The sequence below is a fragment of the Paenibacillus silvestris genome (assembly GCF_009882985.1).
GTDB classification, from domain to species: Bacteria; Bacillota; Bacilli; order Paenibacillales; family NBRC-103111; genus Paenibacillus_E; species Paenibacillus_E silvestris.
Genome location: NZ_WTUZ01000022.1, coordinates 985,778 through 1,101,120 on the forward strand (window position 1 = coordinate 985,778; position 115,343 = coordinate 1,101,120).

At 43.6% G+C, this 115,343-nt stretch carries 96 protein-coding genes, 1 pseudogene and 1 riboswitch (1 of these 98 cut by a window edge); of the genes and pseudogenes, 79 read left to right on the plus strand and 18 right to left on the minus strand.

The features are described from left to right. On the plus strand, window positions 1–56 hold the final stretch of the coding sequence (locus GQF01_RS24865; protein WP_161409479.1) for a lipoate--protein ligase family protein. It extends 784 nt beyond the left edge of the window; the window shows 56 of its 840 coding nt (coding positions 785–840); its start codon lies off the left edge, out of view; the stop codon is at window positions 54–56. A 423-nt stretch (window positions 57–479) separates the two neighbouring features. Here GQF01_RS24865 and dat read toward each other — a convergent pair whose 3' ends face one another. Further along, window positions 480–1,307, minus strand: a complete 828-nt coding sequence (gene dat / locus GQF01_RS24870) for a D-amino-acid transaminase (protein ID WP_161409481.1) — start codon at window positions 1,305–1,307, stop codon at window positions 480–482. Between the two features lie 322 nt (window positions 1,308–1,629). Between dat and GQF01_RS24875 the strand changes: the two genes are divergently transcribed. From GQF01_RS24875 to GQF01_RS24890, 5 genes are all read left to right on the plus strand, one after another. Next, window positions 1,630–4,272 carry an adenosylcobalamin-dependent ribonucleoside-diphosphate reductase gene (locus GQF01_RS24875; protein ID WP_161409482.1) on the plus strand — a complete coding sequence of 881 codons (2,643 nt, stop codon included), beginning with the start codon at window positions 1,630–1,632 and terminating at the stop codon, window positions 4,270–4,272. 405 nt (window positions 4,273–4,677) lie between these two features. Further along, window positions 4,678–4,806 carry a hypothetical protein gene (locus GQF01_RS36705; protein ID WP_268894380.1) on the plus strand — a complete coding sequence of 43 codons (129 nt, stop codon included), beginning with the start codon at window positions 4,678–4,680 and terminating at the stop codon, window positions 4,804–4,806. 146 nt (window positions 4,807–4,952) lie between these two features. Then, a riboswitch (cobalamin riboswitch) is annotated at window positions 4,953–5,158 on the plus strand. 154 nt (window positions 5,159–5,312) lie between these two features. Beyond that, window positions 5,313–11,282: an S-layer homology domain-containing protein gene (locus GQF01_RS24880; RefSeq protein WP_235960227.1), complete on the plus strand. Its 5,970-nt coding sequence runs from the start codon at window positions 5,313–5,315 to the stop codon at window positions 11,280–11,282. Window positions 11,283–11,494: 212 nt separating this feature from the next. Then, complete coding sequence (locus tag GQF01_RS24885; RefSeq protein ID WP_161409486.1) at window positions 11,495–11,725, plus strand: hypothetical protein; 231 nt, start codon at window positions 11,495–11,497, stop codon at window positions 11,723–11,725. A gap of 398 nt (window positions 11,726–12,123) precedes the next feature. After that, window positions 12,124–12,660: a GNAT family N-acetyltransferase gene (locus GQF01_RS24890; protein WP_161409488.1), complete on the plus strand. Its 537-nt coding sequence runs from the start codon at window positions 12,124–12,126 to the stop codon at window positions 12,658–12,660. A gap of 67 nt (window positions 12,661–12,727) precedes the next feature. Here GQF01_RS24890 and GQF01_RS24895 read toward each other — a convergent pair. Beyond that, window positions 12,728–13,012 (minus strand): annotated as a pseudogene (locus tag GQF01_RS24895) (TetR-like C-terminal domain-containing protein); the annotation flags it as partial. 171 nt (window positions 13,013–13,183) lie between these two features. After that, window positions 13,184–13,864: a TetR/AcrR family transcriptional regulator gene (locus tag GQF01_RS24900; RefSeq protein WP_161409491.1), complete on the minus strand. Its 681-nt coding sequence runs from the start codon at window positions 13,862–13,864 to the stop codon at window positions 13,184–13,186. A 137-nt stretch (window positions 13,865–14,001) separates the two neighbouring features. Between GQF01_RS24900 and GQF01_RS24905 the strand changes: the two genes are divergently transcribed. The 4 genes from GQF01_RS24905 to GQF01_RS24920 all read left to right on the plus strand — a co-directional run bounded on the left by GQF01_RS24905 (window position 14,002) and on the right by GQF01_RS24920 (window position 18,593). After that, a complete protein-coding gene (locus GQF01_RS24905; RefSeq protein WP_161409493.1) occupies window positions 14,002–15,354 on the plus strand; it encodes an MATE family efflux transporter in 1,353 nt (450 codons plus the stop codon). A 318-nt stretch (window positions 15,355–15,672) separates the two neighbouring features. After that, the gene (locus GQF01_RS24910) at window positions 15,673–16,731 is read left to right on the plus strand and encodes an alpha/beta fold hydrolase (protein ID WP_161409495.1); all 1,059 of its coding nucleotides are present in this window, start codon (window positions 15,673–15,675) and stop codon (window positions 16,729–16,731) included. A 137-nt stretch (window positions 16,732–16,868) separates the two neighbouring features. Next, window positions 16,869–17,168, plus strand: coding sequence for an ArsR/SmtB family transcription factor (locus GQF01_RS24915; RefSeq protein ID WP_161409497.1), 300 nt, complete (start codon window positions 16,869–16,871; stop codon window positions 17,166–17,168). Between the two features lie 258 nt (window positions 17,169–17,426). After that, window positions 17,427–18,593: an iron-containing alcohol dehydrogenase gene (locus GQF01_RS24920; RefSeq protein ID WP_161409499.1), complete on the plus strand. Its 1,167-nt coding sequence runs from the start codon at window positions 17,427–17,429 to the stop codon at window positions 18,591–18,593. A gap of 66 nt (window positions 18,594–18,659) precedes the next feature. Here GQF01_RS24920 and GQF01_RS24925 read toward each other — a convergent pair whose 3' ends face one another. Together GQF01_RS24925 and GQF01_RS24930 are read right to left on the minus strand one after the other, a co-directional pair. Beyond that, window positions 18,660–19,511 carry an aldo/keto reductase gene (locus GQF01_RS24925; RefSeq protein ID WP_161409501.1) on the minus strand — a complete coding sequence of 284 codons (852 nt, stop codon included), beginning with the start codon at window positions 19,509–19,511 and terminating at the stop codon, window positions 18,660–18,662. 199 nt (window positions 19,512–19,710) lie between these two features. After that, window positions 19,711–20,628 (minus strand): AraC family transcriptional regulator, encoded by a 918-nt coding sequence (locus tag GQF01_RS24930; protein WP_161409503.1) that lies wholly within the window; start codon window positions 20,626–20,628, stop codon window positions 19,711–19,713. Window positions 20,629–20,787: 159 nt separating this feature from the next. Here GQF01_RS24930 and GQF01_RS24935 point away from each other — a divergent pair, with 159 nt between their 5' ends. The 17 genes from GQF01_RS24935 to GQF01_RS25015 all read left to right on the plus strand — a co-directional run bounded on the left by GQF01_RS24935 (window position 20,788) and on the right by GQF01_RS25015 (window position 43,417). Further along, window positions 20,788–21,117 carry a carboxymuconolactone decarboxylase family protein gene (locus GQF01_RS24935; RefSeq protein ID WP_161409506.1) on the plus strand — a complete coding sequence of 110 codons (330 nt, stop codon included), beginning with the start codon at window positions 20,788–20,790 and terminating at the stop codon, window positions 21,115–21,117. Between the two features lie 37 nt (window positions 21,118–21,154). Further along, entirely contained in the window at window positions 21,155–22,156 is a 1,002-nt protein-coding gene (locus GQF01_RS24940) for an aldo/keto reductase (protein WP_161409508.1), read from the plus strand. Between the two features lie 181 nt (window positions 22,157–22,337). Further along, window positions 22,338–23,531, plus strand: a complete 1,194-nt coding sequence (locus tag GQF01_RS24945) for a sugar efflux transporter (RefSeq protein WP_161409936.1) — start codon at window positions 22,338–22,340, stop codon at window positions 23,529–23,531. A 61-nt stretch (window positions 23,532–23,592) separates the two neighbouring features. Continuing rightward, the gene (locus GQF01_RS24950; RefSeq protein WP_161409510.1) at window positions 23,593–23,925 is read left to right on the plus strand and encodes a hypothetical protein; all 333 of its coding nucleotides are present in this window, start codon (window positions 23,593–23,595) and stop codon (window positions 23,923–23,925) included. Between the two features lie 323 nt (window positions 23,926–24,248). Further along, on the plus strand, window positions 24,249–26,027 hold the full coding sequence (locus GQF01_RS24955) for a cache domain-containing sensor histidine kinase (RefSeq protein ID WP_161409512.1): 1,779 nt from the start codon (window positions 24,249–24,251) through the stop codon (window positions 26,025–26,027). Beyond that, the gene (locus GQF01_RS24960; RefSeq protein ID WP_161409513.1) at window positions 26,020–27,525 is read left to right on the plus strand and encodes a response regulator; all 1,506 of its coding nucleotides are present in this window, start codon (window positions 26,020–26,022) and stop codon (window positions 27,523–27,525) included. The genes GQF01_RS24955 and GQF01_RS24960 overlap by 8 nt, the downstream gene beginning before the upstream one ends. Before the next feature lie 140 nt (window positions 27,526–27,665). Then, complete coding sequence (locus GQF01_RS24965) at window positions 27,666–29,018, plus strand: ABC transporter substrate-binding protein (RefSeq protein ID WP_161409516.1); 1,353 nt, start codon at window positions 27,666–27,668, stop codon at window positions 29,016–29,018. An 83-nt stretch (window positions 29,019–29,101) separates the two neighbouring features. Continuing rightward, entirely contained in the window at window positions 29,102–29,968 is an 867-nt protein-coding gene (locus GQF01_RS24970; RefSeq protein ID WP_161409518.1) for a carbohydrate ABC transporter permease, read from the plus strand. After that, window positions 29,965–30,795 (plus strand): carbohydrate ABC transporter permease, encoded by an 831-nt coding sequence (locus GQF01_RS24975; protein WP_161409520.1) that lies wholly within the window; start codon window positions 29,965–29,967, stop codon window positions 30,793–30,795. Before GQF01_RS24970 ends, GQF01_RS24975 begins: the two co-directional genes overlap by 4 nt. Window positions 30,796–30,824: 29 nt before the next feature. Further along, window positions 30,825–33,722, plus strand: coding sequence for an alpha-L-rhamnosidase (locus GQF01_RS24980; RefSeq protein WP_161409522.1), 2,898 nt, complete (start codon window positions 30,825–30,827; stop codon window positions 33,720–33,722). Between the two features lie 224 nt (window positions 33,723–33,946). Next, a complete protein-coding gene (locus GQF01_RS24985) occupies window positions 33,947–35,530 on the plus strand; it encodes a response regulator (RefSeq protein ID WP_161409524.1) in 1,584 nt (527 codons plus the stop codon). Between the two features lie 14 nt (window positions 35,531–35,544). After that, a complete protein-coding gene (locus GQF01_RS24990; RefSeq protein WP_161409526.1) occupies window positions 35,545–37,320 on the plus strand; it encodes a sensor histidine kinase in 1,776 nt (591 codons plus the stop codon). Window positions 37,321–37,544: 224 nt separating this feature from the next. Then, window positions 37,545–38,966 (plus strand): ABC transporter substrate-binding protein, encoded by a 1,422-nt coding sequence (locus GQF01_RS24995; protein ID WP_161409528.1) that lies wholly within the window; start codon window positions 37,545–37,547, stop codon window positions 38,964–38,966. 221 nt (window positions 38,967–39,187) lie between these two features. Continuing rightward, window positions 39,188–39,994, plus strand: coding sequence for a carbohydrate ABC transporter permease (locus GQF01_RS25000; protein ID WP_407945423.1), 807 nt, complete (start codon window positions 39,188–39,190; stop codon window positions 39,992–39,994). After that, a complete protein-coding gene (locus GQF01_RS25005) occupies window positions 39,991–40,824 on the plus strand; it encodes a carbohydrate ABC transporter permease (RefSeq protein ID WP_161409531.1) in 834 nt (277 codons plus the stop codon). The genes GQF01_RS25000 and GQF01_RS25005 overlap by 4 nt, the downstream gene beginning before the upstream one ends. Before the next feature lie 21 nt (window positions 40,825–40,845). Continuing rightward, the gene (locus GQF01_RS25010; RefSeq protein WP_161409532.1) at window positions 40,846–42,006 is read left to right on the plus strand and encodes a glycoside hydrolase family 172 protein; all 1,161 of its coding nucleotides are present in this window, start codon (window positions 40,846–40,848) and stop codon (window positions 42,004–42,006) included. Window positions 42,007–42,025: 19 nt separating this feature from the next. Further along, window positions 42,026–43,417, plus strand: a complete 1,392-nt coding sequence (locus GQF01_RS25015) for a glycoside hydrolase family 32 protein (protein WP_161409534.1) — start codon at window positions 42,026–42,028, stop codon at window positions 43,415–43,417. Between the two features lie 84 nt (window positions 43,418–43,501). On the opposite strand, the gene GQF01_RS25020 is transcribed toward GQF01_RS25015, so the two are convergent. The 3 genes from GQF01_RS25020 to GQF01_RS25030 all read right to left on the minus strand — a co-directional run bounded on the left by GQF01_RS25020 (window position 43,502) and on the right by GQF01_RS25030 (window position 46,280). Next, entirely contained in the window at window positions 43,502–43,858 is a 357-nt protein-coding gene (locus tag GQF01_RS25020; RefSeq protein ID WP_161409536.1) for a YmaF family protein, read from the minus strand. A 256-nt stretch (window positions 43,859–44,114) separates the two neighbouring features. Beyond that, a complete protein-coding gene (locus GQF01_RS25025; RefSeq protein ID WP_161409538.1) occupies window positions 44,115–45,455 on the minus strand; it encodes a sugar phosphate nucleotidyltransferase in 1,341 nt (446 codons plus the stop codon). 39 nt (window positions 45,456–45,494) lie between these two features. Then, the gene (locus GQF01_RS25030; protein WP_161409541.1) at window positions 45,495–46,280 is read right to left on the minus strand and encodes a DUF6492 family protein; all 786 of its coding nucleotides are present in this window, start codon (window positions 46,278–46,280) and stop codon (window positions 45,495–45,497) included. 240 nt (window positions 46,281–46,520) lie between these two features. Between GQF01_RS25030 and GQF01_RS25035 the strand changes: the two genes are divergently transcribed. From GQF01_RS25035 to GQF01_RS25120, 18 genes are all read left to right on the plus strand, one after another. Then, on the plus strand, window positions 46,521–47,093 hold the full coding sequence (locus GQF01_RS25035) for a class I SAM-dependent methyltransferase (protein WP_161409542.1): 573 nt from the start codon (window positions 46,521–46,523) through the stop codon (window positions 47,091–47,093). A 40-nt stretch (window positions 47,094–47,133) separates the two neighbouring features. Beyond that, window positions 47,134–47,742 carry a DedA family protein gene (locus tag GQF01_RS25040; RefSeq protein WP_161409544.1) on the plus strand — a complete coding sequence of 203 codons (609 nt, stop codon included), beginning with the start codon at window positions 47,134–47,136 and terminating at the stop codon, window positions 47,740–47,742. Between the two features lie 42 nt (window positions 47,743–47,784). Beyond that, entirely contained in the window at window positions 47,785–48,486 is a 702-nt protein-coding gene (locus GQF01_RS25045; protein WP_161409547.1) for a response regulator transcription factor, read from the plus strand. Continuing rightward, the gene (locus tag GQF01_RS25050; protein ID WP_202556653.1) at window positions 48,479–49,615 is read left to right on the plus strand and encodes a sensor histidine kinase; all 1,137 of its coding nucleotides are present in this window, start codon (window positions 48,479–48,481) and stop codon (window positions 49,613–49,615) included. Before GQF01_RS25045 ends, GQF01_RS25050 begins: the two co-directional genes overlap by 8 nt. Before the next feature lie 258 nt (window positions 49,616–49,873). Further along, window positions 49,874–51,034 (plus strand): MGDG synthase family glycosyltransferase, encoded by a 1,161-nt coding sequence (locus tag GQF01_RS25055; protein WP_161409549.1) that lies wholly within the window; start codon window positions 49,874–49,876, stop codon window positions 51,032–51,034. Continuing rightward, window positions 50,968–52,365, plus strand: a complete 1,398-nt coding sequence (locus GQF01_RS25060; RefSeq protein ID WP_161409551.1) for a polysaccharide deacetylase family protein — start codon at window positions 50,968–50,970, stop codon at window positions 52,363–52,365. Before GQF01_RS25055 ends, GQF01_RS25060 begins: the two co-directional genes overlap by 67 nt. Window positions 52,366–52,375: 10 nt before the next feature. Further along, on the plus strand, window positions 52,376–53,035 hold the full coding sequence (locus GQF01_RS25065) for a TVP38/TMEM64 family protein (RefSeq protein WP_161409553.1): 660 nt from the start codon (window positions 52,376–52,378) through the stop codon (window positions 53,033–53,035). Between the two features lie 225 nt (window positions 53,036–53,260). Then, complete coding sequence (locus tag GQF01_RS25070; RefSeq protein ID WP_328803541.1) at window positions 53,261–53,881, plus strand: DedA family protein; 621 nt, start codon at window positions 53,261–53,263, stop codon at window positions 53,879–53,881. Between the two features lie 111 nt (window positions 53,882–53,992). Beyond that, window positions 53,993–54,667, plus strand: coding sequence for a response regulator transcription factor (locus GQF01_RS25075; protein ID WP_161409555.1), 675 nt, complete (start codon window positions 53,993–53,995; stop codon window positions 54,665–54,667). Then, window positions 54,664–56,070 carry a HAMP domain-containing sensor histidine kinase gene (locus tag GQF01_RS25080; protein ID WP_161409556.1) on the plus strand — a complete coding sequence of 469 codons (1,407 nt, stop codon included), beginning with the start codon at window positions 54,664–54,666 and terminating at the stop codon, window positions 56,068–56,070. The genes GQF01_RS25075 and GQF01_RS25080 overlap by 4 nt, the downstream gene beginning before the upstream one ends. Before the next feature lie 115 nt (window positions 56,071–56,185). Then, complete coding sequence (locus GQF01_RS25085; protein ID WP_235960237.1) at window positions 56,186–56,773, plus strand: undecaprenyl-diphosphatase; 588 nt, start codon at window positions 56,186–56,188, stop codon at window positions 56,771–56,773. Window positions 56,774–57,173: 400 nt separating this feature from the next. Further along, on the plus strand, window positions 57,174–58,085 hold the full coding sequence (locus GQF01_RS25090) for a hypothetical protein (protein ID WP_161409560.1): 912 nt from the start codon (window positions 57,174–57,176) through the stop codon (window positions 58,083–58,085). 86 nt (window positions 58,086–58,171) lie between these two features. Further along, the gene (locus GQF01_RS25095) at window positions 58,172–58,909 is read left to right on the plus strand and encodes an ABC transporter ATP-binding protein (RefSeq protein ID WP_161409562.1); all 738 of its coding nucleotides are present in this window, start codon (window positions 58,172–58,174) and stop codon (window positions 58,907–58,909) included. After that, entirely contained in the window at window positions 58,896–59,648 is a 753-nt protein-coding gene (locus GQF01_RS25100; protein WP_202556722.1) for an ABC transporter permease, read from the plus strand. The genes GQF01_RS25095 and GQF01_RS25100 overlap by 14 nt, the downstream gene beginning before the upstream one ends. A gap of 17 nt (window positions 59,649–59,665) precedes the next feature. Continuing rightward, window positions 59,666–61,144 (plus strand): sensor histidine kinase, encoded by a 1,479-nt coding sequence (locus GQF01_RS25105; RefSeq protein ID WP_161409566.1) that lies wholly within the window; start codon window positions 59,666–59,668, stop codon window positions 61,142–61,144. Next, window positions 61,141–61,827 (plus strand): response regulator transcription factor, encoded by a 687-nt coding sequence (locus tag GQF01_RS25110; protein ID WP_161409568.1) that lies wholly within the window; start codon window positions 61,141–61,143, stop codon window positions 61,825–61,827. The genes GQF01_RS25105 and GQF01_RS25110 overlap by 4 nt, the downstream gene beginning before the upstream one ends. A 30-nt stretch (window positions 61,828–61,857) precedes the next feature. After that, entirely contained in the window at window positions 61,858–62,976 is a 1,119-nt protein-coding gene (locus GQF01_RS25115) for an MGDG synthase family glycosyltransferase (RefSeq protein ID WP_161409570.1), read from the plus strand. Between the two features lie 20 nt (window positions 62,977–62,996). Then, window positions 62,997–63,170 carry a hypothetical protein gene (locus GQF01_RS25120; RefSeq protein ID WP_161409571.1) on the plus strand — a complete coding sequence of 58 codons (174 nt, stop codon included), beginning with the start codon at window positions 62,997–62,999 and terminating at the stop codon, window positions 63,168–63,170. 270 nt (window positions 63,171–63,440) lie between these two features. Here GQF01_RS25120 and GQF01_RS25125 read toward each other — a convergent pair whose 3' ends face one another. Together GQF01_RS25125 and GQF01_RS25130 are read right to left on the minus strand one after the other, a co-directional pair. Then, a complete protein-coding gene (locus tag GQF01_RS25125; RefSeq protein ID WP_161409573.1) occupies window positions 63,441–64,109 on the minus strand; it encodes a DUF2642 domain-containing protein in 669 nt (222 codons plus the stop codon). Between the two features lie 35 nt (window positions 64,110–64,144). Continuing rightward, the gene (locus tag GQF01_RS25130) at window positions 64,145–65,485 is read right to left on the minus strand and encodes an ArsB/NhaD family transporter (RefSeq protein ID WP_161409575.1); all 1,341 of its coding nucleotides are present in this window, start codon (window positions 65,483–65,485) and stop codon (window positions 64,145–64,147) included. Between the two features lie 365 nt (window positions 65,486–65,850). Between GQF01_RS25130 and GQF01_RS25135 the strand changes: the two genes are divergently transcribed. Continuing rightward, window positions 65,851–66,918: a YheC/YheD family protein gene (locus GQF01_RS25135; RefSeq protein WP_161409577.1), complete on the plus strand. Its 1,068-nt coding sequence runs from the start codon at window positions 65,851–65,853 to the stop codon at window positions 66,916–66,918. Here GQF01_RS25135 and GQF01_RS25140 read toward each other — a convergent pair. The 3 genes from GQF01_RS25140 to GQF01_RS25150 all read right to left on the minus strand — a co-directional run bounded on the left by GQF01_RS25140 (window position 66,915) and on the right by GQF01_RS25150 (window position 69,652). Then, complete coding sequence (locus GQF01_RS25140) at window positions 66,915–68,282, minus strand: HAMP domain-containing sensor histidine kinase (protein ID WP_161409579.1); 1,368 nt, start codon at window positions 68,280–68,282, stop codon at window positions 66,915–66,917. The genes GQF01_RS25135 and GQF01_RS25140 overlap by 4 nt on opposite strands. Window positions 68,283–68,287: 5 nt before the next feature. Further along, window positions 68,288–68,986, minus strand: a complete 699-nt coding sequence (locus GQF01_RS25145) for a response regulator transcription factor (RefSeq protein WP_161409581.1) — start codon at window positions 68,984–68,986, stop codon at window positions 68,288–68,290. 156 nt (window positions 68,987–69,142) lie between these two features. Further along, window positions 69,143–69,652 carry a C40 family peptidase gene (locus tag GQF01_RS25150; protein WP_161409939.1) on the minus strand — a complete coding sequence of 170 codons (510 nt, stop codon included), beginning with the start codon at window positions 69,650–69,652 and terminating at the stop codon, window positions 69,143–69,145. A 272-nt stretch (window positions 69,653–69,924) separates the two neighbouring features. On the opposite strand from GQF01_RS25150, the gene GQF01_RS25155 reads away from it, so the two are divergent. Continuing rightward, on the plus strand, window positions 69,925–70,530 hold the full coding sequence (locus tag GQF01_RS25155) for a DedA family protein (RefSeq protein ID WP_161409583.1): 606 nt from the start codon (window positions 69,925–69,927) through the stop codon (window positions 70,528–70,530). Window positions 70,531–70,588: 58 nt separating this feature from the next. Here GQF01_RS25155 and GQF01_RS25160 read toward each other — a convergent pair whose 3' ends face one another. Further along, window positions 70,589–71,353, minus strand: coding sequence for a YheC/YheD family protein (locus GQF01_RS25160; RefSeq protein ID WP_161409586.1), 765 nt, complete (start codon window positions 71,351–71,353; stop codon window positions 70,589–70,591). Between the two features lie 43 nt (window positions 71,354–71,396). Beyond that, window positions 71,397–71,570: a hypothetical protein gene (locus GQF01_RS25165; RefSeq protein WP_161409588.1), complete on the minus strand. Its 174-nt coding sequence runs from the start codon at window positions 71,568–71,570 to the stop codon at window positions 71,397–71,399. A gap of 130 nt (window positions 71,571–71,700) precedes the next feature. Between GQF01_RS25165 and GQF01_RS25170 the strand changes: the two genes are divergently transcribed. The 7 genes from GQF01_RS25170 to GQF01_RS25200 all read left to right on the plus strand — a co-directional run bounded on the left by GQF01_RS25170 (window position 71,701) and on the right by GQF01_RS25200 (window position 79,246). Continuing rightward, window positions 71,701–72,354, plus strand: a complete 654-nt coding sequence (locus tag GQF01_RS25170) for a phosphatase PAP2 family protein (RefSeq protein WP_161409590.1) — start codon at window positions 71,701–71,703, stop codon at window positions 72,352–72,354. 1,028 nt (window positions 72,355–73,382) lie between these two features. Continuing rightward, the gene (locus GQF01_RS36405) at window positions 73,383–74,348 is read left to right on the plus strand and encodes a hypothetical protein (protein WP_235960240.1); all 966 of its coding nucleotides are present in this window, start codon (window positions 73,383–73,385) and stop codon (window positions 74,346–74,348) included. A gap of 232 nt (window positions 74,349–74,580) precedes the next feature. Then, complete coding sequence (locus GQF01_RS25180; protein ID WP_161409591.1) at window positions 74,581–75,060, plus strand: hypothetical protein; 480 nt, start codon at window positions 74,581–74,583, stop codon at window positions 75,058–75,060. A 183-nt stretch (window positions 75,061–75,243) separates the two neighbouring features. Next, the gene (locus GQF01_RS25185) at window positions 75,244–76,578 is read left to right on the plus strand and encodes an arsenic transporter (RefSeq protein ID WP_328803542.1); all 1,335 of its coding nucleotides are present in this window, start codon (window positions 75,244–75,246) and stop codon (window positions 76,576–76,578) included. Between the two features lie 15 nt (window positions 76,579–76,593). Next, window positions 76,594–77,265, plus strand: a complete 672-nt coding sequence (locus GQF01_RS25190; protein ID WP_161409595.1) for a DUF2642 domain-containing protein — start codon at window positions 76,594–76,596, stop codon at window positions 77,263–77,265. 24 nt (window positions 77,266–77,289) lie between these two features. After that, window positions 77,290–77,868, plus strand: a complete 579-nt coding sequence (locus tag GQF01_RS25195) for a hypothetical protein (protein ID WP_161409597.1) — start codon at window positions 77,290–77,292, stop codon at window positions 77,866–77,868. Window positions 77,869–78,238: 370 nt separating this feature from the next. Further along, window positions 78,239–79,246, plus strand: coding sequence for an ABC transporter substrate-binding protein (locus GQF01_RS25200; RefSeq protein ID WP_161409599.1), 1,008 nt, complete (start codon window positions 78,239–78,241; stop codon window positions 79,244–79,246). 173 nt (window positions 79,247–79,419) lie between these two features. Here GQF01_RS25200 and GQF01_RS25205 read toward each other — a convergent pair whose 3' ends face one another. Then, window positions 79,420–80,172: a phytanoyl-CoA dioxygenase family protein gene (locus GQF01_RS25205; protein ID WP_161409601.1), complete on the minus strand. Its 753-nt coding sequence runs from the start codon at window positions 80,170–80,172 to the stop codon at window positions 79,420–79,422. A 134-nt stretch (window positions 80,173–80,306) separates the two neighbouring features. Here GQF01_RS25205 and GQF01_RS25210 point away from each other — a divergent pair, with 134 nt between their 5' ends. The 4 genes from GQF01_RS25210 to GQF01_RS25225 all read left to right on the plus strand — a co-directional run bounded on the left by GQF01_RS25210 (window position 80,307) and on the right by GQF01_RS25225 (window position 84,521). Further along, entirely contained in the window at window positions 80,307–81,188 is an 882-nt protein-coding gene (locus tag GQF01_RS25210) for a helix-turn-helix domain-containing protein (RefSeq protein WP_161409603.1), read from the plus strand. 158 nt (window positions 81,189–81,346) lie between these two features. Next, window positions 81,347–82,696, plus strand: a complete 1,350-nt coding sequence (locus GQF01_RS25215; RefSeq protein ID WP_161409605.1) for an ABC transporter substrate-binding protein — start codon at window positions 81,347–81,349, stop codon at window positions 82,694–82,696. A gap of 101 nt (window positions 82,697–82,797) precedes the next feature. After that, the gene (locus GQF01_RS25220) at window positions 82,798–83,679 is read left to right on the plus strand and encodes a carbohydrate ABC transporter permease (RefSeq protein ID WP_161409607.1); all 882 of its coding nucleotides are present in this window, start codon (window positions 82,798–82,800) and stop codon (window positions 83,677–83,679) included. Window positions 83,680–83,693: 14 nt separating this feature from the next. Further along, window positions 83,694–84,521, plus strand: coding sequence for a carbohydrate ABC transporter permease (locus GQF01_RS25225; protein ID WP_161409609.1), 828 nt, complete (start codon window positions 83,694–83,696; stop codon window positions 84,519–84,521). Window positions 84,522–84,583: 62 nt separating this feature from the next. On the opposite strand, the gene GQF01_RS25230 is transcribed toward GQF01_RS25225, so the two are convergent. Together GQF01_RS25230 and GQF01_RS25235 are read right to left on the minus strand one after the other, a co-directional pair. Further along, entirely contained in the window at window positions 84,584–85,444 is an 861-nt protein-coding gene (locus tag GQF01_RS25230; RefSeq protein ID WP_161409611.1) for a helix-turn-helix transcriptional regulator, read from the minus strand. 36 nt (window positions 85,445–85,480) lie between these two features. After that, window positions 85,481–86,239 (minus strand): phytanoyl-CoA dioxygenase family protein, encoded by a 759-nt coding sequence (locus tag GQF01_RS25235; protein WP_161409614.1) that lies wholly within the window; start codon window positions 86,237–86,239, stop codon window positions 85,481–85,483. A 209-nt stretch (window positions 86,240–86,448) separates the two neighbouring features. On the opposite strand from GQF01_RS25235, the gene GQF01_RS25240 reads away from it, so the two are divergent. From GQF01_RS25240 to GQF01_RS25340, 21 genes are all read left to right on the plus strand, one after another. Next, entirely contained in the window at window positions 86,449–87,228 is a 780-nt protein-coding gene (locus tag GQF01_RS25240) for a copper amine oxidase N-terminal domain-containing protein (protein WP_161409616.1), read from the plus strand. A gap of 92 nt (window positions 87,229–87,320) precedes the next feature. Next, window positions 87,321–88,550, plus strand: a complete 1,230-nt coding sequence (locus tag GQF01_RS25245; protein ID WP_161409618.1) for a mandelate racemase/muconate lactonizing enzyme family protein — start codon at window positions 87,321–87,323, stop codon at window positions 88,548–88,550. A 185-nt stretch (window positions 88,551–88,735) separates the two neighbouring features. Next, complete coding sequence (locus GQF01_RS25250; RefSeq protein WP_161409620.1) at window positions 88,736–90,118, plus strand: ABC transporter substrate-binding protein; 1,383 nt, start codon at window positions 88,736–88,738, stop codon at window positions 90,116–90,118. 115 nt (window positions 90,119–90,233) lie between these two features. Next, window positions 90,234–91,979, plus strand: coding sequence for a sensor histidine kinase (locus tag GQF01_RS25255; protein WP_161409622.1), 1,746 nt, complete (start codon window positions 90,234–90,236; stop codon window positions 91,977–91,979). Then, a complete protein-coding gene (locus GQF01_RS25260) occupies window positions 91,976–93,574 on the plus strand; it encodes a response regulator (protein ID WP_161409623.1) in 1,599 nt (532 codons plus the stop codon). Before GQF01_RS25255 ends, GQF01_RS25260 begins: the two co-directional genes overlap by 4 nt. A 242-nt stretch (window positions 93,575–93,816) precedes the next feature. Further along, window positions 93,817–95,190 carry an ABC transporter substrate-binding protein gene (locus GQF01_RS25265; protein WP_161409626.1) on the plus strand — a complete coding sequence of 458 codons (1,374 nt, stop codon included), beginning with the start codon at window positions 93,817–93,819 and terminating at the stop codon, window positions 95,188–95,190. 22 nt (window positions 95,191–95,212) lie between these two features. Then, entirely contained in the window at window positions 95,213–96,154 is a 942-nt protein-coding gene (locus GQF01_RS25270) for a carbohydrate ABC transporter permease (RefSeq protein ID WP_235960244.1), read from the plus strand. A gap of 18 nt (window positions 96,155–96,172) precedes the next feature. Then, window positions 96,173–97,003 carry a carbohydrate ABC transporter permease gene (locus GQF01_RS25275; RefSeq protein ID WP_161409630.1) on the plus strand — a complete coding sequence of 277 codons (831 nt, stop codon included), beginning with the start codon at window positions 96,173–96,175 and terminating at the stop codon, window positions 97,001–97,003. Between the two features lie 40 nt (window positions 97,004–97,043). Continuing rightward, window positions 97,044–99,692, plus strand: a complete 2,649-nt coding sequence (locus GQF01_RS25280; RefSeq protein ID WP_161409633.1) for a hypothetical protein — start codon at window positions 97,044–97,046, stop codon at window positions 99,690–99,692. 14 nt (window positions 99,693–99,706) lie between these two features. Further along, window positions 99,707–100,765, plus strand: a complete 1,059-nt coding sequence (locus tag GQF01_RS25285) for an amidohydrolase family protein (RefSeq protein WP_328803527.1) — start codon at window positions 99,707–99,709, stop codon at window positions 100,763–100,765. 17 nt (window positions 100,766–100,782) lie between these two features. After that, window positions 100,783–101,178, plus strand: a complete 396-nt coding sequence (locus GQF01_RS25290; RefSeq protein ID WP_202556663.1) for a Rieske (2Fe-2S) protein — start codon at window positions 100,783–100,785, stop codon at window positions 101,176–101,178. 14 nt (window positions 101,179–101,192) lie between these two features. After that, window positions 101,193–103,532, plus strand: coding sequence for a helix-turn-helix domain-containing protein (locus tag GQF01_RS25295; RefSeq protein WP_161409637.1), 2,340 nt, complete (start codon window positions 101,193–101,195; stop codon window positions 103,530–103,532). Between the two features lie 240 nt (window positions 103,533–103,772). Further along, complete coding sequence (locus GQF01_RS25300; RefSeq protein WP_161409638.1) at window positions 103,773–104,771, plus strand: ABC transporter permease; 999 nt, start codon at window positions 103,773–103,775, stop codon at window positions 104,769–104,771. Next, window positions 104,771–105,652 (plus strand): carbohydrate ABC transporter permease, encoded by an 882-nt coding sequence (locus tag GQF01_RS25305; protein ID WP_161409641.1) that lies wholly within the window; start codon window positions 104,771–104,773, stop codon window positions 105,650–105,652. Before GQF01_RS25300 ends, GQF01_RS25305 begins: the two co-directional genes overlap by 1 nt. 55 nt (window positions 105,653–105,707) lie before the next feature. Next, window positions 105,708–107,234: an extracellular solute-binding protein gene (locus GQF01_RS25310; RefSeq protein ID WP_161409643.1), complete on the plus strand. Its 1,527-nt coding sequence runs from the start codon at window positions 105,708–105,710 to the stop codon at window positions 107,232–107,234. A gap of 50 nt (window positions 107,235–107,284) precedes the next feature. Further along, entirely contained in the window at window positions 107,285–108,106 is an 822-nt protein-coding gene (locus GQF01_RS25315; RefSeq protein ID WP_161409646.1) for an SDR family NAD(P)-dependent oxidoreductase, read from the plus strand. Between the two features lie 25 nt (window positions 108,107–108,131). Further along, window positions 108,132–109,208 carry a lactonase family protein gene (locus tag GQF01_RS25320; protein ID WP_161409648.1) on the plus strand — a complete coding sequence of 359 codons (1,077 nt, stop codon included), beginning with the start codon at window positions 108,132–108,134 and terminating at the stop codon, window positions 109,206–109,208. A gap of 49 nt (window positions 109,209–109,257) precedes the next feature. Beyond that, window positions 109,258–110,655, plus strand: coding sequence for an MFS transporter (locus GQF01_RS25325; protein ID WP_161409650.1), 1,398 nt, complete (start codon window positions 109,258–109,260; stop codon window positions 110,653–110,655). A 97-nt stretch (window positions 110,656–110,752) separates the two neighbouring features. Then, a complete protein-coding gene (locus GQF01_RS25330) occupies window positions 110,753–111,052 on the plus strand; it encodes an iron-sulfur cluster assembly accessory protein (RefSeq protein WP_161409652.1) in 300 nt (99 codons plus the stop codon). A gap of 276 nt (window positions 111,053–111,328) precedes the next feature. Continuing rightward, on the plus strand, window positions 111,329–112,864 hold the full coding sequence (locus GQF01_RS25335) for an extracellular solute-binding protein (protein ID WP_161409654.1): 1,536 nt from the start codon (window positions 111,329–111,331) through the stop codon (window positions 112,862–112,864). 127 nt (window positions 112,865–112,991) lie between these two features. Continuing rightward, window positions 112,992–115,310: a helix-turn-helix domain-containing protein gene (locus tag GQF01_RS25340; RefSeq protein ID WP_161409655.1), complete on the plus strand. Its 2,319-nt coding sequence runs from the start codon at window positions 112,992–112,994 to the stop codon at window positions 115,308–115,310. The last annotated feature ends 33 nt before the right edge of the window (window positions 115,311–115,343 follow it).

Genomic DNA, 115,343 nt, shown 5'->3' on the forward strand with positions numbered 1-115,343 from the left:
CCAATGCTCTTGTGCGAGAGAAGTATGGTACGGATGAGTGGAATTTGCGGCGGTAAGGGTGAGTGAGGCGGGGGGCTTGTTGATCTCGATTGATTTGATACCTTGTACAAGGTAACTTTAGAAGATCTGCGAAACTAGAGTAGCTAGGTTAGGGGAAGCTGAACGAGCTGAACCCGTTGAACGAGCAGAACGAGCAGAACGAGCAGAATGAGCAGAACGAGAAGAACGACCAGAACCTTGCAAATTGGGGAACTAGGGGACGCTATTTAGGGAAAAAGTGGTTGCTGGGGAGCTGAAACGGAACTTGAGGGTCTTATTTCAGCAAAATGAGAGCTAAATCGGATGAAAAGTCCGAAATAGCGAACTGGAGTTCCCTTCATTGGCTCAAACGATGAATTTCACTGAAATAGCGCCCTGGAGTTCCTTTATTAGGGTGTGGATTAAAAACCTAAGGCAGCTGCCTTAGGTTTTTTTGCTGATTACGAAAACGTACGAACAAACTCCTCTTGCAGCTTGCGGGTAAACGCCCCAGGCGTGCCGGCTCCAATTGCGTGGCCATCTACTTCTAGAATTGGTGTTATTTCGACCGTTGTTCCTGTGATAAAGGCTTCGTCAGCTGCCAAAAGCTGTTCCGTTGTAAAAGCCTCCTCTTTAACGGGGATTTCTAGAGAATGGGCTAATCTTAGAACAACCGCCCGGGTGATGCCATGTAAAATCAAATGATTAGCTGGATGCGTATAAAGCGCACCATCCTTGATCATCATCACGTTAGATGCGCTGCACTCTGTCACTGTACCTTCGCGATGCAGGACAACCTCCTGCACACCGTGATCGAGCGCTGCTTGTTTGGCCATGACATTGGGCAGCAAGTTGAGCGTTTTGAGATCGCATCTTAACCAGCGAATATCAGCAAAAGTAATCGCTTTGATACCGTTATGTATGGTTGCTACAGGTCTTGGCACTTCCGTACAATAGGCGAGCATAATGGGTTCAGCTTGAGCAGGAAATGGATGCGCGCGAGGAGCTTCCCCTCGGGTGATTTGCATATATACCGTGCCTTCGAGCAGCTTATTTTTGTCCACTAGTTCAGTTAGAATTTGTCCGATTCGGTGGAGGGTAAAAGGGAGCGTAAGCCGTACTTCACTTGCAGTTCGTTGAAGCCTCTGCAGATGTGCCTCCTGCTCATATATTTGGCCTTGATATACGCGGAAAACTTCATAGATACCGTCTCCGAAATAATAACCGCGATCATCAGGCGAGAGCTGAATATCCGCTTTATTCATAAATTCATTTTTATAAAAATACATGGCTCTAACATCTCCTTAGCAAAAATAAATAACGAACAAATGTTCTAAAAAGATAAGAATTGTGGTATCCTAAATACAGGTTAGCAGAGGAATCGGCTATCGTCAAAAGCAACGAACAGCTTGCTCGTTTTCTATAAAATAAAGAGAGATTTAGAGTAAATTCTAGCTACAGCGATGTTTACTTGTCTTATTAAACAAAATTGGTCCTTTGGCCATTCGAAGGTCCATATCTTGTGGTGTATAATGGATTTCTCACACCATATATTGTAATTTTCATTCTAGTTGGAGCTGCATCTGTAGCTTATTGGGAGGGCATTTATCAATGGGAATTTCGCAATCAAGTAAGAGGCTGGAAGGGTTAAGCGAGAAAATATTTTTGGATCGCTATGCACTCAAGAATGCGGATACGAGCTTAGCCAAGGTGGGGGACACCGTGCTCGTATTGACGAAGGATGATCCCAAATTCCCAGCCAAAGAAGTAGGCGAAATTATTAGCCGTGAAGGCGACAGCGTTCAAGTAAGAACACGCAGCGGTGAGACAGTCAAATCTGCGGTAGAGAAGCTTACACTAAACATAGAAAAGACACCTGAAGAACTGTGGGATCGTTTGGCTGGGGCCATGGCATCCGTAGAAGCCACACCCGAGAAACGTAACGAATGGACAGAGAAATTTAGATATATTTTAGATGATTGGAAACTTGTCCCAGGTGGGCGGATTGCGGCAGGAGCAGATGCAAGTGATGAACTAACTCTGTTCAATTGCTATGTCATCCCTTCCCCTCACGATAGCCGTGGCGGCATTATGAGCACGCTTTCTGAGATGACGGAAATTATGTCACGCGGCGGCGGCGTTGGTATCAATCTATCTTCGCTTCGCCCACGGCGTTCCGTTGTTAAAGGAGTTAACGGTTCTTCGAGCGGCGCGGTATCCTGGGGCGGCTTGTTCAGCTATACAACGGGACTGATTGAGCAAGGCGGCAGCCGTCGGGGCGCACTTATGCTGATGATTAATGACTGGCATCCTGATCTGGAAGATTTCATCACGGTGAAATCAACGATGGGGCAAATCACCAATGCCAATTTATCCGTTTGTGTAAGCAATGGGTTTATGAAGGCTGTGAAGGAAGATTTGGAATGGGAACTCGTCTTCCCAGATACAACGGATCCTGACTATAACGACAAATGGGACGGCAATCTGGAAGCATGGAAACAACTTGGCAAAACCGTCAAGCCTTACCGTACAGTAAGAGCTCGTGAAGTGTGGCACACAATCATTGAGTCTGCTTGGAAATCAGCTGAGCCTGGTGTTGTATTCATGGAATACTATAACCAAATGTCGAACAGCTGGTATTTCAATCCGATTATTTGTACGAATCCATGCGGGGAGCAGGGGCTTCCGGCTTGGGGAGTCTGCAACTTATCGGCGATTAACTTGTCGAAGTTTTATGATGCTCAGAAACATGATGTTGATTGGGAAGATTTGGCGACGGTTGTTCGTTACTCGACTCGTTTCCTTGATAATGTCATTGACAAGACGCCTTATCATTTCGAAGAAAACCGCGAGAACCAACAGAAGGAACGCCGCGTAGGCCTGGGATCAATGGGCTTAGCGGAATTAATGATTAAGCTGAAAATTCGTTACGGCAGTCCAGAATCGTTAGTATTTTTGGACAAAATCTACGCTTTCATGGCAAGAGAAGCTTATCTCGCATCAGCAGAGATCGCCTCAGAAAAAGGATCCTTCCAAGCATTTATCGCGGATAAGTTCCTAGAGAGCGGCTTTATGAAAAATATGACTCATGTATTCCCGGAAGTTGGCGAAGCCATTAAGAAGAGCGGCATGCGCAACGTTACGGTCATTACACAGGCACCAACAGGAAGCACAGGGACGATGGTTGGCACTTCGACGGGTATTGAGCCGTATTTTGCCTTTGAATATTTCCGCCAAAGCCGGCTTGGGTTCGATAAGCAATATGTGCCGATCGCTCAAGAATGGAAAGACGCCAATCCGAATCAGGAATTACCGGATTACTTCGTAACTTCCATGACCTTGACGGCGGAAGATCATATCCGAGCACAAGCAGCTATCCAGAAGTGGGTGGATAGTTCGATCTCCAAAACAGCGAATTGCCCATCCGATTTCACAGTTGAAGAGACCAAGCGGTTGTATGAATTAGCTTTTGATCTCGGCTGTAAGGGCGTCACCATCTACCGCGATGGAAGCCGTGATGTGCAGGTTCTTAGCACAAGCGCTGACAAGAAAGAGGAGAAGAAAGAAGAGAAGGCAGAAGCAGCACCTGTTGCTGTAGCTGCGGAGGCTGTGAAAGAAGAAGCTAGCTTAACGAATCTTTCAGGTAAGCTTGCTGTTAACGTTGATGCGAAAACGGAGCAAGTTTTCGATAAGCAATATAAGCGCCGGCCGCAAATTTTGCGAGGCGCAACCTATAAAGTGAATACACCATTTGGCATGGCGTATATCACCATTAATGATATGAACGGAACGCCGAGTGAAATCTTCCTTAACGTAGGCAAAGCTGGATCAGACGTATTTGCGATGTCTGAAGCACTTGGCCGCGTGTGCTCTTTGTTCTTGCGCTACGGCGACCACGGGGACAAAGTGAAGCTGCTCGTGAAGCACTTGAAAGGCATTGGCGGCTCTGGCGCCATTGGTTTTGGCACGAACCGCGTTGAGTCTATCGCGGATGCGGTTGCCAAAGCGCTCGAGCAGCACGACGAAGTGATGAACGAGCAAGACGACGCGCGGAACTACGTGACCGCGACGAGTGAAGTGCTGGATGCGCCAGCTCCGGCACCGGTGGTTGCTCCAAGCGGGCACTCCGCGCATGGCGGCAGCGCAGCAAGCGCCGCGACGAAGGACTTGTGCCCGTCTTGCGGTTCCGCTTCGCTGATTAACAGCGAAGGGTGTAAGAACTGCGCGAACTGTGGCTACAGTCGCTGCTCGTAGGTAAACCAGGGGAGGGATCCCCTGGTTGTTGTTTGTTGGGTGGTGGTGTGTGTTTTTTTTGTTTGTGAAAAATCCAATGGATGAAGCTGTGCATAACAAAGTGCGTGGCATGGTAAATGATTTGACAGCACAATTCTCCCTTTATCCGGGTTTGAGTTACTAAATTCAGACGCTCCTTCCAGTATGTTCTCATGGAAGGAGCGTCATTGTAGTGAACCATTAGGGAGCACATTCGATATTGCCGTAGGTCTGGCACAGTGTTTGATCTTTGGATCAAATGCTTTTTTTTATTTCGGGGAGAGAGATGAGAACGTTAGCGTGGTAAATTGGTTCTTGTTAGAGATAATTGCCGCGGTTGGGAATAGGGAGGAAGGTGAATCAGATATACAAACTGTTATCAGGGAGATGCTGGAAGATCCCATTCCTAAGCAGTTTGAGTTTATGAATAACCAAACATTTAGTCCTTTACTGAAAGATAACGTTTATTTGATTGTCTCCGAATGGATCAAGGATCATCGCTTTACCGATTGTTAAATTCTCAGGCACACATTGCTAGGAGCAGTCTTTATCCGTTGAAAGATGGTGACGTCATTGATGGGGGCTATACATATATTTTCATTCTATCATCCTATGAATCTACTGGACAAATAAATGATTAAACGCTAGTATGGGCAGTACAACTATATACTTGCAAATAAGGTGCGCAATCGATAACAGAGTCGAAAGTGCTTAAAAGGGAAGTCAGGTGCAACACCTGCGCGGTCCCGCCACTGTAAATGCGGAGTTGCTTTTCTATCAGGCCACTGTCCCCACTTGAGGGGATGGGAAGGCGAAAAGTTTACGAGGATGCATGAGCCAGGATACCTGCCTATTTTGCTTGTCGGACTGTTTCTCCGGGGGGTGAGAAATTAGTTAGCATTCCTATGCCTTTTTTCGGCACATGGATGTTGTTTTTTGTTGGAATCAAAGGCAAACCCCACTCTGGGGTTTGCTTTTTTTGCTTTGCTTTTTAACAAAATTGAAGGAGTGATAAGAAAAGTATGTTAAGCAAAATGCATCGTAAAGCTATGTCGTCCTTGATGTCATTGGTCATGGTGTTATCTGTCATATTCACCGCCATTGCACCAGCTAATCCAGTTTTCGCTGCGAATCAAGGACCGGTTTCAGTTGGCCTTCACATCGAAGGACCACAAGGACTTATCCACGAAGGAGTGGCGGAAGGTTCAAACGCATTAGAGGCGTTGCAAGCTGATTTAAGGCCAACCCAAATTCCATTAGACATTGCAGATTCAGCCTATGGTCCGTATGTGGCAGGAATTAATGGGATACACGCAGGACTATATAATGGGTCTGACGGATGGAACTTTGCCGTTAAACGTCAAGGGCAATGGATCATACCTGCAGTAGGAATGGATCAGTTTGAACTAGAAAGCAATGACCAAGTTAGTGTGTATTACGGTGATCTTAATACGCAACTAGTCCAATCCATTTCGATTCAACCTGGTGATGTCAAAGCCAACCAGCCGTTCTCTGTAACGGTTACGAAGAGCACTTATGATTGGTCAAGTAATCAACTTATTAACTCTCCGGCTAGCGGTGTGAAAGTAACTGTCGGTGGGACAGCAGTCGTAACGAATCCAAACGGTATAGCTGCATTTGATAAAGGAGTAAGTGCAGGAAATTATTCGCTTGAAGTTACGGATTATCATGCAACTGCAGCACCGGGAATCGTCAGAGCTACTCAGCCATTGACTGTTAATACGGCACCGGCCATTCTGGTTGGGAATCTTACTCTTTCCGTTGAGAAATTTACATTAGGACAAGGATATTCTAAAGAACCGGTTAAAGTTCCTTTTTACGAAGGTGAAAATGGAGCAGCTGTGCTCACTCGCGTATTGGGTGAGGATAATATTCAGCATACGGGTAGTACGGAAGAACGTTTTTACTTATCTAAGGTTAAAGATGTTAGTAGTCAAATAAATGTACCGAATTATATCAAAGAGCAAATGGATGCAGATGGCGTTCAATTAGGTACAAAGAATAACGAGCAGTGGCTGGGAGAATTCGATTATACGTCTATGTCCGGGTGGATGTATGCCGTAAATAATGTTTTCCCGAATGTAGGGATGTCCGACTATATACCACATGATGGGGATGTCGTTCGAACTCAGTTCACGGTGTATGGCTTTGGAGCATCGCTGGGGGGCGACGAGTGGAGTCCGGGCTTTATACAAACAGCTAACAAGGATGCACTGACGACTAGGATCGCAGAGATAAATAGTGATCCGAATAAAGCAGCGATTCTATCGAATGCAGTTGTTAAGTCCCTATATGATCAAGCGTATTCGCTGCTTACCAACATGGAAAGTAAGCAGGAAGACATCGATAGTGCGCTAGCCAGTCTGAATGGTAATGTTAAACCTACAATTAAAGTAACCGGGTTGACGGATAAGCAAGAAGTATCCCAGGCAAATATTAGCTTTAATGTGGAAGCGACGGATAACACCTCATCTGTCATAACACCGGAAGTAAAGTTGAACGGAAATGTTATTTCGAAGACTGCAGGAGCTTACAATGTCGTTTTAAACTTGGGTGTAAACACAATCGCAATCACCGCCAAAGGTGCATTCGGAAATACTGTAGAGCAAATTTTTACCATAACGTACAAAGCTAGCACTGCAAGCAATGCAAAAGAACAGTTGAATAAAAACTTGGCCTATATTCTAAAAACGGTAGATAAGCCGAAGTTTGGAACCGGCGGCGGAGAGTGGTCTGTCCTTTCATTGGCCAGAGCCAATTATTCCGTACCTGATGGCTATTATGGATCGTACTATGACAATGTAGTTAGTACAATAAAAACACAAATGAGTGCGAATGCCGGGGTATTGGATAAAACGAAAGGTACAGAGCACTCGAGAGTCATCCTGGGATTAACTTCGATTGGCAAAGATCCCAAAGCTGTTGGAGGCTATGATCTTTTACAGGCACTATCGGATTATGATTATGTCATTTATCAAGGCATGAATGGTCCAATCTTTGCCCTGCTTGCATTTGATTCTAAAAACTATGCAATCCCTTCTGCGGCAGAAGGAAAAGTACAAACAACAAGAGATAAACTAATTAAGTATTTGATAGATGGAGAATCAAATAAAGGTAACGCCAATCAAGGAGGCTGGGGGCTATCTCCCGGCGGTAGACCCGATGTCGATATTACCGGAATGACGATGCAAGCACTTGCTCCGTATGCTCAGTCTAATGAAGATGCAAAAGCTGCGATAGCTCGAGCAGTTAATTGGCTTTCCAAAGCTCAAAATAGTGAAGGAAGCTATACAAGCTTCGGAAGTACAAGCAGCGAGAGCCTGTCACAGGTGGTAACCGCGTTATCAGCAGTTGGCATAGATTCAAGCACAGACACTAGATTTATTAAAAATGGTAATTCTGCTCTGGATGCTTTAATGTCATTTGCGGTAGCCGATGGCGGCTTTAAACATGTTAAAACAGGAAAAGTAGACGCTATGGCCACCGATCAAGGCACTTATGCATTAGTAGCTTATGATCGATTCGTAAATGGAAGCAACCGTCTTTATGATATGACGGATGTTGATACAGAAAAACCAAGCATAATCGTAACCGGGCTAACGAATAACCAAGAAGTTTCTCAGCCAAGTCTAAGCTTTACTGTTGACGTGACAGATAACAGCTCTGAAGTTATCACACCGGAAGTGAAGCTGAACGACATAGTCATACCTAAGGTTGATAATGAATACATCGTTGTTCTTAACACCGGTGCAAACACGATCACTGTTACTGCTACTGATTCCTCAGGGAATTCTGCTGAGCAATCGTTTACTATTACTTACAAAGTTAGTAGTGTAAGCATCCCTAAACAACTCTTAAATAAGAATTTAGCCTATATTGTGACAACGGTAGATAAACCGGCTTTTGGAACGGGTGGCGGGGAATGGTCCGTTCTCTCCTTGGCTAGAGCTAATTATTCCGTCCCAGAGGGCTATTACCAGTTTTATTACAATAATGTAGAACAAGAAGTAAAACGGTTAATGGCTGAAAACTCAGGAATTTTGGATAAATCCAAAGGAACAGAGCACTCAAGAGCCATTCTTGGACTAACATCTATTGGAAAAAATCCAAGAAAAGTTGGGGGTTATGATCTTACGCAGGCACTTTCGGACTATGATTATGTCATCAAGCAAGGCATAAATGGCCCTATATTTGCCCTCATTGCGTTTGATACCAAAAACTTTGATATTCCAGTCGTACCTGCAGGGAAAAATCAAGTTACAAGAAATAACCTGATCGATTATATGTTAGAAAAAGAAGTAAGTAAAGGAACAGCGAATGCCGGCGGATGGGCGTTAATCCCGGGTAAACCTGATGTCGATATTACGTCAATGGCGCTGCAATCTCTTGCACCTTATTATTCTACCCGACAAGATGTAAAAAGTGCTGGAGAGCGTGCAATTGCTTGGTTGGCAAAAACGCAGGGCAGCGATGGCGGATTTGGCGAAAGCAGCGAAAGTATTGCGCAAGTCATTACCGCGTTAACTGCGTTAGGCATTGATCCAAACACCGACGAAAGGTTTATTAAAAACAGAAAATCTGCTCTAGATGCCTTAATGTCATTTACAGCAGCAGATGGCGGCTTTAAGCATATTAAATCGGGAGCCGTCGATGGCATGGCAACGGATCAAGGCACATATGCATTAGTAGCCTATGATCGATTCGTGAATGGAAACAATCGTCTGTATGATATGACGGATGTCGTCGATGTCCCTACTCCAGGCGATAATGAGCTCCCGTTACCGAGCGGTGATCAACCTAAAATTGTGATCCCGTCCGATAATAAAGACTACATCATTCCTGTAACGAGTGCAGATGCAAATAAAGAATTAACGATAGAAATTCCGAATAATTCCAATTCGAAAATTCAAGTCAATTTGCCTTCGAACAGCAGCTTGCCCCAAATCGCGGCAGTTAAAGGCAACATCTCCATGGTCATCCCTAAGGGAGCCCAAATTATTAGTGGGGATTCATCCGGACTGGAGTTAATCACAACCAAAGATGCGGCGAGTTCTTCATTAAAAGATAAAATTAACACGATTATTGAGAACGGCAAGAAACTGGATACCGTTCATCAGGCTATCACGCTAGGCGGTACTAATCGAGTAGTGTTCAATCAATTCGTCACTTTGACTTTCACTGGCATGCAAGGCAAAGAAGCTGCCTTTATCCAGAATGGAACGCCGCATGCGATTCAGAAGCTTGCAAGTGATGAGGCAGGCAAAGCAAGTGGCAAGACTGAATACGCCTACGACAGTGGGAACGATTTGATTGTCAAAACCAAGCATTTTACCGACTTTATCGCTTACGCTTCAAGCACGGTTGAAATACCGCCAATTGGTGGAGGCGGAGGAAGTCCTCAACCGACGAAGCATGCTACCATATCCGTTGATAAGCGTACGATCAGCAAGGGTGATGTTATCTCTGCAACGAGCGTAGAACTTCAATCGGGAGATACGGCTTGGAGCTTGCTTAAGAGAGCATTAGATAGCCGCGGGATTAGCTATGAATATGAGTGGTCTGAGAAATATGACAGCGTGTATGTGCAATCCATTGCAGGTGACGGCGAATTCGACCACGGCAGCGGCAGCGGTTGGATGTACAATGTAAATGGCGACTATCCGAATTTTGGTGCAAGCAAATATACGCTTCAGGATGGCGATAGTCTGCAATGGCGCTATACGACTAATTTGGGAGAAGATCTAGGAAATAAATATACAGGCGATCTCATAACAGGTAAACCAACGGATAAAAAGACGGTTATTGATGTTCCGGCAACGATTATCGAAAATTACAACGTAAATATCACCAAGGAATTGAAGGACAAAGAGCTTATTACGATTAACATTCCTAATGTGAAATCCAAAGTAATTCTTGACTTGGATGAAGTGAAAGACAACATCCCAATGATCACCGCCATCAAAGGCGATATCAACGTTTCGATCGACAAGGGCACTGTTTTAAAGTCAGGGGAGCCTCGTGTTGAACTGCTAACCTCTTTGAATACTGATGACACAAATCTACAGAGTCTCGTCAAAGACAGTTTAAAAAGCGCAGAAACGAAGATTGTGAAGCTGGCTTATGCGTTTGCCATGGGGAATGCGAATCAATCCGTCATTTTCGATAAGCCGCTTACTTTTGTCATCAAAGGTGCTAAAGATCAAAGTGTAGGATTTATCGAAGGGAATACCTTCACACCGATTGAGGTTTATGAGTCGGATGCCAAAGGTGCCGAGGCGACAAAAGGGAATGAAAAAATTACCTACGCATTTGTAAAAGACAAAGATCTAATTATTAAAACAAATCATTTCACGAATTTCGTTTCCTATTCCGTAAGTCAGCAGGAGACGGTGAAGCCGTTTGATCTGAAAAATCTGTATGCCGACACCCAGTTAATTTCAAATTGGGCAATGGAGGCCATTACAGAAGCATCTCAGAAAGCATTTATTGACGGCAGCAATGGTAAATTTAATCCTCATGCCACTATTACAAGAGCAGAGTTCACTAAGATTCTAGTGGGCATCCTTGGAATAGATGTAAAGACAAGCAGCATCATTAACTTCAAAGACGTCTCTCAGAAGGATTGGTTCTATCCTTATGTGAATGCAGCGTATAAAGCAGGCTTTATTACAGGCTTCACGAACGATCAATTTAGTCCGGACGAGAAGCTGACACGAGAGCAAATGGCGGTTATCATCGTCAAAGCGCTGGGCATTCAAGCTGGTGGGCAAACGCCAGCCATTGAAGATCTAGACCAAGTGTCCGATTGGGCGAAAGATGATGTACAAACGATTATGGCACGTCAGCTTATGTCCGGGTGGGACAACCGTTTCCAACCTAGCAATGAGGTAACGAGGGAAATGGCAGCCGTTGTTGCTATGAGAGCTTACCACTATAAGAATGATGCTCAAAAAGAAACAACTCAGCCCTAACTGCTTAAAAAAGCGCTTGTTGAGAAGCAAATTAACAAGACCGCTGCTTTCATGCAGCAAACCGTAACTGATCCAGTGGTAGCATCCATTGGTGGAGATTGGACTGTATTCGGACTGGCACGCTCAGGCGTTCCAGTTCCTGATGCTTAATACGCCAAGTATTACGCCAATGTAGAGAAGATTTTAAAGGAAAAATCAGGTAAGCTGCGGTATTGATCAAGCAAGGCATTAATGGTCCTATCTTTGCGCTTATCGCGTACGATAGCAAATCTTTTGACATTCCGACAGTCGCTAGCGTCAAAACACAGACTACAAGAGATCTTTTCATTTACTTTATTTTGAAAAGAGAAATAACAGACGGAGGATGGGCGCTGGGTGAAAAGCGGCTGAGGCCTGATCCGGACATCACGGCGATGGCCATCCAAGGACGCTTGACCATTTAAGTGCAAGTATAACAATTGATCGGTAATATCATCGGCTGTGAGTTACATTTATTATTTTAATTGAAAATGTATATTAATGCATAAATGTATACGTGCAAATTCTTACTGCAAATAATTATGAAACAATGGGTCTTACTGGATAGAGGATTAGACAAATTGAGTTTTAATATGCAACAAAATTAACGGAGCGCCGCGGGTTTGCGGGCTCCGTTTTATAATTTATTATGAACATCACATTTTTTTATTATATATATTGTTTGTGTGGACGTGGGAATGATAGCACATTACCAAACAAGGAGTAGCCTGCAGCAGTTTCCTGTTTTCATTCAAACAACAGGATATAATGTAAATATGACCACGAAAATACTTAGCATTTTAATAAGGGAGGCCAGAAAGAAATGAATAATGAGGAATTATATTTAGAAATAAAAGAAGCACAAGAGTCCCAATTGGATTTCCTTGTGACGCAGTTCTCACCTGATAATCCAAAGTTTCAGTACAATAGATTTGCTGTACAAAAGAGGGGTGAGGGACTATACATGATTGCTTGGCATAATAACGCCCCTGTTGGCCATTTCTTACTACGATGGAGTGGTCCTCATGTTGAATCTGTAACAAAATTAGTGGACATTTCACATAGCGCATTCTTAGAAGCAGGACTAACGATAGATGAATATCGTAGAAAAGGTGTTGCAACGGCTATCATTAAAGAAGCAGAGCGATTAGCAAAAGAAAGAAAATGTACGAGTATAGGATTAGAGGTGGGTATTAGTAATGCAGAAGCTAAAAGACTTTATCAGAAATTGGGCTACATAGACTGGGGACATGGTGAATTCTTAATTAGCTGGGAATATGAAGACGAGTATGGAAATACAGGGATTGAAACGGAGGTTGTGATTTATATGCAAAAAGAATTAATATTGGCTATTAAATGATTAGTGAGAGTATGATGAGATTAGGAACTAGACTGCCTTGTGGCCCATGCAATTGCACATAGGCCTATTATTTTTTTAAACCTGCTGCAAAAAAGGGACCATTAACTGACATGGTCGTTAAGATACGGGCCATTTCTTGAGGAGACTCTTTCCCACCGCTTTCCAACCATTGTTGAATTACCCCTATTATTACAGATCCCATATAAGAAGCTAGATATCGTTCTGGAACAAGGAGATTTTCTTCTTTTACAAATGCATTAGGATTATTTCCATAAAGTGTTTCCCACATGAATTTTTTTAATCTTGTTTGAAATGATAAATTCCCTCTTGGACCTAAAACAGCCTTCATAAATCCTATGCGTTAATTAGTGGCATCAAATGGCGGCTTAGTAGTGATATGAATGGTCCATATTATCATCAGCTGGCTTATCATGGTGTTTGTAAGGTAACTGCGTCCGGCTAATTTAGGTTACGTTAAACCACAAACAAACCGCCCCTCCGAAAATTGGAAGGGCGGTTTCTGCTACTTCTCCTGCTCCTTTATCACTTGCTCAATGCCTAATAGGATCAGCTTCAAGCCGAACTCAAACGATCGGTCGGTCCCCATCAGCTCGAACAGCCCGCTCTTGAACATCTTCCGGAATAGTCCGGCATCCGCCTCACTCATGGTGTCCAGAAGACGATCCATCTCCCCACTCGGAAGGTCTCCCTGTTCCTTAAGGATAGCGGATACATTCCGCTGATGCTCGTAATCATCCAGAACGAAGTAGAAGACATAGTTCATAATGGTAAGGATTGCTTGCAATTGATGCTCTTGTTCAAGCGGCGTCGATTCCATGCAGAGCAGCATACGGTTGGTGAACCTAATAATATCCGGCTCGTGGGGGAGCGTAAGCATCATGAGCTGCGTGGAACAAGGGTGCCTGCGTAGTACACTCCGTGTTGTTATCGCAAATCCGGTTAGTTGCTCCTTCCAATCTCCCTCGGAGTCGAATTCCTCTAAGATGATTTTTGAAACTTGGTTGGCCAGGCGTTGGTAGAGGTCTTGCTTGCTCTTAAAGTACCAATACAGGGAGGGAGCTTGAATGCCAAGTCTGTCGGCCAATCGTCTCATGCTGAATTTCTCGATGCCTTCCTCGCCCAGAAGCTCCCACGATGTATTCAAAATCTTTTCCTCAGAAATCTGAGGCTGCTGCTTTTTCATCGATATCCACATCTCCATCTAACAGTGTAAGGTTTTTCTTTACACCTTCATAGATTCATGATATCATCTAACACTGTAAGGTTCAACCTTACACCGTTAGAGTAAATGGGCAAATAAACGAGGAAGGTAGTGAAATTATGGATACAGAAAACCTCCATTACTTTGAAAAAGCACCTATCGCAAAAGCCGTAGCTCACTTTGCAGTGCCCATGATGCTAGGCACGTCAATGAGCGTTATCTATTCCATCTTGAATGCCTATTTCCTTGGTACGCTTCACAATACAGCGATGTTAACCGCACTCGCACTAACTTTACCGTTATTCGCGGTCATTATGGCGTTAGGCAACTTGATTGGCATGGGCAGTGGTACATTCATCTCCCGTTTGCTAGGGGAGAAAAAATACGAGGATGTCAAGCATGTGTCTTCATTCGCCTTTTACAGCAGTTTAGTTCTCGGTCTTATCGTGATGGCCGTCAGTCTTCCGTTGATCGATTCCATTGTTCATAGTTTGGGAGCAACACCTGAATCCTTCGAATTCACGAAGGACTATGTCACGATTATGCTCATTGGTTCGCCAATCGTCATATTATTTTTCACGATGGAGAATATTGTTCGCTCAGAGGGTGCTGCTATCACGTCGATGACGGGTATGATTCTCAGTGTTGTCGTAAATATTATTCTCGATGTACTCGTGATCTTCGTATTCCACTGGGGCGTAAGCGGCGTTGCGTCTGCTACTGTCATTTCTAACTTGGTTGCGATCGTATTCTACGCTTTCCACATGAGAAATAAGAGTCAATTCTTAAGCGTCTCCCTAAAATGGTTCAAGGTTAGCAAGGAGATATTGAGCAATGTATTCAAAATCGGAGTTCCCGTCTTTATTATGAGCATCTTCTTGGGTGCTATGTCACTCATTTTTAACCATTTTCTTGTTGAATATGGGGATCCGGCCGTAGCGGCTTTCGGAATTTCGTCGCGTCTATTGCAATTTCCCGAATTTATTCTAATGGGGTTATGCGAGGGCGTCGTGCCCCTCATTGCCTTTTCATATACAGCGAATAAATTACGTATGAAGCATACGATTGGATTTACGATCAAAGTGATTGTGGCTTTGGCCGGAGTGTTCGGCATCATCGTCTATCTAATCTCCGACCACTTAATCGGATTATTCACGAATGACCCGCAATTAATCGAGATGGGCAGCTACATCTTACATGTAACGTTCCTATCCCTATTCATTACGGGAATGACCACGTTGTTTACGGGGATCTTTCAAGCGACGGCACAAGGAACCGCCGCATTCATTATGTCTATTATTCAAGGAATAACTCTGATTCCTGTGCTCTATTTCGCAAATCGAATGAACGGCTTCCACGGTGTGGTCTGGTCAATCGTCATAGCGGATGCCGTCGCGTTCCTTGTTGGTGCCATAATGCTGTATGTTCTGCGGAACAAATTGAAGCCGGATTTGGATAGTTTGGTACAGTAAGAACATAACATTCAGCAAGGCAGGGCGTATTTGAATCATAGGCAACGGGCAACAGAGTTTCTGGGAAGGAAGTAGATATTCGCAATTAAAAAGTCCTTGACCTCAGGTCGAGGATTTTTTTCTATGGTACAAGGATCGAACGACCGGGGCCCGATGGGGAATGTTCTTAAGTTCATGTCAAATACAGATGGCAAGAACTTGAAGACATTGGGACTAACTGACCAGGTTATTGTCTGCGGTACATGATGTATATAGATTTATGGGCTAGGGAAAATTAACTGCTGTTCGTAAAATGAGCAGGACAATGGAGGAACTATGATGTCAAGAAGAACTAAATCTAAGGCACTAACGGTGGCGACGCTGCTAATCATAACTCTAATGCTTCCTACCGTATGCTTGGCAACAACCTACAAGCAAAATGCCGCACCAGAAACGAAACCGACACTTATTTCTGCACCATCAGAATTAAGCAGAAACGAGAGTATGGACGAAGAACTAGTTAAAACGCTAGAGGGTTTTCATAATGGAACTAAAACGGTCAATGGAATCAAACTTCACTATGTAGAAGGCGGCAAAGGCGAACCGCTATTTCTGCTACCAGGATGGCCCGAAACGTGGTATGAATATCGCAAAATAATGCCTGAATTAGCTAAGTATTATCATGTTTATTCCATCGATATTCGTGGAATGGGCAGTTCCGACAAGCCAACAACCGGCTACGACAAGAAAACGATGGCGTCCGATATTTATGCCTTGATGAACGAGCTGGGTTATAAAAATATTTATATTGCAGGCCATGATATCGGGTCCACGGTTGCTTATGCTTTCGCGGCTAATTACCCGCATGCCACAAAAAAACTAGCCATGCTCGACATCTCACATCCAGACAACAACATGTTGAAGGTACCGATCGTGGCACCACCTGGCTCGTATGATGTGAGTAATCCAGACCGTGCAAAGTTCCCTTGGTGGTGGGCGTTTAACGCTGTCCCTAATTTGCCCGAGCAATTGCTGCAAGGTAAAAATCTAGACATAGCCTACAATTGGGCTTACGATTATTTATCCTACGATAAACCTGCTCTTACCCCACAGGAAAAAGCAATCTACATCGCGGCCTATGCAAAACCCGATGCGCTTCGGGCAGCTAACGATTGGTTTCGAGCGTTTCGTCAGGATATCGACGATTTCAATACATATAAAAAACTAACTATGCCGGTCTTGGGCATTTACGGTACAACAGGAATTAGCGACCTGGGACCTTTCCTAAAAGAAAATACTAAGAACCCGAAAGTGGTGGAACTCAAAAAAACCGGACATTGGATTGCAGAAGAGCAGCCGGAAGAAACCATCAAACAGTTTAAGGAGTTTTTTCGGTAAAAATGGATTTCATCATAGTGGAGTTCGGCGGCTGTTCCATCCATTCATTTTTAATCATGATGTCGGCTCTATTCTTTGCATATTAGGGGGAATTAACAATTTGACATATTGCAAATATGTAATGTATAATAGCCAACATGACCAACCCAATTGATATTTTCAAGGCACTTTCCAATGAAGCACGTATTCAAATTTTAGAATGGCTGAAAGATCCAACAACACATTTTTCTCCCCAGGAAGGGGCTGATCTTATTACTGTTGGGGTATGTGTTAGTCAAATCACTGAAAAACTAAATATGAATCAGTCTACTGCTTCGCAATATCTCTCAATTCTTCAAAGAGCAGGACTGGTCCATGCTACACGTTCAGGGAAATGGACCTATTACAGAAGGAATGAAGATGCGATTAATGATATTGGTCAATTTCTTCAGAAATAACCTAAATAAGAGTACAGAAAACTGAATTCATCTTTTGAATTCAGTTTTTCCAAGAGCAATCATATCGACAATTTGCAAAATGTAAATTTTTTTGAATAATCATATCGATAATTTGTAATATATAGATATATAATTAGGGAGGTGAGGTGTGTTTGGTTGATTTGTGATCCGCGTTTCAGAATAGTCAGTATTCGATGCTAATACGTAACTGCATGTATTGGCAAAAAAATAAATTTCAATGAGAGAGGGATAGCGAATATGCAAAACTTTGAATTTCAGAACCCGACTAAGCTTTTATTTGGAAAAGGTCAAATAAGCACCCTGAAAAAAGAAATTCCAGCTTACGGCAAACGTATTTTGCTAGTGTACGGTGGCGGAAGCATCAAAAAAATTGGGCTTTACGAGAAAGTTATCAGTGAACTGAAGGAAATCGGCGCATTTGTCATTGAGCTAGGAGGAGTTGAACCGAACCCACGACTGACAACCGTCCAAAAAGGGATTAACCTAATAAGAGAAAATCAGCTTGATTTCATTCTTGCAGTCGGTGGCGGCAGCGTCATTGATGCTGCTAAAGCGATTGCCGCGGGCGTGCCATATGATGGCGACGTATGGGATATCGTGACTAGTAAGGTGAGTGCCCCGTCTAATTCTGTACCAATTGGCACAGTTATAACGATAGCGGGAACGGGATCAGAGATGAACGGAAATTCCGTCATTACGAATTGGGAAACGAATACGAAAGCATTCTTCAACTCCAGTCATGTGCTTCCAAGATTCAGTGTTCTAGATCCAGAGCTTACAATCTCTGTACCACGGGATCAAACGGTATACGGCAGCGTTGATATTATGTCCCATGTCTTCGAACAGTATTTTCATGGTTCGAGCCATGCACCTCTTCAAGAAAGAATCGGTGAAGCGATTCTTCGCACTGTCGTCGAGACGGCGCCTAAGCTCGTGAACGATTTGAACAATTACGAATATCGCGAAGTCATGTTATTGAATGGAACACTGGCTTTAAACGGTCTAACGGCAATGGGCGTGAGCCCGGATTGGTCGACACATCTTATCGAACATGCTGTATCAGCTGTGCATGACATCCCACATGGCGGGGGTATCGCGATAATTACGCCGCATTGGATGGAACATGTCGCGGCCGTACGGCCGGAGAAAGTTGCACAGTTTGGTGTTCGTGTATTCGATTTGGACCGGGCAGGTAAAACGGATGCTGAGTTGGCAGCGGAAGCGATCCAGTCTCTTAAGGAGTTTTGGAAATCCATTGGTGCGCCTACGAAGCTGTCGGACTATGGAATTGATGACAAGGAAATTGAACTGATGACGGAAAGGGCTATGCTCGCCGACCAAATTGGTAGCTATGTTTCTCTTACAAAAGAAGACGTCAGAAAGATTTTGAGAAATTCTTTATAATGTACTTAAAACTGGGCTGTCTCAAGAAGAGGCAGCCCAGTTTTGGCTTAGCTAGTCCCGCAACTGTTAAATGTCAAGCTTACGGGTACCAAGCCATTTCACCTTTTCAGGATCGCGATGCGAAAAGAACAGGCTCTGTTTCGTATCTAACGTAGTAATAGATGCCATATCATCTTGGCTTAATTTAAAATCAAAGATGTTGAAGTTTTCAATCATTCTTTCTTTACGGACAGACTTTGGAATCACAACGATTTCTCTTTGTGTCAACCAACGTAAAACGACCTGAGCAACGGATTTATTATATTTTTCAGCTATATTTACCAATACCTCGTTCTGGAACAAGTTATTTTTCCCTTCAGCAAAAGGTGCCCAGGATTCAATCTGAACATGATTCTCTTTCATGAATGTTGCATTTTCGATTTGTTGGTTGAATGGATGTGTTTCAACCTGGTTTACTGCAGGAACAATTTCATTATGAATGATTAGATCGATCAGACGATCTTCATGGAAGTTACTAACACCAATTGCCCGAACCTTTCCTTCACGATACAGTTCCTCCATAGCCCGCCAAGATCCATGCACATCGCCGAATGGCTGATGAATTAAATATAAATCCAAATAATCCAATTGTAATCGTTCCAGCGATTTTTCAAATGCCTTTTTTGTGCGCTCATAACCAGTATCCTGAACCCAAAGTTTCGTCGTGATAAATAACTCTTCTCTTGCCACGCCGCTACGTTTAATCCCTTTGCCAACTGCTTCCTCGTTTAGATAAGAGGCAGCTGTATCAATCAGCCGATATCCTGCCATAATAGCGTCATAAACACTTTGTTCACATTCATTTTGATCTGCAATCTGGAATACACCAAAACCTAATATAGGCATCTCAACACGATTGTTCAAAATTACTTTTTGCATGTAAACTCCTCCAGTTTTTATGATTATCTGCAAGTCAAATCAATCATATCCATAACAGTTTCACACTCTTATTATGTATGAAATGATAAAGTGAGCGTTATCCCAATCGTCTCAAATGTTTGCCTAAACCTCTCGCTACCACATGAGTAACATGAAAGAGGAGCAGTCGCCTAAGCTACTGCTCCCTGTTTTTCTTACTTTACGCTTGGACGAGTTGGTCGTAGCCCGCCTTCAAGCGCTTAATATCTTCTCTAGGTGGAAAACCAAACATACGAGAATATTCACGGCTGAACTGCGATGCACTCTCATAGCCTACTCGGAAAGCTACATCGGCGGCATCCGTTGATTCGGACAGTAATAGGCGCCGGGCTTCCTGTAATCTCAGCTGTTTTTGGAATTGAAGTGGACTCATGGCAGTTACTTCTTTGAAGTGTCTGTGGAATGTAGAAGTCCCCATGTTGGCTAATTCCGCAAGCTCCTCGACACGTAAAGGCTTATCCATATTATTGATTATTTGGTCGATAGCCTCGCGGATTCGGTAGGTGCTACTACCTTCCATCGCGATTTGTGCCAAAGTAGTACCATACTGCCCTTGAAGAAGTCTGTATAAGATTTCTTTCGTGTAGTAGGGAGCCAGAAACGGAATGTCTTTCGGTTTGTCCAGTAAACGAGACAATCTCATGATCGCATCCAATATGGATAACTCGACCTCGCCGACAAACATCGCACGTTTTGTACCTTCTTGCTGGTCAATTTGAATGTTTCCCTCATTTAATACCTCTAATATTTGGTTCTGCGTAAATTCCAGCTTTAAGCTAAGATATGGTTCATCGGGAGAAGCCTTTATGACGTGACCGATTACTGGCAAGTTCATAGAGGAAACCAGATAGTCAGCAGGACCATACTCAAATCGCTCCTGGGACAGTAGTATGTCCTTAAAACCTTGAGCGATGAAACATAAGCAAGGTTTGTATACTCGGTAAACGGGCTGAGACACTTGCGAGGCACGAACAATAAATAAAGATGGAATCCCAGTCTCATATACACCGTCTTGACCCGCATGTCGTTCAATCAGTTCAGCAAGTTCATTCTGTAGGTGATCAATTTGTCCTGACATCATGTCCTCCTTACGAGTTGACCTTTAATGATCTCATTATAGTACAACAATCTTCAATTGCGAAGTAATGAGGAGAGGATTAGGCAATCATTTGAGACGAATGGGATAACGATCACTTTTAAAAGTGTAGCATAATAAGTATGAAAGGGAGCGATTAAAATGCCAGATTCCAAAGAACTTACTATTGCTCAAAAGGCGATCGGAGATTTCGCGCCTAAGTTGGTTGAACTAACAGACGAAGTATTATTTGGAGATGTATGGAAGCGCGAGGGACTTTCTCCGCGTGACCGCAGTTTGATTACTGTAGCGATCCTAATCACTGGCGGAAATACGCAGCAGCTGAAAAACCATTTAAATTTAGCAAAACAAAACGGTCTGTCGGAAGAAGAGCTAATCGAAGCGATGACCCATCTCGCCTTCTATGCAGGTTGGCCGAAAGCAATGTCAGCCATTATGTTTGCAAAGGATTTATTTACATCCGAGAAGTAATTAACTATTCGCCCTACCCGTCAAAAGAGGTGATTACATGGAGATTCGTTCATTAGGAAATACGGGATTAAAGGTAACCAGTTTGTGCTTGGGAACAATGACCTTTGGCAACCAAGCGGACAAAAAGGCTTCCTTCGAAATTTTGGACAAAGCCTATGATACTGGTGTAAATTTCATTGACACTTCCGATGTGTACCCGATTGGAAGACAATCGCATGCCGTCGCCGGTGCAACCGAGTCAATCATCGGGGAGTGGTTGCAAGGCAAACGAGACAAACTGGTGCTTGCGACAAAGTGTTTTGGCGCGATGGGACCTGGTCCCAACGAAAAGGGCTTGAGCAGGAAGCATATCTTCACAGCGGTTGAGGACAGTTTGCGACGCTTAAAGACAGACTATCTGGACCTTTATCAAGCACACCAATTCGACCCAGACACGCCAATAGATGAAACGCTCCGCGCGATGGGTGATCTTGTCCAGCAAGGAAAAGTCCGTTACATCGGAATCTCCAACTGGCGTGCCTGGCAAGTAGCAAAGGCAAACGGCATTGCTGAGCGGAAAAATTACGCCAGGATCGTAAGCGTTCAGCCGCGGTACAATCTGTTGTTTCGGATGATTGAGGAAGATTTGGTTCCTATGGCACTTGATGAAGGGATCGGCATTATGACATACAACCCACTCGCTGGCGGCATGTTGTCGGGCAGGTATGGAAAAAACGCTCGAATCGAAGAAGGGACCCGGTTTGGACTCGGGAACAATTCGGGGGTCTTCTACCAAGAACGATATTGGAAAGAAGCGACGCTCGACGCAGTTGATCGGTACCGGGTCTGGTGTGAAGAGCAGGATTTGAATCCTGTAACGACGGCCGTCAAATGGGTCACGCAGCAGTCGGGCATTACCTCCGCCATTATTGGTGCCAGTCATCCGGAGCAATTGGATGCGAGCTTGCAAGCCGCTGAAATGAATGCCTTGACGCAGCAGCAGTTAGCATGGCTTGACGGACTATGGTTCTCACTGCCACGCCGCAGCGAATTTAGTTAGTCTAGGAAGGAACAGAAATGGAGTAAGTGAAAGCGAGGAGCAGGTCTGCCGACGTGGCAAACTGCTCCTTATTAGTAAAGTGAGAGGAATAGATAATGATTCGAGACGAATGGGATATCTGCCTTTCTCATTTGCTGCTCAGAGAATCAGCGGTAATCATATTGTTTTAAGGAGGCAAAAGTTGTTTACTCGAATAAATAAATTGTTTGCGATCAAGGGATATGGTTTGTTTGTCATTTGTGTTCTATTGGTAGGTACAGGTATTTCAATTTCACTGCCGTACTTAGCTCTCTATTGTACAGAGAAATTGGGTATGAGTGCGGCAACCTTCGGAATTTTCACAGCCGTGAGTTCGTTAAGTGGTGTGGTGGCCAACTCTCTTATTGGTAAACATTCGGATCGCAGGATGGACCGGAGATTTATTATTATTATAGCAACGGTTTCTTCTGCATTGGGCTATACCTCCTATTTAGTATTTGATAACTTTTTAATTTTGCTTATCATTGTTAGTTTTTTTAGTGGTTTAGGAGCTGCTGCTATGCCGCAAATTTATGCCTACGCTCAGGAATCGGCAAATGAAAGCAACTCCGATGACAAGACATTTGCGATGTCCACTTTACGTTCACTTGTATCTCTCGGTTTCTTGGTAGGTCCCCTAATCGGAACTATAATCTTAGGCACTGTTGGATATAAGGGTCTCTTTATGGGGACTTCTGCTATTTTTCTTACAATATCATCTCTTGTTTTTATATTTCTGCCTAAAAAAGGAGCCATTCAGAAAAAGAGAATGGGTACTGGTACAACTACACTCAAACGGAGTCAGATATTTTATCCACTAATTGCCTTCATCTTTCTATTTGCGGTCAATGCCGTTAACGGGATTGTTACGCCATTATTTATTGTCAACGAGCTTCATGGTACATATTCCGATGTTGGAATGGTTGTTAGTATATGTGCTGGTTTAGAGATTCCCATTATGTTCGTGTTAGGTGCTGTAAGCAGAAAGATATCCAATCATTCTTTGATGATCAGCGCATGTTGTATTGCCATACTTTACAATATTATTTTAAGTGTTTCTACCGATTCCTGGCATCTGATCGCAGCACAGCTTTTACAGGCAGCATTTGTGGCTATTGTTATGGGTAATGGATTAAGTTATTTTACGGAACTGCTTCCTAATTCACCAGGGCTATCCACTTCGATCTATTACAATGGGTCCATTATTGGAAGATTAGTAGGAAATTTAGGCGGTGGTATCATTGCTCAGTTTGTGGGATTTCGAGACGTTTATTGGGCGAGTCTTGTAATTGTGATCGTCGCGTTCCTAATCTTATGGAGCATAAGACCACATAAGGACGTTGAGGTAGCTACTTGAAGATTATGAAAGGGATCTAAGTTGATTGGCTATTAAGCGATCTAGTAAAGGGGGCATTATGATGAATTTAGCCATCCAAAAAGAAAAGGAAGATCCACAATTAATGGAAGGAATTAAAGATTTATTGAAGGAAAGCTATCATCTAGCTGAAGATCAAATGATTTTGATCATGAATAAGGCAAGTGAGTGTTCGGAAGGATATTTAGTCGATTATTTTGCATATGTAGAACCTATCCAGGAAATTTGTAACGGTATAAGGAATACTTTGGAAAAACATCTAAAACAAGTAGATCAGGATGAAGAAATGGCTTTGAAAATGATGAATGAAGCCGCTGTATGGTACGCATTTGAATGTATAAGAAGGTACTATAAAAACCAGGCAAACCTTTTTTAAACTTGCAGTGCGATTCATTACAAATGCTGCATGTATTCTCCACAGTGCCCCTGGCTGTTTTCACTCTCATATTAGGGCGGATATAAGAATGTTAGGAATTGTGGGAACAGGATTGCTTACTATATGATCAATGATTTAAGCCATGCATTTACTGCATGGTTTTTTACGTTTCGAGGAAGTAGTCTAGATGCTGTTCCAAAAAAAACGGACACTCACCCAAAGAATAAGCACATTATGTAAATAGGATTGAACTAGCTATAATACCCTTATAGTCCTTAGGTTAAGCTCACGAGACATACGACAGTGGATGGGGGAGGCATAATATGAAAAGAATATTGCGAATTCTGTTTTCAAAAATTCGCTTACAAAGACTTAGAAGTCGTTTTCTGGTTGCTATGATTATCATCTCTCTACCCCCGCTCTTCTTCTTAGGATATATGTCTTTCAATATTGCGAAGAACACATTGATGGAAACAAATGCGCAAACGTATGGAAATCATTTGGAAACATCGAGTGAAGTGGCGGATTTATTATTTCGCAGCATAATCAATATGAATCGTTCAATCGTAGTGAATAATGAGGTGCGGGAGGTTCTGTCAAGCAGCAACGTTGCTCAGGTAACTAAAGTTGAATCCGCAGAACCGACTCGTGAAGGGCCCTCTAATAAGCTGCAAAAAGTGATTAATAACAATCAATTCGATACCAAATATGTAAACTCCATCTGTGTATTTAATTTAGAGTTCAAGACCTTCTGCGCTGGGCGCTCTGATGATGCAGGTGTATATGAGAAACCGGATAAAATTAAGCTCATTCAGGAGTCCGATTGGTATAAGAGTGCTGTACAGGATCAGGGAAAGGTTGTTTTTCTAGGCTATGATATACTGGAAAATTCGAAGAATTCATTCTCCACGGTAAAATTATTTCGGGATGCGTCAAGTCCCAGCGGGCAGACGATCGGGTTGTTAGTCGTGAATATATCTAAGGATATTTTCACAAATATTTTTACTGAAAATAACAATACCGGCGGTTTCATGGCACTGGATAATTCTCCTGATAGAAGTAAAATCGTATTTAATAACGGGCTAGCCGACGATTCGGTTCTCAATGCAGGGAACAATGAATCACTTATTCACCAATTGAAGCAAAAGGGTTATCTCATCAGTCAATACCAGAACCAAACGACGAATTGGACATTTATTCACCTGATAAAAGTGAATGAACTGCTCAAGCAATCGAATAATATTCGTACAATCACAACACTCATCGCAGTTTCTATGGGCATTATTTCGTTGCTTTATTCCATTTTTATTTCCGGCAGTATTACCCGTCCTCTTCTACAGATCAAAAAAATGATGGTGGATTGGACGAAGGGAGCTCGTGAATTCGATGAGACATTCGAACAAGATGAGGTAGGTACGATCGGGGAAACTTTCAAACGCGTCGTCTATGAAAATAAACAGTTAACTGAACGGTTGATTCATTCGGAATTAAAGGAGCGGGAGGCTGAACTTCGAGCACTGCAGGCACAAATTAAGCCGCATTTTTTATATAATACGTTGGATTCGATCTATTGGATGGCGACTTTGCAAAAAAATCATAATGTCGCACAGATGGCGATTTCTTTATCGGAAAGTTTTAAATTGAGCCTGAACAAAGGAAAAGATACCATCACTGCTTATAAAGAATTAAAGCACATTGAGCATTACATGACGATCCAGAATATTCGTTATCATAATCGGTTTCAATATGTAGAAGAGGTCGAGCCTGCCTTAATGGGGATGGAGATTATGAAGTTGCTGCTTCAACCCCTTGTTGAGAATGCGATTTACCATGGCCTAGAACCCAAGGTGGGAGAAGGTATGATTCGACTTACGGGCAAAAGGGACGAGGGGTTTCTTGTTTTTACAGTGGAAGATAACGGTGTAGGAATATCAGATATGACTGTGACGGAACAAGGATATGGCTTGAAAAATGTGCGTGAACGACTGACTTTGTATTATGGGACGACCAGTTCGTTAACGATTTCAAGTGTCTTTAATCAAGGTACTCGAATTGAAATTCGCTTCCAACTATTCGGTGAAATGAGGGAAACTAATGCTTAAGGCCGTTGTGTTCGACGATGAATATATTGTGCTTCAAGGTCTTCGTGAATTGATTGACTGGTCAAGCTTTGGCATCGAGCTAATTGGTACGGCTGACAATGGTCTATCTGCACTCGAATTATTTCGAGTACACCGTCCTCAGCTTATTTTCACCGATATTCGGATGCCGGGAATGGATGGACTCCAACTGATTGAAGTGATTATGCGGGAAGCGCCGGAGACGTTATGTATCGTATTTAGTGGTTTCAATGAGTTTGAATATGTAAAACAAGCCATTAATCTTGGAGTCGCCGATTATTTAGAGAAGCCAATTACGGTTCCAACGATTGAGAAAGCAATCCGTAAGGTGATGGATAAGATCAGCAGGCAGCGAGAAGTACAGGAACTTAAGACGAAAGTAAGCAACAGTCATCGCGAGCTGCTGGAAAAGGCGACATTGGATTTACTATTTATTGGTGGGGAAGCTGAAGAGAAGTGGCGGCAAATTTATGGCGCAGCGTCGGAGAACCTCGTTGGAGTAACCGTTCTGGCAACGGAATCAGATCGGCTGCAAATTTCAGAGCATACTGACTATACAGTGATTCCGCTCCGTCATGGCCAAGAGAGGTTACTCGTATGTGTGCATACCCAGCAGCCAACCCCTGAGTTCTGGGGGCAGTTGTTATTAGAATCTGAGCAAGCTGATATCTCTGTTGGGAGCGGCCGGACTTATGCGGAGTTGAGAGAAGCTGCACTCAGCTATAAAGAAGCACTTCGTGCGCTACGATCGGCTCATTTTTTGGGGGAGAAAGGGATCGTACGTTTTGAGGATTTAGGTGAGTTGATTACTCGGCCCGAAGGTTTAAGTGAACGCGAGGAAGGCATTATTCTGAGTTTGCGTTCTGGCAATAAGGCGGGCATGCTCGATCAGATTGATCGTTTTATTGCTTGGATTCAAAAGGAAAAGCTTGATGCCGAAGTGGCTGAGCATGAGATGCTTAAGCTTCTTTATTTGGCCCTCGAAGAAGCGAAAAAAGCAGCTGGCGATAAAGTCGGTCACATTCCTGAAGCCTACCGGCCCCATGTGGAGTTTCGAGAAATGGCAGCAGGTGGGAAAATTACCGAATGGTTTCGGAGTCAATTAGACATGATTGTCGGCAGTACGATGGAGGCGCGTGAACACTCCAGGCATGTATCCGTCACACGTGCGCGTAATTATATGGAGCAAAACTATACCCGTGATGTCACGCTTCAAGAGGTGGCAGCGCATGTTGGCATGAATCCCTCTTATTTCAGCGTGCTGTTTAAAGAAGAAGTTGGTGAATCCTATATTAAATATGTGACCCGTAAACGCATGGAGCTTGCCAAAATGCTGCTTAGCCGCGGGCTGAAAGTGAATGATGTGAGTGAGAAAGTGGGGTACCATACCTATAGGCACTTCTCTGAAGTATTTAAAAAATACACCGGATGTACGCCTGGACAATATAAAGATCAATTATCGAACACCTTAGGAATCTAAAAAATACGGACAGTTATCTGAAGAATGAGGCACTGCCTGCGATTAGGAAAAGCGATTAAGATAATAGCACGGGGGAATAAACTCGTGTCACACATAAGTATCGATTCATCCTAATCAAGGCGACTAAGGGGGATTTGAAGATGAGTAAAAAGACAACAAAATGGGTTGCAGCTATGTCCACTTCGGTATTATTGGCTGGTGTATTAGCAGGTTGTGGAACGGCTTCGACATCTTCTTCAGGAGATACGAAAGGACAATCTGCAGACAGCAGCTCGAAAAAGATGGATGAGAAAGTAACCATCTCACTTTTAATTGGCAACACCCAGGATTCTGTTAATTTGGCAAAAGGGGTTGTCGCGGCGTTTGAAAAGAAATATCCGAACATCCATGTTGAACAAGAAACCCGCCCAGGCGGCATTGAAGGCGATAACATCATTAAAACCCGCCTGGCGACAGGTGATATGTCAGATGTTTTTGTGTATAACAGCGGATCACTTATGCAAGCGCTTAATCCTGAACAAAATTTGCTAGATCTCACGAATGAACCTTTCCAAGCGAATATTATTGACTCTTATAAACCCACAGTAAGTTCCAAAGGTAAAATCTACGCGGGTCCGATAGGCTCAACGATGGCTGGGGGCTGGTTCTACAATAAAAAGATTTATGCGGATCTGGGACTTTCCGTTCCCAAAACGTGGGCAGAACTGATGGCTAATAGCGAGAAAATAAAAGCAGCTGGCATCACGCCTGTTATTGGCAGTTATAAAGATGATTGGACTACACAAATCGTGGTATTGGCAGATTACTACAATGTGCAAGCTGCAAATCCGAAATTTGCAGATGATTATACCGCTAATAAAGCAAAATTTTCTACAGATCCAGCAGCTTTCAGAAGCTTTGAAAAACTCGAGGAAATCGCGAAAAAAGGCTATTTGAACAAAGATTTCTTAGCAACCACCTATGATTCGGGTATGAAGATGCTGGCGGAAGGCAAGGGTGCCCAATATCCGATGCTTTCCCTTGCAACACCTGTACTTGAGCAAAACTTCCCTGACAAAATGAAAGATATCGGATTTTTTGCTCAGCCGGGCGATACTGCCGGTACAAATGGTTTAACGGTGTGGATGCCAGACGGTGCTTATATTTACAAAGCGACTAAACATGCAGAACAAGCAAAAAAATTCGTTGAATTTATCGCTTCTTCAGAGGGAATTGCTGCTCAAGCTGCAGCTTCCAAGCCTTCAGGCCCATACCCGATCAAAGGATCGAAGCTGCCTGATAACGTTGCGCAATTGGTTAAAGATATGTCGACATATTTTGATGGGAATAAAACATCGCCTGCCTTGGAATTTGTATCTCCAATTAAAGGCTCTAGCTTAGCACAAATTACAACCGAAGTTGGTGCAGCTATCAAAACAGGTAAACAAGCTGCTGAAGTGTATGACAAAGATGTTGAAAAACAAGCGAAGCAATTAGGACTGCAAGGTTGGTAATAGCTGAAGATTAAATGGATGAGGGTCGGCGATGCGAATTTCATGCAGGACCGGCTCTTTTCTCAAATATAGGAGTGATCACGTTGGCAAAGGTGTTCAAACGTACGTACTCATATGCTTTTCTTATTCCTGCAGCCATTATCTATGTAGTGATTTTTATCTTTCCAACCATCATGTCATTTTTCTTTAGTCTGACAAGATGGAATTTAACCAGCTGGACATTTATTGGTTTGGATAACTTTAGATCATTTTTCCAAGAGGCTTCGCTCCTGATCGGATTTAAGAATACTCTGATTTACGCTTTAGTTACTTGTGTGTTAAAGGTCGTATTAGGCATGTTGCTAGGCGTATTTCTAACTTCAAAAATAAGAGCCAAAGGTTATCTGCGGTCTGTAATATTTTTTCCTACCTTGCTTAGTACCATTGCAGTCGGAATCACATTTAGTATGATGATGCATCCAACGGAAGGGTTAATTAATACGGCATTAGCAGCAATAGGGATTAATGGACCAGACTGGTTAGGTGATACACGAATAGCACTGCTGTCAGTAGCTCTTGTTGATGTGTGGAAAGGCGTGGGTTTCGCCACGGTTATCTATATCGCAGGAATCCTTTCTATTCCTCAGGATTACTATGAAGCTCTGGATATTGATGGTGGAGGCGCATTCCGTAAGTTCTGGAATATTATTGTCCCGTTAAGCCGTCCCGCAACGAACTCAGTCATTATTCTATCGTTTATCGGTGGCTTGCGCTCTTTCGATCTTGTTTGGACGATGACCAAAGGGGGGCCGGGATTTACGACTGACCTTATCGCTTCCATTATTTATAAGCAGTATCAGGGCGGCTATTATGGTCTGGCTACTGCAGGAAATGTAATCTTGTTTATCGTGGTAACGGCACTAGCCCTTCCGCTATATTCCTACCTGAATAGAAAAGAGGCGGAACTATGAGCAGAAAAATAAGAGGATTAAGCGTCGAAATCATTTCAATTCTTCTGAGCGTTGTGCTCTTCTGGATTCCATTCTATTTTGTCATTGTCAATGCACTCAAGGACAAGAAAGAGTCCTCCTTATTAAACTTAGCGTGGCCCTCTACGATTCATCTCTGGGATAATCTAAAAGAAGTGATTACTGCCCGGGATTACATGCTTCTCCGGGCTTTCTATAACAGCACTTTATTGACGGTGCTGTCGATTATCGTCTTGATTATTGTCTGTGCAATGGCAGGCTTTGTTATGCAGCGTAGAAACGATCGTGCGACGCCATGGCTTAATTTCCTTGTGCTTTCTGGATTAATTATTCCTCCCGCTATTGTCCCGACGATCTGGGTCTTGAATGGTCTTGGTTTATTTAAAACAATGCCAGGTCTCGTTCTCATTGAAGTTGCACTCGGATTTCCTTTCGGAGTGTTACTGTACAAAGGGTTTATGTCAGGCATTCCACGTGAAATAGATGAAGCTGCTGTGGTGGATGGATGCAGCGGATTTGGTCTGTTTTCTAAAATCATTCTACCGCTTTTACAGCCCGTTACAGCAACGATAATTGTCACATCTTCAGTAGGGATTTTTAACGACTTTACGAATCCCCTGTATTTCTTCCCAGGGGCTAAGAATGCAACGGTGCAATTGACGTTGTATAACTTTCAGAGTCAGTTCGTCACACAATGGAATTTGCTATTTATGAATATTTTGCTAATCACCTTGCCGCCTCTAGTCTTATTTATTTTCTTTAACAATAAAATTGTAGCAGGGATGACAGCGGGTTCAGTAAAAGGCTAATCATAGGATTGTTAATGGGGAGGATTATGATGGGGAACTTACAGGTTACGGCATTGAAATGTGAATACAAGACGAATCCGCTTGGCATTGGATCAAGGAATCCTCAACTAAGCTGGCAAATTGAATCGGATCGCCGAGGTACGATGCAGCGAGCCTACCAGATCATAGTAGCTAACGAAGAGGGTGACTTTACAAAGCCAGCATGGGATACAGGGTATACAGAATCAGATCAGTCGATTCAAGTTGTTTATGGCGGACAGGAACTGCAAACAAGAACCCGTTATCTCTATAAAGTAAAAGTTTGGGATAACGATGGTCGTGAATCCTCATGGAGCGAAATCGCTTGGTGGGAAATGGGCTTGTTAGATCAAAAGGAATGGCAAGCGCAGTGGATCACACCTAACGAAAGTGAGATAGATCCGCAGTCTGAGCCTGCATTTCTATTTCGCAAGCAGTTTGAGGTGGGAAGAGACTTCATATCTGCACGTATGTATGCATCAGCTGCAGGCGTCTACGAACTGTATGTGAATGGGGTACGTGTTTCTGATGAACTGCTGGCGCCAGGCTGGACCAGTTACCCAACACGGTTGCAAGTTCAAACCTACGATGTTACAGAATTGCTGAAAAAAGAAGGAAATGGGCTAGGTATTCTGCTCGGCGATGGTTGGTACAAGAGTGGTCTTGGCTTTGGAAACAAGAACTTTAAATACGGCGAACAGCGAGCTGTACTCGCTCAATTGCATATCCAATATAAAGACGGATCGGAAACGGTTGTTGCAACAGATTCCACCTGGAAGGCTTCTACTGGACCTATTCAATACTCAACAATCTACCATGGTGAGACCTATGATGCGCAGTTAGAGCAAGCAGGTTGGAGCTCAGTGAATTACCAAGAGGATGAGTGGAAGTCTACACAAGTTTGTAAAGATATGGGCTACGATGTGCTTGTGCCTCAAGAAAACTCGCCGACCCGTGTAACGGAAACGATACGTCCTATTGCCTATTTCCTAACGCCTGCTGGCGATCATGTACTGGATATGGGACAAAATATGGTAGGCCGCGTACGATTCATTGTATCTGCTCCTGCAGGTACCCGAATTGAGCTACATCATTCTGAAGTCTTGGATAACGACGGCAATATTTATTTTGGAAACCTGCGTACAGCTAAGCAGATTGTAACCTATATTGCCAAAGGGAGTGGCCCTGAAAACTATGCGCCTTATTTCAGCTTCATGGGCTTTCGCTATGTGATGGTCAAAGGTTTTCCTGGCCAAGAGAAGGGCCTGCCACTGGACGCATTTGTCGGTGAAGTCATACATACCGATATGGAGCAAACAGGTGAGTTCGAATGCTCGGATGTTAGAGTAAATCAGTTGCAAAGCAATATTCGCTGGGGTCAACGAGGCAATTTCCTCGACGTACCAACAGATTGTCCACAGCGTGACGAAAGATTGGGCTGGACGGGTGACGCTCAGGTCTTCATAAGCACAGCGCTATTTAATTACCAAGGCGGGCCATTCTTTACGAAATGGCTACATGATGTGAAAGAAGAACAAAGGCCGAATGGCGGTATTCCTTTTGTTGTACCAGATGTTGTAGGCGGAGAGAATTCAGCTGCTTGGGGAGATGCTGCGGTAATTTGTCCGTGGACGGTTTATCAATACTATGGAGATAAGCGTCTACTTGCTGAACAATATGAAAGTATGAAGGGGTGGATTTCCTATATTCGCTCGCAAGGCGAACAGGAGTATTTATGGAACACCGGCTTCCATTTTGGAGATTGGCTTGGACTGGACGCGAAGGAAGATAGTTACGTTGGTGCGACACCTGTTGCTCTAATTGCAACAGCTTATTATGCGTATTCGACACGTATTGTTCGAGATGCCGCAAGAGCTCTTGGACATGAAGAAGAGGCTATTACTTTCGATGAGCTTTATATTGGTGTTATTCAAGCATTCCGCGATGAATTTATAACGAAAAATGGGCGTGTAGCTGCCCCAACGCAAACTGCGCATATCCTTGCACTCGTCTTCGATCTAGTTGATGATGAGGTGCGTGCAAGAGTTGCGAAGGATCTCAATGAACTCATTCTGGATAATGATTACCATTTATCAACGGGTTTCGTAGGTACACCTTACTTGTGCTTCGCACTTTCGAATAACGGCTATCACGAAACAGCAGTTAAACTGCTGCTGCAAGAAAGTTTTCCAGGGTGGCTGTACTCCGTTTCCAAGGGAGCGACAACCATTTGGGAGCACTGGGACAGCATCAAATCAGATGGTTCCTTCTGGAGCGATGATATGAACTCTTTTAACCACTATGCTTATGGGGCAATCGGAGACTGGATGTACCGAAAAATAGCCGGATTGGACATGGACGTTACTGTGCCTGCCTTCAAGCGCATTCATATCGAGCCGCTGTTTGGGCTAAATAGTCTTACTTATGCCAAAGCAGCGCATACCTCCCTATATGGACGAATTGAGTCTGGCTGGCAAGTGGATCAGGGACAAATTCAAATGATGGTGCGTGTTCCTGCCAATACAACCGCAGAAGTTATTCTGACAGGAGCTACGGTTGGTAATGTGAAAGAAGGAGGACTTTGCCTCGACACTTCGATTCTTGGCATTCAGGCTATAAGTGAAGTCGAGCAAGGTGTGCGCGTCATTCTAGGATCTGGAGACTACACGTTCTCGTATGAGAATAGCGATCTATTCCGCGTAAAGTTTAATGAGCATTCGAGAATCAATGATGTGCTAGATCATAAAGCAGCAACGGAAATTTTTAACAAGCATATGTCAGCCTTACTCGATGGCCCTTTTCTAAATTTAGTCCGAAAATCAACGATTAAGCAATTGGCAGAGAATTCGATGGCGGGAATAACTAAGCACCAAATTGATGAGCTGCTTGAAGAATTGATTCTTATATAAGGCAAGAGTGCACGGGTTCAATGAAAAAGAGACATCCTTTCGGAGAGGTTCCGAAGGATGTTTTTTATGATTAACTTAATTTCGCATATAAGCAGCAAATCATGGATGACTATTGGACCTATGTCAAAGTCATCTTTTTTTCTTTGTTGACCAGAAAACTTGAATTTGAAATAATAGCAAGCATAATACTGAATGATAGAGTTGCTTCACTTGGAGGGATAGATATGTATGGCTTACTGGTAGTCGACGATGAGCCGCATCACCGCCGAGGAATTGCGGACATGCTGCGGGGCCTTAGACAGGAATATCGTATTTTTACCGCAAAAGACGGTGAAGAAGCACTGAGCATTGTACTTGATAATCCGGTCGATATCATCATTACGGATATCAGGATGCCTAATATGGACGGATTGCAGTTAATTGAAGCTTTACTCAAGCAGCCACGCCGCATCAAAATTGTCATCCTCAGTGTGTACGGGCAATTTAATTATGCAAGGAAGGCGTTAACGCTTGGAGCCTTTGATTATCTGCTAAAGCCGCTCAAGCGGGAAGAAATGAGTGAAATGCTGGGCAAACTGGAAACTTCCCTGGAGGAGGAGAAGCGGCAAATGCTCGAAGCAGAGTCACTGAAGCGGAAGCTTCATTCTAGCATACCCGTATATGAACAGCATCTCTTAAATAGATGGGTACGTGGGGAGCTCAGCGACAGTGACCAGGAAGAGATGTCCCGTCTCCTTCCGGACAGGAAAGCTTCGTTGATCATAACCTTAAAGTTCAATCAAGTAGAGGAGTTTGAAGAGTTCAAGCTGAAATTCAAGTCATGGTTTCAGCCGTTATTGGACTTGATTGGTTCTTCGATTTGTTTCTATTTGGACGGTATGGAGCCGCTTCTAGTCTCGATCCTTTCACCGAAGCATCAGGTCGAATGGCTGCTGCATAGCGATCTGGTTCAGCTTGCCGAAGTGATCAGCCGGGTACAGCTTGAGTTCGGGCTGTCTGCTGCCATAGGGGTAGGCGAGATTGTGGCAGATCCATATAGGGATATCCATTTTTCATTCAGGCAGGCGTTGGACGCTCTTGATTTTACCTTTTATCAGGGTTACAGCTCACTTCTTATCTTTTCTGAAATCGCTTACGATCCAAAAAAGCCAGTCCTGCGGCCTTATTCTTCGGAATCTAAAATCGGAACTGCCGTCACGCAGTTAGACAGGAAATTGGCTGAAGAGGCATTGGAGGAGTTCATCGGCCAGCTGCAAGAGGGCAAGCGTCCGTCACCTGCCCATCTCAAGGAACGGGTACTATATATGTTGGTTACCCAGACGAAAAACAATGAAGCATTGCTCGGCAGAGAGGAAGCCGGTAATCTCATTTCAGAAATGGAATTTGAACTGCCCGCCTGCCCGTCACTTGGAGAACTAACTTTGAAGGTCACTTATTATTTGGGGCGCATCATCGACGGAATGGAAAATCGGAAGAAGAACAAGAGTCAGGTCATTATCCAGATGTGTATCGTTTATCTTGAGGAGCATTACATGGAGGATTTGTCTATGGAGATGATTGCGAAGCGTTATTTTTTCAGTCCAGCGTATTTCAGCGGCCTGTTCAAGGTGCAGACCTCCCTTACCTTTACGGAGTTTTTGCTCGGGTTGCGTATTGAGAAAGCCAAAACCTTCCTGGGTGACTCTGATCGGAAGGTGTCCGAAGTTGCGTTCGCCGTTGGCTTCCGGGATGCCGGCTATTTCACACGGATATTCAAACGGGAGACTGGACTGTCTCCGGAAGAATACCGTAAGAACATGGTGGTCTAGGAGGAAGTTATATTATGCGGCTTAGAAGCAAATTAATTATCTCCTACATCGTGTTGATTACGCTGCCGCTTGCCATTCTGGGGACGGGCTTCTACTTCACTAGCCAGCAAACGACAGAGAAGCTCGCCCGTGATAATGTGCTGGAAATCGTCAAGAAAAACAACCAGCTGATCGATGAGCGGCTGATTAAATTGCAGAACGACAGCCTGTCTCTGATGACTGAATGCGACTTGTTTCAGCTTTTTAACGGCGCTCCGAGCAAGGACGGACTGCAGCAGCTTCAAACGGATAGAAAAGTTAAGGAGATTTTGAACCGGTACTTCTCGCAGTCCGGTTATCTCTATTCCGTTCAGCTGGCAACCCGTGATTATTTGTATGGGGATAAGGGGAAAAACACATTCCCGCCTAAGCAGTTCTACGAGACGGATATGTATACGGGCGCAAGGATGGAGAAAGGAAGTATAGCATGGATCCCAACCTATGATTATTCCTCGATGTATAAGCTTTCTGAGCTGGATGACGTAGATCTGGAGTACCGTCATCTGTTCTCGGCTGTCAGGGAAATCAGTCCTTCCTGTGTCCGCGACACCATTATTGTGCGTGCAGAGAGCGGCTCCGAGCGGCCTTATCTGATTATGAATTTCCAGGAATCCCTGTATGCTGATGTATTTAATAATAGTATTCCAATCCACGGCGCTTCTTACTTGGTAGCGAATTCCGATGGAGCTATAATAGCGAGTCAGAAAGAGGATAGTCTGGCTCGCGCAGAATGGATTCAGCCCTTATGGACGAAGGGAAGCGGTACGGCTATGCTCACCATAGACGGGGAGAAAATGCTTGCCTGCTTTGCTACATCTGCCGTGACCGGCTGGATGTCGGTGGTACTGATTCCTCCGAAAGAGCTGGTTGTCGGTCTAACCAGGACCATTAATGTCTTTACTCTGACGCTTGGGGTATCCCTTCTGCTCATGTCGTTGCTGTTCGCTTACTGGATATCATCACGCATATCCTTGCCGGTTAATAAGCTGCTACTTGCCATTAAGCGAGTTGGTACAGGTGATTTTACTGCCAGGATTGAGGTACCCAGTCCCAGCAAGGATGAGTTCGGGCATGTACTCACGAAGTTCAACAGTATGAATGAAAGAATCGAGCAGCTGATCGACGAGAACTTTGTGGTGAAGCTGAGGGAGAAAGAGACGGAGATTATGGCGCTGAACATTCAGCTCAACCCCCACTTTCTCTACAACACACTCAATATTATGAACTGGATGGCGGTTAATGGCGATAAGGAGCAGGTGAGCAGCATGCTGATTAGTCTCTCTCGTATGCTCCATTACACGACAGATAATACAAGAGATTCCTCCAAGCTTGAGGATGATCTGAACTGGCTGAAGGACTATATAGTTATTATGAAAAGCCGTTTTGACGAGCGCTTTGAGGTATCCTTCGAGATTGATCCCCAGCTGCTTGGCGCAAGTGTACCCAAGCTGTTTTTGCAGCCACTCGTCGAAAACTCCATCATTCACGGCTTCCGAAATATGGAGTCGGGCGGTTTTATAACTGTATACGGCCGCAAGTCCGAAGAGGTTATGCAATTTATCGTGGAGGACAACGGTTGTGGAATACATACAGAACGGCGGGTGCCAGGAGAAGGAGGAAGCGTTGGACTTCGTAATGTAGACAAGCGAATCAAACTACTATACGGAAGCCTTTATGGCATCGAAATCGAGTCTGAGGAAGGTCTGGGCACCCGCATCAGCCTGGAATTCCCATACAAGCCTCACGAGTAATAAAAAAGCGATGCTGAGATAAAACCTGCATCGCTTTTTCTATGCGCAATGTGCAGCTACATATTACCACCATCCAGCGAAGTCTGCCAATTAACGCCTCACGCTCAATGATCGTAAAATCGTCCGTAAAACGAAAGATTGTTCAATAGGCTTTTCCGAGGAAAGAGGCTAAACTATGAAATAGCTGCTGCAGCGAGCTAATGGAAATCAGGGGGAATCATTTGATGATAAGGAAACGCTTACGTACATTGTCTTTACTGACAGCTCTGAGTTTGTCTCTTGTCTCTGTTGTAACCGCTTGCGGAAGTAACGAGAACGGCAATTCCGGTTCTTCGGCCTCATCCAGTAGTCCGTCAGCCACTACAAGCGGGGCAATGGGCAGCAAAGAGAATGTGAAGTTGAAGTTTACTTACTGGGGCAGTCCTCAGGAGAAGAAAGCGATTGAAGATGCTATCAAGGCTTTTGAAAAGCAGAATCCTAATGTCAAAATTGAAGGCCTGCACATTCCGGGAGATGACTTCCTGCAAAAGCTGAACGCGATGGTAGCGGGCAACGAGGCGCCGGACATCAGTTATTCAGGCTCCTGGAAATTAAAAATGGGCGAAGAGGGCCTTATTTATAACTTTAACGACCTGATGAAAGACGATCCGAGCATCAAGAAAGATGACTATTTGACGTATGCCTGGTGGAACTGGGATAAGGACAAGAGTGCGGGTCCTTTCCAAGCATCTGTTACACCAAGCCTCATGTATAATGCCGACATGTTCAAGGATGCCGGCGTGAACCCACCTCCAACCAAAGCGGAGGATGCATGGACATGGGACGAATTCGTGGCTGTAGCGAAAAAGCTGACCATCGACCAGAACGGCAAACACCCCGATGATCCTGGCTTCGATTCGAAGAACATTAAACAGTACGGCGTGAAATACAGTCTGGGGTGGAACGGATACATGCCGCTTGTCCTCTCCAATGGCGGAGACTATCTGAGCGCGGACGGGACAGAGTTTGGGCTGTCGAAACCTGAAGCGACAGCAGCCATTCAGAAAATTGCCGACCTGATCAACGTCGATCATGTCGCGCCATCTCCGGTTCAGGCGAGCAGCATTCCTGCGCCAGCAACTGCGCTGCAATCGAAGAAGGTTGCCATGGTGGTTGATGGAAGCTGGAACCATCTTGATCTGAGCAAGACGAAGCTCAATTGGGGCGTTGGCGTATTGCCGATCTTGAAGGACTATAAGACGTTCTTCCATGGCGGTTCGCTTGTTATCTTCAAGAGCACGAAACATCCCAAGGAAGCGTGGGAATTTTCCAAGTTCCTGACGGATCCTAACAATGTGCTGGAAATGCATCAAGGCTTGTGGATGCCGCAATTGAAAAAATGGTATGAGGATCCTGCTCTCATCAAGAAATGGGCAAGTGAAGAGTTGCCTGGCCGCCCTGCCGGCTTCCAGGAGGCCGTTATGAAATCGACTTACGAGCATGAAGTGCCATCCCCGGAAAACAACGTGAAGAACTTTGTCGAGATCGATGCTGCTGTCGGCCCTGCCCTGGATCAGGTTTGGCTTGGCAAAAAGACGGCTGAGCAGGCAATGAAGGAGATTGAGTCTAAAGTGAAACCGTTCGTGAAGGGTACCTACTTAAAATAATCGGTCGTGGGAGCGATCCTGTGTTCAGAGAAGAGCATAGCAAGCAGGACCCAAGGGCCGCTCCCTCTATCCGTTAGAAAGGAGCCGATTGCATGTCAGTCCTATCGACCGAAATACAGAAGAACATAAAGCTCAAACACAAAGCACTGAAAAACGACCTGAATGGCATCCTGTTTGCATCACCTGCGATTCTGGGCTTTATCCTGTTTACATTTGGCCCTATGATTTACAGCTTTTATGTGAGCTTTACGGATTTCTCAGGCACCAATGTACCGGAATTTATCGGACTTGACAATTACAAGCGGATGTTCAGTGGCGAGGATCAATACTTTTACAAGTCGCTTGGCGTCACCATCTATTTTGTTGTTCTGAGTGTACCAACGGCTATTATCTACTCTTTTCTTATCGCGCTTCTGTTGAACAGGGATGTAAAAGGAAAAGCGATATTCCGGACCATCTTCTACCTGCCTTCCATCGTTCCTATCATTGCCATTTCGTTTATTTGGCTGTGGCTGCTTAACCCGGATCTGGGATTAGCGAATGTTATGCTGCAAACGCTGGGACTACCGACAAGCCAGTGGATATTCGGCGAGCATTCCGTTATCCCGTCGCTTGCCATGATGAACCTGTGGACGACGGGAGGTACAATGATTATTTTCCTGGCAGGTCTGCAGGACATTCCTAGACAGCTGTATGAAGCCATTGAGATGGATGGTGGTTCGCGCTTTGCAAAGCTCCGTCATATTATTGTCCCGTTGATGACCCCTTCAATCTTTTTCAATCTTATTATGGGTATCATTAACGGCTTTCAGATTTTCTCCCAGGCGTACGTGATGACTAACGGCGGTCCTAATAACGCGAGTCTATTCTACGTGTTTTACCTGTATCGCGAAGCCTTCCAGTTCTCTCGCATGGGGAGTGCAAGCGCTATTGCGTGGGTGCTGTTCGCCATTATCATGGTGCTGACGATTATTATTTTTAAAACCTCGAGAAAATGGGTTTATTACGAAGGGGATGGAGCGCGATGACCAGACAGACTTGGATGGAACGAACGCTTGTGTATGCTGTGCTTTTGGCAGGAAGCGCGTTCAGCCTGCTCCCGCTCGTCTGGTTATTGCGCAGCGCGCTGATGGACATGGGACAGATCTTCGAGATGCCGCCGGTCTGGATTCCGGATCCAATCCGATTCTCGAACTTTTCCGATGCGCTTACAACGCTGCCGTTCGGGCGGTATTTTATCAATTCAGTAATCATTGTTGCTCTTACGATAGCCGGCGTGGTTATTACTGGCTCCATCAGCGCTTACAGCTTTGCGCGCATGAAATGGCGGGGCCGCGATCTGATGTTCGGTCTCCTACTGTCGAGCATGATGCTGCCTTACGCGGTGACGCTTATTCCTTCCTTTGTGGGTTGGAGCAAGATTGGACTGACCAATTCTATTATTCCTTTGGTTGCGCCAGCATGGTTTGGAGGCGGAGCCTTTAATATCTTCCTTTTGCGTCAGTTCTTTATGAGCATCCCGCGTGAATTGGATGAGGCTGCTTATGCGGACGGGGCCAGTCACTGGCGAATTTTTATCTCGGTTATCGTGCCGCTGACGAAGCCTGCTCTGATCGTAGTTGGATTGTTTACTTTCTTAGGTTCCTGGAATGATTTCCTTGGACCGCTTGTATATTTGAACAGCGAGTCTAAATATACATTGGCCTTAGGGCTACAGCAGTTCAAAGGTATGTATGCGGCGGAATGGCATCTGATGATGGCAGCAGCAACGGTCGTACTTGCTCCCGCTATTATCGTGTTTTTTATTGGGCAGAAGTATTTTGTAGAAGGTATCACATTAACGGGAATTAAAGGCTAATTCGGAAATGGAGCGATAGCAATGCACGAACTTTATCTGCGCAAAGAAGGAACTTCCCATCGCGACTCCAGCTGGGACCGAACCGGCGGCAATCGAGATTTCATGGATATTAAAGCAGGAACAACGGCGGTTATCTCGGATATTCAGGGCTCAGGGATTATCAAGCATATCTGGATGACCATTGGTGCCCGTGACAAATACGCCTTTCGTAAGGTTCTGATCCGCATGTATTGGGACGGAGAGAACGAGCCAAGCGTCGATTCGCCTGTTGGAGATTTCTTCGGGGTGGGGCATGGCGTAGCCAGCCACTACGTTTCCATACCGCTTAACATGATTACGACCCAAGGTGTTGTGGAGAATAAGGCAGCCATGAACTGCTTCTTCGAAATGCCATTCCGCCAAAGCGCGCGAATCGAGATCGTAAACGAGTGCGAGAACGATATGGTGCTCTACTTTTATGTGGACTATGTGAAGCAGCCGGTCTCCGAGGACAGCTTCTATTTCCACGCTTCGTGGAGAAGAGAGAATCCGACCAAAGGAACGGTTGATCTGGACCAGCTTAAGGAGGAGCAGGATCAGCAGAATAAGCCCAATTACGCCATTGACGATAAAGTATGTCAGATCAAAAACTTGACGGGCGACGACAACTACGTTCTGCTGGATGCCGAAGGCGAAGGCCATTATGTAGGCTGTAACCTGAGTATTGATCATATTAATCCTGTTCCGGGCTTCAGTTGGGCGGGCGAAGGGGATGATATGTTCTTCATCGACGGGGAGCCGTGGCCACCACGCCTGCATGGTACAGGAACGGAAGATTATTTCTGTGCGGCGTGGGGTTATCCGTCAGGCAAATATGATGCTCCTTACCACGGCTTATCGCTGTACGCACCGATCCGGGAGAACGGGGATGCCTGGAAGGAGAGCAATACGATCTCATTTAACGATTATTCGGGTAAAATGACGCAGTACCGTTATCATATCAACGATCCGATCATCTTCCGAAAATCAATTCGTTTCAGCATTGAGCATGGGCACGGGAATGCACAGTCTAACGATTATTCGTCGGTGGCCTATTGGTATCAGCGCGAGCCGCATAAGGCTTTCCCAGAAATGTTACCGGTTGCCCTTCGGCTGCCGCTTGCCGAGAAGGAAAGTGCGAGGCGCTTCTATCGGACATACTAATGGAAAGAGAGCGATAATCATGGATCGATATAGACCGAGGTATCATTTTACGGCACAGCGTAATTGGATGAACGACCCGAACGGACCATTTCAGAGGGATGGCGTTTATCATTTATTTTATCAGCATAATCCTTCAAAGCCGGAATGGGGCGATATTCATTGGGGACATGCCACAAGCACGGACCTGGTGAATTGGACGCATAAACCAATTGCTCTGGCTCCCTCTCGGGAGCTTGGAGAAGTTCATGTCTTCTCTGGCTGCTCTGTTGTGAACGGTGATGAAGTGATTCAGTTCTATACGAGCATTGGCGATGGCGACCGAAACCCGACTAACGGTGCACAGCAATGGATGTCAAGAGGGACGGACATGACAACCTGGGTGAAGCCGGACATCAATCCGGTATTAACAGCCATGATACACGGTGAGCTTGATGTGACGGAATGGAGAGATCCATTCGTCTGGAGGGAGCAGGATGGTTGGAGGATGCTGCTTGGCGGCAGCGCCGAAGGCAAAGGCAGCAGCTTTATTTATCGCTCCGAGGACTTGGAGAACTGGAGCTACATAGGAATTTTTCATCAGGGAGACGAGCAGATCTGGGAGTGCCCGCATATCTTCCGATTTGGAGATAAAGCGGTCGTGTTCTATTCGCCAAGCAAGCAGGTCCGTTACATATCAGGGACATTCAGCGGAGATAAATTAACGGATGTTAGGAAGCATGGCACCGTGGACTACAGCGGCTTTGAAGGCTATTATGCCTCCACCGGATTTGTAGATGAACAGGGGCGCCGGGTGATGCACGGGTGGATTCCGGAAGGAAGAGGTGAGGAATTCCCTGTGTTCTTGAACTGGGCGGGAGCACTTGCGCTGCCACGGATTGTTGAACTGAAGGAGAATGGTGCGATCGCCATGGTGCCGGTTCCGGAGCTGGAGACTTTGAGAGGCGAGAAATTCGGTCTGGAGAATATCCGTGCCAAGCAGGATCCTGTAAATACAGGCGTACGTTCAACATGCTTCGAGAGCTTGCTGACGGTTGATCGAACGGAATTGGAGAAAGGTGAACTGGTTGTTTCCGTATTTGTCTCGCCATGTAGGTCCGAGCGTACGGATGTACGCCTGAATTTGAAGGCGAATACGGTGGAGATCGACCGATCCAAGTCCAGTCTGTTTCCGAATGTTCATAAGACTCCAGTTAGGGGAGAATTGCCTGCTGGAGAAAGTACGGTGAATCTCCGGATTTTTGCGGATCAGTCGATTATTGAGGTATTTGTAGATGACGAGACCTGTCTTACTGCAAGAGCCTACCCTTCTTTAGAGGACAGTGATGGCTTCGAGATTAGCAGTAGCAGCGAGCTTGTTGTCTCTAGAATGGACATTTGGAAAATGAACGCAGCGAATATTTTCCCCCTATAAAAAACTAGTTTGAAGTAAAAAAAGCGTTCACTCATTAGCTAAGGGTGAACGCTTTTTACGAAGTTAGGGCTTATGATATCTTCCTTAAACAAGAGGTGCTTGAATCAATGTAGCAAAGTTAAATTGGTGAACATGACCATCATTTAGTGTCGTTTGGCCTGTAACAAAATGTACATGTTTACCATTTCCTACTGAAATAGCCGGTCCCGTTCTAATTTTTTTGAGATTATGAAAATGGTTTAAGAAATCTGTTTTCGAGAGATCAATATCATGGACATGACTACTTCCCACGCGAATCGCTTGCCCTGTAATACCTGCAAAGCGATGGTTGTGGCGGTCTGCGCCTTGCTCAGCCAGTTTCGTACTACCTTCAAACTCATGTACGTGCCTCTGCACCAGGGCCGCAGTTTTCATTTTTTTTGTAGGTTTTTTCTTCTGCATCGTTTACATTGCCTCCTTATGGGGATGTTGACTTCACAACATCCTATTAAGGCATATCTATATTAGTGCTAGGCAACCTTAAACGTTCTCCAATGTTTTTGTCCATACATTTATGTATTTAGGCTATTTCGGTAACGTTGCCATCATTGAGTAAAGCCAGTTAATAATCAAAACTAAGAAAAACAGGTGCAATCCATTTTTGAGGAAAGAACCTGTTTTACTGTTTTTGAATATCTGTTTTGAATATCCTTTTTAGCTACCATTTTATGGGAAAACGAATGATATCCTCTTGAGCGAGTTCATTCCCTAAGAGGACTTCCATTAGCTCAAGATTGGTAACTGCCTTAATTCCATGTTTGATGCCAGCTGGAAATTGCAAAACATCACCCGCCTGTAGCCTATACAGTTTTTCCTCCATTAAGATCTCCGCACTACCCGATAAGATCGTCACAATTTCTTGTCGTTTGAGATGCTGGTGATAACTTGTATAGTTGCCTTGGATGAGCTTCACACTCTTGATCATGGCTTCTATTCCTCTTTCATCTTTGCCATAATTCAGGACCCGATAGGAACCCCATCTTTTCTCTTCATACATCGGCATCTGAGGTACTAGTGCGAGTCTTTCCTTGATTAGATTCGCTTTATCCTTATTTGCGATTAAAATACCATCAGAATTTGCTGCAACAATGATATCCGGTATGCCAATAATTTCAATGGGGTAGGGGAGTTCGTTAATGAGATGGGTATTGACGGAATCATTCGATATTCGCCCTGATCCGATAATTGTATCCTCAAAATGAGCGCTTAGCGCGGGCCAACTCCCCAGATCAGTCCAATAACCTTCATACCCTATAACAACAGCAGGCTGTGTGAGCTCAACTACTTCTCGATCGAAGCTTACATTTGTAATTTGTTCGTAATTAGCCAGCCAAGCCTCAACTTGGACAGGATGCCCGTTATCCTTCAGATACGTCAGCATGAATCTCAAGGGGAATGCAAATACACCACAATTCCACATAGCATGATCCTCGATTAAGCGAGTGGCAGCTTGCTCATTAGGCTTTTCTATGAACTGGCGGACGAAAAAATAGTCAACCTTATCTTTTGGCAAAACTGGAACAATATAGCCGAACTGATCTGAAGGTTTATTAGGCTTTGTACCGAGGAGTGCAAGATCTGCCTTAGAATGTGCGAGGACATTGGGAAAGCGATGGAGAAGCCTGAAAAACGCGGTATCTACATACGTGTCCACTGGAAGAATACAAATCGTTTCATTCGGATCCACTTGCATCTTCTCATGAAGATAACTCACAGCTAAAGCGACGGCTGTGAATGTTCCTCTTTTATGAGGTTCGCCAATAATAGGAATGTGCTCACCAACATATTTACGTGTAATTTCCACTTGACTTTGATGAGCGACGATACAAGTGAATTGAAGCAGTCCCACCTCATCCAATTGTCTGCATATGCGTTCAATCATCGATTCTCTGATCCCAGCTTCGGTTTTCAAAAGCTTTAGATACACTTTGGAGCGAATCTCATTGGATAATGGCCATAACCTTTTTCCCGATCCCCCGCACAATAGTACAATACGCAAGCCCAAAACTCCTTCCTTGTGGAACGTTACCCATCATCCTTATTTCTTGACGGATTTAAGATACCCTTTACGTTTGTGAAAAGAAATAGACCTGTATGCTTTTGCCAGAGAAGACAACTTTGAAGGTGAAATTTGGGAGGGGCTTAAATTTAGGCTCTTATTCCTTGCAGACTTCAAAATCATCGTGCCAGGCGCAGACGAATAAAGGAAATTTCCATACGTTTCAAATTCTGAAAAAGCAAATGGTTTGGATTTATTCATGCTCCTTATTATCGCAGAATACCAGCTTCTGTTATGTTTAGACTCAATCGCTTGTTTCAAATGGGTTACTTTTGATTTCTCAAACAGCATGTAATGAGTAACGAAGGACAATCGAGAGGAGCGGCTTCTTCCCATCAATTTTTTATACGTTTTGAAGTATTCGCTCTGACTCCAGTTTCTGCTGTAAAACACAGTCTTGTTGTTCACCTTGAAGACGTGCGGACGAATGAGTACTGTATCGGCATCAATGACCAAATAGTACTTTGAGGAGCACAAAGTATCGCCGCTTAGCTTAAGCAACTGCTGATAAAGCCATCCAGACCGATCCCAGGTTTTGGATTCATAATGGATGTTCTTCTTCGTTATAGGGAGAACTGTATCTTCATGAACGAACCTACACCCCTTTTTCAAACAAAGATCAAGAATTCTTTGCTTGCGCGGAGCCACAATAATGATTTCTCGAATAGGGTGCTTCACATATTTCCTCACGGCATCAATAACATGGGGGAGTGTCCCCAGATCTTTCTCGATCGCTGGGATTAATACATCAATAGGGGTTGTCATTCGCTCATCTCCATAAATCAAATGTATGGATTATCATATGTCGGGAGAATGAAAAGGAATGGGTATTGGGAGATGTAAAACACACAAAAGAAAGAGGTTAGCGGATCCGGTGCCAGGGGCTATTTGTGCTTTCCCTTTCTTCAAACTTTCTTCAGAAATTCTTTATCTTTTTCTTAGCTCATTCTGCAGAATTTTTGGTTACGATAGATGCATCGTAAGGAATGAGAGGAGAGTTATTTCATGATTAGAGCCATGCAGGAGCAGCTTTTGTTTCTATATAAATTCATGCGTGCACCGAGGCAGATCGGCAGCATCGCACCGAGCTCCGTGTTTTTGGCCAAAAAAATGCTCCAACCAGTTCAATGGAATCAAGTAAGGAGCGTAGCTGAACTCGGGGTTGGCACTGGCGCCATTACCAGACATCTGACAAAGGTTCTGCATAAAGAGGCAAAGGTTCTATTGTTCGAAAAAGACCAACAGATGCGAAGTCAATTATCAGCAGGATTTCGGCACTTCGCCTGTTATGCCGATGCATGCAACATGCAGCATGCCTTGCAGAGTGAAGGACTCGATGGGCTCGATTGCATCTTGAGCGGTCTTCCGTTTTTTAATTTCCCGCCGGCTCTGCGTGAGCAATTAATGTACCAGATCGAAACGACGTTGAAACCGGGTGGCTTATTCATCGCCTTCCAATATTCGCAGCAGATGCGTAAGCAACTCAGCCAGCGATTCGAAATCGAGCGAGTTCATTTTATCCCTCTCAACGTCCCTCCCGCTTTCGTATACGTCTGCCGTAAAAGGGGAGTTTCTTGATAGCACGAAAACCGCAAGATATCAAAGGAGGCTCGCGTACATGAATTATGAATGGTTTCTGTCTTTACTTCAGCAATTCGGCTATGCGGCACTATTTTTTGCGCTATGGCTCGGCATTGTCGGCATGCCGATTCCCGACGAGGTCATCGTTATGACTGGTGGCGCGGTTACTGCCGGTACACTTTTGCATCCGATTCCCGCTTTTATATTGACCTATTTGGGCGTCGTCTCCGGCTTAACGCTAGGCTACTTGCTTGGTCGTTACGCTGGAACACCTATTTTGACGAGGTTGAGCCGAAAGAAAAAGATGGAGAAATATTTGCGTTTTTCGGAGACGTTCTTCGAAAAATATGGTAGCTTTGCAATAGGCATTAGTTATTTTCTTCCTATTATTCGGCATGTTATGCCCTATGTGGTAGGTGTCCACAAGATGTCCTTCAAACGGTACGTCCTTTTTTCCTATACGACGGGGCTGGTCTGGACATTGCTCTTTTTTATGATTGGACGTTACGTAGGCAATCATGCCCCGGAAGTCGGTACGTTATTTTACGAATATGGTTTGCGCTTGCTCTGGCTGCCCTTCGTGCTCTTTGTCGTATGGGGGATTATCCGCTTATCTCGCAAGGAGAAACGCCAATCATTGTCTTAGACGTTGGCTAGACGAAAGATAAAAATCGGGGAGTGATTGAACTTGACAATCAGCGTTCTTGTCGCAGACGACGATCCAGAAATTCGCGACGTCATTCGTATTTACCTGCAAAATGAAGGTTACTGCGTTTTTGAAGCGGAGGACGGCGTTCAAGCACTCGAGCAGCTGCACCGTGAATCGATTGATTTGATCATTCTGGACGTTATGATGCCGAATATGGATGGAATCAGAGCTTGCTTCAAGATTAGAGAGATGACGAAAATTCCGATCATTATGCTCTCAGCCAAAAGTGAGGATATCGACAAAATAACAGGGCTTACGACCGGGGCGGACGATTACGTGGCCAAACCGTTTAATCCGCTGGAGCTGATTGCAAGAGTCAAGGCGCAGTTGCGCAGACAAACGTTCACCGGCGCTGCTGATCATCAGGTCAAAGCTTCCGATGGCAGTGTAGTTGAAATCGACGAGCTGCTCATTAACAAAACCAAGCATCTCGTGACGGTACGCGGCCGGGAAGTGCCTCTTACGCCAATCGAATTCTCCATTCTTGAGCTGCTTGCCGGCCATCGCGGACAAGTGTTTAGAGTAGAGCAAATTTATAGAAACGTTTGGAAGGAAGACAAATTTTTATCTGACAATACAGTAATGGTCCACGTGCGCAACATTCGTGAGAAGATTGAAGACAATCCGCGTGAACCGCGATTTATCAAAACGGTTTGGGGAGTGGGTTATAAAGTTGAATAGAGACTTCTTTTCCCTCTTAAACTGGAAAAAAAGCATTAGGCTGCGCTTGCTCGGATCGCTTCTCTTTAGCCTTATCGTCTCTTTTATCGGATCGTCCATCATCAATAACCTTTTGAGATTTATATTGCCGCAGATTATTGCACGGAAGACTGAAGGCGCAACTATCGACTTCGTTGGCGTGGCCTTTACTTTCCTCTCGTTTTTGTTTTTCTTTTTGCTCCTATTTTTCTTCCTGATGCGACCTATCGTCAAGAAAGTGAGAACTCTTGCCGACGGACTCATGGCGATCGCCAAGGGGGATCTCAATTATCGGGTGCCCCTTCCGGGCCAAGACGAGCTGGGGGAAGTCGCGCAGAACATCAATTACATGGCCGAGCAGCTTCAAAGCATGATGAAGAGAGAACGTCAGATCGAGACATCCAAAATGGAGTTGATCACGCACGTATCCCATGATTTGCGCACGCCTTTGACGAGCATCATCGGCTATTTGAACCTGCTCAAAAATGACCACTACCACGATCTCGACGAACACAAGAGGTACATCCATAACGCTTTTAACAAGACCCAGCAAATGAAAAAGTTAATCGATGATCTGTTCGAGTATACCCGCCTTACCAGCGGCGACACCAATCTTACTTTCCAGAAGATCGACCTCAACAGCCTCCTAGAGCAAATCATCATCGAGTTCGAGCCGATCGCGCAAGAGCTCTCTCTAACGGTCAAAAAGGATTGGGAACAACATTCGCTATTTGCTCATGTTGATGTTGAAAAGCTGATGCGTGCGATCGATAATCTGCTCATGAATGCACTCAAGTTTTCCTTGAAGCCCGGTGAAATTACGGTTCGGCTTGCCCAGCATGGCCCATCTATCCTGTTTACAGTTGAAAATTGGGGAAACCCGATTACCAAGGAGCAGGAGAAGCTTTTGTTTGAGCGTTTCTATAAGGCGGAGCCCTCCAGGCGCGATCGAGACATGCCTTCGGGTGCAGGACTCGGTTTATCGATTGCGAACTATATCGTCGAGCTGCACGGAGGAAAAATCGGACTAAAGCATGCGAACGGGCATTTCACCTTTTTTATTGAATTGCCGAAAAGGTCTCAAACCATAAAATACAATGAGAGTGAATAGCAGATATAAGAAGGATCCACCGCGGTGGATCCTTCTTATATCTGCTCAAATGTTGGGCAAAATTGCAAACTACTCTTACGTTTAATCGGCCTAGCGTATTTTCGTTAAAATGCTGGCGGCGCTGGAAAGAATCATTTTTCTGATTTATTTCAAAAAATTAAGAAAAACTTAAGAATTAGTCCATACCTACGTAAATATTATTCATTATGATGGGTTTAATCTTGGAAATGTAGACTAACGCTGTGGAGGAAATGTGAATTGACACAATTACCTAGGATTCTTGTGCTTACTGCGGGCTATGGCGCGGGGCACGAACTAGCAGCTTATGCAATTAAGGAGTATTGCCATCGACATGACCTTGCGAACGTTCAAATTATTGATTTGATGAAAGAAGCTCATCCGATAATAAATAAAATATCAACTTCTGTGTATATGAGTAGTTTTCATGCTGCGAGATTTGGTATCGATTATTATGGTTGGAGCTATTATTTGACTCAAGAAAACAATGCCTATAGTCCTGTTCTTGCTGGATTAAATCGGTTAGGAACTAAACAAATGTTCGAGATTATACAGAGAGAAAAACCGGATGGCATTATCAATACATTTCCTTACGGAGCTTCTCCCACTGTAAGCAAATCTTTCGGTATTCCAACGTTCACCATCATGACCGATTATGTCATTCACGCAAGATGGCTTCATTCTACAATTGACAAATACTATGTTGCAAGTGAAGATATGAAGTCTACTATGATCAAGAAAGGGATCAATGAAGAGGTCATAGAAGTAACGGGAATACCAATTCGAGATGCGTTTGAAAAAAATAACTATCCAAATGAGAATAAAAACAATAAAAGGATACTTGTTATTGTTGGCGCATATAGTCAACTTGGTATTACCGCTAAAATGATAAAAAGCCTTGATATGATAAGGGATTGTCATATTACAGTGGTATGTGGTCGAAATGCTAGGCTGAAACAACTCCTTACCAGGAAATTTCAAAGTAATTGCAGAGTAGAAATTTTGGGATTCGTCGAGCGGATGGATGAACTCATGGCATCAGCGACATGTATCATTAGTAAAGCAGGCGGATTAACATTAGCTGAATCTCTTGCTTTAAAAATTCCACTTTTCATATATCGGCCGTTCGCGGGTCAAGAAAAGGATAATGCAACTTATTTTTCAGAAAAAGGAATCGGATTTATCAGTTATCGTATGATAGATCTCGTAAACCAAATTCGTCAATTTGTAGATAATGATACTTGCATTTCTCAAGTAAAAAACAATATGGATGTCTTACATCATAGACAAGCAGCAGAACGGATCGTTACGGACGTTCTTAGGACTATATTTGGATGCAGAAGAGAACAAGCGATTTCGAATACACCCATGATATTACAATCCTCTCTAGAAAGAATGTGATTGTCTTGCATACATTGTTATGGAGCATCTTCATCGTATTGCTTCTATATACAATTTTGCCTACTATTACTGTTCGTTTACTTTATTTGTGGGTGTACAAAAAGAAGGTGACCAAGGATGGGATCGCTTTAACTTTTGACGATGGTCCTGATCCAGAGTTTACACCGCAGTTGTTGGATCTTCTCTCCAAATATCAGGTCAAAGCCACATTCTTTGTACTTGGATCTAAAGCGGAGAAGTATCCAGATATCATCCAACGTATTCATCAAGAAGGTCATCTGGTTGGCATTCATAATTATGTTCATTGGACGAATGCATGTATGACCCCCAAAAAGGTTCGAAAGCAATTAACAGATTCTGTAGAGGCGATTGAGAAAATTATTGGGATAAAGCCGATTTATTATCGTCCGCCTTGGGGTATTATTAATGTCTTTGACTTGTTTTTGGTGAAGCGATTTCGTTTGGTGCTCTGGTCGTTAATGGTAAAAGATTGGAGAAGTAAGGGAGGCATTGAACGGATAAAATCAAACTTGCTAGCCAAACTGCAAGCGAATCATATTATCGTACTTCATGATAGTGGGCAGACTTTTGGGGCAAACAGAGATGCGCCTCAATATATGTTGGAAGCCCTCGATGCTTTCCTTGAAATCTGCAAACAGCGAAGCTTTACCTTTCTACCACTAGACACCTATTTACTGTTGCTTCAAGTTAAGAAGCGAGCACCTAGTCGACTTGCAAAGAAATTCCTCGTTTTCATCTGGTTAAAATGGGAGCGTGTTTTCAATCGGTTATTCAATATCCGGCCAATTGATGTGGATAATCAAATTTTTTATAGCCGAGTGTGCAAGTATCACGGGAAAACGATCCATTTGGGAAGTGGGGAAGAGCTGAGTTCCGGAGATCTGGTTATTGAGCTTCATTTTAATAATGAGAAACTACATCAATTGATTACCGAATCTAACTCAATGTTTCAACTTGCTGTAAAAATGAAGCAAGATGTACAGAGCTTTCTGCCCACGCTGGCACAACATGTTCATCTCTTGCCCGAAAAGGTTAAAGCGATTTACGGAATCACTATGATTCATAGAGGTTCAAGACAATTAGGTTTTACCGTGACAGAGTTACCAAAAGGTTTGTTCAGCAAACTTACACAGCTCTATTTAAAGATGTTATTATACGTTCTTCATCCTAACGGAAAAGATCGATTAAAACTGAAAAGTGAACTATTGTCTCCTAGAATAGCAACTATTTCTACGGAGGAGCTCTACAATAAATACGCGGTTTCTGTGGAACCTATACCGATCCCAGAACATGCGATTTCGATCAGTTAGGAAGTTTTATATGAAGCAAACAGGACCTAATATGAAGCTTTTAAGCGTTATAAGTATACTTGTCATTGTAGGTATCTCAAGCTATTATCTTTATCTTGTTTATACCGGAGAAGCAGAAGGACTCATTAATCGTATTCGGGATCTTGGGTGGATAGGCATTATCATTGGCATCCTTGTGCAATCTATTGTTAATATTCTCCCGGTACCCGGGGAGTTTATCTCTATCGCACTCATGGAAATATATGGTCCCCTATGGGGCGGTGTTTATTCATGGATAGGCGGTGTACTAGGCGCGGTGGGGGCGCTGTATGTAACCAAATGGATTGCAAAGCCTTTCTTCAGTAAATTAGCGCAGCCATTTCTTCAAAGAGTAGAAGAGTTCACAAAGAGGCATGAAACGTTTGGACTTTTACTCATTCGATTCGTCCCTTTGGTCCCGTATCATTTTGTGAATTATGCGTTGGGTTTTTTGAAAATAAACATATGGCCTTTTATCTGGACCACGGGCTTGGGCATACTTCCCTTTACGATTGCAATGAGTGGTCTTTATGCGGGGGTTCGTAATGGTTCACTCTTATGGGGAGCTATTGGCATCGTCATATTTATAGGATTGCTAGGATTAAGCTTGCTGATAAAAGGAAGGCGCAGAGGAGTCTCCGACCGGGTATGAAGTCGGTTAAACTTAAGCTATCATGAGCGGATCCTTCATATATGCAAATAGGAAAGCACCGCGTTAAATCTTATCGCGGTGCTTTTTTCTGTGCTTTTTTTATTTCACATCGGTTAATGAAAGTTCTCATTTAATTCTCATTTTTTATTGTTATGGTAGGGAAGCGAATCGATCTATCAGAGGTGTTTTACTGACAAATTCGCACAGAAATATACGATTGAGGTGATTTTATTGCATCAGTTAATTGAATGGATTTCAAATAATGCTATAGGATTAGTCACTAGTTACGGAGTACTCGGAATCTTTATTGGGATGTTGCTTGAGAGTGCTTGTATTCCCATCCCAAGTGAAGTCATCATGCTTTTTGGAGGCTTTTTCATTCAAAAAGGTGCCTTTCATTATTTTGAGGTTGTTAGCGCTGGTGTCTTAGGCAATTTAGTAGGATCTATCCTTATTTATTGGGTAGGAGCAACTGGGGCAAGAACATGGATAGAGAAATACGGTAAATACGTATGGATTCAAGCTGAGCATATTAATAAAGCTGAGCGCTGGTTTAATCGATATGGCGAATACGCGGTTTTTTTTGGAAGAAATTTACCCATCATTCGCACATTTATATCTTTACCAGCAGGTATTGTAAAAATGAATTTCCCTCGCTTCGTTATCTTTACTTTTCTCGGATGCTTACCTTGGAATTTGGCATTAACGTATGTTGGTTATAAACTAGGAGAAAACTGGAATCGCGTCGAGCCCTACATACGACCGTTCAGCTATGGGATAGCGCTTGTACTTGTCGTGCTTATTGGCAGACACATTTATAAACTAGTTCGAAATCATGCTCAGTAACTAACTAACCCCAGGCCTCTGGGGATTTTGTATAGAAAAACATCTAGATCTTCAAACTACGCGGGGGATACATTTCTTGGTAGACTCTAAATATGAGGCAAGGAGATAACGATGAAAAGAATATTGCTCATTGAAGATGAAAAAAACTTAGTTCGATTTATTCAATTGGAGTTGGAGCATGAGTCTTTTGAAGTGCAGGCAGCTTATGATGGTAAATCTGGATTGGATTTAGCACTTCAAGAGGAGTGGGACTTAATCTTGTTGGATATCATGCTGCCGGGGCTTAATGGCATTGAGGTATGTCGCCGGATTCGTGCGGCTAAGAAGACACCGGTCTTGATGTTGACAGCCAGAGATAGTGTTGTTGATCGCGTATCTGGCTTGGATAGCGGTGCCGATGACTATATGCCCAAACCATTTGCTATTGAAGAATTATTAGCTCGAATAAGAGCTATTTTCCGTCGTTTGGAGTTAGAGAGAGATTCCTCTCATGCCATGCTTTCTTTTCAGAATATTTCTGTTGATGTGGATGCCCATTTAGTTTATAAAGATCAGCAGATCGTTTCGCTTACGAAACGTGAGTTCGATCTATTAGTGATGTTCATGAGAAATCACCATCTTGTATTAACACGTGATATGCTTCTGGACCACGTATGGGGATATGATTCATTGGTTGAGACGAATGTGGTCGATGTTTATGTACGATATTTGCGAAACAAACTAGGTAATAACGGTGAAACTAGTTTAATTCATACTATACGAGGAATAGGATATGTCATGAGATGATTGAACGTCTAAGAATGAGCCTGCGGCGCCTCCCGATCAAATGGAAGCTCATGTTAGGAGCTACGGCATTAATCTTTTTAATATTTTCTTCCTATAATTTATCTCAATATGTAGTACTGAAACAGTGGATGATGAAACAAGAGAAAGACCAAATACAAGTCAATATGATTCAGCTTGAAGATTATTTTCACGAGAAATTAAATAGGGCAGAGACTCTGCAAATGACGGATAGTCGATCTTATTTAGAGAAAATAATTGGGAAAAATCAGTTGATACGTATTATTGATAAGGAAGGAACAGCTCAACTGACTGTCACAAACCATTTTAATGAGAGCTGGGTTTCACCGAAGCCCATTCATTCACCTGAGCTTTTCGACATTACCTATCAGCAAGAACATATTTTAATTTATAGGAGTCCATTGATAACCTCTGGATTTGTTGGAACTATTGAACTGGCAAGTAACTTGGAAACATTCGATCACTTTAGCCAGACGATTTTGTGGGTTATGTTAATCGGCGGGGTGTTGGCTATTTTCATAAGTGGAATTGGTGGCTTAGCCATTGCTCGGCAGTTTATGCATCCGATTCGAACATTGGCATCAACTATGCTGAGCGTCAAAGAGAATGGACTAAAGGAGCGGGTTGTTCAGATAGAAAATGGGGATGAATTATCCAGTCTAGCGAAGCTCTTTAATGAATTGATGAATCAACTCGAAGCCTCCTTTCGCCAACAGAAGCAGTTTGTTGAAGATGCTTCGCATGAACTTCGAACTCCAATAACCATTTTGGAGGGGCATCTATCGTTATTAGACCGATGGGGTAAATCGGATCCTGTAGTGCTTGATGAATCCTTGTCAGCATCCCTTCAAGAGACTAGACGTTTGAAAGGCATTGTTCAAGAACTTTTGACCTTAACAAAAGCTGAGTCTCAATTCTCATATGAAAATAGAGATCCGATTCTACTAGAACCGATCATTCATGAGACAATAAAAAGATTGGAACTGCTCCATCCTGATTTTGCATTTAAAGTGAATTTAGAAAAAATAAAAGGTGTTTTCCTATCGATAAATCCTTTGCACGTCGAGCAAATTCTTCTAATCGTGTTAGATAACGCAGTTAAATACACGACCGATGATAAGAGAATTAACATTGAGGGTATCCGATTGGAAAATGAGGTTCAAATAACCATAATGGATTATGGAATTGGAATTCCCCAAGAGGAGTTAACTTATATATTCGACCGCTTCTACAGGGTGGATAAGGCAAGAAGTCGTGAATTAGCAGGTACAGGACTTGGGTTAAGCATTGCTAAGCGACTCATGAATAATCATCAGGGAGAAATAACAGTCAGCAGTCAGGAGAAAGTCGGGACAAAAGTAAGTTTGAGATTCCCCATATCGTAAAGTTGACCAATCAATCATTTCTCATCTTCTTCTCATCTTCCCCGTGTAAAGTTATTGTAAATGGTCGAGGCCATCTACTTTATATAAGGGATTGATTATAATGGGTATCACTCAGATGGACTATCAGTTGTTTCAGTTGGTTAATGATTTAGGGCGCACGATAACTGTTCTAAATCCTCTGATGCGTATGTTTGCTTCATATGCAGAGTATGTATTTTATATGGGCATCGTGATTTATTGGTTTGTTAGGCGTCAAATCAATCGGCAGATGGTAGCGCAATCGCTTATTTCTGCCTGTGTTGCATTTGCATGTAGTGGAATTATCGGGTATTTCTTCTACCGAGATCGCCCTTTCGTAACACATTCGGTGCTTCAATTAATTGAACATCCAGCGAATACTTCATTTCCAAGTGACCATGCGACAGGAGCATTTGTTATTGCAGCTTCCATCTGGATGTTCCGCAGAAAAGAAGGCGCAGTTTGGCTCGCCCTAGCAGCTTGTATTGCTTTCTCCAGAGTATGGACAGGGATTCATTATCCATCTGATGTTGTGGCAGGAGCATTGCTTGGAATAGCAGCCGCGGTTGCTGTACATCGATTATTTCGTAGAGTTTCAAAAGCGCAAAACATTCTGAATCGAGTTATTCAGTGGTATGAAATTGTGGAGTGCAAAATATGGAGAAAAAAGATCGTAAGTAAATAATCAACAGCACTGCAGCTTGTTGAATTATAAAATCCGTTCAGAGATGAACGGATTTTTATTTTCGAAAATGAAGAGTTAAGAAAGTTTTAAGAAATGGTTCACAAGCGTTTCATTTTTATTGCCTATGATTTAGTTGTAAGAGACTTTGAGCTACGCTCAAAGATCCCAAAGCAGAGAGACTTTGAGCTACACTCAAAGATCCCAAAGCAGAGAGACTTTGAGCTACACTCAAAGATCCCAAAGCAGAGAGACTTTGAGCTACGCTCAAAGATCCCAAAGCAGAGAGACTTTGAGCTACGCTCAAAGATCCCAAAGCAGAGAGACTTTGAGCTACGCTCAAAGATCCCAAAGCAGAGAGACTTTGAGCTACACTCAAAGATCCCTATATTAGGAGGAAAACATGAAAAAGTGGATGATGTTAGGCAGCGCGGTTGGGATTAGCAGTATTGTCATGGTGACAACTGGGTTTAGTGCATTGGCGAGCACATCGGGGTATGAAGCATATAAATCAGCGCTTAAAAATACCAAAACGGTGCAAAATGTTGCTGTACAAGCAGAAGCGGCTTTGCAAGATAATGGGGCTATGCTTGCCAGTGCGAAGGGGGATTTTAAAGTTAGTCTAGATTCGAAAACAGCAAGCGGAAGCGCAGATGTACTAGTAGGTGGCACTCAGCAAACACTTAGCTTCTATAAGGAAGAGAATCAAACTGTACTTAAATCAGCTGCCAGTGATGTGTATTTCGTGAAACAGGAGAACGAGAAGAAACACAAAACCGAGAGTAAGCTGAATGAAACGGAAATTCCTCAGCAAGTTGAAACGGTCATTGATGCATTAGTCGGGAACTTGAAAGACTTTGTTGCTATCGATACGCAAGCAGACGGCTCCAAAGAAATATCCATCCAACTGGACAATGCTCAGATTCCAACTGTCGTGAATGCATTAGCTCCAATTGCTATTAAAGAAGCTACCAAAGAAGAGGGTGGCGAGATGAATGATGCTGCTCAGGCGAATGCGATGCCATTTCAAGACGATTTCTTGAAGAAAGCAGCTCCGCAATTGACCCAGGACATTAAAATCGAGCATGTATCGATTAAAGCAACAGTTAATACAGATAATTATCTTTCACATCAAGAAGCAGATCTAACCGTTTCGGGTAAAGACGATGCAGGTACTGCACATCAAGTGACTCTTCACCTTCAAGCGAATCTGTCTGGATATAATCGTACAACACCCGAAACCATTGATCTTACTGGTAAAAGTGTACAAACGTTGAAACACGATCACCAAGGCAAACATGATGATAACGAATAAATAAAGGTTTACACAGAGGTAATTGTTCATGCAGACAGGTCTCCCTATTGGAGCTTGTCTGCTGTTCATGGAATAGGGGGTACTCCATGCATATTATTTTGGAAACAACGAATTTAAGTAAAGAATATGACAATAAGCGTGGAATCCAGGACATTACGCTTCAACTGCATGCTGGTGATATATATGGTTTACTCGGACCAAACGGTGCTGGGAAAACGACATTTCTGAAATTAATTACGGGGTTAATTCGCCCAGATCGAGGAACAATTACGTTGTTTAATTATAAAATGCCTGAATATTTCGAAGCGGGTATGCAGCATGTTGGCACCATGATTGAGTCGGCTGATTTCTACGATTTTCTCACTGCGAATCAGTATTTAGAGCTAGTGGCCCGATTCTATCCCACTGTCGTATCCAAACGAATTGAAGAAGTATTGGATCTTGTAGGCTTATTCCAAGTGCGCAAAGAGAAGATTAAAGGTTATTCCACAGGAATGAAGCAGAAATTAGCACTAGCCGCGGCCATACTGCCTCAACCGAAGCTCGTTATCTTAGACGAGCCTACGAATGGCCTGGATATTGAAGGGACGGTCATGTTTCGAAAGTTGATAAAGAGGATGTCGGCTGAAATGGGAACGTCATTCTTAATTTCGAGCCACATGATTCACGAGCTAGAACAGTTGTGTAATCGAGTAGGGATCGTTGTAGGGGGGCATTTGAGAAGAGAAGGATACGTCACTGAATTATTGGAAGAAAATCAATCGTTAGAGCAATTCTATATCGATGAGCTTCAGCTTCCAAAGGAGGACAATGCGAGTGCATAAATGGAGTGCTGCTTACCTAAATGAGCTTTACTTAATGTTTTATCGAAAAAAGTTTGTGATGTATGCTGTTTTTTCAGCTATTTTACCGATATTACTAGCTATTTCACTACAAGCTTTACAGCCCTTACTTGGACTTTTTGCGGTTAGCCAGTCCTTTCCGATCGAGATGTTATCGATCTATACGGGTATTTGGATTCCGCTTTTGATAGTAACAATTACGGCTGATTTATTTCCAGGTGAAGTAGGATCCAGAACGATGAAACTTGCGCTATTGCGACCTAATTCACGGTTTCAAGTGTATGGAATGAAAACAGCCGCTCTTATCACGTGTATTGCTGCAATTTTGATTGTACTCGGTGCTGTGAGTTCTATTTGCAATCTTTTTGCTGGAACAACATCAAGTTTTACGGAGATCATAGGGATGTTGAAAGCTTATGTTGCAGCATTTATTTCTATGGTAGCATTATCATCTTTGTTTATATTTGTTTCGCAGTTTTTTAAATCAGCCAGCGGATACATGGTTTTTGCACTCATCCTTTTTGTTGCTGCCAAGATTGCACCTTTCTTGCTGCATGCTTTCGCTGCATTTTCACCAACATCGTATACAGACTGGCATATGTTATGGTTAAGTCAGACCGTATCCGCCGGTAAATTATTCACGACTTCACTTTTCTTGTTCTCAAGTTGTATCTTGTTCATGGCACTAGGTTACTATAAATTCGATCGAAAAGAAGTATAAATAAATGGGGTCTGTACATGTCAATTCGTTTGAAACTACTGCTTTCCTATGCCGCAATGCTAATAATTCCACTTGTTATGATGATGATAACGGCACTGCTATTAATCTTGGTATTCCGTGGAGATTTCCAAGGGATTCGCGATCAACTAAACTCTGGTGTTGGCTTATTCGAGAATCAGAACCTAGAGCATACCTTCAAGGAAATGAAACGAACCTCGGAGAAAAATCCGACCCTGCTTGCCGACCTGACTTATCTGGCAGACATTGATCAAGAACTTCAAATCAACAACTCAAATATGATTGTACGCAAAGATAATACGTTGGTGTATGTATCCCCAACTTTACAAAATTCGGATGTTCTTCAGCAATTACCCACATTTAAGCATCCTGGTCATCCGGAACATGAGGATGCCAAACGCATTGGGAACGAGCTGTTAGAGATTAGTTCTTTTGATTTTTATTTTTCCGGTGAACAGCCTGGAAGCGTCTTTATTATAACGACCGTTAATCCGTTAGTTCATTTTGTGCAAAAATTTTTCCCAATTCTTTTTATCACGCTGCTTATTATATTAATTCTGACGCATAGCTCACTTACTTATTTTGTTTCTAAAAGCATTATTTCTCCACTGAGCAAATTAAAGAATGCAATGAAAAGGATCCAGTCTGGTGATCTAGACTTCCAAGTTCAAATAACAAGTACAGATGAGATCGGTCAGCTTAGTCTTGCTTTCGAACAAATGCGTAAACAATTGCAAGAATCCATTCAAACACAAGTTCAGTATGAGGAAAACCGTAAAGAATTGATTTCTAATATTTCGCACGATATTCGGACCCCGCTTACGGCCATTAGAGGTTATATCGATGGACTAGGTGATGGAATTGCCGATACCACGGACAAAAGACAAAAATACATCGAAATCATTTCTTCCAAAGCGGAAGAGATGGATCATTTAATCGATGAATTATTTCTGTATTCTAAATTGGATTTAAAACGTGTACCGTTTAACTTTGAAGTCGTCAATTTCTCCGATTTTCTAGTGGATTGGTCGGACGAACTTGAATTTGAACTCCATAAAAAAGGCGTCCATTATAAGTCAGATATCGCAATTGACCAGCAGACACTGGTTTCCATTGATCGGGACAAAATGAGACGCGTCTTTTCTAACATCGTAGACAATTGCTTGAAATATATGAATAAAACAGAGAAGTCTATCACTTTACAGGCAACGATAGCAGGGACAAGTGTCATCATAGAAATTAGGGATAACGGTGCAGGTGTAGCCGCAGAAGCACTTCCACAAATTTTTGACCGTTTTTATAGGGCAGATCCATCTAGGAACAGCAACAATGGGGGAAGCGGTTTAGGGTTAGCCATTTCGAAACAAATGATTGAAGGGCATGGCGGAACAATTAGCGCAAGTAGCAGGAAAGGTGAATGGACCTGTATTACCATAAAATTACCACAAAAGATGCATAAAGATGGTGAGAATTCATGAAACAAATACTTATTGTAGAAGATGAACAACTCATTGCAGAACTTGAACGAGATTATCTGGAGGTAAATGGATATAAGGTCGATATCGCAACAGACGGCGAACAAGGCCTTAAGTTGGGTCTTAGTGGAGAGTATGACTTAATTATACTAGATGTCATGCTACCGTTATTAAATGGATTTGAAGTATGCAAGCAAATTCGTGAGAAATTTCAGATTCCGATCTTGATGGTTACTGCGAAAAAAGAGGATATTGATGTTATTCGTGGACTAGGGTTAGGTGCTGACGATTATATTACGAAGCCATTCAAGCCCGGAGAATTAGTAGCAAGGGTCAAAGCACATTTAGCACGTTACGAACGATTGATCGGTACCAAGGAAAATAAAGATGAAATTCGCATTCAAGGCCTCTTAATTGATAATAGCTCCCGTCGCGTATTTGTACATGATCAAGAGATTAATATTACAACAAAAGAGTTTGATTTACTCTACTTTCTAGCTATGAATCCGAATCGCGTATTTAGCAAGGATCACCTATTTGAACGCATTTGGGGATTTGATGCAATGGGAGATGCACAGACAGTTACGGTCCATATCCGTAAATTAAGGGAAAAAATTGAAGTCGATCCATCCAACTCGCAATACATTGAAACGGTATGGGGAGCAGGTTATCGGTTCCGATTATAAAAGTATGTGATGAAAGGTGGTAGGTATGTAATGCCTTTTAATCCTCGTGTATTAATACTTACGGCTAGTTACGGGAATGGACATCTCCAGGCTTCTAAAGCACTGCTGCAGCAATTCAATCAGCAAGGTGTGGAGAATGTGAAAGTTGTTAATCTAATGAAGGAAGGTCATCCATGGATTCATTCAATTACATCTACATTGGTTAGTAAGAGTACAAAAGTTTCGCGGCTAGGAATTGATTATTATGGCTGGAGTTATTATTTGACACGCGAAACCAAGGATACGGCTTTATTTCAAAAGTCGATGACCTATCTTGGTCAAAAGAAATTGAAAGAGATTATTCACCAAGAGCGTCCAGATGTAGTCGTTAATACATTCCCATTCGGTTCTTCCCCTATCGTTTGTAGTTCAATGGGGATTAAGAATTATACGGTACTTACTGATTATGCTTTACATGCTAGTTGGCTTCACCCGAAAGTCGATCGATATTATGTGGCAACGGAAGATTTAAAGGAGCAAATCGTGGGCAAAGGAATTAGTAAGGATCGTGTAGAGGTCAGTGGCATTCCACTCAGACAAGAGTTTATAAATGAAAGTAATCATGCTCCCAATCAGATGGAAAAATCCATTCTTATCATGGCTACGGATAGCGGTGTGACTAGCTATATAGAAGAAATGATAAACACGCTGCTTACGTTAGATAACTGTAGATTGGTCGTTGTTTGCGGTCATAATGAGAAGTTAATATATCGGCTGGAAATGGAGTTTGCAGCTAATGAAGGGATAACCATCCTTGGGTTTGTTGATAATCTTCATGAGTGGATGTCTCAAGCTAGCTGTATAGTGACGAAAGCTGGTGGATTAACCTTGACGGAGGCCATAGCACTGAGAGTGCCTGTTTTTGTTTATAAGCCCAATCGTGGTCAAGAGAAAGAAAATGCCTTATATTTATCACGCCGCGGAATAGCTACTATCTCAAATAAAATGGAAGAATTTGTATCGAGCCTTCAGACTATCATTCATCATCCCAAAAAATACGAAGAAATAAGGGAACGCATGGAAGGACTGCACCGAAGTCATGCAGCATCTCATATCGTAAATGATATGATGCATATTTGGAATGGTCAATTCATGTTAGCATCAATTTAGAATTGGGAGGTATGATCCAGATGAAAGAGATTCTTGATAATTTTTTAGAAGAGATACATGAGTTAGAGGGGAAAATAGTTCATCTAATTCATCGATCAAACTTAACCGTAGAGGAGAAACAATTCATTTTGGATCATATCCTAATCATCCCTGGAAAAAAGGAAGATCAAGATGAATGTAAAGCTATTTCATGATTGACACCAAAATAAACCTCCTTCGGTTGTAGAAGGAATTCTCAAAAATAAAGACCTCCTTCAGCTTTATAGCTGAAGGAGGTCTTGTTATTTGAGAATTGTTATTGCTTAATAAAATCACTTTTTTTTGCAATTAGTTAGACACCCGAACATTTATACATCGTGCACATAAAATGTGGAGTGCATACTTGCATTAATTAACCCTTTTCGATCGGCCTTCAGTCTTGAAGGTCGTTTTTTTGTTTATTTGTATGATGGTTCCTTTAACAGTCATGGCGTATATACCGTTTTCAAATGATGTAGATTCCATAATACATTATCTCCAGAGGCATTTATTAATTGTATGAAATCATTATCTGCTTTCTGAAGCAAGCCTATTTTATTCGTGTTATCTCCAAGATCAAAAACAACTAATTTTCCTTCAAGCTTTTTACACTGTTCTTCAAAAGTTCTTGATAAAGTAATATTGATAGTACTCATAGGAAGAAATTGGTTATTAAGTGAAAAGGGAGTAAGGTTTGATTGGTAAGGAATTAACCATTTTAAGTGGTTCATAGACACAAACATAGCTTTATAGACAGGAGAGTAGAAGACGAAATAATCATTCATAATACTGGTTAGATAGCCATGAATTGTTTTATTTCCAGTTACATAAATCTCTACAAACCGGCCTTTTGCGGTATTTAATATCTTTCGAAATGAAAGACTATCTACTTGATAATCGATCGGCGTTTCCACAATTGGAATGTCTGTCTCTCTACTAGTCTCTGACTTCAACTTTACATTCTGCACGTGGACTAAGGGGATATAATAGAATTGTTGTTCATTGACCATGACCATAATATCCAAGCCTAAATCGATTAACTTACCTGTACATATATTATTTCCTGAAATTTCAACGATCACTTGCTGACCAACAAAAGGTTGAAACGTACGCATACTTTTAACCTCCTGATAAGATAATTACCTCCGAATCAAAAAATCCAGGTTACCCAAAATGCTAGAATGACTAATGTGAACACGACCGTGATAGGTATTATATACCAAGTGGCTTTTAGATAATCGCCCCAAGTGATCTTCACTTTTCCTTTTTTGACAATATGCATCCACATGATGGAAGCTAGCGTTCCAATAGGTAGGAAGAGGGAACCTATGTCGCTGCCGATGATGCTTGCAAGATAGGAAACTTTAAGTGTGAGTGGATCAAGACCCATACTCGTTAAGGCAATGGTTCCGACCATCAAGGCAGGGTGATTGTTAAATATATCGGAAAGTACGGACACAGTCATCCCCATCATGAAACTAGCATTCAGCACACTTCCGAGAGCAATGGGTTGGAGGAAATGGATAAGCAATTGAGTTAATCCAATGTTATGCAAGCCATAGATAATTACATACATACTGAAGGCAAACACGATGATATACCACGGTGTTTTTTTTACCATATCTACAGGAGAGATCTTTAAACGATGCCAACGCCATCCTAGAAGGATGAGAGAACCGCTAATTGCGGCGAATGCAACCGGGATTCCCAAGTAAGAAGCGACGAATAAACCAACACGTACAGCAAACACAAAAATTAGGATATTACGCATGGTTTTACCGCGATTCTCTGATGAGTCAGTTGAAGTTTTAGGTTTTAAAGGGTGATCTCCCTTGGAAGCATTATAGTACCAGAATCCTGATATGTTGGTGGGAACGGTATGTGGCAAGATTTTGCGGTAGTGGAGATACAATAACGTCACCATGAGAAGAAGTCCCAAGGTAGCGGGAATGAACATCATCGCCGTGTGCATGTAAAGAGTCATGTTAACAATTTTTAATGCAATTAAATTTACGATATTACTTACCCCTATGGGGGCGCTAGAGGCGGTTGCAATTAAGGCACCGGATAAAAGATAGGGAATTTTTTGGTGATTTTTCAGACCCATATGATGCAATAACATCAGCAAGATCGGTGTGGTAATTAAGATACTTCCATCATTATTGACGAACAGAGTCATAAGGAAACAAAGAAGGTTTACGAGCCAGAAAAGACGTATGCCTGATCCTCTTGCCTTTTTTACTATTATTTCAGCTGCCCAATAAAAAAAACCAAAACTTTCTAGAACAATTGCCATGACAATGGTTGCCATGATTGTGATGGCTGCTCCGCCGATCGTTTCAGATATTTTACCCAAATCCGCTAAGGTAACACTTCCGCTAATGAGTACAAATATGGCACCAACTGTTGCCGGAATAGCTTCATTTACATTAGGACGAAAGAATATAAAAGTAATGGTGAATAAAAACGACATTATGGTGATCGGAATCATCAAGTCCTGAAGCATTTTTTATTCAACCTCTTTTCGATAGAGTAAATTAGTAGTTCTATTGTTTGTCTATAAATAGTGGGGGCCATTTGATAGTTATGAAGTCATAGTTGTTCTCCTCCCCTTGTATATGTCTCATAATTACATATGCATTATATGAATATATGACATAGAGGGGACTAGCCGATAACCCCTTTTCATAATTTTCCACTAGTAGCTTTATATATTTACCTATTTGTTATGTACATGGGAGGGCATAATTCCCGATTATGATAATATTCTCATCTGATTAATTGGGCAACAACCGTGTTGACTAATGGGTACACGACATACCGTATCTAAGTAGATATCAGAAATGGTGGTGGGCCATGAGTCATACAGTTGGTATTCTGTTGGATCGGAAGACTTTTATGGGAATATCTAAGGGGAAAACAGGAAATGAGAGGCTTTCCCTATATAATCGAGCAGGTAAACAGCACAATCTAATGCCTTTTTATACTTCGCTTCATCAGATTGGCAGTAGTTCAGCCCAAGGTTATGTCTATGCAAAAAATAGGTATAAGCTTATTCGGCGATCGATTCCAAAGGTTACACACAACCGAACCATAACTTTATCGCCAATTCTTAAACGTAAGCTCAAGCAATTATCGAAATCCAGCTTTGTTTTCAATAGGCAGAATCGATATGACAAATACGACATCTATAAACTGTTACATCAAAACACTCATTTGCGGGAGTACTTGCCTGTTTCACTGAAGTACTCAGAAAAAGAATTAAAATCAGCTATGGCAGCTTATCAATCTCTATTCATAAAACCTACTAATGATAGTATTGGAAATGGAATAATGAAGCTGAACAAGCATGTAAGCGGAAAATGGTTGTTGTTTTGGAAAAAAGGAAAGCCAACGCTGTTATCTGCGAAGAGAGCTATTTCTATTATCCAGAGGGTTGTTGGAAAGAGAACTTACATGATTCAAGAAGCAATTGCATTAGCAACATACAAAGGCAGACCTTATGATTTGCGTGTCTCTGTTCAACGCGGCATAACAGGAAGATGGCAGGTAACAGGAGTGGTGGGAAAAGTCGCTGGTGCTGGAAGACATGTAACGAATGTGGCTAAAGGTGGGAAGGTAAGACGAACAGAAGTACTGTTTAAAAACAATAGATTCGACTTTGAAACGATAATGAATAACATACGCAGTGCATCTATTAGTATCATGAATGATTTGAGTGAGAAGCTGCCTCATTTAGCCGATGTGGGATTAGATATCGGGATTGATCATCGTGGTCATATTAAATTAATTGAAGTAAATGGGCGAGACCAACGCTATTCATTTAAGAAAGCAAAGATGAGCGCTACATTCTACCGAACATATGAAACACCTCTACAGTATGCCAAATATTTATTACAGCAAGCCAAAACCTCCAAATCCTAAAACGGATTGGAGGTTTTACATATAGGTATCGTAACAATGACTTCTGTTCCATAATGGGGTGCGTTGGAAATTTGAATGGTCCCCTTATGTAGATTGACAATACATTTAGCTATTGCTAAACCTAATCCTGAACCGCCGGTTTGTCTGCTTCGTGATCGATCTACGCGATAGAATCGTTCGAAGACGAAAGGCAGCTCTTCTGTGGGAATGCCTATGCCATCATCAACAAAGCGAATACAATGATTTGAATCTGTTTTAGATAAGTAGATATAAGTGCGATGTTTCATGTATTTCATAGCATTATCCAAAATAATTAAGATGACTTGTTTCATTTGCAGCCGATCTGCTTCTATCATCATGTCGCTTCCGGAGGAAATGAGCATGAATTCTTTATTTGAGAGTGGCTGAAGAAGCTGAATGCTTTCCTTACACAGTGTTACTAGATCAAAAACACACAAAGTAAGCCTCTCTTCATGTTCCAGTTCAGCCAATTCAAGCAATTGATAAGTAATGTGTTTCATTCGTTTGCTTTCATCATGAACAGCGTTAAGAGCTTCCATATGAAGGTCTGTGTTTTCAAAGCCCCATCTACGAATGAGCGACGTATAGCCCTCAATAATCGTAAGTGAAGTCTTAAACTCATGAGAGGCATCCGATATAAACTGCCGCTGTTTCTTCATACTTATCTCAATCCGTTCCATCAAATGATTAAATGTTTCAGATAATTGATAGAGCTCATCCTTTGACTTTCGATTCAAAGGTAGTTTTTTAATCGCAAGACTCATTTCAATCTCTTTCATCGTCTGAATCATACGAGAAAGAGGTAAGAATAACAGTTTGGACAATAAGAAACTTGCAGATAGAGAGATCAGCATAGCAGCAAGTGTTACGATGCCTATGATACCGATCAAACGGTATAAGCTTTGGTCAAGTTCTATGGGCTCTGTAACGATTTCTAACGTTCCGATGATTTCTGTTCCTTGACGAATGGGTGTTCGAACGATCATAACAGTCTGATCATTAAGCTTTTGTGAATATGACTCTTGTGTATCTATGTGTTTTGGCGGAATAACGGCTAATTCGGAAGTGTTAGCTGCCTGATTGATCACTTTTGAAGAAAGATCAAGTGAGCGAATCATGGAGTAATCGGGAAGATACGTTCTTAACATTGGGTTGTTATCTTCTTGAAGTAATTCCAAAGGACTTATATGTGTGAGTATCTGGTTTGCTGTGAATTGAAGGATTTCCATTTCCTCCTCTTTTTCATACTGTGCATATAGATAATAAATAATGAAGGTAAGCGGTAATAGGATGCTAATTAACCAAAAGAAGGACAGCAGTGAAGCTTTTGTCTTAATTTTCATTTCAGTTAGACCTCCAAGAGGTACCCAACACCACGGATTGTTCGAATGTTCGGGTAAGGCGCAAGCAGCTTTTTCCGGACATATCGGATATATACATCCACCAAATTTGAATTCCCTACGAAATCGTAACCCCATACATCGTTCATGATTTGCTCCCGACTAAGGATCTCATTTTGATGTTCGATCAAATAGACCAGAAGTTCAAATTCTTTTGGTGTGAAGTCAATCTTTATACCATTTTGCAACACTTCTCTAGTTCGAAGATTCACGTTTGTTCCTTCTAGTGTATAGATCGTGGAGTCATGCTTATTAAGCTCGTCATGGGTTTCTTGAAGCTGACTTTGTCGGCGAATGCAGGCGCGAATTCGAGCAAGCAGCTCTTCCAAGTGAAATGGTTTCGTTACATAATCCTGGCCCCCAAAATCAAGTCCATTCACAATATCCGAGGGGGTGCCGCAGGCAGTTACTATAATAATAGGAGTTTCTGAATTCTGCTTGCGGAAAGATTTGATTAGTTCAAGACCGTTATATACAGGAAGCAATATATCGAGAAGAATGAGATCCCAGTTACCATGCAATGCTTTTTGTAACCCGTCTGAACCATCTAGAGCTAACTCTACAATATACCCGGCATGCGTGAGTTCTAATTGGAGCAGCCTTGCTATTTTCTCCTCATCTTCGATGACAAGTATTCGATTTGACATTAACACCACTCTTTTCAAGGTGTTTGTAAGTAATTGCCTTACATCTTATGTACCAAGAAAGCAAGATGTTCTGCCATAGGAAGAAGACCTCCATCAGTTGGGGAACTGAACGAGGTCTTCTGAACTTAGCTATATAGTTAACTAATCGAGTCAGACTTAGTGAATCACGCGACGGGCTGTTTTGTAATTTTTGCTCCACCAGCCAGAGTTCATATCTGAAATCGTAACACCAGGGCTGCCATAAGTGTGCAAAACCTTTCCATTGCCCATATAGATGCCAACATGATGGATTGGTGAGTAGAAAAAGACAAGATCACCCGGTTGAAGTTGATTCCTAGCAACAAAAGTTCCTGCTTGCGACTGCTGCTTTGACGAACGGGGAAGATTGATTCCATTCTTGCCATACACATATTGTGTAAAAGACGAGCAATCAAAGGAGCTAGTGCTGCCTTTTAGAGCACCGAATTTATACCGTACACCTATATATTGTTTACCAGTTGTAATGATACTATTTGCTTTCCCAGAAATGGATGTTGAAGCTGCTGTTGTAGAAACATTACTTGCAGCATGGGCAGATTGCGGCGCCATGATTAGGTTAGCAGATGCAAATAAGGATACACTAAGTGTGATGCCTAAAAGCGATTTGCTTAGGCGGTTCTTTTTCATGTTGTTCATGATTGGATATCCCCCTTCAGGATCGTGTTTTAGGTTTTCACCTGGGATAACCTTAACATATCTCGAATGTCCTATAGATTACCAAATATCAGGGAATACTAGTTCCAATAAGGCTTTAAGGGGAATAATTAGAAGATCATGAGAATCGGATGAGCAGAAATGCCTTGACAATCCAAGAGCAAAATAATTTCTTGTTTCTAATGATTCTCTCACGTTCCTCTCATATTCCTGTGATACGATCAATTCGAGGCAGGTGAAGTTAGATGAATCATCATTCAATGATCATGTTAATCACTCATTACGGTTATGTAGGTATATCAATAGCACTCTTCGTTGGAATTGTTGGCATCCCGTTACCGATCGAGATTATCCTGCTTGGTGCAGGCTATATAGCTGTTAAGACTAATTTGCATTTAGGTGGCATTATCAGTTTCGCCTGGCTAGGAGCTTGTGCTGGAATGACAGTTAATTATCTCCTAGGAAAAAGTATAGGGCTTAAGCGGATTAGCAAAGTAACCAGGTGGATTAAGCTTCCTGAAAGCAGATTAGAAATTTGGGCACAGCAGTTTAAGAAGCATGGGACCATCTTGCTGTTAGTAGGTTTTTATGTAGCTGGTCTTAGGCATGCTGCTCCGTTCATTGCAGGGGCAACAAAATTGCGGTTCACTAAATTTATAAGTATCTCGTATTTTGGTGCAATGGCCTGGATTTTAGTTATTGTTTTTCTAGGTCAAAAGCTTGGCAAAGCATGGGATCACATGATTATGCATCTTCATCATCCAATTTGGCTTATTGTCGCGGCTTGTGTAGTCGGTTTGGGTTTGTTAGGAGTGAAACTGATTGTACATCAACGTAGGTTTTCTTCTTAGAATAAAAAATACCTCTAAACCTCAATAATGAGGATTGGAGGTATTATACTTTGCGAAATTACTTGCGTTTTACACGTAAGAAACGACCGTTTGCTCGCGCGTAGCGTAGAACTTTATAGAACATCTTTTTGTTTTTTAATTGGTTGAAAATAAAAGGATCAGGCGCAGTGTTGACTTCTAGCACCCACGGTTTTAAATGTTTATCGATTCCAATATCAACACCAATTTCTTTAAATCCGGGGTAACTCTTCTGGTAGTGTGTAGCAATTCGATACCCTAAATGTCGTAAGCTTTGGATATAATCACTTTTCTTTTGACTTTTTAAATAGGAACCAAGCAATAATTCTAAAGGTAGAGGTTTACCACTATTATGAAAGTTCGTTACTATCTTACGGGGATGAGCAACTCGACCAATATAACCTGTTGCTTCCCAGGTGTTATGAGGATTTTTTTGAACCATAATACGCGTATCGAAGATTCGCTTCTGGTGCGTTAAGAGATGAATACCTTGTTGAACAAGATAGGATCTGTTCAACTTGGCTTTGCTTAGAGCAGCGAATAAGCCTTGAAACGTGCCAAATGATTTAGCCGTTTGACCAGCCTGATAACGGTATTTATCATTTTTCTCTACACGGATAACACCTTGTCCGAAAGAACCATGGATTGGCTTGATATAAACCATTTTATGTTTATTTAACATATGAAGAAGGTTCGTTTGACTGTAGACTCTTGTTTCCGGAACAAATTTGCGAAGTTCTTTGTTTAATAAGAGAACCTTTGTTTTGACCCATTTGCTGCCAACTGTTCGACATTTATTTACCATTCCAGCACCTCTTACTCGATAATTTTCAAAGAATAAATCTTTTCTAATTTTCTTGCTGTGGATCGCCAACTAAATTTTCTCGGCATAATCGACTGATAATAGTTACCTGATGCTTTGATGAAATTCCTTTGGCAATTTGGTAGATGCTGTGTTCAACAGAACCTCCGACAGGGGGAGACACGGCGATTTGTTCCGGTGCAATAATCAGAATAGGCATGATGAAGAGATTCACCTCATGTTTCGGGTATCTTTCGAGTTATCATATTCAAATTAAACTGAGGGACTTGGAGTAGAGTTTAGTAGAAAAATTAAATTTCTTTAATAGATAAGGGAGGATTTATTAATTAATGAATTTGAAGATGCAACTTACCTGGGCTTTTTTTATAAGCCTCTTGAGCGCAATTAGCTTTGGAGCCATAGCTCTCTTGGTAACCGATCATAAGGTGGTTCAATTCGACAGCGAGATCATTTCGTTTATTCAAGATTTAGAAACACCGTCTCTTACAAACATTATGAAACTATTTACCTTTGTAGGGGGAGGACTCCCAGTTGTCGTTGTTACGGTAATCATTTTGTTTTTTCTGTACAAGGTTTTGCATCACCGGAGTGAATTGATTTTATTTATAGGTGTCGTTGTTGGATCAGTGATTTTAAACGAAACTTTAAAACTTATCTTTAAACGTGCAAGACCTGTCTTACATCGCATCATTGAGGCAAACGGTTTTAGTTTTCCGAGTGGGCATTCTATGGCTGCTTTTAGCTTATACGGGGTTGTCGCTTTTTTGCTTTGGAGGCATATTTCAACTGCTCTTGGTCGTAGCATGTTAATTGTAATAAGTATCGTTATGATAATCATGATAGGAATCAGCAGAATTTATTTGGGCGTACATTATCCAAGTGATGTTCTTGGCGGTTTCCTAGCAAGTGGCAGTTGGTTAGCCATCTCTATTTGGTATTATCAGCGATATCAGGAAAGACGATATGAAGCAAAAGCTATCTAAACATCTGTACATATAGATGTGAAATATGAATAGAACCCTGAGGCCTGCCCTCAGGGTTCTATTTTTTACCATAAAACACTTATCATAACTGAAAAACCTGTCTAATCTAAATCATCGAAGAAGTTATGATGTTTATCTACTTGGAAATATGAGCTCATTCATATTCAGCAAGCCTGTCAATCTTAGCCGTACTTAATTGTTGATCTTGCAATATATGGTTATTTAACTCGTTGTAGTAGAGATCCGTAGGAGGTTTTAATAACATATACAAACCTATGCCCGAAAGAAAAAGTATGCAAACAATCAACATAAGAATACCTCCTATTCATCAGATTGATAGAGTTCGCACTTTCATGTGTATAGGTCTACCAGACATTTGACTTGTATGCACATTTATACATTAAGTATATGTCACATGGATTCTAATGATCTAGGGTAGTGCCCTTTTTCTTTTTCTTAGCTATTTCAATTCCTAAAATGTGCTTTATCACTAGAACAGGCTATTTCATAGGTCCATACACTAATACTGCAAACACCCACATAGATGAATGTTTCTGATATCAAAACGCCTATTCATATGAAGGGAGGGGTTAAATATTATTAAACAATCTAGAGTATTTATTCATCCTGGTTCGCGCCGTATGAAAATATTCCATAAACCTGGAAGTTCTGGCAATCGGATGTACACCGTAATAAACGAGCTGAAAGTCCTTCGCTCAGCCAAAAGCAACCAAGACGATAATTGCAACGGTTGCCAAGGTAAAGAACCATGCCAAAGCTCTAATCAAACGAAAAACAAAAAAAAATTACAACTCAGGAAATGGAAAAACCACAAAATTATTAAAGCCAAGAAACGAAGTCCAAGGAAATTAAGTGAAATTTGTGTTATTTGCTGTAATCGAACATGCAAATGTTCTAAGCACAAGAAAAAGAAGAAAAAACAAATATGCCACCGAAAACACAAGATACACAAACGTAAACATAAACACGTTATCGGTAAGCGTGGTGCCAATGGAAAAAGGGGAGGATTGGGACCAGGGGGACCAGCAGGAGCTGAAGGGCCAAAGGGACCGGGAGGGCCGATGGGACCGGGAGGGCCGATGGGACCGGGGGGACCGATGGGACCGGGGGGACCGATAGGACCGGGAGGACCGATGGGACCGGGAGGACCGAAGGGACCGGAAGGACCGGAAGGACCGAAGGGACCAGAAGGACCGAAGGGCCCGAAAGGACCGGAAGGACCGAAGGGACCGAAAGGACCAGAAGGACCGAAGGGACCGAAAGGACCAGAAGGACCGGAAGGACCGAGAGGCCCGGAAGGACCGAGAGGACCGGAAGGACCGAAAGGACCAGAAGGACCGAGAGGACCGGAAGGGCCACCAGGACCGCCAGGGCCACCAGGACCGCCGGGACCACCAGGACCACCGAGACCGCCAGGACCGCCAAAACCAGCTGGACCGCCTAAGCCGCCAGGGCCACCTAAACATGTCAGATCTTCTGGCAAAGGGCATTGCAATTGTAATAAGTGTTGTATAGGAAATTTTCTGAATCAACTGAAAGGTATAGTAGTGAAAGAATTGCACACATTAGACTATTCATATGGGAAATATTCTGATGTGAAAATCAATTCTGCCGAAAACCGTGTCTTAAACTTTGTTAGCAATGGGGTAGAGCATTTCGTGCCAGTCGATCTCATTGCAGGAATAGAATTTTTGGCAGGGAATTTTGATGAAAAATGGCTGCAAGGAAGTACAGGGGAGTCCGAGAAAAAAGATTCGGATAACTGCGAAGCTGCAGCTTTGACGAGCGTGTTCAGTCCATTAGTCAGTAAATCTAAGGTGGATTTCAACACTTTGGCCGAACAACTAAAAGATGTTCAGAATGCAGAAGTCATTGGACTTAACGATAGTATCGTCGTATTGTCCACACGAGATATCATATTTGCCGTTGCCTTAAGCTGTATTTCCGATGTGTCAAACATAAAGGATATCTAGTAGCTGGATCAATTGGTATCCCTTCCGGTTAATTGAAAAGAGACGTTTAATGAGTTATTTAGATGTCGTCTTGTAGACCGGAAGGGATTATCTATTTATTACCCTATACATAAGCCTCATAGAGATATAAGTGGAAATACTGTGAGACGGGTTATCCGCTTAGTACAAACCATTGTCCGGTACGTATATATAATAATGCAACAACCATTTTAATTGCTGGAGGGAAAATAACATGGCTTTTGATTATTTGACACTGGTGGGTAAACAAGTAAGATTGGATCGCGGAGGTCCTGAGTCTCGGCAAGGTCGGGTAGTTTCAGTAGGTTCTGATTATGTCGTTATTTATAATGAGAAGGATGGACTTGTCTACTACAACACTCAGCATTTAAAGAGTATGACACAAAATACAAAAGACATCTTGGACGTTTTGGAACCAACGGAGCCTCAACCAATCTTAAGAATAATGCAAGCAGATAACTTTGTTGGGTTGCTGGCTGGCATGAAAAATCTTTGGTGTCAGGTTAACCGTGGAGGACACGAAAGCGTTCAAGGTGTTGTATCCGAAACAACCCCTGAATATATTACCATGGTTGTGAATCATGAGCTGGTTACTATTTTTACATTTCATATTAAAAGCATATCTTATGGAGTCAAAAAGGAAAATCAGGATGAGAAAAAGGAACAAAAGCAGGATAATAACGAGAAAAAATAACTCTTCTACGAATGTTTATATTGGAGGAAGGGGGAGTTCATATGGTGATCAATCAATTCATTCTACGATGCACATCATATGAAATTCTCCCTTTCCCATTCATTGATCTCAAACATGAATCAATTACAGCCAGCCTTTGTGAGGTGCAAGCCCATGGTTAGTCTGACAACTGTAGTAATCTACATGGTATTTGTAGCCGTCACAGTACTGATCATTTGGCGTCCATTCGGTATCAACGAATCAATACCTACCTCTATCGGTGCATTGATCCTTATATCCTTAGGGATTGTGTCGCTTTCGGATGTATACCATATCGGAACTATTGTAAGTGGGGCTAGCATAACCATATTATCGACAATTGTAATGTCCATCGTAATGGAGAGCATTGGAATATTTCGATGGGCGGCTGTTAACTTGGCAATTCGAGCAAAGGGATCGGGTCGAGCCCTCTTCTGGTACATTAACATATTATGTTTTTTGATGACAATGTTTTTTAATAATGACGGAAGTATCCTAATTACAACTCCTATCATTATTCAGACCTTAACCATACTCAATCTTAAGACCAGACAAAAAATACCTTATCTTATATCGGGGGCGCTCGTTGCAACCGGAGCTAGTGCTCCAATCGGTGTCAGCAACTTGGCAAATCTTATAGCTTTAAAAACAGTGGGATTGGACCTTAACACATATACCGCTATGATGTTTGTACCTGCAATGATAGGAATTATTACGATATCGTATTTGCTTTTCGTGTATTTTAAACGTGAGATTCCGGTGAGAATTATGGTTTTACACCCTAAATCGATAATCGATCTTGTACACAATGAGCCCGGAACCTATCATCCTCTTAAGGTAAATCCATCGGAAGCACGCTCCATTGATTGGGGACTGTTTCGTATTTGCGTATTCATTGTAATTTTGATCCGATGCAGCTTTTTCTTGTTGACTCCCCTCGGAATTCCGACGGAATGGCCAGCTATCGTTGGTGCAATTCTACTAATTGCTATCCGATGGAAACGCAAAGGAATGGGTCCTAAAGATATACTTTTAAAAACACCTTGGCATATTCTAATTTTCGCATTCAGTATTTATGTAATTATTTACGGTCTTCATAATTCAGGTTTAACTCAATTTATCGTAGGTTGGATTGGCGAAACTGTTGCCAAAAATCACTTTAATGCGATTTTTGGAATGGGGATTTTACTAACAGTGATGTCAAACTTATGCAATAACTTGCCGTCAGTTATGATTGGCTCCTTGTCTCTACAAAGTATGGGCTTAGATACCTTTACTCTTCATACCGCTTATTTGGGCAATGTCATTGGTGCAGATATAGGTTCATTACTGTTGCCAATGGGTACGCTGGCTTCATTAATATGGATGCATATACTTAAAAGGCATAACATAAACCTAACATGGGCGAAATATATTAAAGTAACAATTCTGGTCGTACCCATAGCTCTATTTTTAAGCCTACTTTCTTTATATGTTTGGACGGCCTGGTTATTCAAGTGAGAGGAGGTGAAATAAATGGATTTTTTTCAGAAGCAGCTAGGAGCGGTTATTGATGTTGAATTGATTGGTGATAAACTGCATACAGGCGTTCTAGTAGATGCAGAGCATGATATTTTGGTTGTATATAATGGGGAACGCTATATTTACATTCCTACTTATCATGTTCTGAACGTCAGTGTAAGTAGCCAAAAAAGTTTGGCTGACTTCTCCGCTCCTCCTGAAAAACCAATCAATAATGATAAACAAATTTCTTATAGGAAAATATTATTGAACTCCAAAGGAATATTTTCAGAGATCTTTGTTTCCGGAAATCAGCCTATTCATGGTTATATTACACATGTGATGACCAATTATTTCGAATTTTACTCCCCCGTATTCAGAACTATGTTTATCCCGTTAGTCCATTTGAAATGGCTGATTCCCTATAATAACTATCACACTCCATACCTATTGGATAAGAAATTTTTTCCTGTTAATCCTTCTGATTTGCCTCTATCTCGTACCTTTGAGGAACAAATCAAAAAGTTGGAAGGTAACATTGTCGTTTTTGACTTGGGGAGAAGCTCTAGTAGGATAGGATTATTAAAAGCGATAGATAACAATATTGTTCATATGATTACGGCGGAGGGCAAGACGTATTATACGAACATCCAGCATATTAAAAGTGTCCACTCGCCGTCTTTGTAATGGAAATCCAAGGAGGTAATAAGTATGCCAGGAGGAAAAGGCCCCGGTAAGCATGGCCATGAACACGGTGAACATAAGCATGAAAAGGGAAAATCTGAACAAGAAGTAAAGGAAACAAACAGTAAAGAAGAAAAAGAAGAAGAAAAAGGTCTGGAAGCCAAGAAGGGTAAAGATCAAAAAGAAGAAAAAGGCAAGGAAGAAAAAGGTAAGGAACATAAGGGAGAAAAAGGCAAGGAAGATGAAAAAGGTAAGGAACCTAAGGGAGAAAAAGGCAAGGAAGATGAAAAAGGTAAGGAACCTAAGGGAGAAAAAGGCAAGGAAGATGAAAAAGGTAAGGAGCCTAAGGAAGAAAAGGGCAAGGAAGATGAAAAAGGCAAGGAGCCTAAGGGAGAAAAAGGCAAGGAAGATGAAAAAGGCAAGGAAGCTAAGGGGGAAAAAGGCAAGGAAGCAGAAAAAGGTAAGGAACATAAGGGAGAAAAAGGCAAGGAAGAAGAAAAAGGTAAGGAACATAAGGGAGAAAAAGGCAAGGAATCCGAAAAAGGTAAGGAATCAAAGGGAGAAAAAGGTAAGGGTGAAGAAAAAAAGGGTAAAAAGGGCCATTGAGAATTATTTAGGCTGGCCTGGCGAGACAAACCTAGGTGCGTTAGATCCGCGTATAGGGGACTGTCGACAATCTATCCAACTAACAGATGTTTTGAATGGCCGTGTAGAATTTATTTCTATATGGTCTTTTTATTTTATACGATTAAGATAGTTTGATTCCATTTTATTTCTCGTCGGGGAGGTCATTGCTTTTGCTCGATATAGTGAGATGAATCAATTGAGCATCCGATCTTTTTGCAGCAATAGAGGGGGAATTGTGAATATTTTATGAAGAATAGTGCAGTAAGCATTGACACTCAAGGGGGTACTTATATAGAATTGTTGAAAATGATAATTATTCTCAAAATCATCTAGGGGGTTTTCATGCATCATGCTATTATCACAAATTAACAGACTCTGCACTTGGAAAAGCTCGCTGATCACGATAGTCATGTCGTGTGTCCTGATCGTTGCAGGTTGCGGACAAGCATCTACGACAACTGACAAGGCAGTTTCACCTACCGCGACAACCTCGGCGGCACCTAGCACACCTGCTGAATATACAGTGAAACACGCTATGGGTGAAACGAAAATTTCCGGTACACCGAAGAAAATTGTTGTCCTCACTAACGAAGGGACAGAAGCTGTGCTGAGCCTAGGCGTGAAGCCGATCGGGGCTGTGAAATCTTTTACAAGCTCAGGTGAATGGTATGACCATATTAAAAATGACATGGGTGGCGTGCAAATCGTTGGGGATGAAAATCAGCCCAACTTGGAGCTTATCGCATCCTTGAAGCCGGATCTCATTCTCGGTAACAAATTACGTCAGGAGAAAGTCTACCAGCAATTGTCTGCTATCGCGCCAACGGTATTCTCCGAGAAGCTGATGGGTGACTGGCAAGTAAACTACCGGATATATGCCGAAGCGATGAACAAGAAGGCTGAGGGCGATAAAATTATTGGCGATTTTGAGAACCGCATCACGGCATTCAAGCAAAAAGCCGGTGACAAGCTGAACACTAAGGTATCGATTGTACGTTTCATGCCGGGTAAAGTCCGCATCTACATGAAGGACACGTTCTCCGGCGTCGTGCTAAAGAAGCTCGGCTTGCAACGCCCGGCACCACAGGATCAGGAGAAGTTTGCGGACGATGTGCAGAAAGAGCGCATTCCAGATATGGACGGCGACGTCCTTTTCTACTTCACATACGATAACGATAAAGGTGAAGGGAATAAATTGGAACAAGAGTGGCTGAATGACCCGCTTTGGAAAAATCTCGACGTTGTCCAAAAAAGTAATGTACACAAAGTAAGTGACGCGGTCTGGAATACAGCCGGTGGCATCAAAGCAGCAAACCTGCTGCTGGACGACCTGGAAGGGTATTTTCTCAAAAAATAGTTCGCACTAAAGGCTCGGACGCTACTGTCCGAGCCTTTGCTGTTGAACGGATGCATGACGTAAGCAGGATAATGGAGGACGAGAAGTTAGAATTGTCGTTCATGAAATGGCGGTGCTCAGGTAATAGGCCTGGCGCCGCCATTTCCTGTTTTCAAGCCGCTTGATGCCTCCAATCAGTGACTAGGTGTTGATACATTCACAAACGGATTTCCGGCAATATCTTTTCCACGCGCCAGCCAAATTTTGTGACCTGGATTTTTCTCTGGTAGCACCTTCGCCTCTGTGGAGAAATAGCGCATCGTGTATCCGCAGCGGCGATATTCGCTTTTATTAGCTGCAGCGCCGTGCATGATACGTGAATCATGGAGCGAGCATTCGCCGGGCTCGAGTTCAAAATAAACGGCCTTCGATTCATCGACATTTTTAATTTGTGTGCCAAAGGTATTGGAGGCCCCATCGACTTTCTCATATTCGGAGAAACCGTTTTCATGCGTTCCGGGAATGACGCGCATACAGCCATTTTCTGTCCAGCTGCGATCAATGGCCAACCACACCGTCACAATGCTGTCGAACCGATCCAGGCGTCCATTCCAGTAGGCAGAATCTTCATGCCATGGCGTGGCGCGCCCTACGAGCGGATCCTTACAAATAAAGTGCGATGACCACAAGCCGATATTGGGTCCAATGATAGGCTCAACGAGATCAAGAACATCATCACTTAGCAAAAACTCAAGCAACCGCTCGTCTCGAAAGTGCGGGGTGTCCAATTCATCGGAAAGCTTGCTCCCCTTCAGCGCCAATTGTTCTTCAAAAATCGCGGTCAATTCGGCTTGCTTCTCAGCGCTAAATAATGGCTTTCTGTAAAGAGAATAACCTTGTGCCTTATAAAACTGTATTTCTTCTTCATTCAGCTTTAAGTTCCCCATGTGTATCATCCTCCATAAATGTATTGCATTGATTTCTTCTTCTTCATATTATTATAAAGTCTAGATATGATCTTGTTGCGGAATGATTATTATTGTGCTGTATTGATTTTAAGTGGAGAGAGGGAAGATGCGGGATGCGCGTTTACGCCAAGAATGTGTTTCAGGATGAGCATGAGTTTCATTATGCGGCTTATCGCTCTATTAAAGATATGACTGGGCTGCATGACCATGACTTCTACGAAGTTTTTCTAACCTTTGGAGGCGATGTGTACCATCTGGTGAATAATCAAAAGATCATGCTCCCGAGCAACACGTTAGTGTTTATTCGGCCTAATGATTACCATGCTTATGAGCGAATTGGACAAGGCGACTGTCAAATTATGAATGTTGCCTTCCCATCACAGATCATGGGAGCTTTGCAATCCTATTTGGGCGAGAGCCGTGTAATCGATCAGTTATTCAACGCGCCATTACCTCCCAGCGTAACCCTTACGCTTTCCGAGACGAATAGATTGCTGGACCGTTTTCAACAGCTGACGTGGTCTTCTTTTATGAATGAACGGAGTCTTGATGCCAACATCGTATTTAAAATGATGATTACAGAGGTGCTGCTAAAACTTATCCCTCATTTGGATACGAATAGAGAAGAGAATATGCCCGCGTGGTTAGAAAAATTAAATACTCAAATGAGTAAGAAGGAACATTTTACATCAGGTTTGTCAGCTATGTATCAGCTTAGCGACATGAGTCCGGAACATATCAGCAGAAGCATCAAAAAGCATTTTGGCTGCACGCCGACAGATTGGATCAATCATTTTCGATTACGTCATGGGGCTAATCTGTTGGTGTCAACGGATATGGAGATTATTGAGGTTGCCATGGAGTCTGGCTTCGAGAACCTAAGTCATTTCTATCATTTGTTCAAAAAAAAGTTTTATCTTTCGCCTGCGCGCTATAGGAAAGCCAATAAACGCGATGTCATTCCGAGCTTACAGGCTTTTCAGAGACACCAGTAGAAACGATAGCTCCTGCTCAAGTCTCATTCATTTGCTAGTATCAATCTCAGACACAATTTAATAGATATTCGTGCATTTCCAACTGTAAACGCATACATTATGATTTGAATTATAGACAGTCCTACTAATTTTCAAGAATTGGAAAGGGTGTGTAGATGATGAGAAAAAAGTGGTCATCGACTGCTGCAGCAATTTCGTTAACAATCGCGTTAACTGCATGTACACCTAATGTCGGAGAGTCTACATCTGGTGAAAATAAAAGCGCTGAGCAATCAAATGCAGACGGGAAAAAGCTTACATTATGGGTGTTTGCAGAGCCTCACAAACGGTTCTTTGAGGCCGTAAAGGAAGACTTTAAGAAAAAACAACCAGATGTTACGGTTGAGATTAATTTAATGGAAGGCACAGCACTTGTCGACAAATACTTAGTTATTTCCAAGTCTGGAGGAGATGGAGCACCTGATCTGATCGATATTGAACAAGGACAGTTCCCTAAATTTATTCGCGGTGACATCCCCTTCGTGCCTTTGAATGACTATCTTAAAAAAGACAATCTAACCGAAGTGATGTCCAAAGGTCGGCAGGCGCTGTATACCATGAATGACAAGCAGTACGGGATCGAGCATGCAGCAACTGCCTCTGCTCTTTATTATCGTAAGGATTTATTTGATAAAGCGGGAATTAATATAGCCGAGCTAAAAACGTGGGATCAATTTACAGAGCAAGCTAAAAAACTAGTCGGTGATAAACATTTTATTTTCCCTGGCAACTCCACAACGAAAACGGGAGGGGACCAAACCTACTTCGAGTTGTTCATTAAGCAAGAAGGCGGAGATATTGTAACGAAAGATGGTCAACCGGGATTTAATACGCCGGAAGGACAAACAGCACTGAAGCGTATGTACGCTTGGAAAAAAGACGGCATCATGGATAAAAACTATTATGACGGCCCCGCCTATTGGGATCAATTCAAGAAGGGGAATTACATAGCAGCTTTCGGTCCAGATTGGTGGGTGAATCTACTCGCGGATAACGCACCGGAATTGGAGGGCAAATGGGCAGCTGTACCGATGCCTCTAGGCGGCCCCAAATCTGTTCCAACTACGGTATGGGGCGGAACTGGCTTGATGATTTCAAAGTTTTCCAAGAATAAAGAATTAGCCTGGGAATTTCTGAAGCTTGCTCAACTAACTCCGGAAAACTCAGTCAAACGCTTCCAAATTGTGAATCTGTTCCCTGCCCTTTTGACTTCCGTCAAGGAGAAGGGCTTGCATGAGCAAAGTAAATATACGAAGTATTTCAGCGGTCAGGATCTGGGAGAGCTATATGGTAAGCTGGTAGCTGTAGCTCCGAATCAAAACCAGGCTTGGTGGCGGACCTTATTCGCTGATGCTTGGAATAAGTATAGATTTGAATTGGAAGAAGGCAAATTGACTCCAGAACAGTTTCTTCAGAAGGTGGATGATGAGTTAAAGCAGTTGATTAAGAAAAATGAAGCTGCCGGTTAAATGGCAGACAATTGAAACTTCAAGGGAGATGTGGGAAATCTGCTTCTCCTTTCTTCTTGTTAAATGAGGTTTGGATATTGGGTTATTAGGAGGTTTGAACGTTGCCTATCAAACAGTCAAAGTGGTTTAAACTTGCACCATATCTGTTCATTAGTCCTTTTTTTATTCACTTTGCCGTGTTTAACTTATATCCCACTCTGTACGGGTTCTGGCTCAGCTTATACCAAGGCGTCAGCAAGCTGACCTACGCAGGATTCAAAAATTACTCACTTGTTATGAATGATGACGTTTTTTGGAAATCGATGTGGAACGGGTTGAAAGCAACAGGGGGCAGTGTCTTTATCATCTTGCCCATTGCGCTAATGGTAGCTTTGCTAATTAACCAGCCTTTCATAGAAAAGAAGAAGGGGTGGTTTGCAACCTTCTTTTTTACACCGAATATTACATCGGCTGTTGCGGTAGCCATCATTTTCGGATTCATCTTCAACAGATCATTCGGCATTTTAAATACGGTGCTTGCTTTTGTCGGCATCGAACCGATCGGTTGGTTGGAGAATCCAAGGTGGACGCTTCCTTCATTAATCATTTTATTGACATGGAGATATTTGGGGATTAATATCCTTTATTTTATGGCAGGACTTCAAAACATCCCTAAGGAGCTTACCGAAGCGGCCAAAATAGATGGGGCAAACGCGGTCCAAAGGCTGTGGTTTGTGACTTTACCGTTGCTGAAACCTATCATGACTTTTATCGTCTTTCAGGCGATTATCGGCTCATTCACCATGTTTGCCGAGCCGTTCGTGCTTGCCGGACCCGGCCAATCAGGACCTGAGCAATCGCTGCTATTCCCGACGATGTACATCTACCAGCAAGCTTTCCGGTTACAAAACTTCGGGTATTCATCAGCTGTGGGTTATGTGTTTACTGTCATCCTACTGATCGTAGGAATTATTCAAATCCGGTTGTTTCAGGATAAGAAGTAAAGGGGGAATCCATAATGACAGCAAACCGAATTCATCGTATAGCTGTATATGCTGCTTTGTTTTTTTTGAGCCTATTATTCAGTCTCCCTTTTCTTTATATGGTAGGAGTATCATTCAAAACTTATGATGACATTGTAGCCTCTCCCTTAAATCCGATCCCGCTGCATCCAACTTTGGACAACTTTATCTTGCTGTTTGAGAAGATACCGTTCTGGACACAATTTTTCAACGGAGTTTTTATTGCAGTTGCTGTTTCTTTGCTCTCTATGATCGGGAATGCCTTGGTTGCTTATGGCTTTTCACGGTATGATTTTAAAGGGAAAAATGTGCTGTTCACCGTTGTGATTGCAACTATTCTGATTCCTTCGCAGATGACGCTGGTTCCGAGTTTCATTATGTTCAAACAGTGGGGCTGGTTGGATACGTTCTTTCCTTTGATACTTCCGGGAGCCATATCGGCCATTAACATTTTCTTGATACGCCAAGTGATGACAGCGATACCCAAGGAGCTGTATGAAAGCGCACGGGTTGATGGTTGTACGGAATGGCGGACGTTTCTGAGCATTGCAGTTCCTTTGTCCATGAGCAGCATCGGAATTGTGGGTCTTCTCAACTTTATGAACTCGTGGAATGACTACTTAAGTCCATTGATATTTCTTACCTCCGAGCACAAAATGACACTATCTGTAGGTATATCGACGATGAATAATCCCTATAAGGAGGACTATGCTACGCCGATTACAGGAGCGTTTCTGATGGCGGTTCCGGTTTTAATTCTTCTAAGTGTGGTGGGAAGGAAGTATTTTATCAGTGGAGTTGCGTCAGGAGCAGTAAAAGGATAATTGACAAAGCCCGGTACTACGCTTAGTAAGCGTGCCGGGCTTCTCCCAATCCTGCGTAGGAATTAATCCTGAACAGGAATGGTGGGAATATTCGCTCCAGAGAGATAGGGCTTGTTGTAGTGTTCCTTACGAATTTCACTAGGTGTTAGGCCCGTATGGCGTTTGATGGTGCGTGCAAAATGGTACGAGGTTTTAAAACCCGATTGTTCGGCCACTTCACCAATATTCAAGCCTGTGCTGCGTAGTAATTCCAACCCCTTTTTTACCCGGTACTGCCATAAGTATTGTATCGGTGTAACCCCTTCATCACGCTGGAACAGCCGTATCATATGCTCGGGCGTTTTTCCAGTAATTTGGGATAAATCCTTAAGATTTAGGTCTTCGCCAAATCTCTCGTGTATGGTTTCCACGGCAAGGAGAACGGCCGGATGTTTCAAGTGATTCAGTCCCAAATGCAAGTACTCCGTCACATACAGCCACAAAGCAGAACGGCCCAGCGCTTTTACTACTTCTTCCCCCGTAGAGCATCCATCGTTTTGCAAAGATATCAGCATATTCGTCAATTGATTCAGTCGCGTCGTCAATGGGATATAGAGCGGTAGCGACTCGAAATAAGCCGCAGCATCCGGCAAAAGCGGTTCGACAGCCACAGCAATCCAGCGGTGCCATGTGTCACGTTTCTCATTGAAATGAAACATCTCCTCATGTCCCGGTTTGAGCAGGGCAATACTCTCTGGAGGGACAGAGAAGGGGACGCCGTCAATTTCTACGATCATGGAGCCGCTATGTACCAGGACAAGCTGCAGATCCATCTGAATGCGGGGACCGTATTTCCCACCGGGGCCATAGACCACGGTACCTGCGTAGGTATTCGTTACAACAAAAGAAGGTGGAATGACTTCCACCTTGGATGTTATTTCCATTCGATCCTTCCATCCTCTCGGACAGCTTTTCTTTCATTATACAAGAGGGATTTTCTTTTTTAAATCTTCTCTCTCAATGGTTGAGTCATGGCGGATGTAGTGGCATACATAGGAACGTCGCCAGCGGTTGGAACGGTTTCGTGTAGAAGAGTGTATAAGGTTGCTGTCAAAAATCAAGACATCCCCTTTATCCAAAATAACCGGAATCTCTTTGCTTAAATCGATGCCCTCCACCTCATGGGTCCAAGCTTCATGTTCCTGCAAATTTTTCACATCGCCGTGGGGCAGAACTCCGAGTTTCTGCGAGCCGGGGATGACATACAGGCAACCGTTTTCTTCATTTGTATATTCCATGGCAACCCATGCGGCGGTCAACGTATTCGGGTCATTCTTAATATAGTAATAGTCTTGATGCGCAGCTTGCCCTGGAGAGCCGGGTTCTTTGTAAAAGTACATGCTTTGGACGCCTGTGGCTTCATCACCCAGAACTTGGGCCAGCGCGCCGCGTACAACCGGCAATTTCATCATCTGCAAGGAAAAGCCATCATGCAGGTGTGGATTGAATAACCGGAGGGAAAAGCGGTCCTTGTCATCCACCACGGATCCGCCCTTTCTTGGTCTTGCCCATTCAGGCATAGAATCCGAAGAGCGGATAGCATGAATATGCGAATTAAAGGCATCGATCAGATCATCGCTGCAGCCTTTTTTTATAATGAGATATCCGTCTTGATGGTACTGCTTGATCTGTTCCGGTGTTAGGGGATTAACTCTCTCTGATTGAACTTGAATATTCATAAAAAAGCCTCCTTTGTTCGTATAAACGGATGTGTAATTCCTTTATATCTATAATAGTAGATGATTTAAAAGGGGAATAAAATGCACATGAGTCAAAAAAAATGTATCTGAAATTGATAATTTTCTCTAGAATAGTAGAGAGAGATGTACCATACGGAATCAACATTATTCTTTCAAGGTGAATGGAACTAAAAAATGAGGGAGCAACTATGTCCAAACTAAAAAAAATCATGATTCTGATATTTCTTTTAACGGTAGGTCAAGGAACCGCAATGGCAGAGGAAAATTCTATTACAGTTTTCTATAACAGCGAGCAACTGAATTTCGAACAACCACCGTACATTAGTAATGGGAATACTCTCGTTCCTATGAGATCAATTTTTGAAAAATTAGACTATCAAGTTTCATGGGATGAAAAAGACCAATCCGTAAGAGCGACTAAAGGGGAAAGCGTGATATTTCTTAAGATTGGAAGCTTTTTGGGTAGTGCAAATAACATTGAAAATCTTATTGAATCTCCACAATTAAGGAACGGTACAACGTTTGTCCCATTAAGATTTATTTCTTTAGCCTCAGGCATGCAAGTTGATTGGGACGAAGATAGTCAACAAATTCACATTCACCCATTTGAGAATGATACGACAGAGAGTAAGCTTCATAGATTGCTTGATACCTATGCGACATCCTATAGTATGACTGAGTTTGCTTTAGCTCTTACCAAGGATGCTTATGGAATAAAAAATGATGGTTACGAAGATGAGATGATAAAGATTAATCCGAATAATCAAGAAGCAGAGATAACATTTCGTGCAAAGTTTTCATTATCAAAAGTTAGAGTCGTACGAAAGTCGGACTTAAGCGAGGCCTCACCGCCGACTTCATTAGAATATGTCTTAGAAATAACTCAGAAATGTATGTGTGTTGATGGGCAATGGTATATCTCTGATAATTTAGCGAATCGTCAGTATAGAGTAATATCAGATGTCTAAGCCGAAATTTACAAGATAGAAAAGTTTCTAGTAGAAGTCCGAGTGAATCATGATAAGATGAGAATAGGAAAATAAGGAGGCGCTTTCATTTGATGTTGGATGCTGAATGGACTATTCAGGAAGTCAGAATCATCGAGATAGCCGATCATAACCTGCAAAATGAGCAGAAGTACGTGGAAATTGTTTGCTATGGAGGATTAAAGGGCCATGCCGGGCCTTTGGACGGGCAGTATCAGTTTCTAGCCGTCAAAAACCGGCTTCATGTATTTAACAAATTTCTTGCGAAACGCGATATTTTTGATCCCGAAATCGAGTTTGCTTCCCTGTGGGACACTGTCTATCCGGCACATCCGTTATCCTCGTATGAGCAGGGAAAAGATCCACTAAACGGTGACAATATTTGGCGTTCGCACCGGACGTCCAGACATTCCGCAACAGGGGAAATCATTACGGCTTTCAGCGCAATCGATATTGCCATATGGGATTTGCGGGGCAAGGCAAGCGCAATGCCTGTAAACCAGCTGCTGCATGGCGGACGCACCGAACTTGAGGCTTACGTCAGCTGCATGGGCAGCAAGACCCCGCAAGAAGCAGTAGAAAAGGCGACCTATTGGTATGACAAAGGCTTCAAGCGGCATAAATGCTTCCTTCCCCACAGACCGGTAGAAGCTGCAGGAGTCAGGAACAATCTTCATATCATCGAAAGGCTTCACCAAACTTTACCGCAGGACGCGCAGGTGATGTATGACTTGAGCCGATTAAGCGATCAGCTAGATGATCCATCCACTAGGAGCCAAAGGCTGTCTTGGCTTAATGAGCAGGTCAAGGAAATGCTGAACTATCGTCCAGTTTGGATCGAAGAGCCTGTGTCCCCAGATGACATTGAAGGGTACGCGATGATCAAACAAGCGAGTCCAGAGGCAGTGCTGGCCGGCGGGGAGCATCTTTATACCCGGTGGAGCTTGAAGCCGTATCTTGATAAAGGACTACTGGATTATGTGCAATGCGATCCGGAATGGTGCGGCGGCATCTCCGAATCGATCGCTATTTGCAAGATGGTTGAAACATCTTACCCAAATGTAAGAGTAGTTCCGCACGGTCATATGGTTTTGGCAGCATCGCAAATTGTCGCAGCTCAGTCCGAATCCTTATCTCCGTTTACTGAATATTTATATCAGGTCATTCCCGATCGAAATCGTTATTTTACCTATGCACCAGAGCCGGTAAACGGGATCCTGATCGTGCCGCAAGACCCAGGCGTAGGGCCGGCGCTTGACGATTCAAAATATAAGATCATTCGCATACATAAGGATGAAGAATAAGAGCAGCGGCTGAACTCGGACTTATGTCCGAGTTTCTCTCATTTTACTCAGTTAGGCAACGATAGGAATTTTTCCCGAAAAAATAAGGATGTTCATACAAGTTCGCAATAAATATGAACATTAACCTATGATACAATGAAGTTGTACGTACCTTAATTTTCTCAGGTGGAAGGGAGTTTATGACCATGAACCTTAAACCAGTCATGATTCTGACTGCAAGCGTTCTGACAATGTTCCTTTTCGAAACCGCATGTTCCTCGGATGAGCACCTGGCTGATAAGAATGAAACGACGGCTGCTCGTAATAAGGTGAAAATTGATATTTGGCATTGGACAGCAGAGCCCGGAATGAAACCGGCATTTGAAGCGTTTAATAAATCGCAGGCCAATATTGAAGCCATCTTCCATCAGTTTCCCAGCACCTCGAACATTTCATCCCAAATTAATTCCTTTCTTATTTCCGGAGAATCCATTGATGTAACCGCCCAGTTTAGTCCAGATGATCTTAGGGAGAGAGTGAAAAACAACTTGTATTTGCCGCTCGACGATTTTCTGGAAGAAAACCATATCGATTATGAACAAACCTTCGGCAAAGCTATAAACGATTTAACCAAAATCAATGGGCATTATTACAGTGTTCCTTACGGGGTCAATAAATTTGCCGTGTTTTATAATAAACAATTGTTCGATGAAGCGCATGTCCCTTACCCTAAAGCGGATTGGACGTGGCAGGATTTTATGGAAACCGCGAGGCTTTTGACGAAAGGGGAGGGCCCGGACAAAGTATATGGCTCCGTCATCTATCCGCTCGATAATAACATCGGCTGGAGCACGTTAGCCATTCAGACACTTGGCTTAAACGGCATGTACAAGAACGATCATGAGACGAATTTTGATCATCCCAGCTACAGGCAAAGCCTTCAGTTATTTATCGATATGCAGAATAGAGATCAATCCATTATGCCACTCACCGAATTTCCAGCGCAAAAGCTGGACATAGGGACGAATCGGACCAGCTTGTTTTTCAAAGGGAAATTCGCGATGTTTATTGAGCCTATTTATAATATTTGGAGAAGCCGTCTTCCTGAATATAGACATGATTTCCAAATGGGGGTCGTACAGATGCCAAGAATTGACGCTAATGCTCCTACAGTTTCCCCAATTACCTTCAGTGACATGAGTATTCCGAGAAACAGCAAACATCCGAAGGAAGCGTTTGAGTTCATTCAATTTTATTGTTTGACCCGTCCTGATGAGACGGTGGCTCCGAAAGGAATGATGCCTGCGGCTGCACTCTCTGACCCCAAAGTCATCCAATCAGTCAATCAGTTGATTTACAGTGCGCCCGGGGTTGATGAGCGAGAAGCCAAGCAAGTGTTTGAAGATCCGAATACGCGGTATGTGACTCCAGAGACAACCATTACGGTCGCCAAGAAGGAAATATTGCAGGTGGTCAGCGAAGATGTCACCAAGGCATTCCTCGGGGAATGGAGTGTGGATGAGGCATTAAAGGATATGAAACAGAGATCCGACGCATGGATTGCTTCCAAAAATCATCAGCAAAACTAGCTTGTTATGAATGCGCTATCATACTCTACTTTGCAGAAATTCGGTGATTCGAATGAAATTAATAGATTGGTTAGGGATAAGAAGCAGCATCCATCGTAAAATTTTTATCGCCTTTATGTTGGTTATGTTATTGCCAACGACGTTAATTAGTGTAAGCACCTATTATTTCTCCATCGACTTACTGAAGCGCAAAGTCAGCGAGTCCTTTCTGGATAATCTTGCTTACAACAAGAACATCATCGGTATGGAGTTTAAGCAATTCGAACAAATCGCTGATTATATTCTCTATAATTCGGATATTCAGAAGGTGCTTTCTCCCAGTTTCAAATCACCATCGATACAAGGTTATTATGATCTGCAAGGCGCACAGCAATCGCTCAATAATTTTACTATGCAGGCGTTTGCCGTTTCCAATGTAGCCTCCATCCAGATTTTTGGCGACAACGGCATTATTCTTTTTACTGGCGCATCCAGTGATATTTATCCGAACGACGAGAAGTTCAAGGAAATGAGCTGGTACAAGCAAGCCGTTCAGACAGATCAGCCCCAGTTTAGATTCGGATCGTTGAATGAAGACTCCGACGGGTTAGTTGGATCGGGGAGCGGGTACAATCCTTCGATGATCAGAACCTTTCGCAATAACGCCACATTAGAGAAGCTTGGAGTCATCTACATCAAAATCAGAAGCGATTTGTTCGATAGCTTGTTTGAAGATAGCAATATGAAGAAAGCCGGGAAATTTGTGATTCTTGATGATAACGGGCAAATCGTGTACCATCCCGACAAAAGCATGCTGCTGAAGGCTTTTCCAGGCGTGGATAAATTGAGAGAGCAGCAGGGAGACCACGGTTCATTTATTACCCAGGATGATCAGTTAATGGTCTATTACCACATTGAGCGCTACGGCTGGTGGCTGACGGACAGCATTCCACTCAGCGAGCTTCTGAAAGACAATAAAATTATTTTTAATATTACGATTGCCGTTGTATTGGTTTGTTTCATATTATCTGGGGTTATTTGGTACTTTGTGGCTTCCGGCATCGTCCAACCGATCAAGAAGCTAGCCTTTGTTATGCGAAGCGTGAAAGAAGACGGATTGGCCGTTAAATCCGAATATACGGGCAAGGACGAAATTGGTCTGTTAAGCTCGAGTTTCAATTACATGATCGAGAAAATTCAAGAGCTGATCTCCAGGATGGTTGAGGAGCAAGCAAAGAAAAAGGATATGGAGTACCAGTCGCTGCAAGCTCAAATTAACCCCCATTTTCTATATAATACGCTTAATTCCATCCGGTGGATGGCGATGATTCAAAAGGCGGACAACATTAAAGAGATGGTGGAGGCGCTCGGTCGGCTGCTCGCGAATAGTACCAGTAAAAGCGAGGCCATGATTACCATCGAAGAGGAACTGGCTATCGTCAAGGATTACATCAAAATTCAAGAGGTCAAATACTCGGACAAATTTCATGTTGATTTTGACATCGATCCGAAACTGCTTAAGGTCAAATGCGTGAAATTTATTTTACAACCGTTTATAGAGAACGCGATTTTCCACGGGATAGAGCCTAAAAGCGGTACGGGCTGCATTCGTATTCAGTTGAAGCTGAGTGGGAATGTGGCGGAAATTACCGTGTTTGACGACGGAGTAGGGATGGATGTAGAACAAATCATGTGCGAGGGACATGACAAGGGGAACGGTACACGCTTCAATGGCATCGGGATTAAGAATGTTGACGAACGGCTGCGGTTGACTTATGGGGATATATACGGTGTAACCATTACAAGCGTTAAGGGGCAATTTACGTCCGTAACCATCCGATTTCCTGTGGATGCCGATTTCGAGGCAGGAGGACCCAAATGATCAGTGTGATGATTGCAGATGACGAAACGTTGGCAAGGGTTGGATTGAAAATGATGATTCCCTGGGAGAAATACGGGTTTAATTTAGTGGCGGAGGCAGAGAATGGCCAAGTAGCCATGGATTTAGCCCTGCAATTAAAGCCGGATATTATCATCACCGATATCAAGATGCCGCTATTAAACGGAGTGGAGCTTATCTCTGCTTTACGTGAGCACTTAACGGAAACGAAATTCATCGTACTAAGCTCCTATGGAGACTTCGATTATGTGAAAGAAGCCATGCAGATCGGTGCCGAAGACTACATTTTGAAGCTGGAAATGGAACCGGAGCCGTTTGCAGAGCTGCTTAACAAAGTCAAAGGGAAGATTGAAGCCGAACGAAGCAGGCATAAGGAGGAGCGCGCAGATGAATGGTACAAAAGGCGGAATTTACCTGCATTGCGAGAGAAGTTGTTCCAGAACCTGCTGTTCAGCTACTATCTCAATGAAGATGAGGTTCAGGTGCAATTCAATTATCTGGATATCAAGCTTCACGCCGAGAATCTGGTATGTTTGTTAGTTCGAGTGGAGAATAGGGAGTTATATGAAAAATACGATGTGGATGACAGGTATGTTTTAACCTATGGCGTCACGAATATGATTGAAGAAATTTTGCAAAATTATCCTCCTGCTTACGTCACATCAACTAATTCCATGGAGTTTGCCATTATTCATTCTTTCAAGAGCGGTTCAGAGGCTGTAACCAAAAATGCTGCCGAGAAATTAGCTGTACATGTGGAAAGCGCATTAAAAACATATTTTAACTTCAAATGCCGAATCGGGATCAGCGAGTCATGCAGCCGCCTTCGAAAGCTGAAGTCCGCCTATCGCCAAGCAAGCACAGCGCTTGATCAAGGCTTTTCGGAGCTAAAGCGTTCTATTCATCATTATCAACGGCAGTTAGATGCTGGCCATACGGTTAGCTTTGAAGAGGAGTTTAAACAAATCGAGAAGGCCTTTCACTCGCTTGATGGGGAGTTGCTTTCAGCAGCATTCGATCAATTCGTCCAGAAAATCGATGACAGCCGCTTTACCAAATCAGAGGAGTCGCTTCGTGGCAGCTGCTGGTCACTGACTTTTATGGTGAGGGTGTGGGAGAAGGAATTCACGGGCGAAGATTTGGATAGGACCGCGCCTTTGTCAAGCTTAGAGCAGTATCGTACACTGGACGATTATCGAAACTGGATTCTGGAGCTAAGAGACAAAGTTATTTCACTGCTGCACCAAGTCGACGACGGGAAAAATATCGTAGCTCGCGCCAAAAAATATATGTTGAAACATTACGATAAGGATATCTCGTTAAAAACAGTCTCCCAGCATCATAACATTTCCCCAAATTACTTGAGCTCTCTGTTCAAAAGAACAACGAACGAAAATTTCATAGATTTTCTCATTCATGTCCGAATCGAGCAAGCTCAGTATTTGCTTAAAAACAGCTCCAGTAAGATATATGAAATTGGCATGAAAGTCGGCTATCCGGATGCTTATTATTTTAGTAAAATTTTCAAAAAGGTGACGGGTTTAACGCCTCAAGAATACAGACATTTCCAGAAGTGAAACAGCCCGCGTGCGGGTTTTTTTTTATGATGCATGCCGCTCAATCGTTAAATAAAACAAGGGATCGTGAATAAAGACAATTTCCAGAGTTTACCTAAGTAGCACCTTTGCATTCTGCTAAACAGGATGGCTTATTTAGTAATATAAAACAATGGATGCCTTTAGAAATCACATTTCAACATCCTTTTCGGCTTTCTATAATGAAGACATGAACACATAACTTTGCGATTAGGGGAGTGAACATGTTGAAAAATGCAGCTTTTGGAAGAGTAAAACGTTATTTAGTACCACTGATGCTTACTGTAAGCGCGATTGCAGCAGCAGGATGCCAAAGCCAAGAAGCGAGTACCAAGCCGTCTGATGCAGCGCCGGGGCAGACTGTACTGAATGTCTACAGCTGGACAGTTGAGGACAGCATGAAGCCGTTTTTTGAAGCCTTTGAAAAGAAATATCCGACGATCAAAGTGAAATACACGAAAATGGCGGACTCCAATCCGGCCACGGCAAATTCACTGCTGACCTCGGGTGAAGCGATTGACGTTATCCCGCAAGCCTCAGTTGACGATATGCGGGTCAGGGCTACAAGCGGGATGTACGAGCCGCTGGATGAATACATGAAAAAAGACAAAATGGATTACAAGCAAATTTTCGGAGATTCCATTAATGAACTGGAAACGGTGAATGGAAACCATTATGCACTTCCATACAGTATGGCAACCTACGGTCTTTACTACAATAAAGCTATGTTTGATAAAGCCGGGGTACCGTATCCAACCGACGACTGGACATGGGACGATCTTCGGGCGGCAGCGCTCAAATTGACTTCAGGCAGCGGAGCTAATAAAATCTATGGCTTCTTACCGGACTACACCGGGCAATGGGCTTTCCCTGCTGTTCAACAGCTTGGTCTTAACTATGTCTATAAAAATAACGGCCAGGAATCGAATTGGGACAATCCTGCCTTCTTGAACGCCTTGCAATTTTTTTACGATATGGAAATGAAGGATAAATCGGCGTGGCCACTTTCGGAATACAAGGCGCTTAAGATCGATACCAATCCTCACGCTATTTTTATGCAGGGTAAAGCTGCCATGTATATTCAGCCATCATTTATTGTCAAGTATAGCTCGCAAGAGTCCTATGGCTTTACCAAGTTTGATTACGGCGTTGTCAATCTGCCCAAAGTGAAAAAAGAAGACAGCTTGAGCAATATTTATTATTTAAGCGATTTCAGTATTCCAGCGAGTGCCCCCAATAAAGAGGCGGCCTGGACCTTTCTGAAGTTTTACTGCTTAGAGGCACCGGAAATTTTCGCTCAATCCAAGGCAATGACGCCTGCCAATCTTCCATCCTTGGATGCTACTGTCAATGAGAAGGTAGGCAAAATCATTTTTGATTACCCGCATTTTGATCAGCCTACAGGCATGAAAACATTTATTACGAATAAGCTGAAGCTCACCCCCTATTTGACGACAATTAACACGGCCAAAGCTGAAATGATGGATATGGTAAAATCGGAAATTACTTCGTGCTTAATGGGGAATCAAACCCCGGCGGAGACCATAGCCAAATTGAAAAAACAGTCCGACGAGTTAATAAAAAAAGCAGGGAAATAGGAGATGTGTGGAGGAATGCTAGATGGAACTGGCAAAGAAGAACTCACTAATAGCACCTAAACGCAAAAAGAAGATGCGAAAGGATATCTTGCATGAAAATATAGCGGGTTGGCTGTTTCTTTCACTTAATTTAATCGGTTACATTATTTTCAAATTAATTCCGATTATTCTTTCACTGATTTTCAGCTTTTGTGATTGGAACTTGGTATCCGGTTTAAAAGGAATCAAATTTATCGGGCTGAAAAATTATATCAATTTGTTGACGGACGACGTATTCATCAAGTCCTTGGTAAATACCATTGTTTACGCAGCTGCTACGGTTCCGTTCTCCGTATTCCTTGCCTTGATTCTTGCAGTTGTCCTAAACGATAAAATCTTCTTTAAAAGCTTAGTCCGTTTAGGATTTTATTTACCTAATATTGCTTCCATGGTTGCGATATCCGTGGTGTGGAGTATTTTGTACATGCCTACCTTCGGTCCAATCAATATGTTTCTGACTTCAATTGGGATCGACAACCCACCTGGCTGGCTGTCTTCGTCGCAGTGGGCGCTAATCTCGATTATCATCATGAGCGTTTGGCAGGCTGTTGGGTACAATGCCGTTATTTTGCTGGCAGGGCTGCAGAGTGTTCCTGGAACATTATACGAATCGGCGGAAATCGACGGAGCCGGCCCGCTGCGCAAATTTTTTCGGATTACGATTCCAATGCTGTCGCCAACCTTGTTCTTCGTAACGGTGATTTCCATTATAGGGTCGTTTCAGGTGTTCACCCAGGTGAACGTTATGACGCAGGGAGGCCCAGGGACCTCTACGTCGGTACTGGTCTACTATATCTATAAAGCTGCCTTTACGTACAACAAGATTGGATACGCCAACGCGATCGGATGGGTGCTGTTCATCTTGGTCTTCATTTTTACGGCGCTGCAGTGGAAATTTTCCAATAAAGACTCGCATGTAAACTAGAGGGAGAGGAGGATCCAGATGAGTGCGAGATCTTTTAAATTAACGCAAAAAACGGTTTTGACTGTCGTTATGCTCTTACTTTCCCTCCTATCCGTTATGCCTTTTATCTGGATGCTGTCTGCATCCTTCAAGCCAACTGCGGAAGTATTCGAATTTCCGGTCCGATGGATACCAAAAACGTTTATTTGGGATAACTATACAACCGTATGGTTCGCTCGTTTTCAAACGTATTTCTTAAACTCGGTCAAGGTTTCCGTGGTCAGTGTCGTCGGAGAGGTGATTACAAGCGCACTTGCGGGATATGCTTTTGCAAAAATCAAGTTTAAAGGCAGAGAGCCTGCCTTCGTCATTTATATCGCCACCCTGATGTTTCCGCACCAGATGCTTTTGGTTCCAAGATTCGTTTTGTATCGTTTAATGGGTTTGTACAACAGCCTGTGGGCATTGATGCTTCCCGGAATTTTCAGTGCTTTCGGCACTTTTTTATTTCGGCAGTTTTTCACTACGATACCGGATGAATTGATGGAAGCCGCTAAATTGGACGGCTGCAATCATTTTAAAACGTTTACAAGAATCATACTCCCGTTATCCATGCCGGTTGTTTCTACGCTAGTTATTTTTTCGTTTGTTGGTTCGTGGAACAATTACGAAAATGCGCTGGTCTTCTTAAGCAATAAGGATAAATTCACCATTCCGCTTGGCCTGCTGCAGTTTCAAACCGAGGAGCAGACGAATTATGGCGCTATCATGGCGGCATCCGTTTTGTCGCTGCTGCCGATCTTTATTATCTTTTTGAGCCTGCAAAAATATTTTATTGAAGGAATTGCTACAGCTGGTCTAAAGGGATAAAAAGCTAAACATGCTTATACCGAATTGGAGGAGAATGTCCGTGTCACATATCAATCAATCGAACAAGTTGCCTGACATCATCATTGTACAGGATCAACAAACAACGTTAGGTTCAGAACCATCCGTCCAATGGGCGAAGCAAACCTTAATCGACACGCTGGAAAGTCGCGGAATGATTGTCGCACTTGAACATAAGCAAGCTGAGCCATCCACCAAGGTGCAAATTATCATTTCCGGTAACGATTCCCCGGTTGCCATCGCTGCAAGCAGTGAGCTTGGCATTGCTTTGCCGGAGGAAACGGAAGCGCTTGCGATCCTTGCCGCACAAGGGAATATCGTACTTACGGCACCTGATGGACGCGGGCTCGTGTACGCTCTCCTTGAACTGACGGATCGCATTCAGCATGCTTCCGGCGATATAACCGGAGACTTGCTTGACGTTAAATCGCTCGTCGACAAGCCGGCCAACGAGATCCGGAGCGTAACTCGCTTATTCGCTTGCGAACCGGAAGATAAACCTTGGTTTTACGATAAGTCATTCTGGGATGACTATTTGACGGAGCTGGCGACACAGCGGTTTAATCGGTTCACCCTGTCTTTAGGAATGGGGTACGATTACGGCCACGATCTCAATGTACGCGACAACTATTTTTGTTTTGCATACCCGTTCTTGTTTGATGTGCCGGGCTACGAGGTGAAAGTGCTTGAACTGTCTGAGGAGGAGAGAAGGCTAAACTTTGAAATGCTCCATTACATCGGTCAGGAAACCAAACGGCGGGGAATGCATTTTCAGCTTGGACTTTGGAATCATTCCTACATGTTTACGGAAAGTCCGAACATGGACTATACGATCTCCGGTATCGACGAGAAAAATCATGCTCCCTATTGCCGTGATGCGATCAGCAAGCTGCTGAACGAGTTTACAGAGATCGACGGTTTGACCTTCCGCGTGCATTATGAAGGTGGTATTCCAGAGCCAGCTTATGAATTTTGGCGCGTTGCTATGGCTGGAACGAAAGACATTGGCCGCAGGGTAGAAATCGATATGCATGCGAAGGGCATTAATGACGAATTAATCCAGATCGCGCTTGATACCAATCAGCCGATATTCATTTCGCCGAAATATTGGGCAGAGCATATGGGGCCAAGCTATCATCAGGCGGCAATCCGGGACAACGAGTTCTCCCTGCCGAAGAACCAGACGATGAATATGCAGGCGATTACCGCATGGTCGCGCCGATTTACACGGTATGGGTATGCCGATTATTTGCAGGATGATCGCAAAATAGGCATTTTGTTCCGGTTGTGGCCGGGGACCCAAAAGCTACTATTGTGGGGTGACCCCGCGCTAGCAGCAGGTTATGGACGGTTTTCCCATTTCAGCGGAACGCAAGGGATCGAGCTGTGCGAGCCGCTTACCTTCAAGGGACGTAAAGGCTCTGGTACAGAAGGCGGAAGAGAGCCTTATCTCGCCGAAGCGTTGAAGCTGCCGAACCGGGATTGGCAGAAGTATAAATATACGTACCGGTTGTGGGGAAGGCTGCTCTACAACCCGGAAGCAACACCTGACGTATGGCGCAGATATTTGCGCCACGAATTCGGCGAGGCCGCAGACAGCTATGAATCGGCGCTTGCGCATGCGAGCCGCATTCTGCCTTTGGTTACCGCAGCCTATTGCCCGTCCGCTGCGAACTTCGTTTATTGGCCCGAAATGCATACCAACCAACCAATTGCCGATCCGGAATTGCCGTCGCCGTTTGGCTTCGATACGCCAAAACCGGGAACGTTCGGTGCAGCGAGCCCGCTGGACACTGCCTTGTTTTACCGAATCGACGATTTTGCCGACGATATTACGCAAGGCTTCCGTCATGGCAAGTATTCTCCGCTTGAAACGGCGGATCGTCTGGAGTCCATGGCGACAACGGCCGCACAATATTTGTCCAAAGCTATAGATATGGCCGTGGACCCGCAAGCCGCGAATTTCCAGCGGTTTGTAACGGATACCCGAATGCTGGTCCATATTGGCCAGTTCTTCGCTAACAAATTCCGGGCAGCATTAAGCTATGCTTTGTCCGAGCGGACCGATGACACCGTTGAGTTGGAACGAGCGCTGGACTTTTACAAACTGGCCAGAGAGCATTGGGTCAAGGTCATTGAGATTTCGCAGGATAAATATAAGGCGGATATAGCTTTTGGTAATTCTGGAGCGGTCAGAGGACACTGGGCGGACCGGCTGCCTGCCATCGAAGCGGATATCCAGGCTATGGAACGCCAACTGCAGACAGCCCGGGCGGATGCCAGCCGGACGGTAGATACCGGAAAGCTGCAGGCTGCCATGAAAGTGCTGACCGCTTCTCCTGTGGATCGCAGGCAGCTTTTCGTGCATCAGGCTCCGTCGCAATTCACCAAAGGTGAAAAGCTTGGTGTGCAGCTCGAGCTGCCAGGTGCATCCGATGGCCTGAAAGTGGTGCTGCACTATCGGCACGCCAACCAAAGCGAGCATTACGTTGTCACAGAAATGAGTCGAGATGGTGCGAGCTTTGCTGCCGATATACCGGCTGACTACACCAAGTCGCCTTTCGGCATTCTCTACTTCTTTGAGGTCGTTGAAAGCGACAGCGGAGCCCGGCTATATCCTGGCTTGAACGAGGACATCTCAAATCAGCCTTATTATTTCGTTAACTCATAATGGGAGGGATTCAGGTGAGTTCAAAGCAATCGACTGGAAAACATGGCATTATTGACTGCGATGTCCATGTCTACCCTAAATCCAGGGAAGAGCTGAACAAGTATTTACCTCAGCCTTGGAGGGACTGGTATCGACCGTTGACCCGAGCCTACGGCAACATTCAGGCGAACCGTGTGGATGCAAAGCCGCCAAATGGAGGAGGAGCGGGAACCGATCCTGACTTTTTGCGGGAGCAGTTGATCGACGAGTACGGAATCGATTACGCGATTCTGCTGCCTCGCGCGATGCTCAACAACCTGCCGGACCCTGATATGGCTTCCGCAGTAGCCGCTGCCTATAACGATTGGCTTGCCGATACATGGCTGGATACCTATAATCATGACGGCGTGTTCAAAGGCTCGTTGTATATTGCTACCCAGGACCCAATCGGAGCAGCCAAAGAGATTGAGCGATGGGCCGGCCATCCCCATTTCGTACAGGTGATGACCGATTCCGGGGCAACGGCGCCTTTCGGTCAGCGGCAATATCATCCGATCTATGAAGCTTGTGAGAAATATGGCTTTCCTCTGGCCATTCATCCCGGTACGGATGGAATGGGCATTAACCATCAGCCCACGCCAGGCCATCCGACCCGCTACATTGAGTTTCATACATGCCTGTCGCTAGCCTTCCAGGCGCATCTGGTCAGTTTTCTGACCGAAGGGGTTTTCGTGAAGTTTCCTAAATTCAAAATCGCGCTTGTCGAAGGAGGCGTTTCCTGGCTCGCGCCTTTAATGTGGCGGCTGGATGCGGAATACAAGGGACTCCGCTATGAAGTGCCTTGGCTTGAGAAACGGCCGAGCGAATTTCTACGAGACCACGTGCGTATTACGAGCCAGCCGATCGAGCGGCCGGATGACGACAAATATTTGTTTGCGATGCTCGAAGCAATGGATGCTGAACATATTCTAATGTTCGCGAGTGACTACCCGCATTGGGACTTCGACTCGCCGAGAAGAGCGTTTCCGAAGCTTCCGGCTGAGCTTCACCGCCGAATCTTTTATGAGAATGCGAAGGAGTTTTACAACCTTTAAACAGGAGGCTGCCGATCATGGAGCGATTCGTAGTATGTAAAGCGACCGAAATGCAGCCGGGAGAGCGAAAAATCGTTCAAGTTGGCGGAAGGTCTATTGGCGTATTTAACGCAAACGGGGAGTATTATGCCTTGCGCAACAGTTGTCCGCATCAAGGAGCACCTTTGTGTGTGGGTAGATTGACGGGGACAACGCTGCCGTCGTTGCCGGGCAGCCACCGATACGGCCGGGAAGGCGAAATATTGGCCTGTCCTTGGCACGGATGGGAGTTTGATGTCACCACGGGGAAATCGTTGTTTAATCCTCATCAATGCTTGGTCAAAAAATACGATGTGGCTGTTGAGCCGCTGGAGGATAGTCTTGAAACCTTCCCGGTGTCTGTAGAAGAGGAACTTGTTGTTCTGTATGCCTAAAAAGGAGGAGGAACATGGGATTCAACCTCACCGGGAGGCGGGTATTCAGCAGCCGGTCAGCATTGCTTCATCGCATGATCATGCTGACTTTGGCTGCCTCTATCCTGCCGACTATCCTTGTAGGCATCAGCAGTTATCTCTTCTCTACTTCCACTCTGCAGAATGAAGTCAACCGCGCCCATGTTCAACTACTGGAGAATACTTCAGCCACGATTGACCGGGATTTACAAAATATGCAAGATAGCACATTGCAGATGTTATTTCATCCTGTGTTCGCCAATGAAGCCTTGCAGCGGGGTATTAAGGGAAATGAATTTGAATTTAACTTGCAGGTCTCGCAGTTTTTTTCAACTTTTCAGTATAATCATAAGCAAATTCTTGATATATCCATGTACATTAAAGACAACTATCTGCTCTCTTCCTCTTACGGTTTATTTAAGATTGCCCCGGTATACGACCACAACAGGCTAAACGAGGCTATGGTTTCTCCGAAGGAGCTAGAGTGGACCAACACCGTTTTTCGTATCCGGGAGAACGAGGAAGCAAGTGGCGTAACCTTTATTTGCAAGCTGCCTCTTCAAGCACCTAATCCAATCGGTCTGATGCTGGTCCGCATTGATCAGAAGTTGTTTCAGGATTCGCTCCAGCGCTCGACCGTGTATCCAGGTCAGATGACGGTGATTGTCGACCAAGTAGGAAAAACCGTTGCCGCCTCTTCCGCTTTTATGCTTCCTTCCGAACTGCTCCAAACGATTCGTCATAGAAATATATCCGATCATAAGCTCAATTATAGTTGGAATAACCGCGATTATCTGGTCACAACGTTAACGTCACCCTATACCGGCTGGCAGTATATCGATCTGATCCCGACTCAAGAATTAAATGCCAAATCGGCGGGAATTGGTGTCATCACAGCCGTGGTGCTGGTTGTCGTGCTTTTGCTGGCGCTTGTTCTCACGCTTCTCGGTACAAAGTGGATTTACAGGCCCATCGCCAACCTGATGAATTACCTAAATCGGGAGGCTTCCTTAGGCAATGATGAGGGAGAAGATGAAATGGGTTATTTGAAGCTAAGCTGGCAGGCTCTAAAGCATGAAACGAGGCAGCTGCAGCACCAGCTATCTATGCAACAGCCCATGCTCCGGGAATCGTTTGTTATGCAGATGATGCATGGGCATTATTTGCATTATACCCAAAGCGAGCTGGAACAGTTGTTCATGCGATACGGGCTTCCCCACGAAACGCGATTTGCTGTTTTTATTATGGCTTATGACAAAAGCGGTCCAGACAATGGCAAATTTTTCGATCAAGACCAAGACCTCGTTATTTTTGCAATGAAAAATATTATCATGGATATGTTGCAACCGAATGCTCGGAGCTTTCTTGGGATTACGGTCAATTGTTTAAACGATCAGCTGGCTGTGCTGCTCTGGCATCATACGGAAGCGGATAATCAAGCCGCTGATGAAACGTTAGGGGCATGGGAGAATTCCGTGAAGGTATTTGTTGAGGAGCTACGACATCTATTAGCCAATTATTTACGACTGCCGGTAACGGCAGGGCTCGGGGGAGGAACGAGCGAGATCGCTAATCTTCCGCTGGCGTATCGGCAAGCGCTTACTGCTCTTACTTCGCGTCTCGTCGTTGGAGGAGAGCAAGTTATTGCTCCGGATAACGACTTCCTGAAGTCGAATGAAGGCTATCGCTATCCCATTGAGCTGGAACGGCATTATGAGGAGTCTTTGAAGCAGGGAGATCTTCAGGAATCGGAACGGATGCTTCATGAGTTTTCGAAATATGTCATCGGTGCGACCCATGTTGCCAAGGTGATTCAAATGTCGTATACGCAGCTTCTGGGTACGACGATACGCACCATGTATTTGCTCGGCATTGAACCCGATACTGTATTTAAAGGGGAAGAGCCCTACGATTACTTACGCAGGTTTCAAAACATGGATGATTTAAACCGTTGGTTTCTCCAGCATCTGATAACACCAATTGTACAGTTCGTACGAAATAAAACGTTTGTAGAGCACGAGCAAATTATCGATAAAGTGACTGCTTTTATTCATGATAACTACCATCACGATATTTCCCAGGATCAATGCGCGCGTAATTTCGGCGTCAGCCGTACCCATCTCAGCAAGCTGTTCAAAAAATTCAAACACATCGCCTTTAGCGATTATTTAACGCAGATTCGGATGGAGAAGGCAAAAGAGCTGCTAAGTGAAACCCATATTCCCGTCGCTGACATTTCAGAGAGGGTAGGTTATCTCCATACGCAGAACTTTATCCGTGTTTTTAAAAAGATGGAAGGGATCACTCCCGGACAATTCCGCGAGGAACGCGAGTAGCAGAGCTGCTGAATTGAACAGCCCTCTATGCAGACGGAGAGCAGAAAAGCCCCCGCTGTATAGGGGGTTTTTGCTTAATTAAACGAGTGCTCGTTTGGTGACTCGGGACCGTGCTGTCACAGAATGAGCATGCACAAATGGCTTATTGAGAATTACCGGAGTCATCCCTAGAATACAGATTGCCGGCATGGAAAATTCAGCAAGGTTGGGGCACAGGATGGATAAATTTGTGTAGAAAGGATGAGCGTATTGCCAGATCAACCTAGAAGCGCGGTATCCGCCGATAATTTAAAGCCACTGCAGTCGAAACAGGCAAGTAACCGCTTTCTAAACTGGCTGAAGAGTTGGAAGCCGACATGGAAGCAGGAAAAGTATCTGTATGTTCTCGCGCTGCCGGGACTGTTGTATTTCTTTATTTTCAAGTACATCCCGTTATGGGGGCTATCGCTTGCCTTTACGGAGTACTCTCCTTACCTTGGGTTGTTCAAAAGCGAGTGGGTCGGATTCAAGCATTTCCAAAGTTTTTTTGCCAATCCTGATTTTTGGCTGCTGTTCCGCAATACATTGGCGATCAGCTTCCTAAACATCCTATTATTTTTTCCGATGCCCATCATTATTGCTTTGCTCCTGAACGAGTTGAAAAACGCGACCTTCAAAAAATGGGTGCAAACCTCTATTTATTTGCCTCATTTCTTATCTTGGGTCGTTATCGTGGGTATCTGCTTTCTGACCTTGAGCGGCAGCGGAATTATTAATAAGCTGGTCGTGGAATCGGGAGGGCAGGCCATCAATTTCTTAACGAATCCCGAAACATTTTGGGGCATGCTGACGGCACAGACCATTTGGAAAGAAACCGGCTGGGGAACCATTATATTTTTGGCCGCCTTAGCCAGCATTAATCCCGAGCTATATGAAGCGGCAAAGATTGACGGAGCGAACCGATGGAAGCAAATGCTGCATGTAACGATTCCGGGCATTAAAGGAACGGTAATTATCTTATTAATTCTCCGTTTGGGCCAGGTACTGGATATCGGTTTTGAGCATATTTACTTGATGTCCAGCTCCGCCGTGACGGAGGTTGCGGATGTCTTCGACACTTATGCGTACCGGGTAGGCATTCAAAACGGACGATTTAGCTTTGCGACTGCTGTCGGCATTTTCAAATCGGTGGTCGGCTTGATACTGGTTCTATTGGCAGACCGAGCGGCTAAGAAGCTGGGAGAGGAGGGTGTGTACTAATGAAGCAGCATAGGGGCTCGCGTGTGTTTGATATTTTCAATTATGCGTTTCTTGGACTGATTGCGTTATCAACCTTACTGCCGTTTATTTATGTTGTTCTCGTTTCATTTACCGATCCTATCGAGTACCAGACCAGTCCCATCGTCATCTTTCCCAAACATTGGAGCTTGGCTTCCTATGAGTTCATTCTATCAACACGGACCTTCTTGAACTCGCTCAGCGTAAGTGCGATTCTGGCGATTGTCGGTACGGCCTGCAGTCTCATATTGACAAGCGGACTTGCGTACACCTTATCTCGCAAAAAGTTCAGGCTGAAGCGGGTGTTTATGATTGGTATTTTGTTCACTATGTTGTTCAATCCAGGGATGATTCCGAACTATTTGCTGGTCAAGGAGTTGGGCTTGATCAATACCATATGGTCGCTAATTCTTCCGGTGCTGAGCAGTGCTTGGTATGTCATTCTGATGAAAAGCTTTTACCAGGAAATCCCTGAGGAGCTGGAAGAGTCGGCCAAAATGGACGGATGTACAGACATCGGCGTGTTTTTCCGGATTATGCTGCCTGTTTCCGTAACAGCGCTTGTCGCTTTCGGCTTATTTTTCGCTGTCGCCTATTGGAATACCTATTTCAATGCGGTGCTGTACATTAACAAAGATACGCTTCGCCCTATGCAGGTCGTGCTGCAAGTGCTGCTCATTCAAGCATCAACACAGGTAGGCGATCCGTCTGTTGCGCAAATGCTGCAGAGCGATCAGATGCTGCCACCGGAGACGATCAAAATGTCGGCGGTCGTTGTGGCTTCGCTGCCGATCATCATCGTATACCCGTTCTTGCAAAAATATTTTGCCAAAGGCATGATGGTCGGTTCCGTGAAGGGTTAAGAGAAGGCTTACCTTTTTGAAATAGGCATTTCCATACTTTAAGGAGGTCATGAAAATGAACAAAAGGTTAAGAAGGATGTACGTTGGAGCCGCATCGGCGGTTGTGCTGCTTGCTGGCTGCAGCTCTCCGGATGGAGCTTCCAATCCGGCCGGCAGTTCTGCGGGCAAACAGGAACCGACGGAGATCAATATTTTGACCACAACCTACAATTCAGCTCCCGGTAACGATCTGGACAGTTTGAAGCAAATTAATGAGAAATTTAATGTCAAAATCAATGTCACATACGTTCCGGCTAATAATTACCAGGACAAATTGAACGTCATGCTGGCCTCTGGCGATCTTCCCGATGTGAGCCTGGTTTGGGACATCAATACGCAGACATTCGCCAACGCCGCGAATCAAGGAGCATTCTGGGACTTAACGCCATATATCAAGGATTATCCGAATTTGGCGGCATATCCCGAGCAAATTTATAAAAATGTCGCCTTTAAAGGGAAAACCATGGGCATTCCGCGGGTTCGCCCCATTGACGGGCACCAGTCGCTGCTCATCCGGCAGGATTGGCTAGATAAGCTGGGCTTGAAAGCGCCAACGACGATGGATGAGTTTTATCAGGTTATGGAAGCCTTTACAAAGAATGATCCTGACGGCAACGGCAAAAATGATACGTACGGATTCGTCGGTCAAGGAACACCAACGCTATCCAATTATTTCTTATCGATGTTTGGTGCGGGTCTGCAGCACTATGTGGATGAAAACGGCCAGGTACAGCCTAGCTTCTTCAATCCCAAAATCAAAGATGCGATGGCCTTTTGGAACAAAGTGAACAAAGCAGGCGTTATGGTGCCGGATCTTCCGTTGCTGCAAACGAGCCAAACCCGCGATTTCATGACGCAGGGCAAAGTCGGTATGGGCTTTACCAATGTGTATGACGGCCATTTGTACACCGATGACTTGAAGAAGGTGAATCCGAACGCGATTATCAAGCCTTATTTGTTCCCGGCAGCGCCAGATGGCAAGGTTTATATGGAAGCGGCACCGGGGTCGTTCGGTATTTTCATGGTCAACAAGAAGGTCAATGAACCGAAGCTGAAAAAAATTCTCGACATATACAACTATACGGCATCGAGAGAAACGTACAATCTGGTTGCTTATGGCATTAAAGGCGTCGATTACAACGAGAACGAAGCAGGAGACATCACCCAGACGGATGAGGGCAAAAAGAAAGGCTATGCTTTCGATACTTCGGCACAATGGGTTTCGAGCTACTACGATAAATACGTAAAAGCGGATTTGCCGGGAATGACGCCGGAAACGAAGGCATACAACCACAAGTTGGTAGATACGATTTCAACCGTGTCCGTCCCGAACCCGGCGCTTGGGCTTGTCACTCCAACGGCCTTGGAGAAAAGTGCGGATTGGAATAAAAAAATCAACGATATGATTACCAATGTCATTATAGGCAAAAACAACTCTGAAGATTTTGATAAATTTGTCCAAAGCTTTAAAGACGACCCCTCGTATCAGAAACATTTAAAGGAACTCAACGAATTGTACAAGGAAAAAACAGCGAAAAAATGAGGGAAATCTCTTCCTTCTATTCCTTCCAAAATTTAAGGAGGCATATCGATATGGGGACAAGATTACAGGGCAAGGTAGCCGTTATCACAGGCTCGTCATCTGGCATCGGAAGAGCGAGCGCCGAAGTGTTCGCTGAAGAAGGAGCTCATGTCATTGTCAATGACGATGGCGGACGTGAAGGTTTGGGGCAGCAAGTTGCCGATGGCATCAACGCACAAGGAGGTTCGGCCGTTTATGTTCAGGCAGACGTATTCAAAAGCGAAGAATTGAAACGGCTGATTGACTTTGCTTATGAAAAATTCGGCAAATTGGATATTTTAATGAACAACGCCTACAGAGGTCACACTGATTCCGTATTAGATCAAGAGGAAGCGGATTGGGACCGGGTATTCGCCTCGTCGGTGAAAGCCGTATTCCTGGGCAGTAAATATGCGCTGCCCGGTATGATAAAAGCGGGAGGCGGTTCCATCATTAATACCGCTTCGGTCCATGGGCTGCTCGGAGGAAGAAGGCACTCCTCCTATGACGCTGCCAAAGCGGCGATCATTAATCTATCCCGCCAGATGGCCGTCGATTACGGAAAGTATGGCATTCGGGTCAACTCGATTTGTCCGGGCCGCATTGTGACGGAAGGGAAGATTGATTTCCTGGAGAAATATCCGGAGGAAGTTCGCCGGCAACAAGCCGTCTACCTGCTGGGGCGGCCGGGAACGATGCGCGAAGCTGGTCTGGCCGCACTGTTCCTCGCATCGGAGGACTCCTCCTTCGTTACAGGTCATGCTTTGGTCGTAGATGGCGGCCTGACCGCACAGCTGGCGGATAGTGTTTCCGAGCCGCTTGAGGAAGGTCTTGGCCTTGCCGGCTCCAAATAAATAAGCATAAATAGGGAGAATATCTATGAATAAGCAGACAGCGATTATTGCTTATATCGGTACGCAAACTGACGGCAGCAGCAGTGGAGGGATTTATGTCTATCGGATGAATCCGTCTACTGGTGAATTAGACGAATTGAGCACGGCTGCGGCGGGAATCAATCCTACATACTTGGCGATCCATCCATCGAAACGGTATCTTTATGCAGCCAATACAATTGAAGGCGAAGGCCTGATCAGCGCCTTCTCCATTGATCCCTTCACAGGGGGGCTGACGTTTATGAACAGTCAGCCCTCCGGGGGCTCTAAGCCTGTTCATTTGCTTGTAGACGGGGCGGGCAAATTCGTGCTTGCCGGTAATTTCGGCGACGGCAGCGTATGTGTTCTGCCGATCCAAGCGGACGGCAGACTTGGTGCGATGACGGATTTCATCCGTCATTCCGGCTCCAGCGTCCACCCGACGCGTCAGCAGGGACCTCGCGTTCATTCGGTCACGCTCGACCCGGCCAGCCGATATGCGGTTGCCGCTGAATACGGGGCCGATCAGCTAAGGGTTTATCGGCTGGATGCAGAGTGCGGGAAGCTGCTTCCGTCAGCCGTCCCGTCGATTTCTGTTCCAGCGGGTTCGGGGCCTCGTCATGCGGCCTTCCATCCAAGTGAACGTTGGGCGTACGTAATCAATGAGCTAGGCAATACGCTGATGAGCTATGATTATGATCCTGTGCAAGGCATACTACTGCTCAGGGAAACACATGCCACGCTGCCGGAAGGCTATGCCGGACCGAGTTTCTGCGCCGATGTTCATGTTCATCCGGACGGAACCTTTGTCTACGGCTCGAACCGCGGGCATAACAGCATTGTCATTTATGCCGTTGAGCCTGATACGGGCAGTCTCCGGCTTGTAGGGCATGAGCCGACGCTGGGCAGAGCACCTCGCAGCTTCATCATTGATCCGACGGGCCGCTATTTGTATGCGGCGCACCAGGACACGGACAATGTCGTCGCTTTTGCTTTGAACCGTCAGACCGGCCTGCTGCGTCCTACTGGACATAGCATCAAGGTGCCGATGCCGGTATGTATCAAGATGGTTTCGCTGCCTTAATATAATCAATCGTCTGGAATTGTAAAAAAGCCTCCTCAAAGAGGCTTTTTTGCTGCGTGCTCGGGATTGGGATCAACTGCTTGTCATTGATGACAAAGCAGCGGACTGGAAGGGCGGCATCGAAGAGTCTTTTCTTAGCGTGTTGAACCATTTGCCTCAGGCATGTAAGATAGGTTCATACAGCAAGAGGAAGGGAGCAGCTATGTGGTCGTATACAGTCGGTTTATTTCGTGATTTATCCCCTGGCGTCAAACGATTTATTGCAACTGAAAGCTTATTTGGCATTGGCGCCGGCATTTTTAACCTGATTCTAAACTTACATCTCCTGGATCTCGGCTTTTCCAAAGAGGACATCGGACGCATCACCTCGCTGGGAGCGCTGACCGTGGGACTGACCAGTCTCCCGGCAGGCCTCGTCATCAAATACATAGGCCGTAAAACGATGCTCGTTATCGGCATGCTGCTGGCTTTTTTAGCGTTGATCATCTTTGGATTCGGCACAGGTGTCGGTATGATTACCACGGCACAGCTCGTTTGGTCACTAAGTATCAGCGCCATTGTGAATTCGGAAATTCAACTGATTTTTCAATATTGCCGTACGAAAAAAGAAGAGACCAGCGCCTACTCGCTGCTGTTTGCAATCTTTACCTTATGCACCGGCATTGGCACATGGTTGGGAGGCTATCTCCCGTTGTGGCTGCCAGGACACAGCACGCTGTACCAATACGCCTTTTTCGTAGCTGGCGGATGTTTGGGGCTCTCCGGTATTCTCAGGGGCTGGTTGCTGCCGTCTCCCAACGACAGAGCAAATGCAAGCGGGAAGCCAAGTGCTTCCGCAGTTTCTTCTTCGGTCAGACAGAAGAAGGCGCACGCCTATTCGTTCATGTTCCTGCTTGCGCTGCTGATCTTTAATTCAGGGTTCACCTTTGGTTTGTTGAGTCCGTTCCTCAACGTCATACTGAAATTTAGATTTGGGATGGAGGACGGCAGTATCTCTGGGCTTCTAGCTCTGTCTGGTGTGTTCTTTTTTGTCGGTTCGATCCTCGTTCCGTATCTGATGGAGCATATGGGTAGCCGCAATGCCTTCGTATTCCTGTTTCTGTATAACATCGTAGTGGTAGGGCTGATGGCGCTTACGATGCCTAGCTCCGTCTTTGCTATACTGCTCATGATTCGAGGCACTGGCTTTACGATGCTGAACAACATGATGGACAGCGAATGCATGTCCGCCGTTGCCGAAGAAGACCGCAATGTTTTTGCAGGGATGAGGACGGTCTCACGGAGTATCGGCAACACGATTGCGTCTTATTGGGCGGGTTACATTTTGGCTGGCAATCATTACTCTTCGCCATTCTTGTTAACAGCCGTAGCGCTGCTGGCAGGGTTTGCTGTGTATATGTGGTTCGTGCAGGGCAAGCTGGCACAGAGACTGCTAGGGCAGATGTGAGGTAGTCACTTTATTGTCGAAGAAATCAATATCTTGACAAAACATACTGTAACAAATAGTATTACAGTATACAAATTTTGAATAGAGGACACCTAACATGAAATGTAAAATCAATCGTAATGCTGCAACCGTATTAAAGAATATGCTGAGTGAAGAAGCGGCTGAGGGGAAGATGATTCGTGTTTTTATTACACAGAATCATGGAGATCATGCTCATTATGATATAAAGCTTGATACACCTACTGAACATGATGAAATTGTACAAACAGACAAAGACATTGAAATCGTATTAGATACACGCGAAGCCCTGTTGGATGGGGTTTGGATTCAGTACTTTTATGTGTCTGATGAAGGTTTCTTCATAACAAATCCTTCTACAGGTTTTCATGACAAATAAAGGTATGAAATAGTCTTGTTCAAGAATGGGAAGAGCTGCATTGAAGCAGCTCTTTTTTTTCATTTCATCGCCGATGAAAGTTAGCCCGGCAAATACAGAAGCAAGGCTGGTTACGAAGTGACAAAAATTGATATTCTAATAAGAAGGACAAGAAGAACAAGAATTGTCACTTACTTGCAGTGGATCATACTCCTATAATAAAGCCTAATACGTTGTCTTGTTAGTTCCGGACACAGGAACAGCGGTGAAGCAACAAACATCAACAGGGAGGCTATTATGAAAATATTGACAACCAAGAGGGTCAGTTTAACAATGCTCGCGCCACTTTTATTAGGGGTGTTGGCAGGCTGTGGAGAGAGTAAGGAGGCACCCAAAGGGAGTGCGGCTGCTGCACCAGATTTGAAGGTTCAGTTTATGGTACCGTCATTTGCGGACATTCCAGATATGAACAACGAGTATTGGTCGAAATTCCAAAAAGATAATAAAGTTCAACTGAACATAGATTGGATTCCTTCGGGCGACTATGATACTAAATTTGACCTGGTCTTGGCATCCGGCAACATACCAGAAGTTATTGTTGCAAACAGTATTACGCGCCCAACGCTGCAAAATGCAGTGAAGCAAGGGGCATTTTGGGATTTGACGCCAATCTTGGGTGACTTCAGCAAGTATCCAAACTTAAAGAAAAATGGCTATATGGACGTATGGAACTATGTGCGTACGGATGGCAAAATTTTCGGTGTTCCTCGAAATCGTCCCCATATTGATCTCAGTCTCAAAATGAGAAAGGACTGGTTGGATAAATTCAACTTACCTGTGCCCACTACATTGGATGAGTACGCAGCTACCCTTAAAACAATTGTAGATGGTGATCCCGACGGGAATGGGAAGAAAGACACGGTTGGTTTGATTGGCCAAGGCAACACAGGCAACTTCTTTGCCGACAGTGATGGAAGCTTTTTATCCGCATTTGGAGGCTTGGATCCTATTTATAGTAAAGACGGTGGTATGATTAACAAGTATTTGACACCGAATTACACGGATATGGTTTCCTATTTCCACAAAATGTATAGCGACGGCGTTCTGGCCAAGGACTTCTCTGTCATTAAACAGACGCAGGCGGAAGAAATCTTCACCACAGGACGAGCTGCTTCTTATGGAAGAAATACATGGCGGGATTTCAACTTTGAACAAACGATCAAGAAAGTGCAGCCGGATGCGAATGTCATTTCATTGCCACCGATGAAAGGTCCAGGAGGCTCTAGTGTTCAGCTGTCGGTCCCATTCTCGGGAGCCTTTTATATTTCGAAACAAGTGCCAGAGGAGAAAGCCAGACAAATCCTGGACTTTTTCGAGAGAACGACAACGCCGGAACAAACAGACTATAACTACTATGGTGTCGAAGGCGTCGATTATACGATGGTAGATGGCCAGCAGCAGCTCACTGAACTTGGTGTCAAACAAGTAACGGCTAACGGTACAGGGGCTATTTTTCCACTAGCTTATAATAATAAAATGAAAGTAATTAATCCTGCCGCTCCCAAAGCATATAACGATGCCAAGGAAAAATCGGTGGCCATATATGAAGAAGTAGGCAAAATCGATCCTTTTTCTATCATTAATTCGAACACATGGACGTCGATTTGGCCGAAGTATCAATCAGAATGGCAGTCGATGGTAGTCAAAGCGATCGTTGGGCAGATTACGATGGATGAGTACAAAGCTTATATCGAGAAGTTAAATGGAAGCCCTGATTTTCAAACGGCTTATAAGGAATTCGCAGCAGATTATAAGGAAAAGTTTCCTAAGTAAGCTGTGCCAGGATGGTTCCTTTCCGCTTGCTATTTGTGGCTCCACTCCCTATGCTTAACACACGAACCTTTGGTGTGATAGCGTAGAGTGACTTGAAGATGGAGCTTAAGAAGAACGGGGAGGACTTATGGCTAACTGGAGCAGCATATTTCTGAAAAAACTAGGAAAAAAGAGGCAGATGAACACGAGGACGTATTTCTTCAAACTCATTTGGCTTGGCTGTATTTCCGTATGTATTCCGGTGATATTGGCTAGCATAGCGTATTATCAATTTTCTACGAACCGGATGCAGACCTATATACAGACGGAAAGTGATTCGTCGTTGACCATAATGAAGGATCGTGCCGAAACGGTTTTACAGGAAATTGAGCAGGAGTCACTCCAGTTAGCCAATGATCCTTCCATTCAGCAGGAACTTATTGGACCAGAGGATGAAAGCGGCATCTTGAAGCTTGATATATTGAAAAAGATTGCTTTGGTCAAAAATTACAATAGCTTTATTAGCGAAGTTTATTTATATAACAGCACGAGCAAGGAAGTCATTTCAAATGAATACGGCTCCATTGCGAAAGATTATTACAAATATAAGGAAAATATTAACGAACTACTCGCCATCAAACGTCCTACACAATGGACACAGCTGAAAGGCAAGGAAGGATATATTACCTTTTATAGGCAACTGCCATTGATTGGTAATGAAGGACCCGAGGGGGTCCTTGGCTTTGAAATTGAAGCCTCCAAGCTGAGCACATTTATGGAAACTGACACGGTTCTTTTAACCGGTGATCAGGATTTAATGGTCGTGAAGCTCAACGAACCTTTCGGGATTGAGCATAACCCTCAGGGGAATCAGGCCGATGAAACCGCCAAATTACAAGGCATTGCAATGATTAAGGCATCGGGCCAAAACTCAGGCAGATTTGTAGCCGAAGGCATTGATGGTAAGCCGGCCCAATATCACTACGTGAAAAATGTGTTTTCCAGAACTTACGTATCTGTGACGCCGGAACAGGTTATTACGGATCAATTAAGCTGGATTCGTGAGATGACGGCGCTCATTGTCCTTGTATTTGTAGGTGTCGGCATTCTGCTGACGTATATTACCTCCAAGAGGGCTTATACGCCTATCGGTCAACTGATTAATCACAGCCGTTCGCTGCGTGGTCATGGTGTCGAGCCGAAAGCAAATGAGCTGGATATTATTAAGGAGTCTCTTGATTATTTAAGCAATGAGACGGAGAAGTTGGAAAGTTATGTGCAAAACATGGAGCCGTCCTTGCGCGAGAAGTTTCTCTTCAAGCTGCTAAGTGGTGATTACACGGCTAATCAAACGCTGCTTCAGAATTGCCTAACTTATGGGGTTGGAATTGAATTGACCAGTGTCGTGCTCGTTGTCGATGCGGACCATATCTATAAAGAGAAGCGATTTTTGCCGGAAGAGAAAGGAATCGTCGCATTTTCCTTGGCTAATGTCATGCAGGAGCTGCTGAGTCAGCATGATCTTGAAGGCTATGTGGTTCCCTTTCAGGGCAGAGGCGTTGCGATTCTGCAATTCAAGCCCGAAATGGAGCAGACGGCCATGAAGGAACTGACTTCGAACTACGCTTATGCGATGATCGAGGCGTTCCATAAGTATTTATCCTTCGAAGTTAATGTGTGTATCGGACGTTTCTACCCTTACATTGCGGACGTTCCGGTTTCCTATAAGGAAGCGAATCATGCTTTGCAATACCGGATATTTCGGGATGCGGAACCGCTATTATTTATTGACGATTTCGAGCTTGGGAAAACCCAGTCATTGCTTCGGTATCCAGTAGAGCTGCAGGAAGCGATTCTTCATGCACTTGAGCAAGAAGATCTGCCCTCGGCGATTCAGCATTTCGAGAAATTTACAGAAATATTGCGACATTCACAATCCTATGTGTTTATTTATCAAAGCTATCATATTTTCTTATCTTCTTTTATCGTGGCTCTTGAGAAGCAGGGTGCGAATGTAGTCGACATTATGGAGCATAATTTTTTCGGGCAGCTAAGAAACAAACAAACATCGAAGGAAATGAACGATTGGTTCGAGGAATCCTTATTTCCGGTGTATCTGTGGTTAACGAAAAATGATAGAGAAGCATCTAGTGAATCAGCGATTCAGTGGGTGTGTCAATATATTCATAACAATTACGGAAATGATTTGTCCTTGGTGCATTGTGCTGAAAGAGTAGGGGTAAGCCCCTCTTACCTGAGCCGGTTGTTTAAGAAAAAGGTCGGAAAGAACTTTCTTGAGTATGTGGTAGAAACGAAGATTGATCAGGCAAGACGTTTGCTAAAAGACACAGATCAAAGCATCAATGAAGTTGCCACGGCGATCGGATATTCCGAGCGCAACTTTATCCGCATCTTTCAGCGGCATGTTCAGATGACACCGGGGCAATTTCGCTCCCAGTACAGGTAGTAAGAAATTTAAGGAAGATGGGAGAACTATAAA

Coding starts and splice junctions, on each gene's coding strand:
- GQF01_RS25335 (WP_161409654.1), top strand. CDS start 111,329: ATGAAAATATTGACAACCAAGAGGGTCAGTTTAACAATGCTCGCGCCA.
- GQF01_RS25060 (WP_161409551.1), top strand. CDS start 50,968: ATGCAGAAGAGAACAAGCGATTTCGAATACACCCATGATATTACAATC.
- GQF01_RS25040 (WP_161409544.1), top strand. CDS start 47,134: ATGAATTATGAATGGTTTCTGTCTTTACTTCAGCAATTCGGCTATGCG.
- GQF01_RS24920 (WP_161409499.1), top strand. CDS start 17,427: ATGCAAAACTTTGAATTTCAGAACCCGACTAAGCTTTTATTTGGAAAA.
- GQF01_RS25160 (WP_161409586.1), bottom strand. CDS start 71,353: ATGGTAAATAAATGTCGAACAGTTGGCAGCAAATGGGTCAAAACAAAG.
- GQF01_RS25225 (WP_161409609.1), top strand. CDS start 83,694: ATGACAGCAAACCGAATTCATCGTATAGCTGTATATGCTGCTTTGTTT.
- GQF01_RS25295 (WP_161409637.1), top strand. CDS start 101,193: ATGGGATTCAACCTCACCGGGAGGCGGGTATTCAGCAGCCGGTCAGCA.
- GQF01_RS25200 (WP_161409599.1), top strand. CDS start 78,239: ATGCTATTATCACAAATTAACAGACTCTGCACTTGGAAAAGCTCGCTG.
- GQF01_RS24950 (WP_161409510.1), top strand. CDS start 23,593: ATGAATTTAGCCATCCAAAAAGAAAAGGAAGATCCACAATTAATGGAA.
- GQF01_RS25185 (WP_328803542.1), top strand. CDS start 75,244: ATGGTATTTGTAGCCGTCACAGTACTGATCATTTGGCGTCCATTCGGT.
- GQF01_RS25205 (WP_161409601.1), bottom strand. CDS start 80,172: ATGGGGAACTTAAAGCTGAATGAAGAAGAAATACAGTTTTATAAGGCA.
- GQF01_RS25245 (WP_161409618.1), top strand. CDS start 87,321: ATGTTGGATGCTGAATGGACTATTCAGGAAGTCAGAATCATCGAGATA.
- GQF01_RS25240 (WP_161409616.1), top strand. CDS start 86,449: ATGTCCAAACTAAAAAAAATCATGATTCTGATATTTCTTTTAACGGTA.
- GQF01_RS25120 (WP_161409571.1), top strand. CDS start 62,997: ATGAAAGAGATTCTTGATAATTTTTTAGAAGAGATACATGAGTTAGAG.
- GQF01_RS25190 (WP_161409595.1), top strand. CDS start 76,594: ATGGATTTTTTTCAGAAGCAGCTAGGAGCGGTTATTGATGTTGAATTG.
- GQF01_RS24925 (WP_161409501.1), bottom strand. CDS start 19,511: ATGCAAAAAGTAATTTTGAACAATCGTGTTGAGATGCCTATATTAGGT.
- GQF01_RS25115 (WP_161409570.1), top strand. CDS start 61,858: ATGCCTTTTAATCCTCGTGTATTAATACTTACGGCTAGTTACGGGAAT.
- GQF01_RS25035 (WP_161409542.1), top strand. CDS start 46,521: ATGATTAGAGCCATGCAGGAGCAGCTTTTGTTTCTATATAAATTCATG.
- dat (WP_161409481.1), bottom strand. CDS start 1,307: ATGTATTTTTATAAAAATGAATTTATGAATAAAGCGGATATTCAGCTC.
- GQF01_RS24995 (WP_161409528.1), top strand. CDS start 37,545: ATGATAAGGAAACGCTTACGTACATTGTCTTTACTGACAGCTCTGAGT.
- GQF01_RS25195 (WP_161409597.1), top strand. CDS start 77,290: ATGCCAGGAGGAAAAGGCCCCGGTAAGCATGGCCATGAACACGGTGAA.
- GQF01_RS24880 (WP_235960227.1), top strand. CDS start 5,313: ATGTTAAGCAAAATGCATCGTAAAGCTATGTCGTCCTTGATGTCATTG.
- GQF01_RS25080 (WP_161409556.1), top strand. CDS start 54,664: ATGATTGAACGTCTAAGAATGAGCCTGCGGCGCCTCCCGATCAAATGG.
- GQF01_RS25315 (WP_161409646.1), top strand. CDS start 107,285: ATGGGGACAAGATTACAGGGCAAGGTAGCCGTTATCACAGGCTCGTCA.
- GQF01_RS25210 (WP_161409603.1), top strand. CDS start 80,307: ATGCGCGTTTACGCCAAGAATGTGTTTCAGGATGAGCATGAGTTTCAT.
- GQF01_RS25075 (WP_161409555.1), top strand. CDS start 53,993: ATGAAAAGAATATTGCTCATTGAAGATGAAAAAAACTTAGTTCGATTT.
- GQF01_RS25300 (WP_161409638.1), top strand. CDS start 103,773: ATGAGCGTATTGCCAGATCAACCTAGAAGCGCGGTATCCGCCGATAAT.
- GQF01_RS24940 (WP_161409508.1), top strand. CDS start 21,155: ATGGAGATTCGTTCATTAGGAAATACGGGATTAAAGGTAACCAGTTTG.
- GQF01_RS25135 (WP_161409577.1), top strand. CDS start 65,851: ATGAGTCATACAGTTGGTATTCTGTTGGATCGGAAGACTTTTATGGGA.
- GQF01_RS24875 (WP_161409482.1), top strand. CDS start 1,630: ATGGGAATTTCGCAATCAAGTAAGAGGCTGGAAGGGTTAAGCGAGAAA.
- GQF01_RS24975 (WP_161409520.1), top strand. CDS start 29,965: ATGAGCAGAAAAATAAGAGGATTAAGCGTCGAAATCATTTCAATTCTT.
- GQF01_RS25255 (WP_161409622.1), top strand. CDS start 90,234: ATGTTGGTTATGTTATTGCCAACGACGTTAATTAGTGTAAGCACCTAT.
- GQF01_RS25130 (WP_161409575.1), bottom strand. CDS start 65,485: ATGATTCCGATCACCATAATGTCGTTTTTATTCACCATTACTTTTATA.
- GQF01_RS25125 (WP_161409573.1), bottom strand. CDS start 64,109: ATGCGTACGTTTCAACCTTTTGTTGGTCAGCAAGTGATCGTTGAAATT.
- GQF01_RS24985 (WP_161409524.1), top strand. CDS start 33,947: ATGTATGGCTTACTGGTAGTCGACGATGAGCCGCATCACCGCCGAGGA.
- GQF01_RS25170 (WP_161409590.1), top strand. CDS start 71,701: ATGAATTTGAAGATGCAACTTACCTGGGCTTTTTTTATAAGCCTCTTG.
- GQF01_RS25065 (WP_161409553.1), top strand. CDS start 52,376: ATGAAGCAAACAGGACCTAATATGAAGCTTTTAAGCGTTATAAGTATA.
- GQF01_RS24960 (WP_161409513.1), top strand. CDS start 26,020: ATGCTTAAGGCCGTTGTGTTCGACGATGAATATATTGTGCTTCAAGGT.
- GQF01_RS25260 (WP_161409623.1), top strand. CDS start 91,976: ATGATCAGTGTGATGATTGCAGATGACGAAACGTTGGCAAGGGTTGGA.
- GQF01_RS25310 (WP_161409643.1), top strand. CDS start 105,708: ATGAACAAAAGGTTAAGAAGGATGTACGTTGGAGCCGCATCGGCGGTT.
- GQF01_RS25230 (WP_161409611.1), bottom strand. CDS start 85,444: ATGGAAATAACATCCAAGGTGGAAGTCATTCCACCTTCTTTTGTTGTA.
- GQF01_RS25330 (WP_161409652.1), top strand. CDS start 110,753: ATGAAATGTAAAATCAATCGTAATGCTGCAACCGTATTAAAGAATATG.
- GQF01_RS24980 (WP_161409522.1), top strand. CDS start 30,825: ATGGGGAACTTACAGGTTACGGCATTGAAATGTGAATACAAGACGAAT.
- GQF01_RS24930 (WP_161409503.1), bottom strand. CDS start 20,628: ATGTCAGGACAAATTGATCACCTACAGAATGAACTTGCTGAACTGATT.
- GQF01_RS25305 (WP_161409641.1), top strand. CDS start 104,771: ATGAAGCAGCATAGGGGCTCGCGTGTGTTTGATATTTTCAATTATGCG.
- GQF01_RS25000 (WP_407945423.1), top strand. CDS start 39,188: ATGATTTACAGCTTTTATGTGAGCTTTACGGATTTCTCAGGCACCAAT.
- GQF01_RS25320 (WP_161409648.1), top strand. CDS start 108,132: ATGAATAAGCAGACAGCGATTATTGCTTATATCGGTACGCAAACTGAC.
- GQF01_RS25145 (WP_161409581.1), bottom strand. CDS start 68,986: ATGTCAAATCGAATACTTGTCATCGAAGATGAGGAGAAAATAGCAAGG.
- GQF01_RS25215 (WP_161409605.1), top strand. CDS start 81,347: ATGAGAAAAAAGTGGTCATCGACTGCTGCAGCAATTTCGTTAACAATC.
- GQF01_RS24965 (WP_161409516.1), top strand. CDS start 27,666: ATGAGTAAAAAGACAACAAAATGGGTTGCAGCTATGTCCACTTCGGTA.
- GQF01_RS25265 (WP_161409626.1), top strand. CDS start 93,817: ATGTTGAAAAATGCAGCTTTTGGAAGAGTAAAACGTTATTTAGTACCA.
- GQF01_RS24910 (WP_161409495.1), top strand. CDS start 15,673: ATGTCAAGAAGAACTAAATCTAAGGCACTAACGGTGGCGACGCTGCTA.
- GQF01_RS25270 (WP_235960244.1), top strand. CDS start 95,213: ATGGAACTGGCAAAGAAGAACTCACTAATAGCACCTAAACGCAAAAAG.
- GQF01_RS25015 (WP_161409534.1), top strand. CDS start 42,026: ATGGATCGATATAGACCGAGGTATCATTTTACGGCACAGCGTAATTGG.
- GQF01_RS25085 (WP_235960237.1), top strand. CDS start 56,186: ATGGACTATCAGTTGTTTCAGTTGGTTAATGATTTAGGGCGCACGATA.
- GQF01_RS25030 (WP_161409541.1), bottom strand. CDS start 46,280: ATGACAACCCCTATTGATGTATTAATCCCAGCGATCGAGAAAGATCTG.
- GQF01_RS24900 (WP_161409491.1), bottom strand. CDS start 13,864: ATGAAAAAGCAGCAGCCTCAGATTTCTGAGGAAAAGATTTTGAATACA.
- GQF01_RS24955 (WP_161409512.1), top strand. CDS start 24,249: ATGAAAAGAATATTGCGAATTCTGTTTTCAAAAATTCGCTTACAAAGA.
- GQF01_RS25275 (WP_161409630.1), top strand. CDS start 96,173: ATGAGTGCGAGATCTTTTAAATTAACGCAAAAAACGGTTTTGACTGTC.
- GQF01_RS25290 (WP_202556663.1), top strand. CDS start 100,783: ATGGAGCGATTCGTAGTATGTAAAGCGACCGAAATGCAGCCGGGAGAG.
- GQF01_RS25010 (WP_161409532.1), top strand. CDS start 40,846: ATGCACGAACTTTATCTGCGCAAAGAAGGAACTTCCCATCGCGACTCC.
- GQF01_RS25235 (WP_161409614.1), bottom strand. CDS start 86,239: ATGAATATTCAAGTTCAATCAGAGAGAGTTAATCCCCTAACACCGGAA.
- GQF01_RS24905 (WP_161409493.1), top strand. CDS start 14,002: ATGGATACAGAAAACCTCCATTACTTTGAAAAAGCACCTATCGCAAAA.
- GQF01_RS25155 (WP_161409583.1), top strand. CDS start 69,925: ATGAATCATCATTCAATGATCATGTTAATCACTCATTACGGTTATGTA.
- GQF01_RS36705 (WP_268894380.1), top strand. CDS start 4,678: ATGCTGGAAGATCCCATTCCTAAGCAGTTTGAGTTTATGAATAACCAA.
- GQF01_RS24990 (WP_161409526.1), top strand. CDS start 35,545: ATGCGGCTTAGAAGCAAATTAATTATCTCCTACATCGTGTTGATTACG.
- GQF01_RS25180 (WP_161409591.1), top strand. CDS start 74,581: ATGGCTTTTGATTATTTGACACTGGTGGGTAAACAAGTAAGATTGGAT.
- GQF01_RS24915 (WP_161409497.1), top strand. CDS start 16,869: ATGACCAACCCAATTGATATTTTCAAGGCACTTTCCAATGAAGCACGT.
- GQF01_RS25095 (WP_161409562.1), top strand. CDS start 58,172: ATGCATATTATTTTGGAAACAACGAATTTAAGTAAAGAATATGACAAT.
- GQF01_RS25110 (WP_161409568.1), top strand. CDS start 61,141: ATGAAACAAATACTTATTGTAGAAGATGAACAACTCATTGCAGAACTT.
- GQF01_RS25140 (WP_161409579.1), bottom strand. CDS start 68,282: ATGAAAATTAAGACAAAAGCTTCACTGCTGTCCTTCTTTTGGTTAATT.
- GQF01_RS25100 (WP_202556722.1), top strand. CDS start 58,896: ATGCGAGTGCATAAATGGAGTGCTGCTTACCTAAATGAGCTTTACTTA.
- GQF01_RS25105 (WP_161409566.1), top strand. CDS start 59,666: ATGTCAATTCGTTTGAAACTACTGCTTTCCTATGCCGCAATGCTAATA.
- GQF01_RS25150 (WP_161409939.1), bottom strand. CDS start 69,652: ATGAAAAAGAACCGCCTAAGCAAATCGCTTTTAGGCATCACACTTAGT.
- GQF01_RS25250 (WP_161409620.1), top strand. CDS start 88,736: ATGAACCTTAAACCAGTCATGATTCTGACTGCAAGCGTTCTGACAATG.
- GQF01_RS25020 (WP_161409536.1), bottom strand. CDS start 43,858: ATGCAGAAGAAAAAACCTACAAAAAAAATGAAAACTGCGGCCCTGGTG.
- GQF01_RS24890 (WP_161409488.1), top strand. CDS start 12,124: ATGAATAATGAGGAATTATATTTAGAAATAAAAGAAGCACAAGAGTCC.
- GQF01_RS25165 (WP_161409588.1), bottom strand. CDS start 71,570: ATGCCTATTCTGATTATTGCACCGGAACAAATCGCCGTGTCTCCCCCT.
- GQF01_RS25005 (WP_161409531.1), top strand. CDS start 39,991: ATGACCAGACAGACTTGGATGGAACGAACGCTTGTGTATGCTGTGCTT.
- GQF01_RS25090 (WP_161409560.1), top strand. CDS start 57,174: ATGAAAAAGTGGATGATGTTAGGCAGCGCGGTTGGGATTAGCAGTATT.
- GQF01_RS25340 (WP_161409655.1), top strand. CDS start 112,992: ATGGCTAACTGGAGCAGCATATTTCTGAAAAAACTAGGAAAAAAGAGG.
- GQF01_RS24935 (WP_161409506.1), top strand. CDS start 20,788: ATGCCAGATTCCAAAGAACTTACTATTGCTCAAAAGGCGATCGGAGAT.